This window comes from Luteolibacter pohnpeiensis (genome assembly GCF_016595435.1).
In the GTDB taxonomy this organism is placed as follows: domain Bacteria; phylum Verrucomicrobiota; class Verrucomicrobiia; order Verrucomicrobiales; family Akkermansiaceae; genus Luteolibacter; species Luteolibacter pohnpeiensis.
On the sequence record NZ_JAENIJ010000004.1, the window covers coordinates 57,672 to 173,014 of the forward strand.

At 53.9% G+C, this 115,343-nt stretch carries 94 protein-coding genes and 1 tRNA gene (2 of these 95 cut by a window edge); 55 read left to right on the plus strand and 40 right to left on the minus strand.

What is annotated here, in order from left to right:
* A protein-coding gene (zigA, locus tag JIN85_RS03505; protein WP_200267711.1) for a zinc metallochaperone GTPase ZigA crosses the window boundary here: on the plus strand, positions 1–129 show its 3' end. The gene continues 1,059 nt to the left of window position 1, outside the view; 129 of the gene's 1,188 nt are visible here — the last part of the coding sequence; its start codon lies off the left edge, out of view; it ends in the stop codon at positions 127–129.
* A 143-nt stretch (positions 130–272) separates the two neighbouring features.
* Here zigA and JIN85_RS03510 read toward each other — a convergent pair whose 3' ends face one another.
* Positions 273–1,355 (minus strand): hypothetical protein, encoded by a 1,083-nt coding sequence (locus JIN85_RS03510; RefSeq protein WP_200267713.1) that lies wholly within the window; start codon positions 1,353–1,355, stop codon positions 273–275.
* 194 nt (positions 1,356–1,549) lie between these two features.
* On the opposite strand from JIN85_RS03510, the gene JIN85_RS03515 reads away from it, so the two are divergent.
* The 3 genes from JIN85_RS03515 to JIN85_RS03525 all read left to right on the plus strand — a co-directional run bounded on the left by JIN85_RS03515 (position 1,550) and on the right by JIN85_RS03525 (position 3,077).
* Positions 1,550–1,996: a DUF805 domain-containing protein gene (locus tag JIN85_RS03515; protein WP_200267715.1), complete on the plus strand. Its 447-nt coding sequence runs from the start codon at positions 1,550–1,552 to the stop codon at positions 1,994–1,996.
* A gap of 34 nt (positions 1,997–2,030) precedes the next feature.
* Positions 2,031–2,198 (plus strand): hypothetical protein, encoded by a 168-nt coding sequence (locus JIN85_RS03520; RefSeq protein ID WP_200267717.1) that lies wholly within the window; start codon positions 2,031–2,033, stop codon positions 2,196–2,198.
* 189 nt (positions 2,199–2,387) lie between these two features.
* Complete coding sequence (locus JIN85_RS03525) at positions 2,388–3,077, plus strand: alpha/beta hydrolase-fold protein (protein WP_200267719.1); 690 nt, start codon at positions 2,388–2,390, stop codon at positions 3,075–3,077.
* A gap of 7 nt (positions 3,078–3,084) precedes the next feature.
* Here JIN85_RS03525 and JIN85_RS03530 read toward each other — a convergent pair whose 3' ends face one another.
* The 5 genes from JIN85_RS03530 to JIN85_RS03550 form a co-directional block, all read right to left on the minus strand.
* On the minus strand, positions 3,085–3,519 hold the full coding sequence (locus JIN85_RS03530) for a hypothetical protein (protein WP_200267722.1): 435 nt from the start codon (positions 3,517–3,519) through the stop codon (positions 3,085–3,087).
* A gap of 155 nt (positions 3,520–3,674) precedes the next feature.
* Positions 3,675–3,887, minus strand: a complete 213-nt coding sequence (locus JIN85_RS03535; RefSeq protein ID WP_200267724.1) for a hypothetical protein — start codon at positions 3,885–3,887, stop codon at positions 3,675–3,677.
* A gap of 53 nt (positions 3,888–3,940) precedes the next feature.
* Positions 3,941–6,322 (minus strand): phenylalanine--tRNA ligase subunit beta, encoded by a 2,382-nt coding sequence (gene pheT, locus JIN85_RS03540; protein WP_200267726.1) that lies wholly within the window; start codon positions 6,320–6,322, stop codon positions 3,941–3,943.
* A gap of 102 nt (positions 6,323–6,424) precedes the next feature.
* Positions 6,425–7,441: a phenylalanine--tRNA ligase subunit alpha gene (pheS, locus tag JIN85_RS03545; RefSeq protein WP_200267728.1), complete on the minus strand. Its 1,017-nt coding sequence runs from the start codon at positions 7,439–7,441 to the stop codon at positions 6,425–6,427.
* 73 nt (positions 7,442–7,514) lie between these two features.
* A complete protein-coding gene (locus JIN85_RS03550; RefSeq protein ID WP_200267730.1) occupies positions 7,515–8,336 on the minus strand; it encodes an NAD-dependent epimerase/dehydratase family protein in 822 nt (273 codons plus the stop codon).
* 149 nt (positions 8,337–8,485) lie between these two features.
* Here JIN85_RS03550 and JIN85_RS03555 point away from each other — a divergent pair, with 149 nt between their 5' ends.
* Positions 8,486–8,701, plus strand: a complete 216-nt coding sequence (locus JIN85_RS03555) for a hypothetical protein (protein ID WP_200267732.1) — start codon at positions 8,486–8,488, stop codon at positions 8,699–8,701.
* 51 nt (positions 8,702–8,752) lie between these two features.
* Positions 8,753–12,178 carry a PVC-type heme-binding CxxCH protein gene (locus JIN85_RS03560; protein WP_200267734.1) on the plus strand — a complete coding sequence of 1,142 codons (3,426 nt, stop codon included), beginning with the start codon at positions 8,753–8,755 and terminating at the stop codon, positions 12,176–12,178.
* A gap of 2 nt (positions 12,179–12,180) precedes the next feature.
* Here the strand turns inward: JIN85_RS03560 and JIN85_RS03565 are convergent, their stop codons facing one another.
* Positions 12,181–14,235 (minus strand): S46 family peptidase, encoded by a 2,055-nt coding sequence (locus JIN85_RS03565; RefSeq protein WP_200267736.1) that lies wholly within the window; start codon positions 14,233–14,235, stop codon positions 12,181–12,183.
* A 147-nt stretch (positions 14,236–14,382) separates the two neighbouring features.
* Here JIN85_RS03565 and JIN85_RS03570 point away from each other — a divergent pair, with 147 nt between their 5' ends.
* A complete protein-coding gene (locus JIN85_RS03570; protein ID WP_200267738.1) occupies positions 14,383–16,650 on the plus strand; it encodes a glycoside hydrolase family 95 protein in 2,268 nt (755 codons plus the stop codon).
* Here JIN85_RS03570 and JIN85_RS03575 read toward each other — a convergent pair.
* Positions 16,647–17,207: a hypothetical protein gene (locus tag JIN85_RS03575; RefSeq protein ID WP_200267740.1), complete on the minus strand. Its 561-nt coding sequence runs from the start codon at positions 17,205–17,207 to the stop codon at positions 16,647–16,649. The genes JIN85_RS03570 and JIN85_RS03575 overlap by 4 nt on opposite strands.
* Positions 17,208–17,507: 300 nt before the next feature.
* On the opposite strand from JIN85_RS03575, the gene JIN85_RS03580 reads away from it, so the two are divergent.
* From JIN85_RS03580 to JIN85_RS03625, 10 genes are all read left to right on the plus strand, one after another.
* Positions 17,508–18,098, plus strand: coding sequence for an RrF2 family transcriptional regulator (locus JIN85_RS03580; protein ID WP_200267742.1), 591 nt, complete (start codon positions 17,508–17,510; stop codon positions 18,096–18,098).
* On the plus strand, positions 18,079–18,282 hold the full coding sequence (locus JIN85_RS03585; protein WP_200267744.1) for a YezD family protein: 204 nt from the start codon (positions 18,079–18,081) through the stop codon (positions 18,280–18,282). Before JIN85_RS03580 ends, JIN85_RS03585 begins: the two co-directional genes overlap by 20 nt.
* 192 nt (positions 18,283–18,474) lie before the next feature.
* Positions 18,475–19,638: a porin gene (locus JIN85_RS03590; protein ID WP_200267746.1), complete on the plus strand. Its 1,164-nt coding sequence runs from the start codon at positions 18,475–18,477 to the stop codon at positions 19,636–19,638.
* A gap of 28 nt (positions 19,639–19,666) precedes the next feature.
* Positions 19,667–20,680 carry a sulfate ABC transporter substrate-binding protein gene (locus JIN85_RS03595; protein WP_200267748.1) on the plus strand — a complete coding sequence of 338 codons (1,014 nt, stop codon included), beginning with the start codon at positions 19,667–19,669 and terminating at the stop codon, positions 20,678–20,680.
* 15 nt (positions 20,681–20,695) lie between these two features.
* Entirely contained in the window at positions 20,696–21,460 is a 765-nt protein-coding gene (locus JIN85_RS03600) for a PTS sugar transporter subunit IIA (protein WP_200267750.1), read from the plus strand.
* Between the two features lie 5 nt (positions 21,461–21,465).
* Positions 21,466–22,284 (plus strand): sulfate ABC transporter permease subunit CysT, encoded by an 819-nt coding sequence (cysT, locus tag JIN85_RS03605; RefSeq protein WP_200267752.1) that lies wholly within the window; start codon positions 21,466–21,468, stop codon positions 22,282–22,284.
* 4 nt (positions 22,285–22,288) lie between these two features.
* On the plus strand, positions 22,289–23,137 hold the full coding sequence (cysW, locus tag JIN85_RS03610) for a sulfate ABC transporter permease subunit CysW (RefSeq protein WP_267906606.1): 849 nt from the start codon (positions 22,289–22,291) through the stop codon (positions 23,135–23,137).
* Between the two features lie 4 nt (positions 23,138–23,141).
* Positions 23,142–24,134 (plus strand): sulfate/molybdate ABC transporter ATP-binding protein, encoded by a 993-nt coding sequence (locus JIN85_RS03615; protein ID WP_200267755.1) that lies wholly within the window; start codon positions 23,142–23,144, stop codon positions 24,132–24,134.
* A gap of 558 nt (positions 24,135–24,692) precedes the next feature.
* Entirely contained in the window at positions 24,693–26,777 is a 2,085-nt protein-coding gene (locus tag JIN85_RS03620; RefSeq protein ID WP_200267757.1) for an autotransporter-associated beta strand repeat-containing protein, read from the plus strand.
* 27 nt (positions 26,778–26,804) lie between these two features.
* Complete coding sequence (locus JIN85_RS03625) at positions 26,805–27,944, plus strand: glycoside hydrolase family 43 protein (protein WP_200267759.1); 1,140 nt, start codon at positions 26,805–26,807, stop codon at positions 27,942–27,944.
* A 48-nt stretch (positions 27,945–27,992) separates the two neighbouring features.
* On the opposite strand, the gene JIN85_RS03630 is transcribed toward JIN85_RS03625, so the two are convergent.
* From JIN85_RS03630 to JIN85_RS03640, 3 genes are all read right to left on the minus strand, one after another.
* Positions 27,993–28,472, minus strand: coding sequence for a hypothetical protein (locus tag JIN85_RS03630; RefSeq protein ID WP_200267761.1), 480 nt, complete (start codon positions 28,470–28,472; stop codon positions 27,993–27,995).
* Between the two features lie 86 nt (positions 28,473–28,558).
* On the minus strand, positions 28,559–29,569 hold the full coding sequence (locus tag JIN85_RS03635; protein ID WP_200267763.1) for a hypothetical protein: 1,011 nt from the start codon (positions 29,567–29,569) through the stop codon (positions 28,559–28,561).
* A gap of 6 nt (positions 29,570–29,575) precedes the next feature.
* Positions 29,576–30,070 (minus strand): hypothetical protein, encoded by a 495-nt coding sequence (locus JIN85_RS03640; RefSeq protein ID WP_325108151.1) that lies wholly within the window; start codon positions 30,068–30,070, stop codon positions 29,576–29,578.
* Positions 30,071–30,171: 101 nt separating this feature from the next.
* Here JIN85_RS03640 and pdxA point away from each other — a divergent pair, with 101 nt between their 5' ends.
* Positions 30,172–31,026, plus strand: a complete 855-nt coding sequence (gene pdxA / locus JIN85_RS03645; RefSeq protein WP_200267764.1) for a 4-hydroxythreonine-4-phosphate dehydrogenase PdxA — start codon at positions 30,172–30,174, stop codon at positions 31,024–31,026.
* Between the two features lie 28 nt (positions 31,027–31,054).
* Here pdxA and JIN85_RS03650 read toward each other — a convergent pair whose 3' ends face one another.
* Both JIN85_RS03650 and cysE read right to left on the minus strand, forming a co-directional pair.
* The gene (locus tag JIN85_RS03650; protein WP_200267765.1) at positions 31,055–32,032 is read right to left on the minus strand and encodes a hypothetical protein; all 978 of its coding nucleotides are present in this window, start codon (positions 32,030–32,032) and stop codon (positions 31,055–31,057) included.
* Positions 32,033–32,056: 24 nt separating this feature from the next.
* Positions 32,057–32,926, minus strand: a complete 870-nt coding sequence (cysE, locus tag JIN85_RS03655) for a serine O-acetyltransferase (protein WP_200267766.1) — start codon at positions 32,924–32,926, stop codon at positions 32,057–32,059.
* Here cysE and JIN85_RS03660 point away from each other — a divergent pair.
* The 5 genes from JIN85_RS03660 (at position 32,925) to JIN85_RS03680 (ending at position 38,603) form a co-directional block, all read left to right on the plus strand.
* A complete protein-coding gene (locus JIN85_RS03660) occupies positions 32,925–33,338 on the plus strand; it encodes an RrF2 family transcriptional regulator (protein WP_200267767.1) in 414 nt (137 codons plus the stop codon). The two genes, cysE and JIN85_RS03660, sit on opposite strands and share 2 nt — an antisense overlap.
* Positions 33,339–33,396: 58 nt before the next feature.
* Positions 33,397–36,582 (plus strand): efflux RND transporter permease subunit, encoded by a 3,186-nt coding sequence (locus tag JIN85_RS03665; RefSeq protein ID WP_200267768.1) that lies wholly within the window; start codon positions 33,397–33,399, stop codon positions 36,580–36,582.
* A 78-nt stretch (positions 36,583–36,660) separates the two neighbouring features.
* Positions 36,661–37,293, plus strand: coding sequence for a hypothetical protein (locus JIN85_RS03670; RefSeq protein WP_200267770.1), 633 nt, complete (start codon positions 36,661–36,663; stop codon positions 37,291–37,293).
* A 13-nt stretch (positions 37,294–37,306) separates the two neighbouring features.
* Positions 37,307–37,627, plus strand: coding sequence for a hypothetical protein (locus JIN85_RS03675; RefSeq protein ID WP_200267772.1), 321 nt, complete (start codon positions 37,307–37,309; stop codon positions 37,625–37,627).
* Between the two features lie 85 nt (positions 37,628–37,712).
* The gene (locus JIN85_RS03680; RefSeq protein ID WP_200267774.1) at positions 37,713–38,603 is read left to right on the plus strand and encodes a DUF6268 family outer membrane beta-barrel protein; all 891 of its coding nucleotides are present in this window, start codon (positions 37,713–37,715) and stop codon (positions 38,601–38,603) included.
* Positions 38,604–38,631: 28 nt separating this feature from the next.
* Here the strand turns inward: JIN85_RS03680 and JIN85_RS03685 are convergent, their stop codons facing one another.
* Both JIN85_RS03685 and JIN85_RS03690 read right to left on the minus strand, forming a co-directional pair.
* Complete coding sequence (locus JIN85_RS03685; protein ID WP_200267782.1) at positions 38,632–39,195, minus strand: SET domain-containing protein; 564 nt, start codon at positions 39,193–39,195, stop codon at positions 38,632–38,634.
* Between the two features lie 12 nt (positions 39,196–39,207).
* The gene (locus JIN85_RS03690; protein WP_200267784.1) at positions 39,208–39,855 is read right to left on the minus strand and encodes a hypothetical protein; all 648 of its coding nucleotides are present in this window, start codon (positions 39,853–39,855) and stop codon (positions 39,208–39,210) included.
* 96 nt (positions 39,856–39,951) lie between these two features.
* Here JIN85_RS03690 and JIN85_RS03695 point away from each other — a divergent pair, with 96 nt between their 5' ends.
* Positions 39,952–40,851, plus strand: coding sequence for a ParB/RepB/Spo0J family partition protein (locus JIN85_RS03695; RefSeq protein ID WP_200267786.1), 900 nt, complete (start codon positions 39,952–39,954; stop codon positions 40,849–40,851).
* Positions 40,852–40,854: 3 nt separating this feature from the next.
* Here the strand turns inward: JIN85_RS03695 and JIN85_RS03700 are convergent, their stop codons facing one another.
* Positions 40,855–41,136, minus strand: coding sequence for a MerR family transcriptional regulator (locus JIN85_RS03700; RefSeq protein ID WP_200267788.1), 282 nt, complete (start codon positions 41,134–41,136; stop codon positions 40,855–40,857).
* A 5-nt stretch (positions 41,137–41,141) separates the two neighbouring features.
* Positions 41,142–42,113, minus strand: coding sequence for a DnaJ C-terminal domain-containing protein (locus JIN85_RS03705; RefSeq protein ID WP_200267790.1), 972 nt, complete (start codon positions 42,111–42,113; stop codon positions 41,142–41,144).
* A gap of 162 nt (positions 42,114–42,275) precedes the next feature.
* Here JIN85_RS03705 and JIN85_RS03710 point away from each other — a divergent pair, with 162 nt between their 5' ends.
* Complete coding sequence (locus tag JIN85_RS03710; protein ID WP_200267792.1) at positions 42,276–43,838, plus strand: ABC transporter permease; 1,563 nt, start codon at positions 42,276–42,278, stop codon at positions 43,836–43,838.
* A 2-nt stretch (positions 43,839–43,840) separates the two neighbouring features.
* Positions 43,841–44,680, plus strand: coding sequence for an RDD family protein (locus tag JIN85_RS03715; protein WP_200267793.1), 840 nt, complete (start codon positions 43,841–43,843; stop codon positions 44,678–44,680).
* Between the two features lie 98 nt (positions 44,681–44,778).
* Here JIN85_RS03715 and JIN85_RS03720 read toward each other — a convergent pair whose 3' ends face one another.
* The 3 genes from JIN85_RS03720 to JIN85_RS03730 form a co-directional block, all read right to left on the minus strand.
* Positions 44,779–45,234: an outer membrane lipoprotein gene (locus JIN85_RS03720; RefSeq protein ID WP_200267795.1), complete on the minus strand. Its 456-nt coding sequence runs from the start codon at positions 45,232–45,234 to the stop codon at positions 44,779–44,781.
* A gap of 96 nt (positions 45,235–45,330) precedes the next feature.
* A complete protein-coding gene (locus tag JIN85_RS03725) occupies positions 45,331–47,478 on the minus strand; it encodes a PQQ-dependent sugar dehydrogenase (protein WP_200267797.1) in 2,148 nt (715 codons plus the stop codon).
* Positions 47,479–47,519: 41 nt separating this feature from the next.
* Positions 47,520–49,766, minus strand: coding sequence for a hybrid sensor histidine kinase/response regulator (locus JIN85_RS03730; RefSeq protein WP_200267799.1), 2,247 nt, complete (start codon positions 49,764–49,766; stop codon positions 47,520–47,522).
* Positions 49,767–49,982: 216 nt separating this feature from the next.
* Here JIN85_RS03730 and JIN85_RS03735 point away from each other — a divergent pair, with 216 nt between their 5' ends.
* A complete protein-coding gene (locus tag JIN85_RS03735) occupies positions 49,983–50,627 on the plus strand; it encodes a class I SAM-dependent methyltransferase (RefSeq protein WP_200267800.1) in 645 nt (214 codons plus the stop codon).
* Between the two features lie 5 nt (positions 50,628–50,632).
* Here JIN85_RS03735 and JIN85_RS03740 read toward each other — a convergent pair whose 3' ends face one another.
* Genes JIN85_RS03740 through JIN85_RS03755 form a run of 4 tightly spaced genes read right to left on the minus strand, consistent with a single transcriptional unit; the run spans position 50,633 to position 55,070 of the window.
* On the minus strand, positions 50,633–51,355 hold the full coding sequence (locus JIN85_RS03740; protein ID WP_200267801.1) for an SDR family oxidoreductase: 723 nt from the start codon (positions 51,353–51,355) through the stop codon (positions 50,633–50,635).
* Positions 51,352–51,960, minus strand: coding sequence for an NUDIX domain-containing protein (locus JIN85_RS03745; protein WP_200267802.1), 609 nt, complete (start codon positions 51,958–51,960; stop codon positions 51,352–51,354). Before JIN85_RS03745 ends, JIN85_RS03740 begins: the two co-directional genes overlap by 4 nt.
* A 28-nt stretch (positions 51,961–51,988) precedes the next feature.
* Positions 51,989–53,680 (minus strand): glutamine--tRNA ligase/YqeY domain fusion protein, encoded by a 1,692-nt coding sequence (locus JIN85_RS03750; RefSeq protein ID WP_200267803.1) that lies wholly within the window; start codon positions 53,678–53,680, stop codon positions 51,989–51,991.
* Positions 53,681–53,723: 43 nt separating this feature from the next.
* Positions 53,724–55,070: a dipeptidase gene (locus JIN85_RS03755; protein ID WP_234047215.1), complete on the minus strand. Its 1,347-nt coding sequence runs from the start codon at positions 55,068–55,070 to the stop codon at positions 53,724–53,726.
* Between the two features lie 147 nt (positions 55,071–55,217).
* Here JIN85_RS03755 and serA point away from each other — a divergent pair, with 147 nt between their 5' ends.
* Together serA and JIN85_RS03765 are read left to right on the plus strand one after the other, a co-directional pair.
* The gene (gene serA / locus JIN85_RS03760) at positions 55,218–56,813 is read left to right on the plus strand and encodes a phosphoglycerate dehydrogenase (protein WP_200267804.1); all 1,596 of its coding nucleotides are present in this window, start codon (positions 55,218–55,220) and stop codon (positions 56,811–56,813) included.
* 71 nt (positions 56,814–56,884) lie between these two features.
* The gene (locus tag JIN85_RS03765; RefSeq protein ID WP_200267806.1) at positions 56,885–57,316 is read left to right on the plus strand and encodes an exosortase system-associated protein, TIGR04073 family; all 432 of its coding nucleotides are present in this window, start codon (positions 56,885–56,887) and stop codon (positions 57,314–57,316) included.
* Between the two features lie 139 nt (positions 57,317–57,455).
* On the opposite strand, the gene dnaG is transcribed toward JIN85_RS03765, so the two are convergent.
* Positions 57,456–59,357, minus strand: coding sequence for a DNA primase (gene dnaG, locus JIN85_RS03770; RefSeq protein WP_200267808.1), 1,902 nt, complete (start codon positions 59,355–59,357; stop codon positions 57,456–57,458).
* Positions 59,358–59,532: 175 nt separating this feature from the next.
* Between dnaG and JIN85_RS03775 the strand changes: the two genes are divergently transcribed.
* Positions 59,533–59,607: transfer RNA gene (locus tag JIN85_RS03775), tRNA-Val, on the plus strand.
* 48 nt (positions 59,608–59,655) lie between these two features.
* Here JIN85_RS03775 and JIN85_RS03780 read toward each other — a convergent pair.
* Genes JIN85_RS03780 through JIN85_RS03795 form a run of 4 tightly spaced genes read right to left on the minus strand, consistent with a single transcriptional unit; the run spans position 59,656 to position 64,974 of the window.
* Positions 59,656–60,921 carry an ABC transporter permease gene (locus tag JIN85_RS03780; RefSeq protein WP_200267810.1) on the minus strand — a complete coding sequence of 422 codons (1,266 nt, stop codon included), beginning with the start codon at positions 60,919–60,921 and terminating at the stop codon, positions 59,656–59,658.
* A gap of 9 nt (positions 60,922–60,930) precedes the next feature.
* Positions 60,931–61,623, minus strand: coding sequence for an ATP-binding cassette domain-containing protein (locus JIN85_RS03785; RefSeq protein WP_200267983.1), 693 nt, complete (start codon positions 61,621–61,623; stop codon positions 60,931–60,933).
* 19 nt (positions 61,624–61,642) lie between these two features.
* Positions 61,643–63,196 (minus strand): efflux RND transporter periplasmic adaptor subunit, encoded by a 1,554-nt coding sequence (locus JIN85_RS03790; RefSeq protein WP_200267811.1) that lies wholly within the window; start codon positions 63,194–63,196, stop codon positions 61,643–61,645.
* Positions 63,193–64,974, minus strand: coding sequence for a TolC family protein (locus tag JIN85_RS03795; protein WP_200267813.1), 1,782 nt, complete (start codon positions 64,972–64,974; stop codon positions 63,193–63,195). The genes JIN85_RS03790 and JIN85_RS03795 overlap by 4 nt, the downstream gene beginning before the upstream one ends.
* Positions 64,975–65,112: 138 nt before the next feature.
* Here JIN85_RS03795 and JIN85_RS03800 point away from each other — a divergent pair, with 138 nt between their 5' ends.
* Entirely contained in the window at positions 65,113–65,613 is a 501-nt protein-coding gene (locus tag JIN85_RS03800; RefSeq protein ID WP_200267815.1) for a hypothetical protein, read from the plus strand.
* 110 nt (positions 65,614–65,723) lie between these two features.
* Here the strand turns inward: JIN85_RS03800 and JIN85_RS03805 are convergent, their stop codons facing one another.
* The gene (locus JIN85_RS03805; protein WP_200267817.1) at positions 65,724–66,731 is read right to left on the minus strand and encodes a hypothetical protein; all 1,008 of its coding nucleotides are present in this window, start codon (positions 66,729–66,731) and stop codon (positions 65,724–65,726) included.
* 87 nt (positions 66,732–66,818) lie between these two features.
* Between JIN85_RS03805 and hisI the strand changes: the two genes are divergently transcribed.
* From hisI to JIN85_RS03825, 4 genes are all read left to right on the plus strand, one after another.
* On the plus strand, positions 66,819–67,277 hold the full coding sequence (gene hisI, locus JIN85_RS03810) for a phosphoribosyl-AMP cyclohydrolase (protein WP_200267819.1): 459 nt from the start codon (positions 66,819–66,821) through the stop codon (positions 67,275–67,277).
* A gap of 133 nt (positions 67,278–67,410) precedes the next feature.
* Complete coding sequence (gene rplS / locus JIN85_RS03815; RefSeq protein ID WP_200267821.1) at positions 67,411–67,758, plus strand: 50S ribosomal protein L19; 348 nt, start codon at positions 67,411–67,413, stop codon at positions 67,756–67,758.
* A gap of 251 nt (positions 67,759–68,009) precedes the next feature.
* Positions 68,010–68,165: a small basic protein gene (locus JIN85_RS03820; protein WP_200267823.1), complete on the plus strand. Its 156-nt coding sequence runs from the start codon at positions 68,010–68,012 to the stop codon at positions 68,163–68,165.
* A gap of 80 nt (positions 68,166–68,245) precedes the next feature.
* Positions 68,246–69,016 (plus strand): pseudouridine synthase, encoded by a 771-nt coding sequence (locus tag JIN85_RS03825; protein ID WP_200267825.1) that lies wholly within the window; start codon positions 68,246–68,248, stop codon positions 69,014–69,016.
* 36 nt (positions 69,017–69,052) lie between these two features.
* Here JIN85_RS03825 and JIN85_RS22275 read toward each other — a convergent pair whose 3' ends face one another.
* Both JIN85_RS22275 and JIN85_RS03835 read right to left on the minus strand, forming a co-directional pair.
* Positions 69,053–69,394: a DUF1328 domain-containing protein gene (locus JIN85_RS22275; RefSeq protein ID WP_325108178.1), complete on the minus strand. Its 342-nt coding sequence runs from the start codon at positions 69,392–69,394 to the stop codon at positions 69,053–69,055.
* Between the two features lie 22 nt (positions 69,395–69,416).
* Entirely contained in the window at positions 69,417–69,734 is a 318-nt protein-coding gene (locus JIN85_RS03835; RefSeq protein WP_200267827.1) for a hypothetical protein, read from the minus strand.
* A 98-nt stretch (positions 69,735–69,832) separates the two neighbouring features.
* On the opposite strand from JIN85_RS03835, the gene JIN85_RS03840 reads away from it, so the two are divergent.
* A complete protein-coding gene (locus JIN85_RS03840; RefSeq protein ID WP_234047217.1) occupies positions 69,833–71,116 on the plus strand; it encodes a hypothetical protein in 1,284 nt (427 codons plus the stop codon).
* Positions 71,117–71,202: 86 nt separating this feature from the next.
* On the opposite strand, the gene rpmB is transcribed toward JIN85_RS03840, so the two are convergent.
* Positions 71,203–71,466: a 50S ribosomal protein L28 gene (rpmB, locus tag JIN85_RS03845; protein WP_200267829.1), complete on the minus strand. Its 264-nt coding sequence runs from the start codon at positions 71,464–71,466 to the stop codon at positions 71,203–71,205.
* A 91-nt stretch (positions 71,467–71,557) separates the two neighbouring features.
* The gene (locus JIN85_RS03850; RefSeq protein WP_200267831.1) at positions 71,558–72,517 is read right to left on the minus strand and encodes an alpha/beta fold hydrolase; all 960 of its coding nucleotides are present in this window, start codon (positions 72,515–72,517) and stop codon (positions 71,558–71,560) included.
* Positions 72,518–72,685: 168 nt separating this feature from the next.
* Between JIN85_RS03850 and JIN85_RS03855 the strand changes: the two genes are divergently transcribed.
* The 12 genes from JIN85_RS03855 (at position 72,686) to JIN85_RS03910 (ending at position 96,156) form a co-directional block, all read left to right on the plus strand.
* Entirely contained in the window at positions 72,686–78,430 is a 5,745-nt protein-coding gene (locus tag JIN85_RS03855; protein WP_200267833.1) for an alpha-2-macroglobulin family protein, read from the plus strand.
* 243 nt (positions 78,431–78,673) lie between these two features.
* A complete protein-coding gene (locus JIN85_RS03860) occupies positions 78,674–81,253 on the plus strand; it encodes a GDSL-type esterase/lipase family protein (RefSeq protein WP_200267835.1) in 2,580 nt (859 codons plus the stop codon).
* Between the two features lie 115 nt (positions 81,254–81,368).
* Positions 81,369–84,626 (plus strand): DUF1553 domain-containing protein, encoded by a 3,258-nt coding sequence (locus JIN85_RS03865; RefSeq protein ID WP_200267837.1) that lies wholly within the window; start codon positions 81,369–81,371, stop codon positions 84,624–84,626.
* A 5-nt stretch (positions 84,627–84,631) separates the two neighbouring features.
* Positions 84,632–86,161 carry a DUF1501 domain-containing protein gene (locus JIN85_RS03870; protein ID WP_200267839.1) on the plus strand — a complete coding sequence of 510 codons (1,530 nt, stop codon included), beginning with the start codon at positions 84,632–84,634 and terminating at the stop codon, positions 86,159–86,161.
* A gap of 30 nt (positions 86,162–86,191) precedes the next feature.
* On the plus strand, positions 86,192–87,076 hold the full coding sequence (locus JIN85_RS03875) for an alpha/beta hydrolase (protein WP_200267841.1): 885 nt from the start codon (positions 86,192–86,194) through the stop codon (positions 87,074–87,076).
* Positions 87,077–87,223: 147 nt separating this feature from the next.
* A complete protein-coding gene (locus JIN85_RS03880) occupies positions 87,224–87,613 on the plus strand; it encodes a hypothetical protein (protein ID WP_200267843.1) in 390 nt (129 codons plus the stop codon).
* Between the two features lie 276 nt (positions 87,614–87,889).
* Complete coding sequence (locus tag JIN85_RS03885) at positions 87,890–89,089, plus strand: C25 family cysteine peptidase (RefSeq protein WP_200267845.1); 1,200 nt, start codon at positions 87,890–87,892, stop codon at positions 89,087–89,089.
* 86 nt (positions 89,090–89,175) lie between these two features.
* Positions 89,176–90,222 (plus strand): anthranilate phosphoribosyltransferase, encoded by a 1,047-nt coding sequence (trpD, locus tag JIN85_RS03890; RefSeq protein ID WP_200267847.1) that lies wholly within the window; start codon positions 89,176–89,178, stop codon positions 90,220–90,222.
* A gap of 16 nt (positions 90,223–90,238) precedes the next feature.
* Positions 90,239–92,896, plus strand: coding sequence for a 4-alpha-glucanotransferase (locus tag JIN85_RS03895; RefSeq protein ID WP_200267849.1), 2,658 nt, complete (start codon positions 90,239–90,241; stop codon positions 92,894–92,896).
* 92 nt (positions 92,897–92,988) lie between these two features.
* A complete protein-coding gene (gene sucC, locus JIN85_RS03900) occupies positions 92,989–94,170 on the plus strand; it encodes an ADP-forming succinate--CoA ligase subunit beta (protein ID WP_200267851.1) in 1,182 nt (393 codons plus the stop codon).
* Between the two features lie 36 nt (positions 94,171–94,206).
* The gene (gene sucD, locus JIN85_RS03905) at positions 94,207–95,103 is read left to right on the plus strand and encodes a succinate--CoA ligase subunit alpha (protein WP_200267853.1); all 897 of its coding nucleotides are present in this window, start codon (positions 94,207–94,209) and stop codon (positions 95,101–95,103) included.
* A 66-nt stretch (positions 95,104–95,169) separates the two neighbouring features.
* Entirely contained in the window at positions 95,170–96,156 is a 987-nt protein-coding gene (locus JIN85_RS03910; protein WP_200267855.1) for a type II secretion system F family protein, read from the plus strand.
* Here the strand turns inward: JIN85_RS03910 and JIN85_RS03915 are convergent, their stop codons facing one another.
* Positions 96,157–97,293 carry a glycoside hydrolase family 76 protein gene (locus tag JIN85_RS03915; RefSeq protein ID WP_200267857.1) on the minus strand — a complete coding sequence of 379 codons (1,137 nt, stop codon included), beginning with the start codon at positions 97,291–97,293 and terminating at the stop codon, positions 96,157–96,159.
* A gap of 153 nt (positions 97,294–97,446) precedes the next feature.
* Here JIN85_RS03915 and JIN85_RS03920 point away from each other — a divergent pair, with 153 nt between their 5' ends.
* The 7 genes from JIN85_RS03920 (at position 97,447) to JIN85_RS03950 (ending at position 105,972) form a co-directional block, all read left to right on the plus strand.
* A complete protein-coding gene (locus JIN85_RS03920; RefSeq protein ID WP_200267859.1) occupies positions 97,447–98,523 on the plus strand; it encodes an SAM-dependent methyltransferase in 1,077 nt (358 codons plus the stop codon).
* Between the two features lie 146 nt (positions 98,524–98,669).
* Positions 98,670–99,140: a hypothetical protein gene (locus JIN85_RS03925; protein WP_200267861.1), complete on the plus strand. Its 471-nt coding sequence runs from the start codon at positions 98,670–98,672 to the stop codon at positions 99,138–99,140.
* Positions 99,141–99,264: 124 nt separating this feature from the next.
* A complete protein-coding gene (locus JIN85_RS03930) occupies positions 99,265–99,504 on the plus strand; it encodes a hypothetical protein (protein ID WP_200267863.1) in 240 nt (79 codons plus the stop codon).
* Positions 99,505–99,618: 114 nt separating this feature from the next.
* Positions 99,619–100,614 (plus strand): glycoside hydrolase family 43 protein, encoded by a 996-nt coding sequence (locus tag JIN85_RS03935; RefSeq protein WP_234047218.1) that lies wholly within the window; start codon positions 99,619–99,621, stop codon positions 100,612–100,614.
* 130 nt (positions 100,615–100,744) lie between these two features.
* Positions 100,745–101,302, plus strand: coding sequence for a peptide deformylase (def, locus tag JIN85_RS03940; protein WP_200267865.1), 558 nt, complete (start codon positions 100,745–100,747; stop codon positions 101,300–101,302).
* Positions 101,303–101,403: 101 nt separating this feature from the next.
* Positions 101,404–102,288, plus strand: a complete 885-nt coding sequence (locus JIN85_RS03945) for a hypothetical protein (protein WP_200267867.1) — start codon at positions 101,404–101,406, stop codon at positions 102,286–102,288.
* 30 nt (positions 102,289–102,318) lie between these two features.
* The gene (locus JIN85_RS03950) at positions 102,319–105,972 is read left to right on the plus strand and encodes a hydantoinase B/oxoprolinase family protein (RefSeq protein ID WP_200267869.1); all 3,654 of its coding nucleotides are present in this window, start codon (positions 102,319–102,321) and stop codon (positions 105,970–105,972) included.
* Positions 105,973–106,055: 83 nt separating this feature from the next.
* Here JIN85_RS03950 and JIN85_RS03955 read toward each other — a convergent pair whose 3' ends face one another.
* From JIN85_RS03955 to rpoC, 5 genes are all read right to left on the minus strand, one after another.
* Positions 106,056–109,523: a discoidin domain-containing protein gene (locus JIN85_RS03955; protein ID WP_200267871.1), complete on the minus strand. Its 3,468-nt coding sequence runs from the start codon at positions 109,521–109,523 to the stop codon at positions 106,056–106,058.
* A gap of 443 nt (positions 109,524–109,966) precedes the next feature.
* Entirely contained in the window at positions 109,967–110,677 is a 711-nt protein-coding gene (locus tag JIN85_RS03960) for a hypothetical protein (RefSeq protein WP_200267873.1), read from the minus strand.
* The gene (locus JIN85_RS03965) at positions 110,674–114,258 is read right to left on the minus strand and encodes a hypothetical protein (RefSeq protein ID WP_200267875.1); all 3,585 of its coding nucleotides are present in this window, start codon (positions 114,256–114,258) and stop codon (positions 110,674–110,676) included. Before JIN85_RS03965 ends, JIN85_RS03960 begins: the two co-directional genes overlap by 4 nt.
* A 17-nt stretch (positions 114,259–114,275) precedes the next feature.
* A complete protein-coding gene (locus JIN85_RS03970) occupies positions 114,276–114,707 on the minus strand; it encodes a hypothetical protein (protein WP_200267877.1) in 432 nt (143 codons plus the stop codon).
* Between the two features lie 274 nt (positions 114,708–114,981).
* Positions 114,982–115,343 carry the final stretch of a DNA-directed RNA polymerase subunit beta' gene (gene rpoC, locus JIN85_RS03975; protein WP_200267879.1) on the minus strand. It continues 3,790 nt past the right edge of the window, so the window shows 362 of its 4,152 coding nt (coding positions 3,791–4,152); its start codon lies beyond the right edge, outside the window; it ends in the stop codon at positions 114,982–114,984.

A 115,343-nucleotide genomic window follows, 5' to 3' on the forward strand; every position in this document is an offset into this window, starting at 1 on the left:
AACCTCAATCGCGAAGCCCTAACGGCCATGCTGGATGAAGCGCTACTGACCGAAGAGGAATACGCGATTCCTGAGAAAAAATGGGCTAAAATTTTCAAAGACCCATTTCCCGAATGGAGAATGAACTAGAAGGTTGATATGAAAAACCACGTTTTCGATATCAACGTGGTGGTGTCGTCATCCCACTTGAATCGATGAATTCGGGTTGGACAAAAACAATGATCACGGATCCATCTGGCCGCGTCTTGTAAGAAACTGCTGTATGACCACTTTCAATATAACCGGAATTTTCCAACTCGAATGGTAGCGAATCCTTCTCCCTCACGGTCAATGTGGAGTCTGATACCGCCGAACCCAACCGCATCGGGTTGTAGATCCAACCAAAGCCCAGTTTGTGATCCATCCGGCTGTGAATTCGAAATCTCCACCGTGACCGGGTTGGCATTACGGGCGACCGCAGATGGAAGAGTCATCGCATCCACCCCCTTGGTATTCACTGCCTCGCGCATGAAGTCCTCAATCTCACCAGACGTCATTGAATCCGATAATGATGAGAGGAAATCGTCCGATACTCCCTCCGGCACGCCGATCACCTTGGTGGTATACTTGAATTTCTGTGGTCCAATCTCCAAAGCTTTCGCCAAACCTGAAAGCGTTCCGACATCCGCAGAGGTTCCATTTTCTAACAACAGAGTTCCTCCATACAGCTGGATTTTTACACCCGGACTTAAAACCACGCCCATGGACTTGAGTATTTCCAGCAAATCGTCACTGACTGTGCCTGTCATCTCCGCAAGCTGACTCTTCAAATCTGAAGGCACGGTTATCTTCGCATCCGCGACCTGCTCGTCGGAGAATCGAGTGAATTCAAACTCAAGATCCTTCCGCTTTACGCTCGTACCATAAAGGGCTGCCAGTGATTGGACCGTCGCAAGAAATCGATTCATGGGCAATTGCGCCGTGATGCGTTGATTCACCTCAGGCGGCACGGAAAAAGTGAATTTGAGGGGCACCTCACCGCTCACTTGGCAAGCGTCGCGATACGCATCCATCGCTTTGGCGAGTGCCTCGCGAAGTGTCACACCATCCAGCTCGATTCCAGAGATATAGAAATTCCTGAGCTGATCGGGAGTATGTGTGGCGGAGCGCTCCCCTTCCCGTTCTTTGACCTTCAGCTTGTAGGTGAGTTCCTTAGCGGGATTATCCACAGCAGCAGGATCGTAGGCGTAATTTGAGTTTCTCGCCTGATCAACCTGCAACCGGTCCGTAGATGAATCCCTAAAATACCAAAAGGCAGCAAGAACAATCAGAATCGCAATGAGACAAGTCAGAGTAGTCCTCCACCGGTTATTCATTCTGAATGAACTGTCCGTAAACTCCTTCCATGTCGAGCCGAAAGGCATCATCTTTCAGGCAAGATATGCGGCATTCCACTATTGCTTCTAAATCCAAGAATTAAATCAACTTACGCAATAAGACAGAGAAAACATTAAAGATCACCAGGCAATATCAGCTTCCCATTTAAGCCCATCGTCGATAGTCCACGTCCATGGAATTCCCCTCTCCTTACACGCCACCTTCCTCACTTGATGCCGATTCCCCTCTTTCCCCGAGCCGAATGACGGTTAAGCAGATTTTATTTTCATTCACAGGTCGAATACCCCGGAGAACTTTCTGGCTTTGGAAAATTGTCATCACCTTCGGAATGCTCATTTCAATTGGCCTATTATCGCCCCTATTCGAGCATGAAGGGATATTACAACTCGTCTCTGGCGCCTTAACTTGCATCTTACTTTTTATCGGAGTATGGAGTGGATTATCTATTTCGGTAAAACGTTGGCATGATCAAGACAAGTCAGGCTGGTGGGTGCTGATTAGCTTAATCCCCTATCTCGGCAGCTTGATCTCTCTCATCTTCCTCGGCTGCATCGCCGGAACACCGGGACCTAACAATTACGGCCAAAATCCTGATCAACTTCCCTTCATGCCAGAATAATGGCCATTCTACTTAAACTAAGACTTTGAACTCCGTGAAACGCCACTTTTTCCTCTTCACCATTTTACTCACGCTTGGAACTTCAGCCACTAGCAACGCCCGCTCTTGGACCAATGCCGAAGGTAAAGTCATTGAAGCTGATTATGTTTCTCACTCCGGTGACAAGGTTGTCCTCAAGATAAATGGTCGTGAAATCTCCTAAGATATCGCAAAACTTTCGAGCGAAGATCAGGAATACCTCAAGACACTGGACGCACCAACTCCTGCAGCAAAAATCGTCACCGGACTGAGTTCAAATAATCCCATTGATGTCCGGCTTTTTCCGGAGCTGAAAGATTACTATCGTGACCGCGATCGAAAATCTTTCCGCAAAGCAATCGAAGGTGGAGCTTTGGACGATGAAGAAATGTATCAACACGGCTCATTTGACGAATGGATCAAACGCGATCCAGCTCTTGATACTTACCAAGCCTACGTTCCGCCAAGCTATGATGGAAGTGAAGCATATGGTTTGGTTCTTTATGCCAACCCTGGCTTCCCGACGGATATTCCGAGTGATTGGCATTCGGTGTTAGATGCATTCAAGTTGATCGTCGTCGCTGCAGATAGCGTCAACAACGAGACCACCATGCCACGACGGGTTCAGGCGTCCATGGACACTTTGGCCACAGCGGAGAAAAAGTATAAAATCGATCCGACCCGACGGGTCGTCAGTGGTTTATCAGGTGGCGGACACATGGCCATGGTGATTGGAGCGCTCTATCCCGATTACTTCATAGGAGCCATCAGCCATGCCGCCCAAAGTTACTTGCCATCATCAGGTGGAACCCATGGCTACGGCCACTTCCCCGGGCTTGCTCTGGAAGATTTCTCTGCGTCCAAACGGAAGCACATGAAATGGATCGTGGTCTCTGGAGACAAGGACTACAACTATCAGGCGATTCTCGAGACGAGCAAAAGATGGGACGATAACAAATTGAACTATCGCTTTCTGGATATCCCCGGCATGGGCCATGAACCTGCAAAAGCCGCCCCATTCCAAGAAGCTCTCGAATGGGTTGGGCTTAAAGAGGCAAAATAAAGTCTACCTATGCCGGATAGATGCGGAGAAATCTCTCCAAATTCTCATCCGGTTCTCGCAAGATGACATCGAATGGCTGCAGGCCATAATCGGCCAAGTAGCAGTTTCTGGATACAGCATCGATCGCCATCACACCGAAGGCATAGTTAAAGAATACCGTGTGTCCAGAAGGGTCGTGCAAAAGTTGCCAACCTTCGTGGATGAAATATTGCTCAATATCCCGCAGATCAGCCGGAACTCCAGGATACCATGGCTGGGTAATCCCGATGGAAACTTGGCCATCACCCCATTCGATCACCGAGGCAAGTCGGACATCATCGCCGAAAAGATCATTCGACGCCATCCAGCGCGTGAAGTATTCCAAAGGCGTCGCCAATACAAACTCGATCGCTTCGCGGAAAGATTGCTGCTGCGGTTCACCCAGTTTTTCAATTTCCGGCAACCGAATCAATTCGGGAACCAACCCGAAACCTGGAGGTTTCGTAGTTTTACCAATTAGCTTGGGCTCATCACCAGCAGCCACCACATGCTCTGAACCGATCGAAAAATCCCCAGGAACTTGCTCTATGAACTCATTCCAACTGATTTGAGTTCGGTTCAGGATTCCAAATTCAGCAGCGAGAGCAACAGCTTGTTTGGCTTGAGCGCGGATCCGGTCGGCTCGGATTTTCCCATGGCAAGCGCTGTCGTGCGAGCAAAGGTCGCGTAGTCGGTCGACGAAGGTTTCAAGTAAATCCCCTTGTAGCCGATCTCGCCTTTGCGAGCTGGCTGCTGAGGGTTCTTGAGGTTCGACTTTTTTTTCGCGCTCACAACCCCCAATCTATAGACGATCGGAGCGCAAAATACAAGTCCGCGTTTCTGGTTCAGCGGAAACTGACACCGAGTCCCTTCGTCAAAGCGGCCAACATTTTTTGGTGGGCGGCATCGACTTCGTCTGACTTCAGGGTCCGTCCAGAGTCGCGATAGGTGAAGCGATAGGCGACGGACTTGCGGTCCGCAGCGAGTTTTTCGCCGCTTGGATCGGTGAACACATCGAAGCACTCGGCACTGATCAACAAAGGCTCTGCGTGTTTGGCGATCACCTTTTCAATCTCAGCATTGGCAGTTGTCGCGGCGAGCTCCATTGCGGCATCGCGGGTTGAAGCCGGGAACTGTGGAAGATCTTCGACGTGTTGCACCCCGCTGATCATTTTCCGCAATTTCGCCAAGTCCAACTCGGCCACGTGGGTTTCCGCCGGAAGGTCCAGCTCACGCGCACGGGTCGGAGCAATCCGACCGAAAACGCCGATATTCTGATCGCCCGCCTTGATGTCACAACTCAGGACAAAGCCGTCGCGATCGCGTGGGAAAAACTGGATCGCCTGATTCCGCAGCAGAGCGGAAATCAACCCTTTCAGATCATACAAATCGGCAGCTCGTTCTTTCTGCGACCAGGCTGCGGATTGCGCGTTTCCGGAAACAAGCAGCGCCAGGTTTTCGCTTTCTTGATCCTTTGCCTTGCCACCGCCCGCATTGCGGAAAACCCGGCCCATTTCGAAGAAACGCAGAGCCTTGGCCTGTTGGCGAACATTGCGCACCGCAGAGGCAACCAAGCCGGGAATGATGCTCGGGCGCATGACCACGTGGTCTTCGCTGAGTGGGAGTTTCACGCGGATGACATCGCCATCCTGCAGCGGGCGCAACGGCAGCGCGTCCTGCATTTGCGCATCCGAAATCAGCTTGATCGTCTGGCATTCGAAAACTCCCAACGCTGCGAGACGGCGGCGCAAAACCATGTCAGCATCGTAGGCTGCATCCACGGCACTCGCTGGAACAAACGCACCCGCAAATCGCGACGGCACGTTGTCCAGGCCGTGAACGCGGGCGATCTCCTCAACCAAATCGATATGGCGTTGCAGATCCGCACGGAACGAAGGAACCGACCACTGCCCGTCCGCCAGTTTGGTTAGACCCAGGCGGGTCAAAATTTCCTCAGCTTCGGCGAGGGCGATTGAGCCGCCCATCAATTGATCGAGCTTCTTCGCATCAAGCACAACCGGCTGTGTCAAAACCGGAATTTCGCCGACTGCGAGCACCGCCGCATCAGCTTCGCCGCCTGCGGTTTCCAAAATCAATTTCACGGCGAGGGCCGATGCTTTCAGCACACCTGCCGGATCGACGCCGCGTTCGAAGCGATACGAAGAATCCGACATCAGCGCGGTCTTGCGCGAAGTGCGGCGAATGCCTTGTGGCGTGAAGTACGCCGCTTCCAGTAGAATCTCGGTGGTCGATGCGGAAACTCCACTTTCCAATCCACCCATGACACCGCCCAACGCGAGGGCTGCACCCGATTCGTCGGAAATCAGCAGATCCTCACCGCTCAATTCGTATTTCTCATCGTCCAGCGCGTGGAAGATTTCCCCGTCTTTTGCCGGACGGACCACGATCGCGCCGCTGACCTTCGCCGCATCGAATGCATGCAAAGGCTGACCGAGCTCGTGCAGGACGAAATTGGTGACGTCGACGATGTTATTGATCGGCTTCAGGCCGATTGATTCCAGCCGCTGCTTGAGCCAGGCCGGACTGTCTTTGACTTCAACACCGCGAATGCGAATGGCGGAATAAAACGGGCAGGTATCGGTCGCTTCGACGCGGATTTTTCCTTCTGCGGACGCCAGTTTTTCCTCGGGAGTTTCGAGTGGAATCAGCGGCGTCTTGAGCAACGCAGCCAATTCACGGGCCATGCCGCGATGGCTCAGCAAATCCGGGCGGTTCGGCGTAACTTCGAGCTCCAACAGCACATCGGAATCGAACATTTCCTTCACCGGGCGACCAATTACCGCGTCTTCGGGAAGAATCAGCAGCCCATCTTCACCTTCCGGCAAACCAATTTCCGAAGCGGCGCAGAGCATCCCCTTCGATTCGACACCACGCATCTTTGCCTCACCTATCGTGAAACCACCGGGCAAAGCAGCACCGGGAAGCGCGCATGGAACTTTGTCTCCGACCTTGTAGTTTTTCGCCCCGCAAACGATCTGGCGCAGCGAACCTTCGCCCGCATCGACCTGGGTGACCTTCAGCTTGTCCGCATTCGGATGCTGGACCGCTTCCATGATTTGGGCGACCACGATCTTTTCGGATGCGATCCCTTTGGTCTCGATCCCTTCGACCTCGACCCCTGCAAAGGTCAGCAAGTCATCAATTTCTTTGATCGATTTTCCGGCGACATCCAGGTGCGTGCCGAGCCAATTGAGAGAGACGTTCATACTTTAAAGAATGGAAATGATTTAACCGCCGATGAACACAGATAAACGTTAACAAAGAATCTCATCTGCGTTCTTTCACGTTCATCTGCGGTTGATTGAATCTTAAGCGAATTGTTTGAGGAAACGCACATCGTTCTCGATGAGCAACCGGATGTCCTTGATGCCCCAGCGAATCATCGCGAGGCGGTCCAGGCCCATGCCGAAGGCGAAGCCAGTGACTTTGTCCGGATTGAACGCGTCGTCCTTTCGGCCTTTGTTGATCGAATCAAAAACCGCCGGATCGACCATGCCGCAACCGGCAACCTCGATCCAGCGCGGTGCCTGGCCCTTGACCTGCAATTTCACATCGATCTCGAAACTCGGCTCGGTGAACGGGAAAAAGTGGGGCCGGAAGCGGACTTCGGTGCTGGTGCCGAAAAGCTCGCGCAGGAAATATTCCAAAGTCCCCTTCAAGTCCGGCAAGGAAACATCCTCGGCGACATAGAGACCTTCCAATTGGTTGAAAACCGAAAGGTGGGTCGCATCGATCTCATCGCGCCGATACGCCGAGCCAGGGGCAATGATGCGAACTGGCGGGGTGGCCGATTCCATGGTCCGGATTTGGACGCTGGAGGTGTGGGTTCGCAGCAATTTTCCGGAATCAAAGTAGAAAGTGTCCTTTTCATTGCGGGCCGGGTGATCCGCCGGGGTGTTCAGCGCGTCAAAGCAGTGAAACTCGTCTTCGATCTCCGGTCCATCCGCCAAGGCAAAGCCCATTCGGCGCAAAATCCGGATCGCCTCATCGCGAATTTGCGTCAGCGGATGCAACGCCCCCGTCAGGATCGGACGACCCGGCAATGTCGGATCGATCCCAGCCAAGGCAGCACGGTCGGCGATTTCACGCAGCGCAAGTTGCTTGCTTTCAAGTGCAGCGGTGATCTCCGTGCGGGCGGCGTTCAGCAGCTGACCGACTGCAGCCTTTTCTTCTTTCGGCACGTCTTTAATACCGGCGGCGGCCAGGGTCAGGCTACCTTTTTTGCCGAGAACGGCCACGCGTGCGTCTTCGAGCATGCGCTCGTCTTCGGCGGCTGAAATCCGCGCAAGTGCTTCAGTCTGGATGGCTGCGATTTGCTCCTTCATGGGTTCCGAGATGGGAAAGGCAGCGGAAATAGCCCGGAAATCCGAATGCGTCAAAGCCAAGCTGTCCCCATCCTCACTTCAATGTCGGTTCGATCGAGCGCACCGCGTCGAAAAATGAGGGAAATCGCGGTTCCCAGCCGGATTCCCGGAGTTTTTCGTTCGAGACCTGCTTGTGCGTCCAGCCGCGTTTGCGATTCAAGTCGCGCGGCCCCGTCGGCGGAACCGGCCGAATGAAAAGTTCGCTCAACTTTTCATAGCATTCGCGTTGGGAAATCGGGGTGGAATCGCTGACGTTGAAAACCCCAAACCGTGGCTGCGGGACCGCCAAATGCAGGATGGCGCGTGCGGCGTCGTCGCGGTGAATCTGATTTAGAAACCGTCGACCATCCTCTTCGATCACCGCTTCGCCACTGAGAAATTTTTTCAGAATCACACTCCGCTCCGGCCCGTAAATCCCGGCCAGACGGGCGACGATCCCGCCCGATTCCAGCACCAGCGACTCCGCCTGAAGTAGCAGCTCGCCCGTTTCCCGGCTCGGTTCGGTCTCGCTTTCCTCGGTCACGATCGATCCGTCGGTCTGTGCGTAAACCGATGAACTGGAGGTGAACAACAACGGCACCTCGGAAAAAACCTCGGTCAAAAGGCGGCATCCATCGACATAAACACGTCGATACGCCTCCGCCCCGCCCCGGCCTGAAGCGGCGCAGTGGACGATGAAATCGGGCATCGCATTTTCATCTTTCAGCGCCTCGACTTGCTTTCGGTCACTCACGTCGCAGGCGATCGAGCCATCCCCGCCGGAGAGCGAGACCGCGTCGACTTCCCAGCCGCTGTCGCGAAACTCGCGCGCGACGGCCTGTCCGAGATACCCATTTCCGATCAGAAGCAATTTCATGAACCAAGAGGGATTGAGAGCTGTAACATGCGGCCTTGGTAAGCGCGATCCAGCCTTTATTCAACAGGATCATGCGATCGTCGGCACCTTTCACCGTTCCAAAATAAGCTCTGGGAAGCGGGAATAAGCCGATTATGCTGCCTAGAATCATGTTCAATTTCAGCACGCCAAATATCATTGCGGGGATCCTGTTCGGCATCATTGGATTCGTGGCATTTTCCTACGGCAAAAAAATGGAACTATGGAAACCCATGTCCATTGGATTGGCATTGATGGGATACTCGTGGTTAGTGCCGAACATTTGGGCAAACTGGATCGTCGGCATCCTGCTCTGCGTGCTTTTGTGGTTTCATCACGGTGAATAATTCCCCTGAAAGCCTGGCACGTTTCGGCGGGTAATCTGAGGTGCCTCCGCCATGAAAAGCCCGATTTTGAAATTTCTGCCCATCTCGCTTTGGTCGATTCCATTCGCCGCCCTCACTGCTGAAACTCTGAAGCCCCCGGTCATCGGCGCTCAGAAAGATGGTCTGGCACCTGCAGAGGCAGCTGCGAATTTCACCACCTACGAGGGTTTCAAAATCGTCCAATCCGCTGCTGAGCCGGATGTTCGCCAGCCAGTGGCGATGACTTTGGATGAACGCGGCCGTGTCTGGATAGCCGAGGCTTATGAATACCCGAAACGAGCCAACGGGGATGTCGGTAAAGATCGCATTCTGATTTTCGAAGACACCGATGGTGACGGTGTTTTTGATGACCGAAAAGTTTTCGCCGAAGGACTCAATCTCGTGTCCGGCCTGGCGGTCGGTTTTGGCGGAGTGTGGGTCGGCGCCGCACCTTATCTACTCTATTTACCGGATTCCAATCACGATGATAAAGCGGATGGCAAACCCGAGGTCGTTCTGGATGGATTCGGCCTGCAGGACACTCATGAAACGCTGAATTCATTCATCTGGGGGCCGGACGGCTGGCTCTACGGTTGCCATGGGGTGTTCACTCACTCGAAAGTCGGCAAACCTGGGACGCCTGACAGTGAACGCATCCCCATCAACGCCGGCGTTTGGCGATTCCACCCCATCAGCAAAAAATTCGAAATTTTCGCCCAAGGCACCTCCAACCCCTGGGGACTCGATTTCAATGATCACGGCCAGGCATTTGTCACCGCATGCGTCATCCCGCACCTCTATCACATCATTCAGGGTGGGAGATATCAGCGGCAGGCTGGACAGCATTTTGATCCACATACCTATGATGATATCAAAACCTGTGCAGACCACCTCCACTATCGCGGTGATATTTGGGCAAATTCCCGCGACGGTTCATCATCCGATCTAGGTGGCGGACATGCCCATTGTGGACTCTCCATTTATCTGGGAGACAATTTCCCGGATCAGTTTCGCGACAAACTTTTGTTCAACAATCTACACGGCCACCGCGTCAACCAAGACGCTGCAGTCCCAAGCGGTTCCGGCTTCATCGGCAAGCACCAGCCTGATTTCCTCTTTTCCAACGATGCACAGCACATGGGAATCACGCTGCATTATGGCCCGGACGGCGGCCTTTTCTTAACGGATTGGTATGATAGTCAGATATGTCATAATGTTGACGTCGAAATATGGAATCGAACCAACGGACGAATTTATAAAATCACCTACGGAAATCCAAAATCCGTCTCAGTAAATCTCCAGCAAGCGCCCGATCTCGAACTGGTCGCGAACCAGCTGCAAAAAAATGATTGGTATGTTAGAGAGTCACGCCGATTGCTGCAGGAACGAGCAGCCGCGGGAGCTTTGGACTTTGATCAAGTTGTTCCAGCTCTTCAGCAAATTCTAAAAAACAACCCGGATGACACACGAAGATTGCGTGCATTATGGGCCCTGCATGTGATCGGAAAATTGGATCAAGAGCAGCTGCTCAAGGCATCCGAAGACCCAAGCGAATATGTTAGAGCCTGGAGCATACAACTTTCTAACGAATCCCAGCCGCCTGGGAAACGCATGCTTGAGCGCTGGCAAGTCCTGGCAAAGGAGGATCCATCGCCAGTGGTCCGGCTTTATCTTGCATCCGCTTTGCAGCGCATCCCGCTTGAGCAACGATGGGAACTGGCTGCCGCATTGAACGCTCACCCGGAGGACGCCGATGACCACAATCTTCCCTTGATGAATTGGTATGGCGTCAGTGATTTAGCCGAGCTTGATCCGGATTGCGCGCTTTCTCTTGCCCTAAACAGCTCCATTCCCACTGTCCGTCAATTGATGGTCCGGCGGCTTTGCGAATCCGCGGAAGGGCGAAACTTGGTCATCTCAAAGACGACCGCCGACCATGCCTCTGACATCCTAACCGGTGCGGCCATGGCACTATCGAAACAGCGAAATCTGGATATGCCAGATGGCTGGCAACAAGCGGCAGGTATTTTCCAAAATCTAACAACTCCTGCCAATCAGAGGGATTTCGAAATGTTAGCAACCATCTTCGGAGATCAGCGCATGTCGGGGAAATTCAGATCAACCTTGGCAGACAAATCTGCACCAGCTGCCGATCGCAAGGCTGCACTCCAAAACCTGCGCCGCATGAACGACACCAATCTCACTGAGATATTGCTCCGCGCTGCAGAAATTTCAGATGATCCATTACGAGGTGAGTGGATCCAAGCTCTCGCTTTAAGTAAAGATGAGCGGATTCCCGCATTTCTCATCGATTTGCTCCCAAAGCTCAACAGCCATGACAAAGCCGCCGCCGTTCAAACCCTCGCTTCGACAGAAACCGGGGCCGTTCTGCTGGCGAAAGGGCTGAGTCAATCAACCATCAAACGCGGCGAAATCAGTGCCTTTGCAGCGCGGCAAATGCGCAGTTATGACAATTCTTCGATCACCGCTGCGATCGAAAAATACTGGGGGGTGATCGCAGACCAAGACGATGCGAGCAAAGCCGAAGAAATCAAGAAACTGGCGACTCAACTCAGCCCTGATTTCCTGGCGACCGCCGATGTCCGGAAAGGTCGCCAACTCTTCCAGGCAACCTGTTTCGCCTGCCACCAGTTATTTGGCGAAGGCATGAAAATCGGACCGGATCTCACCGGTTCCAACCGAGCTGATACCAACTACCTGTTAGAAAATATCGTCGCACCAAGCTCGCTGGTGGGGGTGGATTACCAACTTCACACCATCCGCAAAACCGATGGCAGCGTGATCGCCGGCATGTTACGCGAACAATCCGATTCCAGTCTTGTTCTTGCCGTGATCGGCGGAAATGAGATCACCATTCCCATGGATGAAATTGCCGACCATCAGATTTCATCCACTTCCATGATGCCGGAGGGATTACTCGCAAATTTGAGCACGGAAGAAGCGCGAGATCTCATCGGATATCTCCAAAGTCCCCAGCAAGTACCACTTCCAGTTCCCGGAGAAATCATCATCGGGGATCAGGATTTGAAAGTGGCGGAACTAAATCGCGGCGTCATCCAGCAGCAATCCATGGCAACATTCAAAGCCGATCAATGGTCAGGTGGCACCCAGCTTTGGTGGCAACAGGGACAACCCGGCGACCGGGCTATTTTGCGATTCCCTTGTGAAAAGCCGGGAAATTACGAAGTATTCGCCGTTCTAACAGAAGCACGGGACTACGCCAAAATCCGTATTTCCCTCAATGGCGAACCCGGCATTGACTCCTTTGACGGCTTCCACCAACCGGAAGTCATTACCAGCGGAGAAATCTCCCTAGGCACCCACGAAATCAAGGCAGACGGCAATGAACTGGTTCTAAAAATCATCGGAGCCAACCCACAGGCAGTCCCCGCCTACATGGCTGGGATTGACCACCTAAGGTTGGCTCCTGTGCATTGAGCCTATTTCAAAATCTCATCCAGCACGCGCTTTGCGTGATAGATCTTCTCCAGCGACTCCACGATACTTGCCGGGTGAACACAAACCGTGCGTCCCCGCTCTTCCGTATACGCAAAGTCAGATACCAATCCGTGTGAATTCGAATCAAATACCAGACCGATTAATTCTGCTTTTTCATTTACAACCGGACTGCCTGAATTTCCACCAGTGATGTCGTTGGTGGTGACGTAGTCGACTGGAGTTTCCGGATTCAGTTGCGCCATGCTCGCCGACCATTTCGGTGAAAAATCAAATGGTGCTACGCCACCCTGATTGACACTCCGGGCTGACATTCCGCTGAATGTGGTTTCGTATGGAATGGCTACGCCATCCTCTGTATAGCCTTTGGCGACACCGAACGACAGGCGCAGCGAAAAAGTAGCATCCGGGTAATTGCTATCGCCTTCGATGGCGAATCGAGCCTCGGCAATTTCCTGGTGAGCTTCTGCCGTTGCCTCGGAAAACTCTTCCGCCTTGGCCCGTAATTCACGCCCCTCCGGGTCCACAAGGCGGGCAAGTTCGATCATCGGATCATTCGATGCATCGACCGCATTCTTGCCACCTTGGTAAAGCGCACGCCGTACTTCCACATCATCCATCTGCGTTTGGCTTACCAATTCCGCTGCACGCTCTTGGGGCGACTTCCCAGCGAGTATTTTTACCACGATGGGATCGGTTGCTCCAAGCTTGTCGCACAAAACCATCAGAGCATCCGCCATGCGAACCGTCTCCAAGTTTTTATAAAATGGACGATCCGATAGTAATCCGAGCTCTAACGAAACACGGCTGGCATCCTGATATTCACCCAATCTCTCACCATCGGGTTTTTCAGACTCATCAGCCACGCGCAACAACGTTTTTGCCATACCATATAGGCCAGTTCCGAAACCGCCTTCCAGCATTTGAATGCGAGGTGACAGCGCTTCCTCACCCGCAGTGGCTTTGGCAATTTGGTCGAATGCGGCATCAGCTTTTGCCCATTGATCATCGGCTTTCAATTGCTTGCGGAACGCATCTTCAGATGCCTGTTTTCTTTGCATGAAAGCTGGATCTAACAGACCGTTCAATCTTGCCATATACGCTTTGCGACCATTTTGAGTCCCAACAATCGAACCTTTCGCCCGACGGGCATTTTCCAAATCACGATCTGCCCAAGCGCGTAGAATCGCCTCGCTCCGCAACATCAGTGCCAATCGATCAGGCATGGATCGATCACGCATATCCTCCAATTCAGCCAGGGTGACCGAGCGGTTAGTACTCCCCGGATGGCCCGCCACAAAAGTCAGTTCACCCTCTTTCGGACCGTTCGAATTCCACTTCAAGAAATCCGGCGTCTTTGCGGGTTTGCCATTTTCATAAGCACGAAAAAAACTATAATCGAGGCAATAGCGCGGGAATTCGAAGTTGTCCGGATCTCCACCAAACGCACCTGCTTGGGCATCGGGAGCCATCACCAATCGGACATCCGTATAGCTCTTGTAGAGATAAAGTTGATAAGAACCTCCACGATAAAGTGTCACCACATCGCCTTTTTCATCAGGTTGATCGGTAGCATTCTTTTCAATTTCTGCGATCACCGCACGACGCGCTGCGACAGCTTTTTCACCGCTAAGGCCCTTCACGGCAGCGTCCACTTGTTGGGTCACATCGCGGATGCCTTGCAAGACATACAATTCCAATCCCGGGCACGGCAACTCAGCCTCCAGACTGTCGGCATAAAATCCATCTTTCAACAAATCGCGCTCCGCGGTGCTTAATTTTTCCAAGAAGCCTGAACCGACGTGGTGGTTTGTTAGAATCAATCCTTCGTCAGAAACAAACGATCCCGAGCCACCATTGTTGAATCGGACCGCAGCGTGCTGCAAATGACTCAACCATTCGGGTGTCATTTCAAATCCATACTTTTCTTTCACCTGACGAACAGGGGGCTTGTTGAAAAGCCACATCCCCTCATCGGCTTTCGCAGTGAGGATAGAAACGAACAATAGGCTGGTCAGCCGAATCGATTGGGCGGTCATCGCTGCGCAGAATAAGGAGCAATTCCAACCGGGCAACCTTTGCTTCGATGAAATCAGAAATTTCCGCGACTTAGACGATCGAGATCAATTCGTTGAAACGAAGTACCACTCTCGAACCGTAAAGTCCTCAAATCGCATATTCTCAACATGCCGCTTCGACTCTTTTTAACAGCCCTCCTTCTCCCAGTTGCCTGCGCCCAGGCTCGACAACCACTCGAAATTCGCTTCGACACGCCTCCAACTGGAGATGATTCATCAGTGGCAGACTTTTTCAGCGATGCTGAAAAATCCGTCTCATCAAAATGGGAATCCCAGGCACAGCCCGTCGGCAATGGCAGGATCGGAGCGATGATTTTTGGCTTACCCTGGAGCGAGTGCATTCAGTTCAATGATGCCAGCCTATGGACAGGAGACAAGAATCCATCGGGCGACAATGACCGGAATGGCGGCTTCGGGGCCTATCAAAATTTCGGCGAACTCTTCATCCGGCTGGATCGCCCGGAAAAAGCAGAAACCACCAACTACTCACGCACGCTAAACCTCCGCACCGGCATCCACACCACGTCCTGGACGTGTGATGGCATCACTTACCAGCGCGAGGTTTTCGCGAGTCACCCTGACCAGATCATCGCCATCAAAATCAGTGCGACAGGAGACCGGGAAATTTCCGGCGCCGTATCGATCAAGGATGCCCACGACCAACTTCCAACTGCCACGGGAAACACCGTATCATTCAGTGGGGAGCTCACCAATCACCTTCGTTATTCCGCCTCCGCAAGGGTTCTATCAGATACCGACAAGCCGAGCGCAGAAGGAAATGAAGTTCACTTCAAAGGACACGAAATCCTTATCCTGCTTGGAGCAGCAACCGATTACGCGCTTGATCCGGCAAAGGAATTTCGTAGCGGTATCGACCCAACTCAGACGGTCGAGCAACAGTTGACTGCAGCCGAAGGCAAACAGTTAGAATTGCGACAAAGACATTTGGACGATTTCACTCCGTATATGGACAGGACCGATCTTGATGTTGGACCAGCTCCTGACAAATCGATTGCGGAGCGATTGGCAGATTACCAAAAAGGCGGCGATGATCCGAATCTTGAGGCTCTGATGTTTCACTATGGCAGGTATCTCCTCGCTTCATGCTCGCGCGATTTCCTCCCAGCCAACCTGCAAGGCCTTTGGAACAATAGTAATAATCCTGCCTGGGGCAGTGATTATCATACCAATATCAACATTGAGATGAATTACTGGCTGGCGGAGCCTGCAAATCTATCAGATTGCGCCATGCCATTGTTCAATTGGACCGAGGCGATGGAACCCGAAACCCGAGCTGCATTTGTGAAAGCGTTTGGTGAGGAAACCCCTGGCTGGACCATGCGCACCTCTGTCAACATTTTCGGCGGCAACGGCTGGGAGTGGAATATGCCGTCATCCGCATGGTTGGCTCAGGCGTATTGGGACCACTATGCATTTACCGGTGATCAAGAGTTTTTGGGGAAACGTGCATGGCCACTCTTCGCCGATGTCTCCGCACTTTGGCTAAGCCATTTGATCGAGAAAGACGGCAAACTGCTCGCGCCAAACGGTTGGTCCCCCGAGCACGGCCCGCGGGAGGATGGTGTTGCTCACGATCAGCAAATGATCTGGGACTTATTTGATAATACTTTGGCCGCAGCAAAGATACTCGGAAAAAATGATGAGTTCGTCGCGAAGATTGCGTCCGCCAAGGACAAGCTTCTCGGTCCACAAATCGGCTCCTGGGGCCAACTGATGGAATGGACGACGGAACGCCCGGAGCTCGAAAAATCCGGCCACCGCCACACCTCCCATCTGTTCGCCGTTTACCCAGGACATCAGATTTCACAAACCATGACGCCTGATTTTGCAAAGGCTGCGGCCATATCTCTGGAAGCACGCGGAACCTCGGGTGATTCCCGTAGATCATGGACCTGGCCATGGCGACTCGCCCTTTGGGCTCGGCTCCATCAGCCACAAAAGTCTGCGGAAATGATGCGCGGCCTTTTGACCTACAATACCATGCCAAACCTTTTCACCACCCACCCTCCTTTCCAAATTGATGGCAATCTCGGTATCACCGCTGGCATCTGTGAAACCTTAGTTCAGTCCCAGGCTGGTGAAATTTCGATCCTGCCATCTCTTCTTCCCGAATGGAAAACTGGCAGCTTCAAAGGCCTGAAAGCACGCGGAGGATTCGAAGTAGGAGCCGCGTGGGAGAACGGAATACTCACCTCGGCCACGATGACTTCCTTACTCGGAAAACCTGCGAAGCTGCGGATTCATGGCGATCCAAAATCCATCACCGTAAACGGAGAACAAACCCTCCCAGCGGATCAAGACGGCACCTTCCTACTACCAACGGAAAAAGGCAAAAGCTACCATCTCACCTTCTAACAAACCGGAGTTCCAAGTGCTGCATGGGATTTGAAAATGCCCGCAATGAATCGGGCAACCGCCTGTGCAGCACCCGCATCGAAATCACACTCCGGCAGATGCAATTGCAGTGACCAACGATGGCCCGCTGCCACACGCCTGAGATACACATGCGACGGCGCACCACTCACACCGCCAGTTTGGTCGATTCGATATTTCGAACGAAGCTCGGTAATTGCACGCAATAAACGCGGCGTCGCTTCGCCTTCGATCCAGATTTTCGAACCGGGCGAGCTATGAATTTCTAACAATCCATCACAGGCGAGACCGGAAAAGCCGTTAACCACATGTCGGGAAGCTGCCGTATCGAGCTCTTCAGAATCTTCGACTTCATGCTCGAAGGCTACAGGGTCCCCGACCGGTAGTATTTTCACCATCGCACCGCCAACCAAAGCGGGATCCTCATCCAGCAGTCCAAGGAGCTGGATGGCAACTTCACTTGGCCCTGGGATGCCCACTCGATTCAATCCGATAATACCGAAGGTCTTTCCCGCATCAGGTGATGCCAGACCCGACATATGAGAAAAAATCGGGCAGCCAAATTTTCGTCCCAGATGGTAAACGGGAAAATCGATTCTAGCCGTCAGACGATCTGTGGACAAAGCACAGCGCTGCAAGGGAGCACGCAAGAAGTCGCTCAAGCGGCAATAATCCTCAGAATCCAATCGTTTCGGCATCATTTTAATTCCTACTTCCATGTAGGAATATTCGACACACGCGCTCACCGCAAGCAATAACCTCCATCATCTACGATTCTTGCCGGAAAATAATTCTTGTATTCGGCGCTCTTTCTCCTACTTCTTTGTCTAGTTTTACGAATGAACCTTTCAAAGAAATCCGAATACGCCTTACGAGCTACGATCAATCTTGGCATCGCAGCCGAGGTTGGGCGTGGCACTGTTTCAGGCGCGGAATTGGCGGAGGCGAACCGTCTTCCCTTAAAATTCGTGGAACGCATTCTCCAGGAGCTGCGTGACGCGGGCATCGTTGAAACCATGCGCGGCAAGTTCGGCGGCTACGCTTTGGCAAAGCCCGCCGATCAAATCGGCGTCGGGGAATTGGTCCGATTGATGGACGGTCGACTTGCCCCACTTTGTTGTGCGAGTGAGAACGCCTATCAGCCATGCACTTGCCCGGATGAAGATCACTGTGGGCTACGCATGGTCATGATCGATGTGCGCAATGCGATCGCCAACATTCTGGATCGGTATTCGATTGCTCAAGTCGTCGAGGTGACGCTGAGAAAAATGCGTCGCGATGGCATTGTTCCACCTTTTGCTCCAGCCAATAATTCCAGTGAGAAACCCGATTCTCCAAAACGTCGGGCCGATCCCGCTGACGGCTTTTTGGCGGGCCTCTCGCAATTAGCAACTTCAAATCCGAACCAAGATGACATCGACAAACTCTGATACTCCCCGCCCGGATCGCATCCAGGCGGAATGGTTAGAGGTAGTTTGCACCAAGGTTGCGAATCTACGCTTTGGCTCTGTTCAAATCACGGTCCACGATGGACGAGTGACTCAAATCGAAAGCATCGAAAAAACCCGCTTTGTGGCAGATCGCGAAGAAGCCCCATCAAAACCGCGTTCCTAACAATCTCATTTAACAACATCACATAGGCTAGGTCCTACCTGCGCCGCCCTGACTGTTAGCAAGACCGACCGGACAACCGGAGGAAATCAACAGGAGATGTAGAGACACGCCACGTGACTCTAACAGCTCTTCGATTTTCCCCGCTGTCTGGTCGGTCTTTTTTTGCCCCCGAATCTAATTCTATCAGAAATCATGACATCCATTTCTCCTACCAAAGCAACACCTCATCTTGCTCTCGCCTTGGGAGCCATTCTACTGACGCCGGATCTGACACTGGCGGATGAATCTTCTTTTGACGACTTATGGAAACTCGCAACTCTCTATCAGAATCCCAATAACCCGTATCTGGAACAATTCAAGTTACGTGGCCGCTACCAGGGGCAATACACGCACGTAGACTCGGACCGGGGTGAGTCATCAGACTGGGAAGACAGACGTTCCAGATTTGGCTTCGACGCCTTGATGTTGGAGCGAAAAATCGAATTACGTTTGGACTTCCAAAGCAATGACGGCTTCCAGGATTTCTACGATGGTTTGGTAGACGCCTATATCCGCTACAAGCCAAATGGATCGACTGCAATCACCCTTGGAAAAACCAAACCACTCATCGGTCAATATGACTGGCTTGAGTCGACTAACACGCAGCCAACCTTTGAGCGTTCTCAAATTTTCAACCAGCTCAACATCAATCGAGCCACAGCTTTTACGATCGAAGGCTCGGCTCAACCATTCACATGGCGTTCAGGAATCTATTCAAACTCAACCCCGGCTACCACGGGTGGCACAGGTTCATGGGGAGACGGGGAATTCGGCAACCTCGATGGAGGGTATTCTTACTCATTCGGGATCGGATACGATTTCAAGGAACAACTCGGAACCGAAAAAGCCGATGCTCGCTTGGATTGGCTACACAGCGAACGCAGAGAAGGTGATCGGGTACTTGGAAGATATGATGATATTATCGCGTCAACCTTCTGGATTAAACAGGGATCCGTAGCGGTCGTATTTGAAGACTATTACGCCACAGGCGGGAATGATGAAGACAGTGACGTTTTTGGATTTTTCATCCAAACCATGTATGATTTTGTTCCTGACAAATTTCAGCTTGTAGGTCGCTATTCGTTTTCAGCGAGCCGTGGTCCGAACGGAATTCGTCCTCAAGGCAGATATGAAAGCACGGCTGAAGCCATGCGCGGCGATACCTATCAGTCGGTTTACCTGGGCGGCCAGTATTTCATCCACGGCGATAAGTTAAAACTCCTTATCGGTGCCGAATATGCAGCTCTCGGCCAAAATAGCCACTCCGATCGCTACAACGGATTCGATCTCCTTGGCGGTCTTCGCTTTTCATTTTAAATCCATCAAAATCCATATTCATGCAATTATGAAACCACATCAAATCATCATTACGCTCCTATCACTTTCCATACTCATCACGTCTTGCGGAAAAAGCAAACAGAGTGGTAAAACCATCAAAATCCTGAATGTTTCCTACGATCCAACCCGTGAATTTTATGTAGAGATTAACGCCGCATTCCAGAAAAAGTGGGATGCCGAACATGGGAAACATCTCGAAATCGAGCAATCTCATGGAGGCTCAGGGAAGCAGTCACGATCGGTGATTGATGGATTGGAAGCAGACGTGGTCACCCTGGCGCTTGCTGGAGATATTGACGCAATTCACCAGCAAACCAACCGTTTACCGGAAAACTGGCAGACAAGACTGCCTTACAACAGTTCCCCCTATACCTCGACTATCGTTTTCGTGGTTCGGAAAGGTAATCCAAAGGCGATCAAGGACTGGAGTGATCTAACAACAAAGGGACTTCAGGTAATCACCCCCAACCCAAAAACATCTGGAGGCGCTCGCTGGAACTATCTCGCGGCGTGGACATGGGCGGCAAGAAATTATGCCGGTGATCAAACTCGAATACTCGATTACATGAACCGATTGTTCAAAAATGTTCCTGTTCTGGATACTGGCGCAAGAGGTTCGACTACGACATTCGCACAACGCGGCATTGGTGATGTCTTACTCTCCTGGGAGAACGAAGCATATTTGATTGAGAAAGAATTCCCCGGGCAAACACAAATCGTTTACCCGTCCATCAGCATCCTTGCGGAACCCCCTGTGGCGCTCGTTGATAAAAACGCAGAGAAACATGGAACACGCGAAGTTGCAGAAGCTTATTTGAAATTTCTCTACACCGACGAAGCCCAAGATCTCGCAGGAAAGCATTTCTACCGCCCTCGCAACGAAGAAATCGGCAAACGTTATCTCACGACATTACCTAGTATTCCGCTCGTAACAATCGACGAAGAATTTGGCGGATGGAAGAAAGCACAGAAAATTCATTTCGACGACGGCGGCACTTTCGATCGCATCTATCAACCTTAATGCATCTCCATCATCATGAAACTCGATAGTATCCCAGAATTCTTAAAATCCGAATATTTAACCATTGGCCTACTCGCGGCAAACTTAGGCTGGTCCGTACGGTTCATTGAAGGACTGGTTCGTGGAGAGCGTTTACCCGGGCTCGAAATCAACGGCGCATGGCACTTCAGACGTGACGACGTCATCGATTGGTTGGAGCAGAAAATTCAGACACTCGATGCAAATCGCGTCATCCAATTGGAACGGAGAATCGAATCCTCTCTGGCTTCCGAAGGAATATATCAAAGTCCGCTAACCCTTGACCGGATCGCGTCAAGGCTCCCTGATGAAGGCATTGAACTGGATGCACCGATCCATACCAAAAATGAAGTTATCCATGCATTGACAGGACTGGCAGAGAGAACTGGATTGTTGTTTGATCGCGACTATCTACTAGCCGCACTTCTGGATCGTGAAAGTCTATGCTCTACCGCGATGCCTGGTGGAGTCGCCCTTTGCCATCCGAGACGTCCCATCCCCACCGCCATCAGCACCCAGTTCATGTGTTTCTTACGAACGGCAAACCCTGTTCCGTTCGGTTCTGATGATGAGCTTACTGATGGCACAACCATCTTCTTTTTACTCTGCGCACCAGATGATCGCTCGCATCTTTATGGACTGGCGAGAATCGCCCGCATGCTCCATCACGGTATCCTCAGTGATCTGCGATCCGCAAAGAACAAGGAAGAACTGAAAGCAGTGATCGCCCAAACAGAGAATGAAATTCATATCTCACCTTGATTGATATGCCAAAACGACGAGTCATACCCGGATTTGGTCTCACATTGGGATTCACGATCAGCTATTTAAGTCTCATCATCCTGATACCTCTTGCAGCGTTGTTCATCAAGGCAGCGGGGCTCAGCTGGTCCGAATGGATAGAGATTCTGGGCTCTCGAAGAGTCATTGCAGCGGCGGAACTCACGTTTGGCGCGAGTTTCGCTGCTGCAATCATCAGCACCTTGTTCGGGCTGCTGGTCACCTGGGTTCTGGTTCGCTACCGATTCCCTGGCCGAAGGCTGTTAGATGCAATGGTCGACCTACCTTTTGCGCTACCAACCGCAGTGGCCGGCATCACTCTAACAACCATCTATGCGCCGAACGGCTGGATCGGCGAGTTCCTCGGCCACTGGGGAATCCGATCTTCTTATTCTCCGCTGGGTGTAGTCATCGCGCTAACCTTTATCGGTTTCCCTTTCGTTGTGCGTACGTTGCAGCCCGTGATGGATGAGCTCGGCAAAGAAATTGAAGAAGCCGCCGCTACATTAGGCGCGAATCGATGGATCATTTTCTACCGTGTCATCTTGCCACTGCTACTGCCTGCTCTCACCACCGGGTTCACATTGGCCTTTGCGCGTGCGATTGGAGAATATGGATCCGTTATTTTCATCTCCGGAAATCTTCCGATGAAAACCGAGATCCTTCCGCTCTTGATCGTATCTCAACTTGAGCAGCTTAAATACTCTGCGGCTGCGGTGATCGCCAGCAGCATGCTCATCATCTCCTTCCTCCTTCTTTTTCTCATCAACCTACTTCAACACCAACTCAATTGGCAAAAGCATTAGCTTCATGAAGGGAAATTCAGTCACAAGTGAAAGTCACGCTGTTAGATTTATCCTAATCACGTGCACGATGTGCTTTCTCGCACTGTTTCTTTTTCTTCCGCTGGCCGCAGTATTTGCTGAGGCGTTACGGAAAGGATGGGAACTCTTTTTCGCGTCACTGCACGAGGAAGTGGCGTTGTCTGCGATCAAACTGACGCTGATCACAGCTGCGATATCAGTCATTGCAAATACCATTTTCGGAGTTTCCGCATCCTGGTTGATCACCAAATTCAGCTTTCGTGGGCGCTCGCTTCTGCTGACACTGATTGATCTCCCATTTGCCGTTTCGCCGATCATTGCGGGTCTGGTATGGATCTTCTTGTTTGGTTCCAAAGGTTGGTTCGGCCCATGGCTCACGGAACACCAGATTCAAATCATCTTCGCGCTGCCTGGCATCATCATCGCCACACTTTTTGTCACCTTTCCTTTTGTGGCGAGGGAATTGATCCCTCTGATGGAATCTCAAAGCAATGATCAAGAAGAAGCAGCGATCACATTAGGAGCTAGCGGGTGGCAGGTTTTCTTACGGGTGACACTCCCTAACATCAAATGGGGCCTACTCTATGGAATCCTGCTCTGCAACGCTCGCGCGATGGGCGAATTCGGTGCTGTGTCGGTGGTTTCCGGTCACATTCGCGGTAAGACCAATACGCTGCCACTTCACATTGAGGTGCTCTATAACGAATATCAATTTAGCGCCGCGTTCGCATGCGCGACCCTTCTGGCTCTTTTGGCACTGGTCACACTGGGACTTAAATCACTCGTCGAAGGTATTCAAAAATCCGAAACCAAAGATCGGAATCCATTACATTAACCTCATGTCCATTTCCATACATTCCATCCATAAGCACTTCGGCAGCTACTCAGCTCTTGAAGACATCTCCTTGGAGATACCTAATGGATCTCTAACCGCTCTACTCGGACCTTCAGGATCTGGCAAAACCACTCTGCTACGCATCGTAGCGGGCCTGGAATTTCCTGATGAAGGAGCCGGGATCATTCGATTTCATGGCCAGAATGTAAGCAATATCCCTGTGGTAAAGCGGGGTGTTGGATTCGTATTCCAACATTATGCCCTATTCCGTCACATGACTGTGGCGCAAAATATTGCATTCGGCCTAACCGTTTTACCCAAAAAACACCGACCATCGCGTGGAGAAATTAGAAGCCGCGTCAACGAACTGTTAGATTTAGTCAAACTCGAAGGACTCGCGAAACGTCGCCCGGACCAATTATCAGGCGGACAACGCCAGAGGGTCGCACTGGCACGTGCACTTGCCATTCGCCCGAAAGTGCTTTTGTTGGACGAACCTTTCGGAGCTTTGGATGCTCAAGTCAGAAAGGAACTGCGTCGCTGGCTTCGGCAGTTTCATGATGAGATCGGCCTCACCACACTTTTCGTAACGCATGACCAGGAGGAAGCTCTTGAGTTAGCGGATCAAGTCGTCGTCATGCGAAACGCTAGAATCGAGCAAGTTGGAAAACCTCAAGACGTCTACGACCATCCTCGTAGCCCGTTTGTTTATGAATTTCTGGGCAACGTAAACAAAGTCCAGAGGCATGGAAGCGAGCCGCAATACGTTCGCCCCCATGAAATCGAAGTCCTGTTTGCTGCGGAGTATGAGCCAGCAACCGATCAATTAGCTCGAGTCACCCATCTATTCTCCGCTGGCCCAGTAGCCTCATTGACCGTGCGACTGCCGGACGGTTATTTTCTGGATGTTCAACTTTCCAGAAAGCAGCTGGATGAACTGGCTCTAGGAATTGGCGATGAGGTCGCAGTTAGGATGAGGATACATGGAGCGGCGTGAATGTGCGATGAATCATGGAAGTATTTCCGATTGCCATGTGGACGTTGGCGTCGGCCTGACTTACTGTTTATTCGAACTTTATTTAAACTGAACTAATATTCGTGTATCAGGCGGCTCACTAACTATCAAGAGTCACACTATTCCATGGAGAGGAAACCGGACTTTGGATTGCAGTGAGATCTCGCAATTCTATAACACCGAAAAACTGCTCAGAAATTCTCACACCCGGGGTTCAGCTCAATTTGAGGAGCGCTCAGCAAGCTTTATATCTCGAAAATTGTTTGATGGAACTTTTGAACTTATAAGTTCTCCCGTCGCGGAAGCATACGTCGGGTGATGTGAATTCATTTTCGCGGGAATCCACATTTTATTTTACTGAGGACAAGCTGATATCCAGTGCGTTAGTGAAGACTCGTTCTACACCAGGCCATCATTACCCGATAAGTCGGGAACACCGGCTAAGGTCTGCGAAACTTAGGGATGTGCGCACCTCCTCAGGATGACATTTCATTCTGGGAAGTCAGGCTCACATCGCAACAGCGTATCCCGACTCGCTTCATGAAATCACGCCTGGTCTTCGTCATCTCCGCATCCATTCTAACTTGTAATGCTGCGAATCACTACTGGAACACTGGAGAGGAAAGTTACGCTGATGCAAGTCGTTGGGATGGTGACGGCACCATCCCTGGTACCGGGGACCATGCATTCGTCAACAACGCCGGAAATGTTTTAATCAAATCCAGCGATCCACTCTGGACTCTCAATGATCTAAGAGCTGGTGAGACTGCCAACTCGTCCGGCTCCTTCACTCTCGACGGTGGAGAAATTCATGCCAATGGATGGATACGACTTGGCTTCGGAGCAAACGCCACCGGTACCCTTATAGTCAGTGACGGACTTCTACTGATTCCTAACAAGATTTATATCGGCGGAAAAGACCAGAGCCAAGCTAGTGGTGGCGCAGGTGTTTTAGAGATTCGTGGCGGAACACTCAGAAGCAACGACTCTAGCAAGGTCATCACCATCGGCCCCCGTGACACATCCGATTACGGCTATTCGAACACTAGCGGAAAACTCATTCAAACTGGCGGATCCATCGAAACCACCGCCCAGGTCTTTGTAGGAAATGGTGCAGCCGGTTCAGGCACCTTGGCAGCCACCTATCAAATGGATGGTGGGAATCTATCCATCACGAACAACTGGTTCGTCATCGGACGACAAGGCGCTTACGGCGAGTTGTTGATGAGTGGTGGCTCAATTTCCAAAACCGGCGTGGACACCAATCTCAATCTAGGTGTGGGAGCTACCGGTAAAGGTATCATTCAACAGAGTGGAGGAACCATCACCAACACCGAAGGCTCAACATGGTTCGGCAAGGATGGAGCATTTGGTAGCTGGACTATATCTGGATCAGCAGAGGCATATCTCGGGCGTGTCTTCCTCACCCAAGTCGATATCGCCACCGGTGAACTCCACCTCGATGGCGGAAAATTCCATGCTCTTAGAATTGATCCAGCCATCTCAGATCCTAACGGCACAAGCTATTCGGCCATCCACTTCAATGGAGGCCTGCTGTTGCCAACGGCAGATGATCCAAACTTCATATCTGCCGCATTGACCCACGGAATCGTCGAGACCGGAGGTGCAAGAATCGACACCCTTGATCATGCCATTGTTTTTGACGCCGATCTGACGGGAAGTACCGGCGATGGAGGTTTCATCAAAACCGGCACTGGCTCCTTAGTTCTAACAGGGCAATACAACTACACCGGCACCACAGAAGTATCCTCCGGTCAATTGGTTTTGGATGGCAACATCCAATCCAATGCCGAACCTGATTACACGAATTCCACGATCGGCACCTTTACTTGCGGCGCACTCGACATGGAAAGCACTGCAACTTTCACCGTAGAAATCGATAGTGATCATCTCGCTTGTGATCTGGTCAAAGTCGGAGGCGATGTAAATTTAAACTCCTGCACCTTGGTGATATCCGATCTGGGATCATCCAAACTCACCACAGGATCCTCATTTCAACTCATCACTTCCGAAGGCGAAATTCACGGCCAATTTTCAGATCTTGCTGAAGGTGCTTCAATCGCAGTGGGCGAAAATACATTTTCCATCCATTACGGGAACCTCAATACAGTCACATTAACGGTTGAAGGGGATCAGGGAACTTCAACAATCGACGAATGGCTTGAAGAAAAAATACCCGATGAAAATAGCCGTGGCTTGGATGCGGATCCCGATCACGATGGCTTGAATAATCTGATGGAGTTCGCACTCGGTTGCAATCCAACGGAAGCTGACTCCCCACATCAAGCGAGACAATTGATCAAAGCAGACACTGGGAGCGAAAACAGTCGATTCCAAGCAACCTTTCCTGTCAGGCAAGGTGCTACTTTCTCCAGCGACCAAGAGTCGGTTACCGCAGTCATCGACGGCATCCGCTACACCGTCGAAGCCAGCCGGGACTTAACAGACTACCATTCACTGAACGTTGTGGAAATTCCCAATGTTGCTACCGATGAACTACCGGACCTGCCAGATGGCTGGGAATACCACACCTTTCAGTTAGAAACTGATAGCATTCCTTCCGACAAGGGATTCATACGCCTTCACATCCAAGAATCAAACTAAAGTCATTTCCATTTTCCATCACATTAGATGAGATCTTCCATCTTCACAGCCGCACTTCTTAGCCTTAGTTGCCATCATTCATATGCTCAATTTGGTGGTGACATCCAGGTCGCAAATGGCGCATCACTTGCAGGCATCGGCGCCACGAGTGGCACGGTCACGATTTCCGGAAACTTCTCCCCCGGCCCGACCGAAGCATCTCTTCTCTCCGGCAATCCAATCTTGCCGGGCTGGGCAGCTGATCCAGAGGCCATCATTTACGGTGACACATACTGGATATACCCGACCTATTGCGGAGTTCCGGGAACGCAGACTTATTATGACGGCTTTTCCTCCAAGGATTTGGTCCATTGGAAAATTCATCCACGCGTGCTTTCATCTCAACAGATTCCCTGGATCAAAAAAGCCTTATGGGCACCGGGAGCTGTTGAGAAAGATGGAAAGTATTATCTCTTTTTTTGCGCCAATGATATTCAGAGCAACTCTGAGTCTGGTGGTATCGGAGTTGGAGTCGCAGATCAACCCGAAGGCCCTTACCAAGATCTAATCGGCGCGCCACTGATCGGTGCATTTCAAAATGGTGCCCAGCCTATTGACCCATCCGTGTTCAAAGATGATGATGGAAGCTATTACCTGGTTTATGGCGGTTGGGGTCACTGCAATATCACCAAACTGAAGGATGACTTCACGGGATTGGAAACCATGAGTGGTGCCCGCACGCTGTATTACGAGATCACCCCCACCACCGAATATGTCGAGGGACCCATCATCTTCAAGCGGAACGGCACCTATTACTTAATGTGGTCGGAAGGATACTATGGAGGAGACAGTTATCGCGTTGCGTATGGGATGTCAGACTCCCTGTTAGGCCCGTGGACCAAGGAAGCGGTCATTCTGGAAACCGATCCGCAAATAGGCACCGGTCCCGGCCACCATTCCGTAATCCACAATCCGAGCTCTGGGAAATACTACATGGCCTATCACCGTCACTACCCAGGTGAGACCACCGGTCGTCTCCGCGTTACCTGCATTGACGAAATGAACTTTGGCGAAGATGGGAAAATCCTACCAGTGACCCTGACCAATACCGGCGTCAAAGCTGATCTTCTCCCTACAGAATCAAATACCTTAGCCAATCCTGACACCACTTCAAACGACAAGAAGTGATGTATTGATACTAACAAGTTAGGGTCCCCCAACCATCGAAGTTAACACTTATACCAAGGACAAGCCAGTCATAGCTTTTAATAATCTAACCAAGCCTTGCGAAGCCTCTTCCTGGTCGCCGCGGTAATCCACCCCTCCGTCGCCCAAGAGTGCTCCGAGCATTCCGTGATCCACACTCCCCTCACCCACGATACGAACTAAGGTGACTTGCTCTTGCGTTTCGCGAAGGATCAGGGAAATCGTGAACCACTCAATCGTATCCAAGCTACCGAACAACTCGGAGTCCGTGTTTATTCCAGTATCAGCATAAGAATAATCAAGACGTTCCACTTCCTCGAAGAGGATGACTCGGGTTAATTTCCCTTTCTTCCGAAACGTGAACTCGCGTGCCACCGGATCGACAACGATCGAAGTACGAAGAAACCCGAGTGTGAATCTCTGCAGATATAAATTGCTCTCGATCAGCAATCTTCCATCGATCAATGAGGTCCTAGGCTTCAGAGCCAGTATCCCAAGGGTTCTAACCATGCCTTTAAAGCGCTTTGAGGTTCAGAACGAAACAAGCACAGGTAACGAAGTCCTCGCGGAATTCAATCCTGTGCTGATTCATCCCATCACTTGTCCTCGAAAGCAGTATCATCCTTCACCCAGTCCTCGGCCAATACGTGCTTGATCTCGAACTGCCGGGTCCCTCCGCCCTCGACCTTTCCTAATTCCAAAGTCGCGCGTGCGAGCTTTTGCTGATTTTGTAGAATCTTCCACATCGCGATGTCCTGCGCGGATTTGCGTTTGCAATAGCCGAACATGAGCCTCTCGACATCAGGTGAAGCAATCCCATAGCAGCGCCATTCTGCTTCATCTGAGAACGGGCCGTTATAATAAGTATCCAAGGCAATATAGACTCTGCACACGGTTTCCTTAGCCGAGCCTTCCAAGAAAGAATTCCAATCTGGATCTGCGCGGCGTTGGAAAGCTGGAAAGTCGATTTTCCAATCCCCGCTCTTGCTTGGGGTGAAATAAGCGAGGCGATTTCGCACTTCGCCATCCTTATCAAAGGTCACCAGAAAGCCTTCAAGTGGCATGCGATTGGCATCCATCACTCCGAGCAAGTCGAAGCGTTTCACCTCACCGTCTGTTTCCTTCATCTTCGACAAAAAGGTGACCACTTCGTCAGGAGTAGCACTACCGAGGCGGAAATACTTTTCCACCTGAGACGAATCACGGACCTGTAAAGCCTCCGTCACTGATTGACGAAGTTGATCTTCACTGGGTGCGGTCAATTCCGGCATCTCCGGGAGTGCGGCTGGCATATACGGACTCTTGGTATCCTCGACCATGTCGCCTCGACGATCCATAATCGGTTTGATCCACATGACCAAAGCTCCTCCAATCAAGAGCAAGGCCATCGCCATCAAAGCAGCCATGACGCTCAACGGCATGGTTTTGCGCTTTTTGCCCATTTCATCCTCCGGGTTCAGCGCACGGCGCCGACGCTTGCGACGGCGAGTTCCCCCGCTCTCACCGGCACCGGGCATGCGGGCAACACGACTCAAGTCCGGCGCATCGCCGATTTCGCGTTCCCGTCGTGAGGAGCCGACTCCCCGTTGGATGTTGTTAGACTTCATCAAGACTTAGCGATGGGGATAAACCGTGATCCGATAAGGATTGTAGGTATCGTCAGGACGGAACAGCCAGCCAGGGTCCTTGCTGACCAATTGATAATCCGTCAGCATGAATGTTTTCAAAAACTGATTGCTGTTTGGATCGTAAGTTTTCTTGTCGGTGTAGTAACCGTAGAGGCGGTATTCGTAGTTGTTATCGTAGCCGTAGCGATGACCCGGCGGGCCATCTTCCGACAAACGGTCCGGCACGTGTTTTTTACTCTCATCCATCATGACGAGATCTGCGTTTTGCCAGGAATCACGGGGCTTTTTCAAATATCCCCAAAAGCGTGTCTTCTCGATGTAATACCGGCGGCCATAGTAGAAATTCCCGGTCGGCTCACTCGCGATCGCAGCTTTTCGTTCCTCCATGGTCGGTCCACCCATGTTGCCTTTGCCCATGGGGGACGTCGCGCATTGGGTGAGCATCGTCACCCCCACTGCTACCAAACAAAATCGGTTCACCAGCCTCAACATGCGGCGACCCTAAGCGCTGACACCCACAACCCGCAAGCCCGGAGAAACGATCTCTTGGCAGAGCCACTTCCAGGTCCGACAATCCGGCCATGCCACGCATTGCCATCACGCTCGGAGATCCTGCGGGGATCGGCCCGGAAGTCATCGATAAAGCCCTCCATTCCGGAATGCTGCCGGCTGGTTTCGATTTCCAAATCCTCGGCGATGCCTCAGCTGGAAAGCCCGGAAAGCCGGATCAAGAATCCGCCGCGGCGGCGCTGGATGCACTGATGGAATCCACCCGGATGCTGCTTTCCGACGAAGCCGACGCCGTGGTCACCGGACCGGTTTCCAAGGAAAACCTGCAATCGATTGGCTTCCAGTTTCCCGGTCAGACCGAATTTTACGCCGCGGCGTTCGGTGTCGATGATTTCGGCATGCTATTGACCGGCACCACTCTCACTGTGGGCCTTGCGACGATTCATGAACCACTGGCAGATGTTCCACGTTTGCTGGATCAGGAAAAAATCATACGCATCGGTAAGCTAACCGCTGAGTTTTTGAAAAAACGCGGCCGGAGTTTTCCAAAAATCGCGGTCGCAGGGCTCAACCCGCATGCTGGCGAACATGGCACCTTTGGCAATGAGGAACAATCGATCATCCGTCCGGCGATCGATTGGTTGAACGAAGCCTACCCCGCCTGCTTTTCGGGACCGGCTGTGCCCGACGCGATTTTCCGTGACGCCGCGCTGGGCAATTACGATGCAGTCATCGCCATGTATCACGATCAGGGGCTGATTCCCTTGAAGTTGCTGGATTTTGACACGGCGGTGAATGTTACCCTGGGATTGCCGAAACCGCGCACCAGTCCCGATCACGGAACAGCTTGGTCGATTGCAGGGAAAGGCGTGGCAAATCCATCATCCATGCTCGCGGCCATCCAACTGGCATGTGAATTGGCCTGATCCCGGCTTACGTCACCACAAGCACGGCTCAGTCGTCAGACTTGAGCCATTTGCGAACGATCGTGGTATTGAAAGCCCCTTGGCTGCGCGAGGTCGTGCCGCCAGTGGTTTCCCGGATGCGGGTCTCGATGGTTTGCATTTCTTCACGCATCACCACCGGATAAAGCAGTGACAGCCAGACCTTGCCGCCTTCGATCACCACGTCCTGATCGAACGTTTCACCATCCGGTCGCACGTAGCCACGGCGCTTGTAATCGCCATGGATGCTGAACATTCCGCAAGGATGACCTTCGGTGGATTCAAAAGCCTCCAGCTTCAAAGTCACCGAGCCGGAGCATTTATCGCCAAATAGGATCGCCATCGATTCCCCGGACAACGGCACCACATCGCCAACCTTGAAGCGTCTGCTGCCAAACCAATAACCGCGGGGCTTGGCACCGTTATCCTTCAGCATCGCATCCAAATCCGGCAAAAGCCCCTCTGCCCACTCTTTGGCGATGACGCTTTTCGACGCCGCCACCACCCATTTATCCCCATCACGCCGGAGATCCACCGATCGCCCGGCCAGCGGGTTGGTGGTGATCTTGGTCACCGTGCCTTCATCGTCAGGGTCTACGTTTTCCTCAAATTGCGCGGTTTCCAGGGAAAGTCTGACGAATTCACCGGAAATTCGGAAGCGATCGACAAGCGTCTCCGTGCCAGATCGCACACTGCTTTGCGGGCCCAATTCGTTTCGAACCAAGACGCGGGAACCTTCCGAACTGCTGGAAGTTGTCACCTGCACCGTGAGATCGTGTGGAAACGGCAAATCCTTTCGGAACAAGGTACCGCTGGAATTCTGATCGACCAGTTTCTGCAGGTCTGGATCAGGCGTATCCGTAAGCTTACGCGACTCAGCAGCAGTGAGTTCCGCAAGCGATTTCACCTTTGTCGCCAAGTCCTTGGCACGATCGCACGAAGCCGCACTAAGCAGCATCCAGGCTAAAATCGAGATACGGCGGGTCATGGGGTTTCTAGGGGGACCAGCCGATTAAATCCCACAACCGCCTCTACAATCAAGCTTTTGATTCATCTCGATTGCAGGATTGTCCTCGCGAGCTTGTCCAACGACGACGGCGGGCACTCCTGCGACGGTGTGGTGAGGCGCGACATCGGCCAAAACCACACTCCCGGCACCCACTTTCGCGCCGGTCCCAATTTCGACCCGACCCAGGATTTTCGCCCCCGCTCCGATCAGCACGCCGGAGCGGACGATCGGGTGGCGGTCTCCAGTCACTTTCCCGGTTCCGCCTAAAGTCACTTCGTGCAAAATCGAGACATCGTTTTCGATAATCGCCGTTTCTCCGACCACGAATGAAGTCGCGTGGTCCAGCAGCAATCCGCAGCCAATCCGCGCGGCCGGGTGGATATCCACCGCGAAAACCTCGCTGCTGAGGCTTTGCAAATAAAGCGCCAGCCAGCGGCGTCCATCCAACCACAGTTGGTGAGAAATCCGATAGGTTGTGATCGCCAGGAAACCTTTGAAAAATAACAGCGGCTCGAGCGGTGAGTCGCAGGCAGGATCTCGATCGAACATCGCCTGGAGATCTCGCGCCGCACTTTGAACCATTTCCGGATGCTTGAGGAAAATATCCGTAAACAACGGTTCCATGATGTCGCGGGGCATATCCTCACGGGCCAAGCGGCGTGAAAGTCGTGTCCCCAAGGCTGCGGCGAGACTGTCTCGAGACAGGATCACATCGTGGACCAGCTGCGACAGCGCCGGTTCATCGGCGACCAATTGACGTGCCTCAGCGTAAAGATTTTGCCAGATTTCCGGCACGTCGGCGCTGCAACCGGCAAGCGGCTGGGTGATGTTAGTGCTAGCAGGTTGATCGGTGCTGTGCTGGAGTTCTTTCATGAAGATTTCGCAAAAATTGGAATACGCGTGCCGGGCTCTCGCCCAACTCGCGAAACACCATGACGGGCGAACCATTACACGGCTTGAGGATCTTGCACAACGCGAAGACATCTCCGCCAACTTTCTCGTCCAAATTCTCAACGATCTACGACGCGGCGGCTTGATTGAAAGCCGACGCGGAAAAAGCGGTGGATACCTGCTTCTCCATCAACCGGACTCCATCACCCTTCGCCAGATTGTCGAATCCGTCGATCCATCGCTGCTCCAATGTTCCGTGGCTCCGGTCGGGGAAAGCGGTGATTTTGTGCGCAGAGCCTGGCTCCATGTGTCCGAAGAACTGATTTCCACGCTGGACAAGATCACGCTGGAAAGCATGTGTCGCGGCAAGGAAGAAGCGATGTTCTACATCTAATGCTTCCTTGTGAAATTCGACGCTAGTTCCCTTCGCCTCCTGACGTAATACCCCGACCATGATCCGCTGGTTCGCCAAAAACGACATCGCAGCTAACTTCCTTCTCTTCGGCATTCTCATCTGGGGTATCTATTCAGCGGTCGAAGAAGTGCCGCTTGAAGTCCAGCCCGCGGTTGTTTTCAAACAGGTCAATGTGGAAGTCCCCTATCGCGGCGGCAGCCCGGAGGATGTGGAAAAATCGGTTCTGATCCCAATCGAGCGCTCGCTCGAAGGACTCAAGGGCGTCGAGGAAATGGACTCCCGTGCGACCAGCGGGAACGGCCGCGTCACCGTACGCGTCGAGGATGGGACGGATCCCGAGGATCTACTCGAAGAGATCAAAACCCGCGTTTCTCGAATCAACACCTTCCCCAACGAAACCGAGCCGGTCCGGGTTGAAATTCCGGACAGCACCAGCTGGTTTGACGTGATCAAGATCGCCGTCGCCGGTGACATGGACGAAGCGGACCTGCTTCAGGCCGCCCGCCGAGTCCGCGATGATTTGGTGGAAATGCGGGGTATTTCCCAGGCCACCGTGCTCGGTGCCAGCCCGCTGGAAATTTCGATCGAGGCGGATCCACAACGCTTGCGCGACTACGGTCTGACCTTGAATGACCTGACCGATGCGATCCAGCGTTCTTCGATCGACCTGCCCGCAGGAAGCATCCAGACCGAGGAAGGCAATTTGCTCATCCGTTCCAAAGGCCAAGCCTACAATCGGGATGACTTTGCCAACATCGTGATCACCAACACCAATGGCTCAGAAGTTCATCTGGGCCAAGTGGCTAAAGTTACCGATGGATTCGAGGAAGATCGCAAAATCGTTCGCTTCAACGGCAAACGCTGCCTTCTGATCGAAGCGCTGCGCCTGAACGACGAAAACGCGCTCGATATCGCTGATAAGGTAAAACACTACGCGGCGACCGCCTCGCAGCGCTTTCCCGAAGGGATCACCCTGCACATCTGGGATGATTCATCCGTAGAACTGCGCGGCCGCCTCGGCACACTGCTTGGCAGTTTGATGCAGGGCGGCATTCTGGTGCTGCTTGCCCTCGGCCTTTTCCTGCGCCCCTCGATCGCCTTCTGGGTCGTGCTCGGCATTCCCGTCTCCTTCGCCGGCGGGCTGATCATGATGCCGTATTTCGGAATGACGGCCAACGTGATGAGCATCTTTGGCTTCATCATCGTCCTCGGCATCGTCGTCGACGACGGAATCGTGACCGCCGAGAACATCTACACCAAACTGAAAGATGGTGTGGAGCCGATGAAGGCTGTGACCGAAGGTGCCCAGGAAGTCGCTGTGCCGGTCACCTTCGGCGCGCTGACGACCATCATCGCCTTCGTCCCGCTGATGTTTTTCGAGGGCTTCTACGGCTCCTTCACGCGCCAGATCCCGCCGATCGTGACAGCGGTTCTGGTGTTTTCCCTGATCGAATCCAAATTCGCTCTTCCGTGCCACCTCAAGCACGTCAAAGTTCATCGCCAGCACTTCAACTTCTTTGAGCGATTCCAGAAAACCATCGCAGACGGTCTGGAGAAATTCGTCGAAAAAGTTTACGACCCCACGTTGCGGATCGCCACCCGCCATCGCTACATCACGCTTTCGCTCTTCCTTGCGCTGGGCATGGCATCCATCGGCATTTTCACCAGCGGCAAGCTGGGATTTGTCAACATGCCGTCGATCGATCAAAACCGGATCAATGCCCGGATCCGGATGCCTCACGACACTCCCATCAGCGTGACCGATGATCGGGTCAACCTGGTGGCCTCGAAGGTAGAGGAATTACGCAAAGAGTTTGTCGACCCCGGCACCGGGAAATCCCTTATCCAGGACATGGTCACCTCCAGCGGCGGTTGGGCTGCGGATTCGCGGGTCGACCAACGCACCGGCTTCGTCACCATCAACGTCATGGATCCGGGTGACCGTTCCACTCCCGGACCAAGAAACAGCGAAATCGCAGCGCGTTGGCTGGAACTCGTCGGCGATTTGCCGGATGTGGAAAACCTCCGGATTTCCGGCGAGCGCGGCGGCGGTGGCGGTGATGACGAGCTGGAAACCCTGCGGGTGGAAATCCGCGGTAAAGCCTCGGAAGACAAGGACGAATGCATGCGCCAAGCGGAATCTCTGCTGGAATCCTACCCTGGCATCGCCAGCGCCTGGAACGATGCAGGTGGCAGCCGCGATGAACTTCTCATCAGCATTCGCCCGGAAGGAGAAGCGCTCGGCCTGACCCAGCGCGATCTCGCCCGCCAGGTCCGCTCCGCGTTTTTCGGAGAAGAAGCCCAACGCGTCCAACGCGACCGAGACGACATTCGGGTGATGGTCCGGCTGCCGCTGCAACAACGGCAATCCCTTCACACGCTGGAGCAACTCAGAATTCGCACTCCCGCCGGCGGCGAAGCGCCATTCCGCAGCGTGGCAACCGCCACATTCTCCCGCAGCCCGTCCGACATCAACCGCATCGATGGCGCACAGGTCGTGACCGTCGCCGCGCAACCTGAAGACGAAACCGTCGACATCGTCGCCATTTCCCGAAATCTGGCTCCGAAGCTCGATGAGATTTTCAATCGCCATCCCGGGCTGTCCTGGCGCTACACCGGATACATCGCCGAACACGAGGAAACCAAAAAACGCTCCATCTACGGCGGCGTGGCGCTTTTCCTGGCGATGTATGCGCTGCTCGCGGTGCCGTTCCGCTCGCTGTATCAGCCGTTTTTCGTGATGCTGGCGATCCCGTTCGGAGCCATCGGCGCCTTGTTCGGGCACATGTTGATGGACATCACTCCATCCTACCTGTCGGTGTTTGGCATTCTCGCCCTCGCAGGGGTGGCCATCAATGACTCGTTGGTGATGGTCGATTTCATCAACCAGAAACTCCGCAATGGCGAGGATCTGTTCGAATCGGTCATCCAGTCGGGAACCCGTCGCTTCCGGCCAATTTTCCTGACCTCGCTCACCACCTTCGTTGGATTGGTGCCGTTGCTGTTCGATCCGTCATTGCAGGCCCAGTTCCTGATTCCAATGGCCACCTCCCTGGCGTTCGGCATTCTCTTCTCAACCGCGATCACCCTTTACCTCATCCCCTCCGCCTACGTGGCAGCTGAGGATTTGATGGGCCACCTGCGCCGCGCATGGATCTGGTATCGCTACCCGAGTGGCCTTCCAAAAGAGCCTGAAATGGAAGGAGAAACGGCCCATAGTTAAGCAATGTGGATAATTTCTCTAGCCGAATCATTTGCAATTGTGTAAAGCCATGGTCCGTTCACCCGCCTCCCACTTGCCATGGCCACGCCTGCCGAACACACGCACCACATCCGCCTTCGATCCACCCAAATGGAAATGCCTGCCAACGGCGGGTCCCAGAATCAGGATGATTATGACCACAAACTGAAAGCGGCGCAGATCGAGCTCGACCGCATTCAGCAAGAGCGTGAAGAACTGGAGCGCAAGAAGCAGGAACTCGAAGAGCTGACCGGCCGCAAGCGCGACTTCATTTCGCAGCAGGTGGAGCTGAGTGAAAAACTTTCCAATTCCCTGACACTGATCGATCGGGAAATTTTTGAAATCCGCCAGGAATGTGACGATCTGGAGCAATGCCGGATTTGCTTCGCGGCGCACTTGGAGAAAATCCAGAAGATCAATCCCGAGAACTGGACCCGCGATAACCTCCACGACAAATTGGAGCGTGCCACCATGGTGGTGGACATCGCGACCGATGAATACGACCAAGCTGCAGCCCACTTCCAAAAAGGCCGCAGTGGTGCCATTTTCGGCGCGCCTTCCAAGCGCTCCCGGCAAGCTGCGAAAACCAGCGGCGACAGCGACTTTGCCATGCATTTCCGCAATGGACTGGCCTTCAACCTGCCCATCATCATTCTGGGAGGCATCGCTTTGCTTGCGTATTTGACGAAGTAGACGATCTCTGATCATGCCCAAACCCCGCCTCCAACAGGACGAACTGGAACTGCAGGAAATCCGCGAGCTGGAGCAGCAATTGCTCAAGCGCCAGAAAGAGGCGGCGGATCTCCCAAAACGGTTGGAGCGGGAGAAAAACGAGCGGGATCGCACCATGCCGCCGCTGGATGGCCTGGACGACCGAATCCGGGCGAAGCGCCATGAAGACGCCGTAACCCGCGGCGAATTCCGCAACATGCAGAAAGCTCAAAACCGCAGCTTGCTGTTACTTTTCGCTCTGATTTGCGCGACCATTGCGATGATCGCCTGGGGATTGCGACTGATGGAGGGCTGAGCGAATCACCGATTTATGCAGGTATCATTTGCTGTGGATTGGGAAATCGATTGGCATCCGCTGACTTTCCCTTAGAAAAAGTCCCATGAAAATCCAACGTCTCTCCCTTGCCATTGCCTTGGCTTGGTCCGCTGCGGCCGCAACTGCATCCGCACAATTTACCATCCCCGGCCTGGATGCGTTGCGAATCTCGTCTTCCTACACTGGCGATCGGGATTTGAAGAAAGATGATGGAGATCTGGACCTTTTCCAAATCGGCGTCTCCGCCCAGCTCACCAAGGAACCGATCAAGCCGATTGAGAATTTTTCGATGATTCCGGTGATGTCTTATCGTTACACCTCCATGAATTTCAGCGGGGATCACAGCTTCCCGATGGAGGATGAAGATCTGCACAGCATCTCCGCGAGCAGCTTTTATATTTATTCCTGCCCCGGCTCCCGCTGGATCTTCGGCGGTTACACCGGCGTGGAATTATCATCTGATTTCCAATCCATCGATGCCGACGATTTCACCGGAACTCTAGCCGGAGGAGCCGCTTACCAATACAATGAGCACTTCCTCTTCGGATTCGGCGCAATCGTGGCCAACATCAATGCCGACGTCACCGCATTCCCGGTGGTTGGCTTCGATTGGAAAGTCAATGAGCGGATGCGGGTAGGTCTCTACGGCCCATTGCTCACCACCAGCTACGCCATCAATGAAAGCTGGATCCTCAGTTTGCGTGGAACTTACCAAAACGAGCAATGGAACATCGATGATGCGACCGGGCGCTCCCGTAACATCGGTGTGAGTGGCTTCAAAGTCGGCCTGCAATCCGATCACAAACTGGCCGATAACTACTGGCTCACGCTTGGTGCGGGGTATGCCTTTTCCAATAAAATCGAACTCACCTCATCCAGCGGCTCCCAGATTTCAAAGCGCGACCTCGAAGGCGGGCTCTACGGTCAAATCATGCTCAGCATGAAAACCTGGTAAACCACGGCGCTGCCGCAAAAATCACGGGTCAATCTTCGCCCTTCAACTTCGCAGCCAGATCAGGCCACTGGCTGCGACTTACGATGTATCCGACGCAATTCGCTGAGCCACAACGGCAGGGATGATCTTCGTAACATTCGACATCAAAGCCGTAATCGAACGATAACTCCTCTCCAGGTTCGATATCGCGCAGCGAGTAAATGAAGATTTTCCGCCCGACGATCCATGCTTCGCAGTTTGGATCGCACGAGTGATTGATCAGCCGCGCAGTGTTCCATGGCACGTTGCCATCGATGTCGAATCGCTTGGAAAGGGTGAAGATGTAAACTGCCGCATCGCCGGTTTTCAGCGATTTCTTGTGCTGATTGACCGCCCGTTTTTCGCTGACCTCCTTGTCGATCAACTCGCCGAGGTATTCGATAATCCGGGTTTCTTTCGGGATGAAGGTCTTCGCATAAACCCCCTGCCCGTGAATTTCGGATCCCCGGACTTCACAATACTCGCTCTGCCCGCGATTCCAAAGTTCCAATAATTTGCGGTGCAGCTCGTTGGCACTCTGCTGCGATGGGGAGAATTTGGATTTAGCAGGCATGGTTGGAATGGATCAGCGGACTTCTTTTTTCTCGAGCTTCGGCAGTTGAATATCCATCGGCAGATTGATAAACATCGATCTCAAGTCACTGATACTCAATCCGGAACCATCAATAAACGTCCATTCGGACTTATCCTTGTCAGTGATGGCGACCTGAAAGCCATTGCTTTGGATTTCCAGCGGTCTCTCATTCTCACGAACGATGCGGAAGCGGGTCTCAGTCGGCACGAAAACCAACCACTTGGTGTAAACCAGCGTCTCAACCTGTTGACCATTCACCGTTTCGACCTTCTTGCCTGGCCAAACTTCGAAGGATGTCGGCTGCCCGACCGGTTTGAAGGAAAGCATCGAAATCCCCTGAGCGACCATCTGCAGTGGCACCTCATTGAGTTTTTCTTTGAGTTTTTCCATGCCACCGACACGCGCTGCCATCCGGTCTTTCCAGATCGGGTTCATTTGATCCACCGCCACCTGAAAGTGCCCTTGAACGACTTCCACACCCAGTTTCGATACGGCCGCGACTGCAGAATTCATCACTCCAGCTGGAGCCGACTGCTGGCCCTGCGCGAATCCGCAGGAAACGAGGGCAGCAGCAACGATCATTTTCAATGGCAACGCTTTCACGACTCCATGGATGCCGCCCGCCTGAGCTCCCGTCAAGCTCGCCGGAAATCTCGCCCTGTTTCCCCGCGGAAATCGCATAGGCAGTGAATCCGCTTGGAATTCCCGGCTGCATCTGTTAACCATTCCCCTCCCATGGCGAAACAGGCACTCGGAAAAGGACTCGGAGCCCTCATTAAAAAACAAGCTGGCGCAGTGCCTCACGATTCAGCGGAAGCCTCGGACGATTTACAGCGCGTCCGTGAGGCCCCGATCGATCAGGTCGTGCCGAGTCCGTTGCAGCCTCGTCATCAGTTTGTTGAAGCTCCGCTCGACGATCTGGTCGAGTCGATCCGCCAACACGGCATCATCCAGCCGCTGATTGTTCGCTCGGTCGATGGCAAGCTGGAGCTCATCGCGGGTGAACGCCGCTGGCGCGCTTCCAAAAAACTGGGGCTCACCACCGTCCCGGTCATCGTCCGTGAAGCCTCCGATCGCGATGTGCTGGAGATGGCACTCATCGAGAACCTCCAACGTGAGGACCTGAACCCGATGGAAGAAGCCGCTGGTTATGTGAGACTTGCCAAGGAATTCTCGCTCAAGCAGGAAGAAATCGCCGGCCGGGTCGGCAAATCCCGGGCCAGCGTTGCCAACGCCATGCGTTTGCTGGATCTCCATCAGGACGTGCAGTCCCTGGTCGCCCAAGCCCTGCTTTCCGTCGGTCATGCCAAGGCGATTCTCTCGATCAAAAATCACGATTCCCAGTTGCTGGCAGCAGATCAAATTCTCCGCCGCAAGCTGACCGTGCGGGCAGCCGAGAAATTGGCACAGACTTTCCAGTCCGAAGGTTCACCTGTCGCCTCCGAGGCCAAAAAGCCAACCGCTACCCGGGAAGAGGACGCCCAACTGCGCTCCGTCACCAACCGGCTGCGCGAGGCCTTCGCGACTCATGTTTCGATCCAGCACACGCCGAAAAAGGGCAAAATCGAGATCGAATACTACGGCAACGACGATTTGCAGCGGATTCTGGACCTGCTCGGCCTGCCTGAAGAATGAAGCTCAGCGCCTTGCGCGCATGACCGAGCGCAGCTGATCCAGTTCCGACATCAGATTCAGGATCATCTTCAGCCCGGACAGGTTCACCTCGTAGGCCCGCTGCAGATGCTCGATTTGTCGGAGCGTGTGCAGTGCTTCGTCATCATAAACGCCATGGTCGGAACGCACCAGTCCCTGCTCTTGGTAGGACAGGATCGTTTCCGAAGACAACCCGGTCGCTTGGACGACGAACTCAATCGAATACTCGGAATGCGGCGGAGGATCGTGAATGGGTTGGTTGCTCATGGGTTTTAGCGACGTGGGTTAAAATTCGAAGCGTCGCGGAGTTTCTCCCAGAGAGCTTTTTCCTCCGACGACGGATTCTTTGGCAACTGGACATGGAGCACCGCATAGAAATCACCGCGGCCACCTGATTTTCCCTGTGGAAAACCACGGCCACGCACTCGCAAGTGATCACCCGAATCAGATCCTGCTGGGATCCGCATCTTCACGCTACCATCAAGGGTTGGCACCGAAATTTCCGCACCGAGCACCGCCTCCCACGGGGCCAATTCCAGATCATGATACACATCCGCACCTTCGGTGTGGAAATCCGGATGGGCTGCATGACGCACCCGCAGGTAAAGGTCGCCGGCTGGCGCACCACCATGCCCGGGCTCCCCTTCACCGGGAACCCGAATCCGTTTTCCGTCCGTCACTCCGGCTGGAATGCGCACCTGGAAAGTTTGAGTCGATGCCTTGCCGGTCCGGGGATCGGTGGTTTGCAGCGAAATCGAACGCACGGAGCCGTGCATGGCTTCGTCCAGAGTCACCAGAATATCGCCCTCAATGTCCCCGCCCCGGCGGCTGCCGCCACCGCCTCCACCACGAGGCATGCCACCCCCGCCCTGCGGGAATCCATACCGGCTCGCACCGCTGAAGTATTGCTCGAAGAAATCACTGAAGCCTGTCCCACCGAAGTTGAACTCGGTCTCATACCCTCCCATACCGCCTGCGGCCTGCTGCCAGCCACCGCGTGGTGGTGGCGGGCCTTGTTGCCAATTTGCGCCGAGTTGATCGTATTTTTTGCGCTTTTCCGGATCACCGAGCACCTCGTAAGCCTCGTTGATTTCCTTGAACTTCTGCTCGGCGGTCGCTTTGTCATCCGCCACATCCGGGTGAAATTTCCGCGCCAGTTTGCGGAAAGCCTTTTTGATTTCGGATGCGTCGGCATCCCGCTTCACCCCCAGCGTTTCGTAGTAATCCTTGAATTCGACCGACATAATGGCGGCTTCATGAAACAACCGGATGCCTCACTTTCAAGCGAAACTACATCGAAACTCATCGCACTTGCCCCGCCCGCTCCCAGCGACTAACTAGTGACCATCAAACGCCGCTCATTCAGCCTCCTCCTAGCACGCCGCTACCTCAACCCACGGCGCTCCATGCTTTCGTCATTCACCCTGATCTCACTGATCGGCGTGATGCTGGGCGTTCTGGTACTGGTCGTGGTGATGGCCGTTTACGCAGGTCTGGAGCGCGATGTGAAAGCCCGTCTGCTCGGGTTTTCCCCGCACATTCTCATTCGCCATCAGCCGATGAGCTATGAGGAGAAGGATCCGATGCTCGACTGGCCGAACATCGCCGACCGCGCGATGAAAATCCCATCGGTTGTCGCCGCCACTCCTTATGTCACGGATAACGTGATCCTGGATTTCCTCTCGATGCAGCGTCCGGTGCAATTTCACGGCATCGATACATCGGATTCGGTCCAGGTCGACGGCATCACCAAGATGCTCGATCTGGAGCACCATCCCGGCTCCTCCGCAGACATGGGCATCGACGACCGGGTGGTCATTTCCTCGAATGTTGCAGATCAATTCGGCCTTGGAGTCGGCGATACCATCCGGCTCTATTCGACGCGGAATTTCGACGAGGTGCTGAAGGCCTACAAATCGACGGAAAATCCTCCTGTTCGTGAGCATTTTGCCGAGCAATGGCAAGGCATCACCACCGATTTGGCCGCAGGCTGGAAAACCCTGAATGGCAAAGCCGCCATCCTGATCAGCACGCTGGAGCCGATTTATTCGACGCTGGACGCCATTTCAAAATCCTCGATCCGAACCCCGGAGAAAGAGCTCTTGGACGACATCCTGCTGGCCATGAACGATCGCGAACGCGATTCGACCAATCAGTATTTCCTGTTCGATCCCGACGACAAGGCTTCCATCGATGAAGGCATCGACGCGCTTGGCAAAACCAATGCCGAAGACATGGACAATGAGGTGTTGAAAAACCTGAAAACCATCGTCTTGCCGAAAGAGGCTGAAGTGATCGGAGTCTATAAAGCCTCACAAATGGCCGTGACGCCGGACCTTTTCGTGCCATTGCCGCTCGCCCAGGATTTGGCGGGCATTGGTAATTCGGTGCAAGGCGTCGCCCTGCGACTGGAAAACGCCGACCAAGCGGAATCGATCCGCGCGACGGTCCAAAACGCATTTGGTCCTGGCTGGGTCATCAACACCTGGGGCGATCAATACCGGACCTTTTTCCAGCTGATCAATCAGCAGCGGCAAATGATGTATTTCGCCCTTTCCTTCATTGTTCTCATCTCCGCCTTCTCGATGATGGCCGTGATGTTCACGGTAACGATCCAGAAGCGCCGCGAAATCGGTGTGATGAAAGCGCTGGGTGCGGCACCTGGCCAAATCGTCCGGGTATTCCTCTATCAAGGGATGATTCTCGGAGTCGTTGGCTCGGTCTTGGGCGTTTTCCTCGGCCGGGTGGTCATTCACTTCCGTGGCAGTTTACAGGCCATGTTCCGGACAATGGGCTTTGATCCGTTTTCTTCATCCTTCACCGGTTTCGGAGTCCTCCCCGCCCACAACAATCCTTGGGAACAAGCGATGTTTGCTCTGATGGGCTTCATTCTTTGCTCGGTCGCCGCCTTGGTGCCCGCATTTTTCGCCGCCCGCAGTGACGCGGCTAAATCTCTGCGCAATCTGTAATCATGGAAGTCTGGCTTATCAGGGATGGCGAAAAAATCGGCCCATTTCACGACTACGAAATCCGCCGCATGATCGATGTCGGCGAGCTGACCGCCGATTCGCCTGCCTGGCATGAAGGACAGCCCGCGTGGCTCAAAATCTCTGAGATCGAAATTTTCAAAAAGGAATTCGAGCCGAAACCCGTCAGGCCCGAGCCAACTGAGACCAGCTTTCCCGGTGCGCGCAGAACGCCTCCGCCGATTCCCGAAAGTCCCAAAATCATTCGCCGATTCTGGGCCCGCTGGCTCGATCTAAAACTATACGATGCCGCCCTATGGCTGCTGCTCTGGGCAGCTGGCTGCGACCTCGGCAATATCTATAACAATCTCTGGTATCTCATTCCCTGGTATGCGCCGTGGTTTGTGCTCGAAACCTTTTTGATCCAAAAATTCGGCACCACACCCGGCAAAGCCCTGCTTGGATTACGCGTCGAGGACATCAATGGCAGCAAACTTTCCCTACCCAATTCCCTGAACCGCGCGATGCGGGTTTACGTCGTTGGCATCGGGTTTGGTTATAGCGTGCTGATGGTGCTGTGCCAGGTCCTCAGCCTGTTCACCATCCAGCGGCTCGGGAGTCCGATCTGGGACTTTCTGGGTGGCCACCGGATCAAATCGAAAAGTGTCGGCCCGTTACGAATCGCAGTGGTAGTCCTGCTCTTCATCGTCGCCAGCCAGATCCAATTCGCAGTCTATTTCCCTGCGATCAAAGATGACCTGATCAAAACGTTCCCGTTTTTAGAGAACGAAATCCGCACCAATCCCCCATGGCATCTACCGCCACGGAATTCAGGGGATCATTAATAACGAGACTATCTGCGGACTTATACAATTGGCATTCATCGCATTCCGGATCTTCAAAAACCGGAATGCGTGAGGAAGTTGCGATCGCGAAGTTCGGATCAATGGGTCACGCGAGTGCGGCCACCATTGGAGAGAACGCGGACGCGATCGCCGATGCTGAATTGCTCGCCTGAGATTTCCTGCACCACGGAAAGGCTACTTTTGTCGTCAAGACGAACGGTGATTTCGATGCCGTTGCGGGATCCCATCGCTTGTTCAGCGTGCGAACCAAGTGCGCCACCCACCAATGCACCACCGACTGCACCTGCCGTATTGGAAGCACGGCCGCTGCCGATGTTGCTGCCAAGAAGTCCGCCAGCCAATCCGCCGACAAGAGTGCCGGCATTGTTGCCGCCTTCAATCTTCACATCGCGAATCGAGGTGATGCGACCGGTTTGCACCGATTGGGCGACTCCGGCTTCGCCGCGGGAGTAGGTATTACCCGTGAGCGAGTCCATGGCGCAGGACGAAAACAAAAGTGCGGATGCACATCCGAGAAGTGGAATAAATTTCATGGCGCCCAAGAATTCATTCGGCATCCCAAAAAATCAAGTGAGATGAATCTGCCAATCCGCTGCGAGTCTGGGCCTTGCGCCCCATTGACAGCAACTTCACGGCTTTTGACTGGGTGGTAATTTTTTCTTCAGTCCGGCATCGAGGTAACTGTTCCCGTCATCGCGTTGTCCTTCGATGGCGATGATGTTTTTTCCTTCGCGAAGGTGAACTGACTCTGGCAGCAGGATTTCCTCATTGCCATGCCATCCCCCGGCGGAACGATGGATTTCCTGACCGTTGAGATAAACCACCATTTCGCCAAGAGCGCGCAAGTCCATCGCAAGCCGACCATTTGCGGCAGCCATTTCCGAGGACACTTGAAATTCCCGCCGCAGCCAGATCCTTGGAGAGTCCCACGGAGTTTTCACATTCCGCCGTCCTTGAGATGTCGTGCCAAAGGGCGACGGCCCCAGATTCCAGCCTGCATCATCAAAGCCGATATCCGCCCAGTCCTCCGATGGTGCGTCGGAGCTGTATTTCCAAACGGCAGCGGATCGTTCACCAAGGTCAGCCAACACCTGCACTTGCAACGGACGGGGATCGGCAGACGACATATCTAACTGATAGATGATTCCATCATCAAACCCGATGACTTGAATCTCGCCATCAGGATCTTCGACAAACGCGGTGATTCGCGACGGCGCGCGCCCCAAGGTGACGACCTGGGTTAGCTTCCGGTCATGCTGAATCAAAGCCCAGATACCTCGGCGTTCAAAGTCACCAAAAAGATACCACCCATCCATCTGTGGCGCTTGCTTGCCGCGATACACATAGCCTCCGGTGACCGACGCTCCCAACCGATGGGTATAACTCATGACCGGCTCCACATACGATTCTTGATTCCGGCGATACGTTTCAGAATACGGATGGTGCCCCTCGTAGACATTCCATCCGAGATTCTCACCCACGCGCACGATTGAGACTTCCTCAATCTGATCCTGACCAACATCACCGACCCAGAGGTCGCCTGTTTCACGATCCCAGCTGAAACGATATGGCTCGCGAAATCCATACGCCCAAATCTCAGGTAATGCTCCGGCTTTTCCGACGAAGGGATTATCCGCAGGGATGCCATAGTTTTTCCCCTCGGCAGGATGATCGACATCGATGCGCAGGATTTTCCCATACATGACTCCAAGATCCTGGCCGTGACCTTGGGGATCGCGCTGCGGTCCGCTATCGCCAAGACCGATGTAAAGATATCCATTCGGCCCGAAACGAATCGTGCCGCCATTGTGATCCTGGGTCACCGTTTTGCTTCGAAAGATTTCCTTTCCATCACCTTGATCCGGCACCCCTTCATGGAATTCACGTTCTTCGACGATGGTGAAAATTTCACCGTTTTCCTGAGTGTGATATTTGATAAAATAACGGTGGTTGGTCAAAAAATCGGGATGGAAATCCAGTCCCAGTAAACCGGTCGCGCCGCCGGGCCGGACCTTTTGCCGCATGTCGAACACCACTTGCTGCTGGAAATTCTCACTGGTCCCGATTCGTTGAATTTCTAACAAGCGTCCTTCATATTCCAACACCAAAGCCGCATCCTTGGCACGGCCTGGCAACCAAGCGAGCAAGCTCGGCTTGTGAAATTTCAAACCGAACAATGGAGTTAAGTTCGCTTTAGCCGTGGCATCGGCAATGACCGAATAGCTACCATCGGCATCGATATCGTTGCCAGCATCCTCCCGTCGACTTTCCAGAAAAGCGATGAGATCGGCGAATGGCTCCAAGCCGCCTACCGCATGTTGCAAACCGGCTGGCATCAATGAAACGGTTAGTGGCTGTTCCGACTGGATTTCGCTGCGTTGGATTTTTTTCGATACTCCATCGATCCCCATGAGCTTGATCTCGTCCGATGTCGCAGATTTCAGCACACCGGTGAACTGGTCTCCATCGCGAGCCCTGATCGAGGTCGAGCCATAGCCAACGGCGATGTCTGCGGATGGTTCGATCACCGCGCGGATTAAATCTTTGCGGTCGAATTTATTGCCAATGCGACTCAAGTCCGGACCTGCTTTGGAGCTACTGCCATCGACGGAATGACAACTCGAACAGAGGGACGAGGTAGCCGCAAAAACTTTTGAACCGCGAACGGGATCACCCGGATGCTGCATCGCATAGGCGGCGAAATCCGCATCTTGTGCGACAGCGGTCAGAGGAATAGCAATCGATGCGATTGCCCATTTCAATGCGGTTCGATGCATCCACATATCCCCTATCAAGCACATCGGAGGATTTCTGGCAATCACGTCCGTGGCTCGCCTGGTTTGCCGTAGAGCATGAGGTAAGCGAGCTTGAGCGCGTTTGCTAGATCCGGAATGCGGAATGGTTTCGCCAAATAATCATTCATTCCTGCGGCGAGTGCTTTATCCTGATCTTCGCGCATTGCCGCAGCTGTTAGGGCGATGATCCAAAGCGGTGCGTCCGGGGATCGGCGGCGCAATTCACGCGTCGCGCCAAGCCCATCCATCTCCGGCATTTGCATGTCCATCAGAATGACATCGTAGGAAATCAATTCGGTTGCCGACAGAACCTCGACACCATTGGCGGCGAGATCGGCCCGATAGCCAAGGCTCTTGAGAACTGAAAGAGCCACTTTTTGGTTCACCGCATTGTCCTCCGCCAGCAGGATGCGCAACGGGCAAACCTGGCCGAGTTTTTCATCAAAGCCAGACTCCGCTACTGAGGAGTTTCCGCCCGCAGCGTTTCCGCCAACCAGAGCAACCATGATGTTGTGCAACGCGAGCGCTTTGACCGGCTTGAGCAGGCGCGCATCGAACAGGTTCGCGATTTCGGCGAAGGATGGCGAAGTGCTGCTGAGCAAAACCAGCTTCATCGGTGAGTCAGGATAACGTTTGCGAACTTCACGGGCGAAATCCCCACCGCTTTTAAATGGCATGTTCCAATCCACCAAGGCGATCTCGAACGATCCGTTTTCCATCGCGGCCAGGGCTTCATCCGCCGATGAGGCAACCGTCACTTCAACACCCCACGCCTGGGCAAGACCGGATAGAATTTCCCGGTTTACCGAGTTGTCATCGATCACCAACAACCGATGCCCCATCAGGCAAGGCTCCGGATCCAGAGATACCCGTGGCCGGACTCCCTGCATGGCCGGTGCGATGACGCTGAAGATGAATTCCGAGCCTTCGCCTACTTTGCTTTTCACCGCAATCTCGCCGCCCATCAGCTCGACCAAGCGGCGACAAATCACCAGCCCCAGTCCGGTGCCACCATAAAGCCGGGTGGTCGAGGAATCGACTTGTGAAAAGGATTGGAACAAGCGTTCCCGGCGATCTTCAGGAATCCCGATCCCGGTATCGCGAACGCTGAACATCAGTCGATCTTTCGAATCTGCTGGATCACAGGTCACGGAAACGACGACTTCGCCTTTCTCCGTGAATTTCACTGCGTTCCCAATGAGATTAACCAGCACCTGCCGGATCCGCGTTACATCCCCCGAAACACACGCAGGCACATCGGAAGCAATGGAGCAAACCAACTCGATATTTCTCGCCGCTGCGTGGCTGACGAATAAATCCAGCGCTTCTTCCACGCAGGACCGGACATCCACCTGGGTGAGTTCCAACTCGATTTTACCGGCTTCAATCTTCGAGTAGTCGAGAATGTCGTTGATCAAAGTCAGCAGTGCATCGCCGCTGTTTTCGATCGTTTGCAGATAGTCTAACTGCTGAGGATTCAGGTTGGTTTCCCGAAGCAAGGCGGACATGCCGATCACGCCATTCATCGGCGTCCGGATTTCATGGCTCATCACCGCCAAAAAGGTGCTCTTGGCACGATTCGCTTCCTCCGCCTCTTTCGCGGCTTTTTCCGCCCGCTCCTTCGCTTCCTGAATTTCGATCCGCGCCAAATGATCATTTTTCGCGGCAACCGCCGCACGCCGCCGATGCTTGAATACGACGGCTCCGCCAAAAATCGACAGCAGGGAAACCGCCGCCAACGCCCCCAAAGCCGCGCGCCGAATGATGGCCAGGCGTTGCTGAAATCGCACCAGCCGCATGTCCACTCCCACCACACCCTTGAAATTTCCAGCGCTATCCCAGATTGGCGCAAAGCCACTCATCAGATACGTGTCCCCCTCCGGCGATGGTGATTGATTGATCACCACCCGGTGTTCCTGCAGCGCTTTCAAAAAATCCGGGTCCTCATTTTCGTAAATTCCACCCAACTCATCAGGTGGCTCATCATCACCCGGGACTTTATACAAATAGCTCGTATCCAGAATAATGCGAATATCATCATGATCCAGAACCGCTGTGTAGACGTAGAATAAATCCTTGGTCGCCCGATGAAATTTCACCAACGGTTGGAGGGTCTGCAGGTGCAATGGGCTTCCCATTTGATCCGCAGAGTGCAATTGTCCGTGGGCATCGCCATCGATCTGAGTCGCAGCAACCCGCGCCAACTGATCCAATTCCTCACGAACGGCATCAATTTGAGCGATTCTAGCAAACCAGTACGTAATCCCCAAACCACTGCAGGCTACAATCCAGATCAGCAGTCCGACCAAAAAGCCATCCCTTCCTGGACGAATACGACGTCTGGTTGGTAGGTGATTGACGGAATGCAGCATACGAAGTCCACTTAGTCTAACGCTCAACCATGTGGAACTGTCAACTTACGTGAACAAGGAGTGTCCGATTCCGTTCAAATCTGCTCTCAACCCCGTTTTTTACCCTCTCTGGACATGAATTTTGATCGGATCGCCCCATTTTACCGCATCATGGAGTCGGTAACTGCGGGTGGCAAACTGCAGGAATGCCGGCTTTCGTTCCTGCAAGAACTTCCTACCCCGCATAAGGTGTTGATACTCGGAGATGGCAACGGCCGCTGTCTGGCAGAGCTGGTTCGCCGGTTTCCAAACGCGGATTTCACCTCCGTGGACTCCAGCCAAAAAATGCTCAAGCTTTCCCAGAAGCGGCTCTGGAAGTTGTTTGGCGATGCGCCACAGATCCAATTTCTGCATGCCGATGCACGGGAAGTTCAGCTCCCGGAACGGACCTTTGACCTCATCGTCACCCATTTCTTTCTGGACTGCTTCAAGGCGGATGAGCTTGAGGCATTGATCCCTAAAATTGCGGATGCGGCTGCGCCCAATGCCAATTGGTTGCTGGCGGACTTCCGGGTTGCCGCGAAAGGCACTGCCAAAGTTCGTTCGCAGATCATTCTGAAAATGCTCTACGGATTCTTCCGAACGGTGACCAATCTATCAGCTGATCGCCTGACTCCTCCGGATGGAATTTTGCGGCGGGCGGGATACTCGATCAAAGAACGCCGTATCTTCGAAGCCGGATTGCTCCACAGTGATTGGTGGACCGCCACCCATCAATGACTACGTCAATCCTCGTAGATCATCTTTCGGGTCATGCCTCCATCGATCACAAACTCCGCGCCGGTGACGAATCCGGATTGATCGGAGATCAGAAAGGCAACCATCGCCGCCACATCATCCGGCACGCCGATCCGCCCGGCAGGATGCTGCAAGTGTGCGCTCTGCGGATGCGTTTCTCCTTTCACATCGATCCATCCTGGAGAAATGCAATTCACCCGGACATCCGGCCCAAGACTGATCGCCAGAGAATGAGTCAATGCGACCAGGCCGCCTTTACTTGCAGCGTAGGCATGCGTGTCCGGCTCTGACATCTGGGCACGGGTGGAAGCGACCAACACCATGGAACCCTTGGATTTTCGCAACAAGGGCTCGGCATGTTTGGCGAGCAGAAAGGCAGCTGTTAGATTGATCGACAAGACGCGATTCCAATCATTCAAGGAGCTTTCAGCGAGCGATTTGAATTCGCTCACTCCAGCATTCGACACAATCGCATCAAGCTGCTCACAACCCGCCAATGCCTGGACGATATCCTGTTCCTTCGAAACATCCGCCTCAATCGTTGCAATGCCCGGGACGCGCTGCAACTCACCCAATCCCGCCCGATCGATATCCACCGCCTTGACTCTCCATCCCTGCCGCGCCAGCAACATCGCCGTTGCTTTGCCGATGCCGTTTGCCGCGCCCGTCACCAATACACAGCGTGATTTCCCATCGATTTCCGAATTCATGAATCACCCATCGGCCCGGAGTCGTGAATTTTCAAATGTTGCAGCAAGATCACCGTTTTGCCGTCGATGATGCGACCATCGTCTACCATCGCCCATGCCTCTTCGAATCCGAGTTCCAGAGTTTCGATGTCTTCCCCTTCGTGCTCCAGCCCTCCACCGCGTTCGGCTTTTTGCGATGAGTCATAATCGGCGATGAAAAAGGTAACTTTCTCAGTGACCGATCCAGGACTCATGAAAAGCTCGAACAACTTGCGCGGGGCTTCGACCCGATACCCGGTCTCTTCCGACACTTCCTGTCGTATCGCCTCGACCGGATCCACCTGTTCAAGGACGCCTGCACAGGATTCTATCAACATCCCATCTGGCACGCCGTTGACATAGGCCGGAAAGCGGAACTGCCGCGTCAGCAGCACCGTTCGGGCGCTACGATTCACCAGCAAAATGGTGACACCGTTTCCGCGATCGTAGGTTTCGCGACTCACCGTCTGCCAGCGACCATCCGCTCGTTGATGATCGAAAGTCGTTTTCTTCAACACCGCCCAATCGTTCGCGAGAACCTTTACCTCGCGGATTCGAATGGGTGGGGCATCGACAGGCAAATCCATGAAACCCAGGAAATCGGATGAGACGATTTCAACGGCCGCCTTTTTTCGACCAGGAGTCCTTCAGCGCGACGGTCCGGTTGAAAACCGCCGTTGCGCCGGGTTTGTGATCCGCGCTGTCCGCGACGAAATACCCGACCCGCTCGAACTGGCAACGGAAACCCGCGCCGACTTCCGCCAATGATGATTCGACTTTGGCCGTGACGACTTCCAGGGAATCCGGGTTGAGAACGGTCAAGAATCCGCCCTCGGCATCGTCTGGATCTTCCACGCTGAAGAGGCGATCATACAACCGCACTTCCGCGTCCGCACCCGTTGCGACATCGACCCAATGAATCGCGGCACGGCACTGGACGCCTTCCGGTGCATCCGCGCCGGTCGTTCCCGGTAGATACTCGGCTTTGATCAAAGTCACCTTTCCATCCGCATCCTTCTCAAATCCGGTGCACTTGATGATCGGGCCGCCGCGCAGGCGCACATAGCGATCCGGGCCAAGGCGGTAAAATTTCTTCGGAGGATCTTCCATGAAGTCTTCGCGCTCGATCCAGACGTCACCGGTCAGGCTCACCTCGCGCACGCCCATTTCAGGATCCTGCGGATGATTGGAAACTTCTAACAACTCCTGCTCACCGGCTGGCCAGTTTTCGATCGCCACCTTCACCGGGTCCAGCACGGCCATGCGCCGTGGGGCCGAGGTGTTGAGGAAATCGCGAACATCGAACTCCAGCAATGCGACATCCGTCGTGCCATTGAACTTCGTGATGCCGACGCGTTTGCAGAAATGGCGCACCGCTTCCGCTGGATAACCGCGTCGACGGATACCGGAAATCGTCGGTAGTCGAGGATCGTTCCAGCCGCTCACGTGCTTCTCCTGCACCAGTTGCAGCAGCTTGCGCTTGCTCATCACGGTGTAGGTCAAATTGAGCCGTGCAAATTCAATCTGCCGCGGCTTCGACGGCACCGGGCAATGATCGATCACCCAGTCATAGAGCGGGCGATGGTTTTCAAACTCCAGGGTGCAAAGCGAATGCGTGATATGCTCCAGCGCATCTTCCAACGGATGGGCATAATCATACATCGGATAGATATGCCAATCCGATCCGGTGTTATGATGAGCGGCATGCAAAATCCGATACAACACCGGATCGCGCAGGTTCATGTTCGAAGATGACATATCAATCTTCGCCCTCAGAACGCATTCGCCTTCTTTGAACTCACCGGCTTTCATTTTCTCGAACAAGTCGAGATTCTCCTCCACCGAGCGATCCCGGTAAGGCGATGGGGTTCCGGGCACATTCACGTTGCCACGGCTTTGCTTCATTTCCTCAAGCGACTGCTGATCCACGTAGGCCAGGCCCTCCTTGATCAGATGCACCGCCGAGTCATAGAAAAACTGGAAATAATTACTGGCGTAATACAGATCATCCCCCCAATCGAATCCCAGCCATTTCACATCCGCCTTGATGCTTTCGACATACTCCGTTTCTTCCTTCTCAGGATTGGTATCATCGAAGCGAAGATGACATTTGGCACCAGTCGCCGCATTTTCACCCGCGATGCCGAAGTTCAGGCAAATCGACTTAGCGTGACCAATGTGCAAGTAGCCATTCGGTTCCGGCGGAAAGCGGGTGATGGTGGTGGCGTGCTTCCCCGTCGCCAGATCGTTCGCGATGATTTCGCGAATGAAGTCGAGCTTGGCGGCTTTCGGTTCGGTGTCGGACATGGTGTGAAATGAAATGGGATCGTTGGGAAAAATCAGGCCTGCATCAGCAGGCGGCGAGCTCTTTGAGCAGCGCTTGGTTGAGACGGATCCCCGCCTCGAAATTTTCGACCGGGAAGTTCTCGTTCGGCGCGTGGATCTGCGCGTCGGCGAGCGCGAGACCGAGCAGCAAGGTATCGACGCCCAGCACATCGCGGAACGTTTGCACGATCGGGATGCTGCCGCCTTCGCGGATCAAAACCGGGTCGGCGTTGAACGCCTTTTTCAACGCAGTCTGCGCCGCGAGACCGAATTTTGAATGCGGATCGGTCGCGTAAGGTTGTGCATCGTGGCCGATCTTCACTTCGATCTCCACGCCTGGAGGGCATTTCGCTTCGAGGTGACGCTTCACTTTCTGGATGATATCGACCGGGTCCTGATCCGGAACGATGCGGAAGGTCAGCTTCGCGAAAGCCTCAGCCGGCAGAACCGTTTTCGAGCCTTCACCTTGATAGCCGCCACCGATGCCGTTCACTTCCGCAGTCGGGCGTGCCCATGTGCGCTCTGCAGAAGAATAACCTTCCTCACCGAACAAGCTCGGCGAACCGGTCACGTCCAGGAAATCCTGCTCGGAAACGCCGGGCACTTTTGCCCACATTTCGCGCTCCCAGTCTTCCAGCGGGCGGACATCGTCATAAAATCCTTCGACTTGAATGCGGCCGTTATCGTCGTGCAAACTCGCGACCAATCGCGCAACCGCCGTGGCCGGGTTGGCAACCGCGCCACCGAAAAGACCCGAGTGAAGGTCGCCTTTCGGACCGCGGACGATGACTTCGCAGGCGGAAATCCCGCGCAGGCCGTAACCCAGAGTCGGCACGCCCGGAGCCACCATGCCGGTGTCGGAGATCGCGATCACATCGCATTTCAGCTCATCCTTGTGAGCTTCCAGGAATGGCTTGAGGTTGGCGCTACCGATTTCTTCTTCGCCTTCGAACAGGAAAATCAGGTTCACCGGCAGCTCGCCTTCCTCGCGCAGGGTTTTTTCAACACCGAGCAAATGAGCCAGCATCTGGCCTTTGTTATCGGTCGCACCCCGCGCCCAGATCCGGCCATCGCGGATTTCCGGCTCGAACGGGCCGGTTTTCCAAAGCGAAAGTGGATCGACCGGTTGCACATCGTAGTGGCCATAGATCAGGACGGTTTTGCGACCTTCCACGTGCTCGTTTTTCGCCAGCACGATCGGATGCCGCGGTGTTTCATGGAGTTCGGCGGTCAGGCCCATGCCCTGCAATTTTTGAATCAACCACTCGCCGCACGCACGCACATCGGCTGCATATTTCGAATCAGTGGAAACACTCGCAAATCGGAGGAACGAAAACAGATCTTTCAGCTCATTGGTCACGGGCAAAAGCATGTCTGCCAGTGAAATCCCCGCAAGACGAAATCGATCCGCAAATGGACTCCCGAGCGGCGTTGCAACGTATCCGCCGTCCACCTCCGATGCGTTTCAATCCGCTAACCCTTGCCAAACGACTGGAAATCAGGTTATGGCCCTCCTCCTATGGCCACCTATCGAGTGCTTGTTTCTGACCCCATTTCGGAAAAAGGCGTGGATGCCCTTCGCTCCGCCCCCGATATCTCCGTGGATGTAAAGACCGGGCTCAGCCCCGAAGAATTACTCACGATCATTGGAGAATATCACGGACTTGTGGTGCGATCTCAAACCAAAGTCACCCCTGAGGTGTTCGCCGCAGCCACCCAGCTGAAGGCGATCGGCCGCGCCGGCGTCGGCGTGGACAACATCGATCGTGATGCCGCCACCGACCACGGCGTCGTCGTCATGAACACCCCAAGCGGAAATACGATTTCCACCGCCGAGCACGCCTTCACCCTGATGGCCTCGCTCGCCCGCAACATCCCGCAGGCCCACGCGTCCGTGATCGCCGGAAAATGGGAGCGCAAGGCATTTCAAGGCGTCGAGCTGTTTGGCAAGCGCCTCGCCATCCTCGGCATGGGCCGCATCGGCACGGAATTCGCCAAGCGCGCCCAGGCTTTCGGCATTCATGTCGTCGCCTACGATCCTTTCCTCACCGCAGCCCGTGCCCAGGCCCTCAAAGTCGAACTCGCGGAAACCCCAGACATCGCCCTGACTGGCGCGGATCTGGTAACTCTCCACGTTCCTCTCACACCGGAAACCAAGCACATCATCAACGCCAAACGGCTCGCCCTGCTGAACCCGGGCGCGTTGGTCGTCAACTGCGCCCGCGGTGGACTGGTCGATGAAGCCGCTGCGAAAGAATCGCTCGATGCCGGCCACCTCGGCGGCATCGCGCTCGATGTTTACGAAACCGAGCCACCGGCTGCCGACTTCCCGCTTTTCTCGGCGAAAAAGACGGCCTTCACCCCGCACCTCGGGGCCTCGACTGCCGAAGCGCAGGAAAATGTCGGCATCGAAGTTGCCCACCAATTGCGCGATTTCTTCGTCACAGGCGAAATCCGCAACGCGGTCAACATGCCGAATCTCGACAGCCGCACCCTGCAAAGCGCCGGTCCTTACCTCGATCTCGCCCGCTCGCTCGGCAAGCTGCTTTCCAAAATCGGCCCGGAGCAGTCCGACAAAATCCGCGTTTCCTATATCGGCCCGGTTTCCGAAATCGACACCGAATTGGTCACCCGCTCGGTGCTCGCCGGTTACTTGTCCGCCGCTTACCACGAGGCGCAGGTCAATCTGGTCAACGCTCCGGCGATCGCCAAAGCCCACGGCATCCAGATCAGCGAAACCTCGTCGTCGCTCGCGACCACCTTCACCGATCTGATCGAGGTCTCGGTCGTCAAAGGCGGTGAAACTTCCACCGTCGCGGGCACGATCATCGGCAAATCCAGCCGGATTGTTCACATCGCCGGCCACTACGTCGAAACCAACCCGACCGGGCATTTCCTGTTTGTTGAAAACGACGACCGCCCCGGCATCGTTGGTGTCATCGGCAGCGCGCTTGGCAGCGCCCAGGTCAACATTGCCAATATGTCATTGAGTCGCAATGCAGAACGCAAAACCGCCGTCACCGTAATCGAAGTCGATGAGCAACCGCCCGCCTCATTGCTGGAGCTGCTCCGAACCACCCCAGGCATTCTGCGCGTCCTCAGCTTTGAATTGTGAGCCATAATTTTTCTCCAACTCCGAGAAATCCATTGCCAACCCCCATCTTCAGTTCCTACCATTCTCCCAGCATGAAAAAACTCCTCGTCATTGCCTCCACCATGGTCGCCCTCTGCGGCCTTGCTGCAGCGGATATCCAAGCGCCTCCAGGATCTCAATACACCGCTACCCGCAAATTGGGCCGGGCTGTCAGCAACATCCTTTACGGTTTCATGGAAATCCCTGAGCAAATGGTCCGCAAAACCGACGACTACGGCCGCAAAGCTGGCTGGTCCTACGGTGTCGTGGACGGCACCAGCCGCGGACTTCGCCGCCTTGGCTACGGCTTCTACGAGCTCGTAACCTTCACTTGCCCAACCTACCGCGGCACTTTCCGCCCTCCTTACGAAAAGTGCGGCTTGGATAACCGGATCGAAATGAACGTGAAAGACGGTCTTTCCGAATTCCCACCAGAACTCGGACCTGAGACTTACTACACGCACACCCGCTCCCAAGGCTACTAATCAACTGATTTAGAAAGTTTTTCAGGAATCCCGGCAACGCTCGTCGTTTGCCGGGATTTTTTTGCGCTCAAAGCTCGTCCCGAATTTCAAGAGTCCAACTAGACGACCCACTTCGCGCATCCAGTAAACTCGAAAGTCGCTAGGCTTTTTTGCCATTCCACTTTTTCCACGGCGGAGTCTTCGGCTTCCAGGTCGATGCGGGCAATTCGTCATCGAATTCCGATCTCTGGCCGATTCCGCGCATCAACGAGCTGATTTCCTTTGCTTCTTCAAGCAACTCCATCATCCGCTCCGCCTTCAATCCTGGCTCCCTCAGCGCCGCTTTTACCGCAGCATCCCGCTTGTGCAACACTGTCGCCGATAACAAGGCAAGCGCATGCTCCGCCGCCTGCATGCCATCGTCCGGCGCGCCTTCGAGACCAATCGGATCTTTCAACAAGGCCAAACGATCCTTTTCCGGCAGCCCGCCGATAAAGGCATTCACCGCCGCGCTGGATCGTGGATCCGGTGCCACCGCGAGAATTTTCTCCAACAACGGCACCCCTTCCAACCAGCGGCTGGCCTCATGCAAGGTCTCGAATTGCTCCGCCAGGAAATGCTGTGCGGGGCCGGAAGACAGCGCCAGGTGAGAAATCCACGAAACGATCCGATGCATTGGCGTCGGTTCCGCCTGCTGTTGCGAATCCGGAACATCCGGCGACTCAGCTGGCGCACGGCGATCCGCCTGTTTTTTCGCTTGGGCAATCGCCTGCCTCAAGGCCGAGGAAGACAATTGAAGATGGGAAGCAACCACATTGATCTGATGATCCCGCGCCACCGGATCGCTCATTGCGGCCAACAAATTCGCACAGTCATTCACCACGACAGCGCGCTCGGCCGCCGAATCCAAATCGCCGTTTTTCCGCGCACGCTTTAGCTTTGCTTCAAAGAAATCGTCAGCATTTTCCAGCAAGCGACGAAATGCCTCAACCCCATGCGCGCGCAGAAATGAATCTGGATCATCCCCGCTCGGCAGTTGCACCATTTTCACCGAAAGCCCTTCGGCCACCAATTCACCAAAAGCCCGCTGGGATGCGGCAATCCCCGCCCCATCGCCATCGAAGCACAGCAGCACTGCCTTCGTATAGCGCTTCAACAACCTTGCGTGCTGCTGAGTGCATGCGGTGCCACTGGTTGCGATTGCCTGCTCGACCCCAGCTTCGTGGCAGCAAATGGCGTCCAATTGCCCTTCGCAAAGCAAGGCCGACTTTTCCTTCAAGATCGCCTTTCTCGCCCGATCCAACCCAAATAGGATGTTCGATTTTCGGAAAATCGCGGTCTCGATCGAGTTGATGTATTTTCCACCCGGCTGGGCCTCGTTCAGCTTCCGCGCCGTGAACGCCACCACGTCGCCGATCTCGTTCGAAATCGGAAACATCAGCCGATCCCGGAACCGCACATAAACTCCCGCGCGAGGATTTCCTTCCGCCTTGAGACCAACCAGCCCGCCTTCCAACAACTCGCGGCCGGTGTATTTCTGCTCCCTCGCCCAATCTAAAAATACTTTCGGATTTTCCGGCATCCATCCCACCTGCCAGCGCTTCGCCATTTCCGGACCAAATTCACGCGATTTCATGTAGGCCCGGGCATGAGCGGCCGCCGGATCCTTCATCAGCAAGCGGTGGAAAAACGCCGCCGACTCGCGGTGCAGATCCAGCAATCGCCCACGCGCCCGACGCGCCCTCTCTTCCTGCGGGTTCGATTCCGTCTCAACGACCGTAATTCCCGCCCGCTGTGCCAATCGCTGCACCGCATCTGTGAACGGTAAATTTTCGTATTCACGAATGAACGCAATCGCGTCCCCCCCCTTTCCACAACCGAAGCAATGGAAAGTCTGGCGGTGCGGATTGATCGTAAAAGACGGCGTCTTTTCGTTGTGAAACGGACACAGCGCCTTGAACTGCGAACCCTGCCTCTTAACCGGAATGTATGACCCGATGAGCTCGGCGATATCCGTCGCGAGCAACACCTGTTCAACCGTATCCTTGGGAATTTGAGCCATCCGAATGCGCCGTGCGCCAACCTAAGCCGAAGCCCCGGTGGGATGAAGTCGAAATCGAAATCAGGTCACGATTTATAAATCCGACCTGATCGCATCGATTTGCTTGCAAACCCGACCTCCTCCCCGTAATTCTCCCGCCCGGTCGACTTCGGAATTCCCAAAGTCCTGCCAACAAGCGCGCTTAGCTCAGTGGTAGAGCACATCCTTCACACGGATGGGGTCGCAGGTTCAATCCCTGCAGCGCGCACCATTTTTGATTTCCGAAAACTTTATGGAAATCGGTTTTTCCTTTTTCGAATCACATCCGAAGGGCATCGATTGGATCGAGTGAGGCGGCGCGGCGGGCTGGGTAAATTCCGAATACGACGCCGATGAGGACGGAAACAATCACGGAAAATAGGACCGAACTGGCGGTGACGACCGTGGGAAGATTGGTCAGGGAGGTGATGATGCCCGGGATTCCCAAGCCAACCAAAACTCCTGTCAGGCCACCGACCAGTGAAATCACCACGGTCTCGACTAAAAACTGGGAGACGATGTCGACACGTCGCGCCCCGAGGGCCCGTCTCACGCCGATCTCGCGGGTGCGCTCGGTCACGGTGGCAAGCATGATGTTCATGATGCCGATCCCTCCGACCAGCAAACTGATCGCGGCAATGGAGCCGATGATGACGTTGAACAAGCGCTGGGTTTTCCTCGCCTGCGCCAACAGTTCCAGCGGCACGACGATGCGAAAATCATGATCCGCGTGGGTGTGATCCATCAATGATTCGATCGACTCGCCGATCGCGGAGACGTGCTGCGTGCCGGTGGTTTGGACTACGAGTGTGTCATATTGCGTCCTGCCATAGATGAAGCTGGTGACTCGCGCGCGGGCGGTGTTGATTGGCAAGTAAAGGATATCGTCGCGCGCGACCGTTTCTGCCCCCTCTTTGCCTTCATCTTCAACTTCGCTGGCACCGGGACTATACTCGCCAACAATCGTGTAATAATCGCCTTCGATTCTAACAAACTCACCAACCGCACTGCCAAAGGGGAAAAGCTTGCGGCGCAGCGATGGCGAAATCACGCAGACCGGCATCGCCCGCTCCAATTCCAGTTGTGTGAAAAAGCGGCCCTCGATGCGTTGAATGTTCCGAATCTCCGGGCATTCCGGCCAAGTGGCGTGGAGGATGGCTCGCTGTCTGGAGGAAGCGCTCATCACTTCATCAGTCCGCTCAGTTTCCGGATGCACACGAATGACGTTAGGAATCGTATTGGTGATGCGCGCGCGATCCGCCTCGGTGAGTCCGTATTTTTGCGTCCAGAGCGGAGGTTTGGAGCCGGTCTGGAGCGGATTGTCCGGTTCGCGTGGAGGCTCGACGCTTTCCAAAATGATGTTGGAACTGCCGAGACTTGCGATCGATCGACTCGCCTCCTGCGAAGCACCCTCGCCCACCGCCAGCATGGCAATCACCGAGCCGACGCCGAAAACGATGCCGAGCATCGTGAGGCAGGAGCGCACTTTGTGCAGTAGGAGGTTCTTCACTCCGAGCGAAAGAGTGCGATGGAAACGCAGGATCACGGTGATGGATTAGACCGGAGTTTTATAAGTGGTGCGCTGGATTTGGCCGTCTTTCATGTGGATGACCCGATCCGCCCTCGCGGCCACGTGCTCATCGTGGGTCACCATGACAATGGCGCGGCCTTCGGCATGAAGATTGTCCATCATCGCAAGTACGTCTTCTTCCGTAGCAGAGTCGAGATTGCCCGTCGGTTCGTCGGCGAGAATGGTTAGCGGTTCATTGACCAATGCTCTGGCGATGGCGACGCGTTGTTGCTGGCCACCGGAAAGCTGCTTCGGGCGATGATCAAATCGACCACTCAATCCCACCATCGCGGCAAGCTCCTTGCAGCGTTGCAATGTTTCCGGCGTTTCGTTGCCTTGATAATAAAGTGGGACGGCAATGTTCTCCAGCACCGTCAGCTGCGGAATGAGATTGTAGGATTGAAAAATAAAGCCCAGGCGCTTTCCGCGGACTCGCGATAGCGTGTCGTCATCCAGTTTCGACACATCATCACCACCGAGGTGGTAACTGCCACGTGTCGGCCGATCCAGGCAGCCGAGGAGATTGAGCAAGGTGGACTTTCCTGAACCGGATGAGCCCATGATCGCGAGATACTCACCCGGTGCGACATCGAGATCGATCCCAGCCAAGGCAGCCACCGTTTCGCCGCCGAGGGTGTAAATTTTTTCCAACCCCCGGATACGGATGACGGGATCCATGGCAACGCCGTCTGTTAGATCAAGCATCTGGCAGAGCGGCGGCGACGATATCCTGGCCATGACTTGCGTTGTCAGCCGGGGACGCACGCACCAGAAGATCGTCAGGGATACTGGTCACGGAAGGTGGCGCAAGCACCACTTGATCGCCTTTTTCCACACCGCTGAGAATCTCAACAAAGTCGCTGTCGAACAACCCAAGTTGCACTTCAACGGGCACATCCTTGCCGTGGTTGTGAATGAAGCAGAACTGGCGATCCTCAATGCCAACCACACTTTGCAGTGGCACCTTGATCACGTTTTGCAACTCCGCGACCAGAACCTCGACGCGTGCGGTAACTCCGGGTTTGATATCGGGGATTGAGTCATTGAGTACGACTTCCGCTTTATAAACCCGATTGCTTGGATTGCTGTCCTGGGAAGGCTCAGGCATGGTCGCTACGGATTGAACCTCACCTTCGAAACGTTGTCCTGGCAATGCATCGATGTGAACATATGCCTTCATGCCCGGCTTGATGAGGCTGATTTGATTTTCGTAAATATTGACCGGCACCTGCATCTTCGAGACATCCGGCAATGAAATCAAAGTCTGGCGCTCGCGCACATTGCTTCCCTCTTCGATCGGCTCCTGGCGCCAGTTTTGCGCCTTTTCGTAAACCACGAGTCCTGATTGCGGAGCGTAAATTTTGGTGTGTTTCCGCGCTTCTTTGAGATCCGCCAGATTGGACTCACGCAGCTCTTGGGTTTCGCGAATCGATGTGAGTTGCATCTTCGCTTTTTCCAAGGAGGTCTCGTTCTGACGGCGAGTGCGCTCCAGACGGATTTTGGCATTTTCCTCGTTCGCCTCTAACTGGCGAAGCTTTTGTGGATAATCAAATTTGGTAAGCAGCCGCAGATCTTCGCGCGCGGATTGGAGCTCGATATCCCGGCGCTGCACGACCAGCTGATCGGCGATCAACTCCGCGGAAGTGGCATATCCTTTTTCTTCCAACTTGCGCGTGCCGTCGAGGCGATCCTGCGCACGCCGCAGTTCTTCCGTAGCGAGGGTGATGGTGGATTCAGCCTTTTTGCGAAGCTGTGGCCATTCACCTTCGCGATATTTCAAGAGATTCTGTTTTGCGAATTCCAAGGCAAGCTCGGTATCATTCAAGCGAATGATATTTTCACTTTCGATGGTGCCGACACGCTCCTCGGATTCAGCAACCTGCGTCACGCTCTGTTGATAAGAAATCTCCGCTTGATTCAGGCGATTCTCAATATCTTCAGAATCCAGCTCGATCAGCAAATCCCCCTTTTTTACAAATGAACCTTCCTTGATCAGCGAGATGATTCTCGTCTGACCTGGCACTTCGTTGCGGACAGTGACTTCGTTCACTGCCTCAAGCGAACCGCCGGTAGGGAGGGCGATGGTAAAATCACCGGGCTCGGCTTCGACGTAAGCACCGCCAGTGCGAGATTTCGCATGGGTCGGATCACCGGCAGTACCAAGCCAGATGCTGGCGGCCACCACCGTAACTCCAACCGGGACGAGAATCCGAGGTCGGAACAGTTTTTTGAGTGAGTCACGTTTCATCATGATGCCTCTTTTGGGGACGTTTCCTGGAACAACTCGTCAGGTGTAACGAGCTCCTGTTGGGTGTCGTCTACGGGGGGAGTCGGAGAAATATTTCGGGAATCCGTACCTTTTGGATTTTGCGTCCAGAAATCCGAATCATTCGGATCAAAAACTCCGAGGTTATGGAGAAAATTGAGCCGTGTCAGATGGTAATCGATCAGTGCGGATGTCAGTGCATTTCGTGCGGTCAGCTGATCATTCCGCGCCTCCAAGAGATCGCGGGTTTCGGCACGATCCGCTTCTAACAAAAGATTCGTTGCCTCCACGCGCTGGTTCGCGAGTTGCAGGGCGTTTTTCTGAATTTCAAAACTCTGACGTGCCAATTCCAAGCCACGCAATCCTTCCCGCAAGTTCGAATTCATCTGATCCAGCGCGAGTGAGAGCTGACGCAGCTGGCGATCGAAATTGATCTCGGCACGCCGGAACGAGTTCCGCGCATCCATGTTATCCAATGGCAAATCGAGATCGATGCCGATCCGGGTGCGATAAATATCCGGATTGAAATTCGAATAGGAGGTTCTGCCGTTACTACCGCGACTGCTGAGATTCGCGCTGGCGAAAAGATTGAGTCCGGGTTTGAAAGCATCTGCCGCGACTTCGATGCGACGCTTTGCATCTTCGAATCGATCAATCTCATTCAAGAAATCTAGTCGATCATCCACGGCCAAATCCAAGGCTTGCTGCGGACTCAATGAAACTGCCGGTAGGCCTGCTTTTTCCAAAGTGCGCAGCACATTGTCATCAATCGTGATCTCATCCCCGATCGGAATGCCAAGGGTCAGCTTGAAATCGTCGATCCGATTTCGATAGGAATTCACGGCGACGATATAGCGGTTCCGTGCCCGAAGCTCGTCCTGGCGTGCTTGATCAACCTGGAATCGAGGCAACCGGTCCTTTGCCAATTCGGTCGCCCGTTCGGTGAAAGCGATGATATTGCGATAGTTCGAATATTCATTTCGAACTCGATCCTTCTCCTGCAAGATCCGGCAATAATCGGTGATGATACTGAGTGCCGTCGCTTTTTGATATCTCGTGAATGATCGGATGGCATAACTCACATCGCGTTCACTTTGGGTGAGATTTTCTGTGGCGACTTTGCCTCTACCTCTCAGTAAAGGTTGGGTCAGTGTTGCTGAGAAAAATCCGGTAGTCGGCGCATCGCCGCCACCTAGATAAAAGCGGAAAATATCCTGCGCGACATCGACCGCCAGAGTGCCTCCGGTTTTGAATAGCTGATCAAATCCCGCACGGCTTCGGATGCTCCCCTGCTGGGATTCATCACGCGCCACTCCATCCCCCGCGCGTTGCGTCACCGTATCGAGTGCAGCCTCAGAGCTGGCACCAAATTGCGGCGTAAAATTGTAGCGCGCACGGGTGAGCGCGAGCCCCGTGAGATAAAGATTTTCCTTTTCGGTCTGATACTCACGGCGGTGCAGCACAAACAGATTCAGTGCATCATCCAGATCAATGTGACGGGCCGCAGTATCCTTGCGCGAGTTGATGATCGAAATCGCCTCAATCTCTTTCGGATCTTTCGCCGAATGCGGCGTGTTGATATCAAACTCGACCTTCTTACCAAAGAGCATGAGTTCCTTCTTCTCCAAAATTCCATAGACATCATCATCCGCTTTCTTCGACCAATATGAGGTTCGACAAGCCGGCAGCGACGCACCAATCACCACCCCTGAGACGAGTAACGGTCTGAAGGCGGAGAATGAGAATCTTGAGAGAATCGGCATGAAGCACAGGAGGGAAATCCCCCATCCTACGCCCGCCAAAGCCGCTGTTTATCACAAGCGATCGAATTGACACGATATCACACTTTTGACAACATGCCATCGCTTCCCATGAAGCCATGTTTGCAGCCACGATTCACGATGAACCAAATAGCCAAAGATTCGACTCATCCTACCAGGCCATTCGCTCTATATCTACTGATAGGCTGCATTTTCTGCATCAGCCCACTCTTCTGGTTTTGGTTTAGGGCAGCTTATGAACTGATCGAGAATATGCCGTACACCTTTAAGCTGGGCAGCTATATCATCGAGTTTACCCTGAGCTTTCGCTATCCCTTCCTGATCACCTGCATCGTCACCTCTATCTTACTGATCATGTCGCGAAATTTCGGACGCTACTTGGCTTCATTCATCGCGGTGTGGCTCATAGGCCTGTCAGTGATTGGAATAGGCATGTATTGCTCAGACAATTTCAAGACAGCGGCGCCTCTGGCTCCACCGATTCATGAGCTTTCCTTATTCGCCTTTTTAACCATTCCTGCCGTCATAATCATCCTCTTGGTGTTTCATCGCTCGGTATGCGACTACTTCGATCAAGTCTTGGAAGGACAGAATGATCAAAATCCGACAAGCAAACGGTAACGTCAGCTCTCGGATCGCCGCAGATGGCGGCTCCAAAATTGAAAGCATCTCCGGGGCCTCACTTCGCGAGGTGCGCTATCGAAAAATACTACATCCCCCGTAGTGACGCTTCAGCCGAACGCTTTCAGGAAGCCGACTTCGATGGCGAGCGGCTCAAATGCATTCGTCTCCAGCGTGCGGCGCAAGGCATCCAGCGCTTCCATCCGCTGCAGCAGCTTCGTCTCGTTCTCCGCTTCCGCGATCGGTGCGAGAACGCTTGCGGAATCCGGGAAATCGAGCCCGCCAGACTTCACCTTCAACCGCATCAAATCGGCCATCCAGGCGGTCAGCACGTCGAACAAGCGAGTCCGCGAGTCGAGGTATTCCACTTCCGCAGCGGCTTTGTGAAAGGCTTCCCGCTCTTTCAACCAAGCTCCATCAGTCGCATCGCGATAAGCCGCAGTCTCCTCCTTCTCCGCTGCCTTTGCGGTGGCATCCGCTTCCTGACGGCACTGGGCGAGGAATTCAGAAAAGACCCCTTTTAAATGCAACGCGGCGATTGGAGTTCCAAATCCTTTTACGGCGGCGCGGTTCAGCGCGTTGACCAAATCTTCCCCTCCGTCAGCCAACAATGCCCGGCCGCCAAGTAGCGGCAATCTCACGCAACGGGAAACGATGGTCGTGAGGAGTCGCTGCGGATTGGCCGTCAGCAAGAGCAAGAGGGTGTTACGCGGCGGTTCTTCCAGCGTTTTGAGAAACGCATTCGCCGCCTGATCATTCATCCGGTCCGCATCGACAATGACACCGACTTTGAATGCCCCACCCGGCGCGGCCAGATGCAGCGTGTGTTCCAGATTCCGGATTTCATCCACACCGACCCTTCTCGACTTCATGCGCGGCCGGATCACCCGGACCCAACCACTTTCCAGATCATCCAGTGGTGGCACTTCCACCGCGACCGGGTCACCAAATAAATCCGCCCCTGCATCCTTCGCTCCATTCACATGCTGGATCAGGCGTGCTGCCAACTCCTCCTTGCCACTCCCCGGCGCACCGCTGATCAAAAATGCGTGCGCCAGCCTGCCGCGCTCGTGCGCAGCACAAATCATCTCAAATGCCCGGTCCGACGTGTATGCCATCTCCCCGCCATCCTTTCCAGACAGGCCCACTCGCGCAACCCGGAATGTTCGCTGGACACAAGCTCGTCCCGCTTCCAACGTCCAGCCATGAGCACCACCCAACTCTTCGCCGAGCGTGGCGATAAAGCGCAAATCGAAGAAGGCGCGGCATTTGCCCCGAAATTCGACGCCGACGGCCTGATCCCGGCCATGGCGATGGACGCGACCACCAAAGAGCCACTCATGCTCGCCTATATGAATGAAGAATCCCTGCGCCGGACTCTCGAGCTGGGCGAAGCGGTTTACTGGTCACGTTCCCGCAAGGAATACTGGCACAAAGGCGCAACCTCCGGCCACGTGCAAAAAATCGTCGAAATCCGCACGGATTGCGATCAAGACGCACTGGTTCTCTACGTCGAACAAGTCGGCGCGGGTGCCTGCCACACCGGCCGCGGCTCCTGTTTTTACCGCAGTGTCGACGCTTCCGATCTCGCCAGCGGTGCCAAATTGACCTTCAATAGCAAGGACCGCGCCTTCGATCCCGAATCCGTTTACGGCAAACATTGAGAAAAAAGGTCGCATCTGGAGTAATTTCGCGGTTGCAATTATAAAGTTCATCCGCTAGCTCTCCCGCCCCGCACGACTCGGCACGATGCCCGTGTGGACCACCGCATCTAATTTTCGTCAGAAAGAGGACCCCATGAGCACCATCATCCAAAAGATCGAACAAGAGCAGTTGAAGAAAGACGTCACGCCTTTCAATGTCGGCGACACCGTCAAGGTTCACTGCCGCGTGGTTGAAGGTGGCAAAGAGCGTATCCAGCTCTTCACAGGCCTCGTCATCGCCAAGTCTGGCACCAGCGTGAACGCAGCTTTCACCGTTCGTAAGATCTCCTACGGCGAAGGTGTTGAGCGGGTTTTCCCAGTTCACAGCCCACGGATCGCTAAAATCGAAGTCGCAACCAAAGGCAAAGTCCGCCGCGCCAAGTTGCACTACCTCCGCAGCCGTGTTGGCAAGCGCGCCCTCATGGTCAAGAGCGCCGACTAATCCGGTCCTCGGAACCATCTTTCAACAAGCGCTCCTCCGTCACCGGTGGGGCGTTTTTTGTTTGGTAGATTCCGAGAACACCATGCCCTCAAACCCGTCGGCATGATTTTGATGACACGAAATAGCCGGAACTTCACGGATTCACGCCTGCCAGGCAAAGAAATCTGGTGAAATCACACTTTTGCATTGCCAGTAAGGTGAGCCGCTCATAAGTTCCGCGCCCCCCGCGAATTTTAACCGTCTAGCAGCAGATGTCCAAGCACAACAGCCTTAAAGCAAGCGCCACCGTTGGCGGAAAACGCTCCGTCCTCAAGCGCTTCGAGCGCGTCAAACTCCTCAAGGAGCGTGGCGAATGGAAATCCGGCCGTTCTCCAATTGGTCTTCCAAAGACCAAGCACGAGGGCTGATTTTTCCGAATTGCGAATTTCATTGATGCGCGGAATCCAGCCGGGTTCCGCGCCTTTTTGCTTTCCATGTTCATCCTGTCATGAGCGCCAACCACGAAGAGGGAACACGCCTCAATAAATACCTGGCGCTTTGCGGCGTTGGCTCCCGGCGCGCCTGCGATGAACTCATTCAAAGTGGACGCATCGAGGTTAATGGGAAGATCTGCCTGAACATGGGCACCCGGATCACCCCGAATGATTACGTCCGCTTCGATGGCAAGCGGGTCACCCCCAAGGAAATCTCCATCGTCGCATTCCACAAACCCCGTGGATTTGTTTGCACCAAGGAAGATGAACTGGGTCGCGAAACCATTTACGATCTACTGCCGGTTGCTTTGCACAACCTTCACCACGTCGGCCGGCTCGACCGGGACTCGGAGGGTTTGCTGATCCTCACCAACGATGGCGATCTCTCACAGCAACTGATGCACCCGTCCAAGTCCGTCGAGAAGGAATACCTGGTCACTGCAAACCAGGCTTTCGAAAACGCTCACTTGGACCAGTTTTTGGCCGGTATTTTCACCGAAGGCGGAAAACTGAAAGCAAAAGCCATTGAGCGACTGTCCCCGCGGCGCATTAAAGTGATTCTCGATCACGGCGCGAAACGCCAGATTCGGGTGATGTTTGAGGCGTTGGGCTATCAAGTGACCAAGCTTCTCCGTGTAAGAATTGGCTCGCTATGGTTAGGCGATTTGGAAGCCGCTCAATATGCGGTACTCAATCCGAAAGAAGTGAGCCTGCTGATGAAAAATCCCAGCAACGAGAAATCCAAAGGCCACACGGAGCCTAAAGACAAACGGCGCGGCCGCTAAGGCCACGCCGATCTTCGATTTTTCATTTTTTCTGGTTCAGTGAGTCTTATCGGTAAGGACTCGACTTAGGGCGGATATCACCACGAGTGCGAGGAAGATGTAGAATAGCGCCTTGGCTACTAAAGCCGCTGCAGCTCCCACCCCAGCGGTGAAGCCCAACAATCCGGCTATCAGCGCCAAAACCAGAAATGTAATTGTCCATTGCAGCATAGAATTCCTTTGGTTATTCCATGAGAGATGGCGCAGATGCTTGGCCAGATTCAGCAATTTCGGGTAATTCACTTTTGATAAATAACTTACATCAAATGCGATTATTCCATGAATGACCGAAAAAGTTGCGATAAGTCGAATTACCCCTCTAAAAAGTGCAATTCGCACGACAACGAGTCCACCTGCAGATTTAGGAAAGACCGAAGGTAACAGCCACGAACGCAACCAGAACCAATACGGCAAGCAGCCACCAATACCATTTCAAGCCACCCTGGGCTTGCTTCCCCCGACCGAATTCACGCTGAACGAAATCTTCGTAGTCGAATTCCTGAGTTTCCCCTAGCCCGTCCATGCTGGGGTCTTGCTCCCAGGAACGGCGCGCTTTTTCACGGCGCTTCGAGCAACCGGGGCAAGGAGTGCCAACTTGCGCCTCAGATCCGCAAGTCGGGCAAATATAACTCATTACCTCAGCCATCGATTCTTCACCCATAGCAGTGAGACGGGTCAACTCCGATGAAAATTCGTCAAAATTAACAAATTCGCCGATTTTTTGTTCTCCAATTCCCCCTTGGCAATTGCACAGACCGCATCGAATCTAGCGGCGCGATGGGAATGACTTTAGCCGCACTGCGGAATCAACTACCTGAAGGAGGTCTTTTTGGCGGCGGCGCATGGCGCTGGTCCCCTGAGCCGTTGAAGCTCACCAAGGCCGAGGTCAGGCAAATGACATCTCTTGGGCATCCACTCTCCAAATTCCAACAAGCGAGTGATGCGCTCTACCGACGCAGCGCTGCAGGCAAGCTCGACCACTGGCTGGCAGAACTTCTCGATGAGGGAAAATCCGACTGGCTGGCGCGGTTGCAGAAAGAACCTGGTCTTGCAGATCAATTCCCACGGGTGATCCGGCCTGATTTGATTCTGACAGATACAGGATTCTCCATGACGGAGCTGGACAGCGTACCTGGCGGGATTGGTGTGACCGCCTGGCTCTCTCAGGTCTATTCCGATGCCGGCTTCGAGGTTCTCGGAGGTTCAAATGGGATGGTGGATGGATTTCGATCACTTTTCCCCGAGGGAGCCACGGTGTTGATTTCCGATGAAGCAGGCGATTATCGCCCTGAAATGGAGTGGATGGTGCGCCAACTTGGAGAAAACTGGAAAACCGCCTCCGCTGAAGAACACGTTCCCTCCGCCGGAGAAAACATTTACCGGTTCTTTGAGTTGTTCGACTGGGAAGCGGTGTCTCATGCCCGCCGCATGGGTGAAATGTCCGCCGCTGGTGAGCTTAACATCACCTCCCCGTTCAAGCCGCATCTGGAAGACAAACTGTGGCTCGCCTTGCTATGGTCTCCCGCGTTGAAAAAAATCTGGGAACAAACCCTGCGCGGCAATCATCTACGGAGGCTGCGGGAAATTGTTCCATTCGGATGGGTGCTGGATCCTACCCCCCTGCCACCTCATGCGGCACTTCCGCGACTCAACGCACATGGCTGGGATGAAGTCGCTGCCTTCAGCCAAAAAGAACGCCAACTGGTTTTGAAAATCAGCGGATTCCACGAAACCGCATGGGGTTCTCGCGGGGTTTATATTGGCCACGACATGCCGTCCGCCGAGTGGTCGGAGCGTCTTACACACGCCCTGGAGCAATCGAGCGAGCAACCTTGGATTTTGCAGGAATTCCGCGAAGGCAGAAGAATCGAGCATCCGGTATTCCGCGAAGATGGCAGTGTGGAGATAATGCAAGCCCGCGCGCGATTGTGCCCATACTTCTTCACGGATCAGAGCGGAAACACCTCATTTGCAGGCTGCCTGGCAACCCTGGTGCCAGCAGATAAAAAGAAAATCCACGGCATGACCGACGGAGTGCTGGTGCCATGCATGGTGGAGTGAGCCTCGCCCGAACGGGCTTTGCTCGCTTGATAAAAAAAGCCCGGTATTGCTACCGGGCTCCATAAAATCAATCTCGCCGAGACGAATTAGACCAATCCAGCTTTCTTCAAGGTCACGAAAGCACCGTTCTTGTTGACGGTCTTCAGTGCGCGTGCGCTGAGCTTAACGCGGACGAAACGGCTGAGTTCTGGAATCCAGATGCGCTTGGTCTGAAGGTTTGGGGAAACCGTGCGCTTCACGACTTTGGTGACGTGGCGACCGATACCGCCTTTTTTCTTGGCCAAACCAGAACGGTGGATCTTACCGCCAGAGCGGACGCGGGTTCCTCGGATGCTGCAAATACGGGCCATAGTAAAAAGAAAGGTTCGTGGTTGGGGGCGCGAAGAATGCCCATGGAACGCGGCGCGTCAAGACGAAACCCGTCCAAACCGTGCAGATTTTTTAAAATTGATCATTCCGCACCTTGGTAAGCCATTTTTCGACATCGCGGAATATGCGATCCTTTTCCTGATCATACATCAGGAGATGGTAGGCTTTCGGGTAGTTGTGATAGGTGACTTTCTCCGGCACGTGGGCAATGAAGCCACGCATATCGGAATCGGTATTGAAAAAATCCTGACCGCCGTGGAGCACAAGCAGCGGAATGTCGATTTTTTCCGCGCAGTCGTTCATGGTATCGATGTTACGGGCGAGCGCGTTCAGCAATCGCAAGGTGTATTCATCGATGTAGTAGGAATTGGTCAGCGACTGCTCCTCGTGGGTGGAAGTCTGGGTCATTTGCACGTCCTTGCCACCGGTCAGGGTTTCCAGGGAAATCCGTGCGGAAGGAACCGTGGCTGCAGCCATGCGGAGTAGCGCGGGTTGCCAGGCCGGAATTCCGTCCTTAAAACGGACTACCGGGGAAGAGAGCACGATCGCATCGCATGGCGGATCATTGCTAGGAGCCTCACTGAGCGCGTGGGCAGCAATCAAACTGCCCATGCTTTCACCGAACCACACGATTTTTGCCCTGGGATGCTGTTTCCGGACCAGCCGGGTGAACGTCTGAAGGTCATTGTACCACTCCTCTGGATCACCGATGTCGCCACGGCGCTCCTTGATCGGATCATTTCCCTGGCCGCGAACCTCATAGGCGTAAAGAGCGGTTTTCGGCTGATTTTTCAGCAAGTGGAGCCCGAGATTTTCATAATCGATCGATGCACCGCAAAATCCGTGAATCCCGATCATCACGATGTCCGGCTCAACCGATGATGAAACCCAATGGCGGTAACCGAACGTTTCGCCAGCAGCGCGCGCCCTTGGATTGTTCACCAAGGTATAGCTTGGCGCACATCCAGATATCAAAACGCCAGCAAATCCCAAGATCGCAAGGCCGTAGCGGAATGACTTAGGGGGTCTCACTTGGTCAAAAAATGGCATGTCAGTCATCAAACGGCAATCCTTGAGCGAATTTTTTAGAGAATTGGCTTTCGGCTCTTAAAAACGACGAAAACTCAATCACTCACGAAATAATTTTGAATTTAATGCCAGTAGGCCACGTATTAAAATGACGTTTTCCCTCTCGTTGCCATGAAATCATTTTTTCACCTGTTGGCTGCTGGGTTGTTTTTTCAGGCGGTAGCCTCCGCCGAACCCAGATTGGTCGTTTCCACCCCATCAATCGCTCCAGAAAGTCAAATCGACATCGTCCTCGACAAGCCCTTTGTCGAGACTGCCGAAATTGGCAAAACCGTCGATAACCACCTAATCGAGATTGAGCCGCCTATCCCCGGCAAGATTACATGGACCGCTCAAAACATCGCGCGGCTGGTTCCTGAAATCCCTCCAACCATCGGCACCAGCTTCAAGTTCTCTCTCGCACCGGATCAAGTGTATCTGGATGGCACTGAGGTTCCCACCGCCACGTTTGCCACCGCGAATAGCGAAGCATTCCGGATCTCCATCGCCACGCAACCCAATCGCTGGTCCCATGACTACTCCCGTTCTAATTCCCAATGGCTGGTCGTTTTCAATGATGACGTCGATCCCGCAAAGCTGGGTTCCTACATCACCTTTTCGTCGAAATCCGGGGATCAAGTCGCCGCTGAAATCAGCCGCCCGACACTCGGTCAACTTGGCTATCGCGCAAACTACTATCGGAGCTGGTCCTCCCGCTTTCCGGGTGATCCACCAGCCTCTAAGCCTGAGGACCCGGTTCCATTTGCCATCTTCGCAACGCCTGCCTTTCCGCTTCCTGTTGGGGAGGATTGGAAACTTTCGATCCTGAAAGGTCTTCCCAATTCGAATCATAACGCCCGGCTTGACGAGAACTCGGAGTATCAAATCGGCACCATTGAGCCATTCAAAATCTCCTCCCTCAATGCGGTGGCAAATCCAGATGAAGATCGATACCTGGAAATCCAGCTCAATTACAAACCCGCCTCCCCACTTCCGGCTGATTTCCTTACCCGCAACATCACCATCAAACCACGCCCACAAAATCTCTCCGCAGAGATCAAGGGCGAAAGCATACTCCTCCACGGCGACTTTTCGAATCGGCACGATTGGACCCTGAAAGTGCATGGCAGGCTCTCATCAGAACACGGATATTTGCTGAGCAACTCGGTCACGAACGATCTGAAATTCAAGGTGATCCAGCCCCAGCTGGTCCTTCCAAGCACCAATCAGGCCCAACTGGCCAACGGAAATCGCCAATACCCCATGCTCACCGTCAACCTCTCCCAGTTGCACGTCCGGCTCAAGCAGCTGGCCCCGAATGAACTGGTTCGCGCCTATCAAGGCTATCGCCACTACACCGGAGAAGGTCCAAACAACGAATCCAGCAGCCAAACCTCGTCCCTCCCCTACTCCCTGATCACGGGCAAGACGATTCTCGATGAGAGTTTTGAGCTCGGTACCAAGATCGACAGTTCCAAAACCGTCACGCTGGACTGGAATGACCTGCTGCCCGAGGGAACCAAAACCACCGCATTTTTTCTGGATGTCACCGGCACCCCGCACGATGGCCTGCACATCGATCACAAGCGAAATTCGCAAGCGATTATTCAACTAACCGACATCGGCCTGGCCTGGAAATTCAACGACCGCGAAGCTTTCATTTTCGCATTCTCCTGCTCGACAGGACAACCCTTGGAAGGAGTCTCGATCGACCTTTTTGGCGAGGATTCCAACTCTCTGGTTTCGAAAAAAACCAACCATGACGGGCTTGTGATGCTGCCGCGCCCTCCAGAAGCACAAAACCTGAGAGCGCGGCTTGGGGATGACACCTATATCACCGCCTTTGACACCAGCCTGTCCACCGTCGGGCTTTGGCATTTCCCCGTTCGCTACAGTTGGAACAAGCCTCTGGACAAAGCCCGGAGGGCCTTTCTTTTCACCGATCGCTCCCTTTATCGCCCGGGCGAAATGGTCCACCTCAAAGGCATCGTTCGCATCCAACAAGGCAACGAGATCCAGCCCATCCCAGAAAGCAATGCACGGGTGGTCATCCTCGACCCCAGCGAAAAGGAAATTTATTCCTCACCGGTTCACTTCTCCGAGCACGGCTCGTTTGATCTGAACTATCAGTTGCCTCCTTCCCAAACCGGCGATCACGCCATCCGCCTTGAGTTCCCGGACGATTTGCAGCTGGCTGAAGATAGCGACAACTGGTCGGAAAAATACTCGATCCGGAATAACGCGAGCTTTTATCTGCCACTCCGGGTCGAAGAATTCCGCCGCAATGCATTTGAGATCGAGCAAACCCTGCCCGATACGGTACCCGGCGCCACCCGACTATCGGCCGACATTTCAGCCCGCTATTACCAAGGGCAGCCCGTGGCCGCAGGAAGTGTCAATTACTTCACCCGCATCACTTCGATAAATCCTTATCCGGAGCGATTCAGTGATTTCCTCTTCGGCAATCACCGGGAAGTTGATTGGCAATATTGGTATCATTATTTCGGCTACCGCTGGGGTGATGGAAATGGTTCCCGCCAAACCATGCAGCACGAAGGCGAAACAACATTGACGCCCGAGGGAACTACCACGGTTGCCGTAGATCTACCGGAATCCGACTTTCCAACTGCTCGTGAAGTCACCCTGTCCACGGAAGTCACCGATGCGAACCACCAGACATTGCGCTCAACCGCAACGACCACCGTTCATCCGGCATCCATCTACGTCGGGATTTCTCGTTTGGACCGGCTCGTCCGCACCGGGGACAAAGTTGAATTGAAAATCGTCGCCACCGATACTTCAGGAGAACCCTACCCCGATCCGGTTCGGGTAACCGCCACGCTTTCACGCAAGGTCAACAAGTCGGTGAAAATGCAAAATCAGGACGGTGAGACCGTGACCCGAAACGATGTGACTGAGCCCAGCATTTCCATCACAAATCTAACCATTACTCCGAAGCAGTCAGCCCATGGCGGTCAATCTTTCATCTTCACCCCGGAGGAAAACGGCGAACACTACCTCACCATTCGCGGCACCGATCCTCAAGGCCACGATTTTGCGACCGTCACATCATTCACGGTTTACGGCTCGGACGAATACCCATGGCTCTACGAAGACGGCATGCGAATCAAACTCGTCTCCGAAAAGAAATCCTACAAGCCGGGCGACACCGCACGCATTCTGGTTCTGTCACCGATTGAGGGAACGGCATTGGTCACCGTTGAACGCGAAAAAGTCCTGCGTTCCTTCCTGGTTCCGCTGAAAGCAGAGAAGCCGGTGATCGAAATCCCCATTACCGAAAATGATGCGCCGAACGCTTACGTCTCGGTCCTCATCGTCAAAGGAGCCGCAGAGTCAGCACGCGCGATCAAGGAGCCTCAACTCCGTCTCGGCTACTGCGAACTCACCGTTGAAAGCGATCGTGATCGCGTCCAGCTATCACTCGATGCCAAAGACCCATCAGCCCTCACCGCAGCTTCTCCGAAATCTTTCCGCCCCGGTGATTCAGTGAGCATCGTTGGAACCGCAACCTTGGCTGATGGAAGCCCAGCCAGTGATGCTGAAGTAACCCTCTACGCCGAGGACGAAGGAACGTTGGCAGTGATGGGCTACGAAACGCCTGCGCCACATGCCTTTTTCTACAATCCACGCCTGCTCAACGTTCAAGCTGGGACATCGTTCGAATCCTTTATCAGCGAAGATGTCGAAAACACCGGCTTTTTCAATAAAGGGTTCTTCGTCGGCGGCGGCGGCGACCTGGGTGCGCTCAACGATCTGTATCGCAAAAATTTCAACCCGTGCGCGACCTGGATTGCTTCGCTCAAAACCGACGCCTCCGGAAAATTCACCCACACCTTCCGTGCCCCGGACACACTCACCCGCTATCGGGTGATCGCAGTCGCGAGCCAAGGCGCCACCAAGTTCGGCCACGCGGAATCATCCATTCTGATCAACAAACCCTTGATGCTGGAGCCCAAGGCCCCGCGATTCGCCAATCAATCCGACACCTTCAATCCACAGGTTTTGGTGCAAAACTCAACGGATTATTCCGGCACATGGGAAGTGACGCTGACTAGCTCATCCGATGCAGGGTCACCCACCTGCCGTTTGCTCGGGCCTTCCACTCAAACGATCTCCTTGCAGCCGAAATCTTCCGGCACACTGGTCTTCCCTCTCATCGCTGATTCTACGGGCAATGCCGTACTTTCATGGAAAGCAACTCCAGTATCGCTGGCAGACCGCGAATTGACTCCAGCGTTGAACCATTCACTCTCGGATGCCGTCCAAGCTCGATTCCCGGTTTATTACCCGATGCCATTACTCCGGCAATCCGAGTTTGTGAAACTCGATACCGCAGGCACAGACAACCTCTTGAAGCATCTGGATGCCGACCTCCTCACCGGTGATGGCTCGATCGAATTGGAATTTTCACAAACGCCACTCCTCGGGGCAGCCGGCTCGATCGACTATCTGTTCAGCTATCCACATGGCTGCGTCGAGCAAACGACCTCCTCGTTGATGCCATGGTTCGCTCTGGAATCGCTGCAGCAAATCATTCCGGCATTCACGAAGATCACTGCAGAGAAAAAGGCCAAGGCGATCCAAGCCGGTGTCGATCGGCTGTTGAGCATGCAACTCCCTGATGGATCATTCAGCTACTGGCCGGGCGGAACCGAGGCCGCCGATTGGGCGACTTCCTATGCAGGCCTGGGCTTGATTCTCGCGCGCAATCAAGGAGCCGATGTTCCCGAATCGGCGATCAATTCCCTCACAACGAATCTGATCAGCAATCTGCGCGGAATTTCTGACATCAAATCCGCCTATCAACTGGAGTGCCAGGCACGGGCCCTATGGGTTCTCGCGCTTGCAGGAAAGCCACAACCCGCCTACCAAAGCATCATGATCGATCGCATGGCCGATCTGAATTCCAGCGCCAGATGTCTATTGGCCTTGGCGATGTTCCACTCGACCAAGGATTCATCCGCTGCGATTTCGGTGCTGACTTCATCCGTTCCGTTCAAAAACAAAGACGACAACTGGATGCGTTGGCACGGTGACCAGGCTCTGAAGCTGCTGGCCTGGAGCACCATCTCACCGGAAGACCCACAGGTGATGGATCTTTTTGACCGACTCTTGAATGACCGGGATGCCTACGGCAACTGGCGTACGACATGGCTCAACGGTTGGTCACTTTTGGCCATTTCCCAATTTGCAAATTCGGAGAAGCAGTCAAGCAACCAGATGACCATTGATCTGGAAACCCCAGCCGGACATCAATCCATCAACCTGCCTCCGGCGAGCACGACTCAAGCAATAACGGTGCCGATCACCCGTGATTTGAAATTGAACCTGACTCATCAGGATCGCCTCTACGCACGGATCAAGTTGGAGGCAAAACCAGAAATTGCGCCCATTCAACCCGTCTCTAACAATGGGATGTCGATCGATAGGACATACGAAAAAATCCACGCGGACGGGACCTCTGAATTTCTCAGCGAACCGCAAGTCGGCGATTTGATCCGGGTCACACTGAAGCTCACCTTGCCTCAGGATGACACGCGTTATTTGGTAGTCGAAGATCCGCTCCCTGCGACTTTTGAAATCATCAATAGCGACTTCAGTTCGCAAAGTGCGACGCAAGGCGGACGCACCAGTGAAAGTGACTGGAAAATCAGCCACAGCGAACTGCGTGACGACCGCGCGGATTTCTACCTCAACCGCATGTGGAACCGAGGAACCTACACCATCACCTATCTCGCGCGCTGCACGATGGCGGGGAAAGCTACCGCGCCACCAGCCAAAGTCGAAACCATGTATGACCCGGATAACTACGCGCTCTCTCAATCCAGAGTATTCCAGTCTGATATTCAGGACTGAAATTCGTCGTGTCTGAGCTCATGTTCATGTATCCCTATTCTAACTCTTTGTATACAATTTGGGATTGACCTCTGACGGGATTTTCGACCTATTCGAATTAAACCCAAGCTTCCACCACGACCGCAACCCAGGGCGTGGATGAAGTGCCATCTCGCTCGGAATTCCCCGATCGCTGCCACATCGGCATCTTTTCGTGGATCCGGGCGAGCTATGCTTTTTTCAAATCCCTCAAAAACCGATCGCATGAGTTATCCCGTCAGCAAAACCGTCGTCGGAGCCGCACTTGGCTTCGCCAGCTACGTCAGCATTTTCCCCTCCGCATTGGCGGAAGAAACCAGCCAAACCGTCACCGTCATTGGTTCGTCCGTTGCAGCGGGTGTTGGCTCGGATCCGACTTCGCTCGGATGGGCCTATCGGTTGGAATCACTCTTGGAAAACAACGCGCCTGTCGCGCCCGATTCCGAAGTGACCTGGAAAGTGGAAAACGTCGCGGTGTCGGGAGATACCACATCTCTCGTACTAAACCGATTTCAGAATGATGTCGTCGTTTCCCATCCAGACACCAACATCCTCGTAATTGGTCTTTCCATGGCGAACCAAGGCTTAGTCAACGCCAGCAGCCCTCAAGCCATTTTCGACAGCTTTGAAAGCGGCATGACCCAGATCGTGAATCTTTGTCGTGAACAAGGATACCAGCCCGTCATCAGTCTTTGCTATCCGCACAATGACTATGATGCCACCGAGTATGGCTTCATCAAAAAGATGAACCTGCTGCTCAACACCTGGGACGTGCCTTGCAACAACTTCCTGGGAGCGATTGACGATGGAAATGGTCATTGGGCTCCTGGCTATTTTTATAACGAAGGCCACCCCAACGCTGCCGGCCATGGCGAAATGTATTACACCATTGTGCCGACCTTGTTCGACGCCATCGCAGCGGGAAAAACCACCACACCGGCTTGGAAAGGAACCACCGGCTTTCTCCGCTTGCTGCGCGATGAAGCGGAAGACGCCCCGCTTCAATACACTCCGGCGCAGCCGATCCATTCCTTCAATCTCGATTTCCGAGTCCGCACGACTGATACCGGGACCGTTGCCTCTGTTGGCACCCTCACGAATCGGGCCACACTGGAAATTCGCGATAGCGCCCTGGTTTACATCGGCCCCGCCGGCACCGAAACCAGCTTCGATGTCGATGCCAATGATGGCGTCTGGCATGAAATCGCCCTTTCTCACCGCAATGCCACCAACCAGACGCTGGTTTACTTCGATGGAGTCTTGAAAGGAACCATCAGCGAGCAATACACCCCGGATCGATTCGTGATCGGCGGACCTGATCTTGACGGTCGCGCACAGGCACCTGCCCAGGCCGACTATCAGGACGTGGCGATTTACCGGGCCGCATGGACCGAGGATGAAGCCATGGCGCAAACCAAAGGCGCGTTCCAACAAGCCAGCTTGGAAATTTGCTCACCGCTTGCCGACACCAGCCCCACCCAATCGGAAGATCTTGAAAACCGTGCTCAAAGCTTTTCCGAGCTGATCCTGGAAAGTTCTGCCGCCTCATCCATGACCGCAGCCACCACACCGACCAACCTGATGGTTCAGTCGTTTTCCAGCACCACCGCGAGTCTGTCCTGGTCGAACAACAATGGTGATGGCGATTTCGTGATCGAGCGCCGCGCTAGCGACAGCACTGACCCATGGTCAGTCGTAGGAACAAGCCCTGTCGGCACACCCGCATTTGAGGACAGTGGCCTCACCGCTGCCATCAGCTATGATTACCGGGTTTCTCAGAAACAGGGAGAGCTTCAGAGCGATTACAGCGAGGTGGCAACCATCACGCCATCCGGCCAAAGCGCCCGCAGCTATGCCGACTGGATCAGTGATTATTATCAAAAAAGCACCGAAACCTACTTGATCGATTTCAACACCAACGCCAATCCAAACTATGACGGCGTGATTTGGAATACGATCAACAGCATGTCGAGCACGGCTCCCTATCTTCTAACAGATACGAACAACAGCAGCTCTGCAGGTGCGACATTCACCCTGAATGATGGATTTGACCAATTTCGGTCCGACAACGGTTCGCCCCTCACCGGCTACGCAGCGGATGCACAGATGACTCAATTCGCACTTCGTGACAATCCTCCGCTCACCGCCTTGATGACATTCTCCGGCTTGGATCCCGAGGCGACCTACGACTTCACTTTCCTCGCCCGCCGAGGCAGCCTCGTCGCAGGCTATGACTACAGCGGCACCTACACCTTCACCGGCAGCGGAGCCGCAACGGTAGTGACCGTCTACGGAGCATCCAACACCGAGCTCACCAATGTCCCGGGCATCATGCCGGATTCAAGTGGCAACATCACCTTGGGAATCACCCCTGGCCCCGGAACCGGCAACGATTTCCCGGTTATCAATTTCATCCAGATGACCAAGGCATCCGATGATGCAGCATATCTGGCAGAAATTGATCCTGAGGCCGACCCGGATGGCGACGGCATCAGCAACCTCGAAGAATACGCACGTCAGCTCGACCCGACCACCAAGCAGTCCGCAAACTTCCAGCTCCAAGCCTTCAGCCGCGACGCCAGCGCCCCGAATGTCGAATTAAAGGTCCGCAAAGATCGTCGTGCACCTGACGCCGTTTACTATGTGGAAAAGGCAAACGATCTTGTGAACTGGGAAGAAGATACCAGCGCGGTAGAGTCGACTCTGGATCCATCTGGAAACTTGGAAACCGCGGTTTTCACCAGCACCTCGGCTGAGGAAAAAATGTTTTTCCGTGTCGGACTTCGGCTCGCGACTTCCGACTGATTCCCATGGCAAGCCAGAGATTCAATTCGCTCGTTTTCTGCGCATGAAAAACTAATTATTCACGAATCTCGCATCTTTGGAAAGATTTCCCCTTTTTTGGGAGTTTCTTGTTTTAATGATGCAGACCAAGTGGACCATTTCGACCGTTTTGGCAGCCGCCGGAATTATGTTTCTGGTCGGCTGCGGAAAAACCGAAAAGACGGCGAAAGCGGCAGCTGCCGAAAAAACGACGGCTTCAGCTCCTGTATCGTTCAACGCCGATATCCAGCCCATTCTCTCGGAATACTGCTATCATTGCCACGGTCCGGACAGTGGCTCCCGCGAACCAAAGGACGAGCCGCTTCGTCTGGATCAGCCGGAAATGGTTTTCGCTGTCCGCAAAAACGGCAAACCCGTCATTGTCAAAGGCGACCCGGCTTCCTCTCTGTTCATGCACCGCATTCAAGCAGACAAAGCGTCTGATTTGATGCCGCCGCCCGATTTGCACAAGCCGCTGCCGCCGGAAAAAATCGCCTTGCTCGAACAGTGGATTTCCGAGGGCGCGGTGTTCGAGAAGCACTGGGCATTCATCCCACCCGTCCGCCCCAAAACTCCGGAGAACCAAGAGGCGTCTTGGGAAAAAAATCCGATCGATGCCTTTGTTCTGCATCGCCTCCAGCAACACCATCTCACTCCCGCACCGAAGGAAGATCCCCGCACCCTGATCCGGCGTGCTTCACTCGATCTCACTGGCCTGCTGCCTGATCCTGCCGATGTGGAAGCGTTCGCGAAAAACCCTACAGACGAGGCTTACCAAGCCTATCTCGACCGACTTTTCGCCAGTCCCACTTATGCGGAGAACCGCGCTCGATATTGGCTAGACTACGCACGTTATTCCGACACCCACGGCCTGCATTTCGACAACTATCGCTCGATCTGGCCTTACCGCGATTATGTCATCCGCTCATTCGCGGCGAACAAGCCATTTGACCAATTTGTAAAAGAACAGCTCGCCGGTGATCTACTCCCGGATTCCACGGCCGACAGCCTGATTGCCACCGGTTACATCCGAAGCAATGTCAGCACCAACGAAGGCGGCACGATTCCGGAAGAAATCCACGTCAACAATACCCGCGATCGCACCGAAGCCTTTGGCGCAACCTTCCTCGGTCTAACCGTTGGCTGCGCGGCCTGCCACGATCACAAATTTGATCCGACCTCACAAAAGGATTTCTATTCGCTGGGGGCCTTTTTCAACAACACGGCAGAGAAGTCTTGGGATAATAACGTTTCTGACCCTGCACCGGTATTGCGCCTGCCGAATGGCGAAAATCAAGCCGCCTTTGATGCAGCCGTCGCACGCCGATCCGCGGCCGTGCATGAATACGAGGAACGCCGTAGTGATGCCATGAAACGCTTCGACGAATGGCTTGCTGCGGGAAATAAACCAAAAGCCGTTTCCACCGATGCTCTGGACGTCAACCTGCTGTTCAATGAAGGAGCCGGGGACAAGGTCACCAACTACGCGCCCGAGGCGAAAACTCCGGCTTACGCTGCAATCACCAATCCGCTGGTTTGGGGTGAATCACTCTGGTTCTGGCCGTCGATGCGGATGGATATCAACACGCAGATCCCGATGCCTGACCAAGGCGACTTCGAGGCGGATCAGCCTTTCTCCGTGTCCATGTGGGTGAGAACCCGGCTCAAACCCGGCAACATTTCCTCCGGCAACGGCGCGTTGATTGCCAAGATGGGCAACGCTTCTGAAAACTACCAAGGCTGGGACGTCGGCATCAGTGGGGACAAACTGGAATTCCAAATCGTGCACCAGTGGCCAGACAGCGCCATTCACGTGGACACTCCGGGCATCCCACGCGGTGAATGGATCCATCTCGCCGTTTCTTACGATGGTTCCCGTAGTGCCTCCGGCTTGAAAATCTATGTCAATGGCAAGCCTGCGCCGACTTCAGTCCTGCATGATACCCTCAAGCCGGAGGATTCGATCCGCAACAATTTCCCTCTGGAGCTCGGTCGACGCCATGATTCCGATCTGCTGCGTGAAAACAGCTATCAGGATGTGCGCATTTACCATCGCGAACTGACTCCGGAAGAGTTCGCGCGACTGCCGTTTGAAGATCCCGCCGCACGCTTGTTAGAAAAGTCTCCCGATCCTGAAAAATGGACGCCTGCAGAGAAATTTCTCGGCCTTAACGAATTCTTCCTTGGCTCAGTCGACCAGGATGCATCGAAGCTCCGCCAGGACATCCAAGCCGCAGAACAGGAAATGGCAGATCTTGCAAAAGATGGTCCAGCCACTCTGATCGCGAAAGAGCGCCCCGGCCCTGCGCACGCCTGGGTTTTGGACCGCGGCGTTTACACGGCGCGAAAAGCATTGGTCATTCCGGCCACACCGAAATTCCTGCCACCGCCGCCACACGCATCGAATCCAAGCCGCCTCGACCTGGCGAACTGGCTTCTAACAGACGAAAATCCCCTCTTTGCCAGAGTCACCGTCAACCGCATGTGGGCCGAACTGTTCGGCACCGGTTTGGTGGAAACGACCGATGACTTCGGCATCATGGGAGCCAGACCAAGTCACCCGGAATTACTGGATTGGCTGGCCGTGGAATTCCGTGAGTCGGGCTGGGATGTCAATCACATGTATCGGCTGCTGTTAACCTCCGCCACCTACCAGCAAAGCAACCGGATCACGCCGGAAAAACTCGAAGCGGATCCATCGGATCGTTTGCTTTCACGCGGGCCACGTTTCCGGATGGACGCGGAAGTTTTGCGGGACACCGCTCTGCAAGCCTCCGGCCTGCTGGTTGAAAAAGTCGGCGGACCTTCGGTGAAGCCCTATCAACCGGAGGGAATCTGGGAAGCGGTCTCGATGCCGGAATCCGACACCCTGCACTACAAACAGGATTCCGGAGAAGCTCTCTACCGTCGGTCGATGTACACATTCTGGAAGCGTTTCGCCCCGCCACCTTCTATGGAAACATTCGATGCTCCGGCACGCGAAGTGGTCTGCACCCGGCGAGCACGGACCAACACGCCGCTGCAAGCGCTGGTCACGATGAACGATCCACAATTTGTCGAGGCCGCACGAAAACTCGCGGAGCGCGTGATTCATCAAGCATCCTCAACGGATGAGCGCCTGGATTTCCTTTCCGAAATTCTCCTCTCGCGCGCTCTCGACGATGGCGAGAAATCGACTCTAACCAAAAGCCTCACGGCTTTCTCCGGCCACTTCCGGGAAAACCCCGACGATGCCAAAGAGCTTCTAACCACTGGTGAAGCTCCAAGCGACACCACTCTCGACCCCACTGAAGTCGCGACCTGGACGATGGTCGCCAACCAGTTCTTCAATTTCGACGAAACCCTCAACAAGTAATTCTCATGGACCCACGCAACCTCGATCTCTGCTCCGACCACTGCGGCGAAGGACCATCGATTCTCGATCTCCCGATTCCTAGCGAGCTGAAACAAGAGTGGTGGAATCTGGCCACCCGTCGGCAATTTCTCAGTCGCGCCGGAAAATCACTCGCCTGGGCCGGACTCTCGGCGATTGCGGGTAGATCCGGGTTTTCAGGACTGGCGCAGGCTGCTCAAGAAGGCTTCGTTCCGCATTTCGCGCCGAAGGCAAAACGCGCCATCTATCTGTTCATGGCTGGTGCTCCCTCACAATTGGAAACCTGGGATTACAAGCCTGACTTGGTAAAACGATTCAATGAAGACCTTCCGGAGTCCGTGCGCGGCGGCCAGCTGCTCACGGGCATGACCGCATCGCAATCTCGCTTCCCGGTTGCTCCTTCGGTTTTCAATTTCAACCAGTATGGCCATGCCGGGCATTGGGTAAGCGACCTGCTCCCTCATACCGCCAAGGTTGCCGATGAATTCGCCGTGATCCGGTCAATGCACACAGATGCGATCAATCATGAGCCTGCGATTCTTTTGGCAAATTCCGGAAACATGGTCGCAGGCAAACCCTCGATCGGCTCCTGGGTTTCGTATGGCCTCGGGTCGATGAACGAGGACCTGCCGACCTTCGTCGTGCTGACGTCGAAGCTCCCCATTTACAAAAACATCCAGGCGCTTTCCTCACGATTGTGGTCATCCGGCTTCCTCTCCCCGGAACATGCGGGGGTTGCGTTGCGCTCCGGCGGAGATCCGGTCATTCACCTTTCCAATCCAAAAGGAGTTTCGAGAAAGCTACGTCGCGAAATGATCGATGGCGTTTCTGAAATGAATCGCAAGCTACATGAGAAAATTGGCGATCCGGAAACCAACGCCCGCATCGCCCAATATGAAATGGCTTTCCGCATGCAGGCTTCAGTGCCGGAATTGACCGATCTATCAGGTGAGCCGGAATCGATTTGGGAGATGTATGGACCCAAGGCCAAAGAGCCGGGAACCTACGCTTACAACTGCCTGATGGCCCGCCGCATGGCAGAGCGCGGAGTGAGGTTTACGCAGATTTTCCATCGCGGCTGGGATACTCACACCGATCTGCCAAACAGCATGAAAGTTCTTTGCGAAGACATCGACCGTCCAACTGCGGCGTTGATCGCGGACCTGAAGCAGCGCGGTTTGTTAGAAGACACGCTGGTCGTTTGGGGCGGCGAATTTGGCCGGACGGTCTATTCCCAAGGCGGACTGAGTGCGGACAACTATGGCCGCGATCACCACCCACGTTGCTTCTCCATGTGGATGGCTGGCGGCGGCGTCAAACCGGGCATGACCTATGGCGAAACGGACGATTTCTCCTACAACATCACCCGTGACCCGATGCACATCCGCGATCTGAATGCCACCATTCTTCATTTGCTTGGAATGAATCATGAGAAGCTCACCTTCAAATTCCAAGGGCTTGATCAAAAGCTGACCGGCACGCAACCGGCTCGGGTGATAAAAGAACTACTTGCCTAGTAGATCTAACAAAAAAGCATCTGTTACCCAATGAAAGCTCTGCTGTTATTCGCCCTGTTTCCTCTGGCCCTGGTCGCTCAGGAGTCCGCTCCGAAGCTGACTTTACCCGAAATGCCGGAGCCAAAACTGGGCGCGGACTCGATGCCACAGGATGGCGTGCCAAAAGGAACGGTGAGTGAACACGTCTGGAAAGACTCGAAGATCTTTCCCGGCACGATCCGGAGCTACTACATCTATCAGCCAGCGCAATACGATCCGCAACAACCTACCGCCGTCATGGTATTTCAGGATGGCCACGCGTATGTGAATCCAAATGGCGACTTCCGGGTTCCCACCGTTTTCGACAATCTTATTCAAAAAGGTGACATTCCGCCAATCATCGGGATTTTCATCAACCCCGGAATTGTGGCGGAGGAACTGCCAAAAGAACCCTGGAAAGCAAAAAACCGGAGTGTTGAATATGACACACTTTCTGATGCCTACGCCCGATTTTTGTTAGAAGAAATCCTGCCGGAAGTCGGCAAGACCTACAACCTCACCAACGATCCCGACCAGCGTGCGATCTGTGGGATGAGTTCCGGCGGCATTTGCGCCTGGACCGTCGCTTGGGAACGACCTGATGCGTTCCACAAAGTCGTTTCACAAATCGGATCGTTCACCAATATTCGTGGCGGCGATGTTTACCCCGGCTTGATCCGTAAAACACCGATGAAGCCGATTCGCGGATTCTTCCAGGACGGCATCAACGATCTCGACAACGCCCACGGCTCCTGGCCGCTCGGCAACCTGCAAATGCAGGCGGCCCTCAAATTTGCAGGTTACGATTTCAAATACGTCTGGGGCCACGGCAGTCACAGCGGCAAGCATGGCGGCGCGATTTTCCCGGACACCCTGCGCTGGCTCTGGCGCAAATAGGCCGCACCAGTCGTGCATTTTTTACATCAGACCGCGCAATTTGCCGGTGTGGTGGTAGCTGAGCGCTGACAAATCCCCGGAAAATCAAGGATTCATGAGTTGGCCCTCAAAGTGCAATGGGTGCGAGATCGAAAAAGATCCGAACCCATGAAGCCGAACTTACTCATCGTCCAACCACACTCCGTCGAAGCAGATTCCATCATTGAGCAAATCTCCGAGATCCTGAGCAAGACCCACTACGTCTATCTGCTCCGACCACTCAACGAGTTTCGCGATGACTCGCCAGCCGGTGTTCGTTTTTTGAGATATGCGAGTGAGCGGCTTCCTGGGTTCGGCCATGTCGAAAATGTCGTGGTCATCAACGATGCCGAAGTCGCGATGACGGCGAAGCAGCAATATCCACTGGCACAGCACACCCTTTGGAATCCTGAAACCGACAACGGTTTCCCACCAGCCCTCATCCCCTATCTTTCAGACACCATCGTTCAGGGACACTTCGGTGAAGAGGCCGAGGAAACACTCGCCCGTGCGATCTAGGCCTCATCAAGCGGGATGTTTATCTGACCGAATTTCCAGAGGCTCACAAGGAACGTGCCCGAACGGGATTTGCGCCAGATAACCATAATGAAACTCAGGCAGATTTCCCTTACACGGCAGTTTCACTCTGACCGTCACTTGCGCACCAAGGCTTTCTTGGGCGCGATCTTCATCGACGATTCCCCGGGCACATGAATGGAATGAAACGTTGAAATCCATCTAACAGGCGATTCGCAGATTGTGGATGCATGGAGATTTCGCTAAGCCATGGCTTCCATGGCAATCATTCGACTTCTCGTCTTTTTCATTGTTTTTGCCAGTGCGCTGGTTTCGTGCGGGCCACAGACTTTGCCATTGGAATATCCGGGATCTTGGCAGGAAGCTGATCTGGCGAAGCAACCACGCTGGGTAATCGCCTACCCAGCATCTTTCCGATCGGCAGTGAAACCGTTGCGCGAAACTCGCGCCCGACTGGGATATGAAGTGATCGACTTGCTCGATCCAAAACCGTCGGAAATTTCCGAGACGGTGGAAAAGTTGAAGTTAGGAAGCAGGAAAAAGGATTGCCTGCTCATCATCGGGACTCAGGACCAAATCCCATCTCCAGAAGGCGTTCACGGACGCATGCAAGGCTTGCCTGCCGACAGCCGCTATGGCTTGGCCGAAACCGGAATCACCCCACTTTTTGCAGTTGGAAGACTTCCCGCTGAAAATCCCACAGAAGCAAGCGAGATGGTGGCTAAAATCCTGGCGTTCGAAAAATCCACCTCCACGCGGCCACAAACAGGGCTTCTGCTGGTGGGAAATCCCGTCGGGAAACGGAATTTCGTCGCCGATCGCTTCATCACCTCACTCTCCAAAAGACTCATGAATCGGGCCGGGCATTCCTGGAAATTCCATGGAGCGGCGGATGTCGGCGGTCATCCGCTGGAGGTGCCCGAAGCAGATTTTTCGCGTCAGTTCCATGAAGAACTGACTCGTGACTACACGATCGGCACCTACTTCGGCCATTCGAATGACTGGGTGTTTGCCGCCTCCGGCAGCCATCTGACATTTCCCTCAAACGATTGGCAGTCGATTCAGAAATCCGGTAACAAAGGGCTGTTTCTGAGTTGCGGCTGCTTTTCTTTGCAACACAACGGTGCTGGCGGCTATCAGGCATTGCGATCTCCCGGCGGCCCTGTCGCTTACATCGGCGCAAGCGGCGAAAGTTACTCAGCCATTGGCTACCTGGCCGCTCAGGGACTGATGAGTTCCATGAGCAGTAACCCGCCGGAAACCGTGGGCGAATGGTGGCTGGAAATTCAGAAATCGATTGCCGCCCGCCCGCTAAACCCGATCATCTTTTTTGCTTTTGATCGCGTGGATGGCTCGGCGAAAAGTTTATTTTCCCACGGCATTCCACTGAAAGATCAACGTCTCGAACACCTTGAGATGTGGATGCTCCTGGGAGACCCCGCGACCCGGCTGTTCTGATGCATGCGGATAAGGGATTCGAATCAAAGCGTTCAGGGCAATTTCTAAGCTGGCCGGAAGGCCGGCCCGTGCTACGATTCCTGGAGATGGACGCATTGATTCAGCATTTGAGGAATGGAGAGCAGCTCGCGCCGCGCGAGGTGGAAGTGGCGGCGGGATTGTTGCTGGACCCAGCCGTGGCGGACACGAAGAAGGCCGAATTGTTAGAAGCCTTGTCGAAAAAGGGCGAGTCGCCCTTGGAGATCGCCGGATTCGTCGAAGCGTTTCTTGAACACGCTGTGGATCCGGGCATTTCATCGCTCGATTTGGACGGACCGACCTTGGATGTTTGTGGCACAGGCGGTGATAAACTGAATCTTTTCAACGTCTCGACGACCTCGATGTTTATTTGCGCCGCAGCAGGTGCCACCGTCGTGAAACACGGAAATCGCGGGATCACCTCGCGCAGCGGTGGCGCGGACGTGCTGGAATCGCTAGGCATCCGGATCGATTTGCCGCCCGATCAATTCCGCCGTTGCATTGAGAAAGCCGGGATCGGCTTCTTGTTCGCGCAGCATTATCATCCAGCATTCAAAGCGGTGATCGGCGTGCGAAAATCACTCGCAAAACGGGGCGTGCGGACCATTTTCAATATCATTGGCCCGTTGATGAATCCGGCACGACCGCAGTGCCAACTGATCGGCGTTTACACCCGCGAACTGTGCCCCGCTTTTGCTGAAATCCTGCAACGGCTTGGTCGCGACAGCGCTTGGGTCGTCCACGGAACCACTGGCGATGGCCGTTCGGTCGATGAAGTCAGTTTGATGGGATCAACCCGGATTTGCAAAGCCGGCTCGTATCAGGACATGGAGGATGAAGAAGTGCGGCCGCGCGACTTCGGCATGCACCATGCGGAGGTCGAGGAGCTGCAAGGCGGCGAAGCTGAAATCAACGCCGGAATCCTGGAATCGATTCTCGCAGGCCGCGAAACCGGGCCGAAACGTGACATGGTTCTGCTCAACTCCGGGGCGGGGCTCGCTTGCGCCGGACTGGCTGATAACATCGGCGATGGAATTGAAATTTCCCGCGAGATGATTTCCAGCGGAGCGGCTTTGGAAAAACTGCGCCTGCTGCAAAAAGCCGCACCGCTCTAACCAACAGGACGCCCCCATGAAAGTCATCTTCCGGCTGAATTACCGCACGAGCCCGGGGCAAAGTCTCTGGCTCAGACTCACGGCATTCACCGGAACCGAGAGCTCGGTTCATTTCCTGCCGTTGCAATGGCTCAACGAGGAGCAATGGCAGGTCCACATCGATACGGAAGCCGAGGTGGAATGCATAGAGTATTTCTACGAACTTCACCATGACGACAGTGGGCTTCAACTCGAAGAATGGGGCGGCCCCCGGTCGTTTCGCATTCGCGATCAACGCAACCATTTGGCGGTTCTGTTAGACACCTGGTGCTCTCCTGGCACAGTTGACTACGCTCTCGATACCAGAGCCTTTGCTTCAGCCCATCCATTTTCTGAAGCACCGAAACTCGCTGCGGGAAATCACCTTTTCCAACTTCGCATGAGTGGGGTGCCGGCCGATCACGTGCCATGCCTGCTCGGCAGCGCGGCTGAGATTGGCACCTGGAATACGGCCAAACCCCGACTGCTAACCCAAACTGCGGAGAACACCTGGAGCGTCGCGGTTGAAATCGGGATGCTCGACCGAATCGAATACAAATACGGGCTTTACGACCGGACCCGCAAGCAGCTGTTAGAATTCGAACAGGGGGAAAACCGGGTGATCGAGGGTTACCGATTCCGCCCGGAGCAACAGACGCGAATTGGCGACGAAGTTTACCGCCGCCACCCGAATGCGCTGCCTCGGCACGCGGGTGTCGCCATCCCGGTATTTTCGCTACGCAGCGCGGAAAGCCTGGGCGTTGGTGAGTTTGCCGATCTCAACCCCTTGGCGGATTGGGCAAAGCTAACGGGCCTGAAACTGATTCAGATCTTGCCGATCAATGACACGACTTCTTCCCACAGCTGGACGGATTCGTATCCCTATTCGGCGATCAGCGTTTTCGCATTGCACCCGATCTATCTACGAGTCGATGCACTTGGCTTCGAGGTTCCCTCAGATCTAACCGATCGCAAAATCAAACTGAATGCGCTGCCCGTAGTCGACTACGAGGCCGTGATGGAAACCAAGACCCGGATCACCCGGGAAATCTATGCCAAGCACCGCGAGCAAATTCTAACAAGTGAGCCGCTGAAGGCATTCGTCGCGGAAAACCGTGACTGGCTCCATCCTTACGCCGTGTTCTGCATGAAGCGGGACCAGTATGGCACTGCGGACTTTTCCCAGTGGGATGACTGGGCGGAGTTTTCCTGGGAACGGGCCGACGCTTTTGTCGATGAGAACGCAGCTGAGATCGGTTGGCATTTCTGGATTCAATTCGAGCTCGCGCAGCAACTGACCGATGCCGTGGATTACCTGCATCAGCTGGGAATCGTGCTCAAAGGCGACCTACCAATCGGGATCGATCGGGAATCCGCCGATGCCTGGTCCGCGCCACATTTGTTCAAAATGGACGCGCAAGCCGGTGCGCCGCCGGATGCGTTTGCCGCCCGAGGGCAAAACTGGGGATTTCCAACCTATGATTGGGAGGTGATGCAAGCCGACGATTTCGCCTGGTGGCGCAAACGCTTCGCTCAGTTGAGCCGGTATTTCGATGCCTACCGGATTGATCACATCCTCGGATTTTTCCGGATTTGGCAAGTGCCGCAGGATCAGGTCGAAGGCATCATGGGCTGGTTTGATCCGGCGATCCCGATCCACTTGGATGAATTTCGCGATCTCGGCATCGAGTTCGACCACCAGCGGTTTTGCGAACCCTGGCTGACCGACCAGGGCTTAGCTGATCGCTTCGGCGAGGAAGTCGCGCACATCGAAGAAGAATTTTTCGACAAACAGGAGGACGGTCTCTGGAAGTTAAAGGAGCCGTTTACCAACCAACGGAAAATCCAGACCTATTTCAGCGCACTTCCCGCAACGCACTCGAATCGTTGGCTCTGCGAGCGGTTGATGGATTGCGTGAGCGAAGTGCTGTTCTTTGAGGCCGATGGTTCCGAGGGGAAACTGTTCCATCCACGCTGCCTGATGCAGTCCACACGCTCTTACCAGCGACTGGACGATTCAACGCGGGAAAAAGTCGAAGCACTTTACGCCGATTACTTTTTCCGCAGGCAGGAGAAATTCTGGGAAACCAAAGGTTACGAGAAGCTTCCCGCCATGCGCGAAGCCAGCCGCATGCTGCTTTGCGGGGAAGATCTGGGGATGGTGCCGGGCTGCGTGCCCGGTGTTTTACAAAACCTCGGAATTCTCACCCTGGAGATCCAACGAATGCCAAAGCGCTGGGGCGAATCGTTTTCCAATCCGGCCCATGCACCGTATCTCAGCGTTGTCAGCCCTTCGACCCACGACATGCCGAGCCTTCGTGGTTGGTGGCTGGAGAACGTCGAGGTCAGGGCAGATTTCGCCTGGCACATGCTCGGCATCGGCTCGCCGCCGCGTGAGCTTTCCGGCGAGATCGCCGCGCGAATCATTGATCAGCACCTGCACTCGCCAGCCATGTGGAGCATATTTCCACTGCAGGACCTGCTGGCGCTCGACGAAACACTGCCAAGGCAAAAGCCCGAAGACGAACGGATCAACAATCCCGCCATCAATCCGTTTTACTGGCGCTACCGCATGCCGCTCAGCATCGGCGAGCTGCAAAACGCGACCGATTTCAATTTGAAACTCGGAGAATTGGTTTCCTCCGCGGGTCGATAAAAACGTTCGTTGCAGAAATCTGCGAAGCACGCCTTGACCGGGCGTGGTAGCGAGCACTAAGGTCCGCGCGTTTCCGGATTCACGCCGCCACCATGAACATTCACGAATACCAGGCAAAAGAGCTATTTGATCGTTTCCAAGTCCCCAGTCCTCGCGGAGCCGTCGCGAGCACCCCGGAAGAAGCCGCGGCAGCTGCCAAGGAATTCGCCGGAGCCAAGCTGGTCATCAAAGCCCAGGTCCACGCAGGTGGCCGCGGCAAAGGTCACTTCAAAAACGGCTTCCAAGGTGGCGTTCACCTCATCGAATCCCCTGAGCAAGCGGCAGAATTCGCCAGCAAGATGCTCAACGAGACACTCGTCACCGTGCAAACCGGTGAAGCTGGCCGCCTGGTCCGCAAAGTGATGGTCGCTGAAGCAGTCGACATCACCCACGAGTATTACCTCGCCATTCTCATGGATCGCGCGACTTCCCGCCCGGTCATCGTTGCTTCCACCGAAGGCGGCATGAGCATTGAGGACGTTGCTCACAACACTCCGGAAAAAATCATCCGCCAGTTCGTTCACCCGTTGCTCGGTCTGCAACGCTACGAAATCGGCAAGCTGGCCGCCGCGCTCGGACTTTCCGGCGACCTCGGCAAGCAATTTGGCAAGCTTCTCGCCAATCTCTACAAGCTCTTCATCGCCAGCGACTGCTCGATGGTGGAGATTAACCCGCTCGTCACCACCCCAGATGGCCGCGTGCTCGCGCTCGACGCCAAATTCGGCTTCGACGACAACGCGCTTTACCGCCACCCGGACATCGTCGCCTACCGCGACAAGGACGAGGAAGACCCTCGTGAAGTCGCTGCTTCCGAGTATGATCTGAACTACATCGGTCTCGATGGAAACATCGCCTGTTTGGTAAACGGTGCCGGACTCGCCATGGCGACCATGGACATCATCAAGCACTACGGTGGTGAACCTGCCAACTTCCTCGACGTCGGTGGCGGCGCTTCGAAAGAGCAAGTCACCGCAGCCTTCAAGATCATCCTGGCTGACCCGAACGTGAAGGGCATCTTCATCAACATCTTCGGCGGCATCATGGATTGCAACGTGATCGCTGAAGGCGTGATCGCTGCCGCCAAGGAAACCGGCCTGCCAATTCCGCTGGTGGTTCGCCTTGAAGGCAACAACGTTGAGATGGGCAAAGCAACTTTGGATGCGTCCGGACTCGACATCACCTCCGCCAGCACGATGGCCGATGGTGCTGAAAAAATCGTCGCCGCTGTTTCCTGAACCCCTTGAACTACTGAACTCCAGCAAACTTTTCCCATGGCCATTCTCATTGACGAAAACACCAAGGTCCTGGTTCAGGGCATCACCGGCAGCTTCGGCGCACGTCACGCCTCGCTTTCCCTCGCCTACGGCACCAAGCTTGTCGCCGGCGTAACTCCGGGTAAAGGCGGTCAGAAATTTGAAGACGTGGTGCCGATTTTCGACACCGTGTCCCAAGCCGTCAACGAAACCGGAGCTACCGCATCCGCCATCTTCGTTCCACCTCCATTCGCTGCTGACGCGATCCTCGAAGCCGCTGACGCTGGCGTGGATCTCATCGTCTGTATCACCGAAGGCATCCCTGTCATGGACATGATGCGCGTGAAAGAAGCTCTGCGCAGCTCGAAGTCCCGCCTCATCGGGCCAAACTGCCCGGGCCTCGTCACTCCAGGTTACGGTGAAAAATCCCACGGCGGCTGCCGCATCGGCATCACCCCAAGCCAGATCTGCAAGCGCGGCAACGTCGGTGTGGTTTCCCGTTCCGGCACCCTCACTTACGAAGCCGTGTTCCAGCTCACCCAGCTCGGCTACGGACAAAGCACGCTCGTCGGCATCGGCGGTGACCCGATCAACGGCACCTCCCACCTCGACGTGCTGGAAATGTTCAACAACGACCCCGAAACCGAAGCCATCATCATGATCGGTGAAATCGGCGGAACCGCCGAGGTCGAAGCCGCACGTTGGGCCAAGGAAAATTGCAAGAAGCCAATCGCCGGATTCATCGCAGGTGCCACCGCACCTCCGGGACGCCGCATGGGCCACGCAGGCGCCATCGTCGGTGGTGAAGAAGACACCGCCCAAGCGAAAAAGCGCATTCTTGCCGAGTGCGGCATCGCAGTTGCTGAAACCCCGAGCGACATGGCCAAGACCTTGCTCGAAGCCTGGGGCAAGTAATTCACACGTTTCTGAAAAGCGGCGTCGCCAAGTGCGGCGCCGCTGTTTAGTGTACCGATCAAACCCATGTTCGATCCGGCCACTAACCGACATTTCTTTTACACCGAGCTCGCCAAGCTCATCGGAGCCGGGTTCGGCATTCGCGAAGCGGCCGATCTCCTGCTCGATTCCAAACTTCCAGCCAAACAGGCGGCGCTTTTGCAACGGCTAAAAGCCGGATTGGCCTCGGGTCAGTCAATCGCCCAATCCTTTGCCGCCGATCCAAACGTTACGGATCTGGAAAAGAGCATCATCGACGCTGGAGAGCGCGGTGGCCGATTGGCCCCGGCATTTGACCATTTGGCGGACTATTTTGGCATGGTCTCAGCGGCTCGACGCCAGTTGATCAAAGGCTCCATCTATCCGTTGGTGCTACTGCACATTGGAGTGATTTTCGGCATCGTCCCGACCGCCCTGATAAACGGCCAAAGCTTTGCTTCGACCATCCCGCAAATTTTGCTCAATCTCGCCATCCTTTACGCGGTGGCGTTCGGACTATTTCTGGCAATTCGCTGGATCATGAAACGGGCGACGGACCATGCCGCGTTCGATTCCGCGCTGAATCGAATTCCGTTCATCGGCAAAGCCCGGCGCAACATGGCACTGGCACGCTTTGCCAAAGTTTACCATATCTGCCTGCTGGCCGGACTTTCCATCAAAGAAACGGTTCACACCTCAATCGCTGCCGCCCATTCAGGCACCTTGAGCCGCGATGGAAAGGCTTTGGAAAAGCAAGCCGGAGACGGCGGGCCGATCGGTCCTGTTTTTGTCATCAGCAAAGGGTTTCCGAAAGCATTCTCCAGTTCTTATCTCACTGCCGAGGAGGCCGGAACCTTGGATAAAGACCTGGAGCGATGGGTTGCCTATTTCAGCAATGAGGCAGCGGACTCGGTCAAAAACCTGTCCGCTGTCCTGCCGAAGCTTTTCTACTTTTTAATCGTCCTGTTCGTCGGCTGGAAGATCGTGAATTTTTATTTCAACTACTTCCAGGTTCTCGACTCGATCGGGAATTGATCAGCTTGGCTTGTCGGCCTCGCGCCAGAATTGCTCGCCGATTTCACTCCCTGCATCCGCCATCAGCCAAAGTTCGCGTGCCAGTGAAGCATTCGTGATCAGATCCTCGGGTTTCTTTTCGGTCCAGGATTCGTAATTTTGATCCACGTTCGTCTTGGCTCGTTTCAGCAAATAATTGCGTTTGGTCCAGCGGTAGAGTTCCAAATCCGCTTCTACCATCAGATGTGACCATTTCCACGGATCACGGTAGATGCCATCACCATTGGCCAGACTTTCAGCGGCTTCTCCGATCTTCCGGGCGTCCTTCAAATAGTCGCGGTTTTTGGTCTGCGAGTAGAGTCCGAGCTTGGCGCGCAGCATCAACGCCGAGTTGTAGGTGAGCTGCGCGTCATTGATTTTTTTGGTCTCCACCACAATGGAGTCCTTATAAAGTCCATTCGATGCGCGGAGGGTTTTGTCGGTCCATTCGACGATTTTCGCCGCTTCTTCGACCAGCACGCCCTTGTCGTCCGCCTGGCTGAATTTTGCCAAACGCAGGCAGCCCACTGCAGCCGGAGCATTCACACAGGTGTTCTTTCCACCGCCCTTGTGAGCGACGTGCCACCAGATTCCGCCGCCCAATTCCTCGTCCCAACCGCTGATCACGAACTTCAGGGTTTCCGCAGCCTTCTTGATGTAGCGGGAATCCTTGGTCAACTCGTAGGCTTCCAGATAGGTGATCACCATCCAGGCGTTATCGTCGTAGTATTTGTCGTTTCCACCGCTGGTTTTAACCGGCTCGTAACCTGGCACCTTCGCGTTTCCATCCCAGTAGCCTTCCAAGCCTTCGAAATATTTCCGCATGATCGAGCTAAAGCGCTTGTCGTAGCGGCAGGCACCCACCAGCGCGGAAAACATCACGCCAGCAGGCCACAAAAAGGCCAAGCCATCCTCGGTGGATTTCTCTTTGTAAAGATCCTGCTTGGAATCCCAGAAATGCTTCTGGATGTATTCCATCACTTCAAAAGCGCGCTTTTGGTATTCTTCGGCTTTCGTTTTTTGCGCGAACGCGGTTCCGCCGGAGAAATTGAGCAACACGAAGCCGGTGCCCAGGGTTTTGAGAGCCCTTCTGCGGCTGATATCTGAATTGGGGATCATGAAAACGGTGTGTTCGGGAGTTTGGAAAAAAGTCCAGGCTAGGTCCTGAACCGCAATGATGGTGATCTTTTTCGACGTCGATCACGGTTCAATCTAGACTTCCCGCCCCCTCCCGGTCCACAGCAATGACGCCTCCAGGCAGCAAAAATCCTCATGAATCAAGAAACTCCCGCCAACTCCGCGTCGCAGAAATGGATCGTTCGGATTCCTGAAGTTTTTTCTGCCTCCACTCAGGAAATCCTATCCGGCCTGGATGCCAGCTCCGCGACGGCATTGGGAACTGAGTATCAATTGATCACCATTCCGGGCCCGGAGCAGTTGGCGGATTCGCCCTCGTCACGTTTCATCCGCTGGAAAATGCCAGTGGATCACTCGTGGCCATGTTGTCCGCAAAAAATGGAAGGATTCATCGAAAAAGCCGCCCAGGCGCTGGCTCGAAAATTTTCCTCCCTGCCCCTGCAATCGATCCTTGTGGGCCAGCTCGATTCCGCCGTGACGAATCGATATTACAAAACGCTGGCATCCAATCTTCGCGGCAGAACTTTGCAGCTTTTTCCAACACTTCCGGCTTCTGATTCGGTCGAGAAACAAGCACCGGACAAACTCACGCTGTTCTGCCTGTTAGGCAAAGAAGGTCTGTTTTGCGGCGTCACCACTCCCCGGAAAGCCAACGGATTCTATGCCGGTGGCACGCGCTACATCAGCCATTCATCCGGCTCGAGCATCAGCCGCGCAGGCGCGAAAATCGCCGAGGCTCTGCATTACCTCGGGCTTCACGCACCGGCTCCTGCGGAAAATTCCCATTGGCTGGAACTGGGGGCAAGCCCCGGCGGAATAACCTCGGAATTGCTCAATCGGGGCTACCGTGTCACCGCGATCGACCGTGCAGCGCTCGATCCACGGCTTTCGCAGGCCGCCAATTTGGATTTCCATCAAATCGACGTCGCGACCTACGCTCCTGCTCCCGGCGTGTCCTTCAATGCCATTCTATCCGACATGAATGGCAGTGCGATGGAATCGATGAAGCAAGTGCTACGACTCTCGCAGTATCTCAAAAAATCCGGCCTGATTATTTTCACGCTGAAAACCTCCGGCACGGAAGATTTTCAGAGCATGAACCAGCTGTGCGATCGGGTTGAACAGCTGGCAGCAGAAGCAGGGTTTCCACGATTGGCGAGGACTCACCTGACCTACAATCGCCAGGAATTCACCCTATTTTTCCGCAAGTAAGAGCCAACTTACCGCGCTTCGAATCCCCGAATCATGAGTGGTTCCGAGCGAAATTTGAATTCGGAATTTATTCCCGAAAACTTGGGAAAACTCCGTTTTTTTTGAACAACTTTCCTTTTGGCCGGGTCTTATATTGTTAGACCTTCATGAAGCCATTCATCCCAAAGTATCCGGACGGAGACATTTCCACTCGATATTGGATCGAGTCCGGAAAGAATTTGCGGATTGAGGAATACCATGGCCCGATCGCCCTGAGCGATTGGCGGACAATGACTTCCGCCATCACATCAGATCCTGCATTTTCTCCGGATCACCACGGATTGATGGACTTCACTCGGGCAAGTCTGCAAATGAGCACCAACGACGTCATCCGGATGGGACTGCTCATGAGGCGGCAAGATTATCTCAGTAATGGATGGCAACTTTTTGTGGTCAACAGCTCAGCCGACTTCGGCAATATCCGGATGTTGAGCCGGTGGGCGAGAAATGAGAATCGGCTGAAGATTTTCAACCGCCGATGCGACGCGGATGCATGGTTTCATCGCAATGGATCTTCCTACCCATTTTGTGTTCAAGCTTCGCCGGCATCCTTTGGAGCGAAGCGGATATCGGCATAAGATTTCGCCTAGTCGCGGAGTCGCATTTCAAATGCGTGAGCGCCGAATGATCAAAAAAATCAAAGCGAGGTGAATATTTCGTGCGATAGTGGGCTCTAAGGAAGTGAATCAACTGATCATTGTTATGAAAACAAAACTTCTCAATTTGACCGCCGTGCTTCTGATCAGCGTCGGTGCCGTTTCCTGCATGACTACCTACGATCCTAGTGGTCGTCCGGTGCAAAGTGTCGATCCCGGCTTGGCCGTCGCAGGTGTGGCAGCTGCCGGATTGCTCGGTTATGCATTGGCGGATGGTAATGACCATCACAGCCATCATACCAACAATTACTACCGTGGCCCGGGTCCAGGTCACCATCATTATTAATCCAGCTTTTTTCGTTCTTGAGGGCGCGACTGCATACAAGTCGCGCTCTTTTTGTATTCAGAGAAAATCTTACCGAGCTTGCGGACATCTGATCGCTTGCCTATGCTTTCCGAGATGAAGCATCCTGCCCGAACACTCACTCTTGCTCTCACACTTGCGTCCATGGCCTGTGCCTTTACACCCGCATCCAGTTCCGCCGCTGAAACATCTGGAAACCCCATCGTAAAAGGTTGGTACGCAGATCCTGAAGGGATCGTGTTCGGCAAACAATATTGGGTCTACCCGACTTACTCTGCCCCATACGGTGAGCAGGTTTACTTCGATGCATTTTCCTCCACCGATCTGGTTAAATGGAAAAAACATTCCAAAGTGCTGGAGCTGGATCGCATCGACTGGGCAAATCGGGCACTCTGGGCACCGAGCGTGATCGAGAAAGATGGCAAGTATTACATCTTCTTCAGCGCAAACGATATCCAGAACGACAATCAAGTGGGTGGCATCGGCGTCGCTGTGGCCAACAAGCCACAAGGCCCATTCAAAGATTACCTCGGCAAACCTTTGGTTGGGAAATTCTATCACGGTGCACAGCCGATTGATGCCTACGTTTTCCACGATGATGACGACAGCTACTACCTGATTTACGGCGGCTGGGGTCATTGCAACATCGCGAAGCTGAACGATAAGTTCGATGGATTCATTCCATTCGAAAACGGCGAAACCTTCCGTTCGATCACTCCCGAAGGCTATGTCGAAGGTCCATTCATGTTCCGCCGCGGAGGAAAATATTACTTCATGTGGTCCGAGGGAGGTTGGACTGGACCTGACTACCGCGTTGCCTACGCCATGTCCGATAGCATCAACGGTCCGTTCAAGCGGATTGATACCGTGCTGAAACAAGACCCTGCGATCGCCACGGGTGCCGGGCACCACTCGGTCATTCACAACAAGGAAAGTGACAGCTGGTATATCGTTTACCACCGTCGCCCGCTTGGTGAAACCGACGGTAATCACCGCGTCACCTGCATCGACAAAATGGAGTTCGATGAAGATGGCAAAATCAAACCCGTCAAACTCACCAACGAGGGTGTTGCCGCAGATCCTCTGAAATAATCCTCATCCAGCTCTACATCAGCTAATTCGGCTGAATCCCTAAACGGCGCTTCATGGAACGTGGAGCGCCGTTTTCTTCATCAGGCCGGGTTTGACCTGATGCCACCGCGTCGTTTAAGATCAGTCGCTCATGATTCGCAAAATCGTCCAATACGGCCACCCCATCCTCCGTCAACGTTGCCAGCCAGTCACCGAAATCAACGATGAGTTGATCGAACTGGTCAATGACATGCTCGAAACGATGGTGCACGCCAACGGTGTTGGACTCGCAGCACCTCAGATCGGGGAAGATCTCCGTTTGGCGGTGATTGATGTTTCCCACGATCCGGAATGCATTTCCTATTTACGGATCAACGGTAAAGAAACCGCCCTTGAAGACGCCATGCCGCTCGTCTTCATCAATCCTGAATTGGAACTCGGTCAGGACAAGGAATTCGGCATGGAAGGCTGCCTCAGCATCCAAGGAATCCGCGCAGAAGTGCGGCGTCCCGAGGAAGTGAAAGCCACACTTCCCCAGCTGGATGGCACGACTCTCGTGGTCGAAACCGATGGATTACTGGCACGTGCTCTCCAGCATGAAATCGATCACCTCAACGGCGTGTTGTTTGTCGATCGGCTCCCAGCAGCCGCAAAAGTCTCGATGAAAAACCGGCTGAAGAAGCTCCTCGCCAATCAGGATCCCGCTTGACCATCGGGCACTCCAGGTCAACCCCCGTGATAATATAGTTTTTAAATTCGGAAATTGAGGCATATTACTCGTCCGGATAACCCGCGCACCACCAAACCGATATGAGCACTTCCAGAGGCATTTTCGACAATCTTTCCAGTAACCCTCCGTCAGAAAGCCCGTTTGCTGTGGTGAATGATTCGAAGGAGCAGACTGAAACTCCTGCGGTGGCCAGCCCGTTCGCAGCCGTATCCCGGCCAGACTCACCATTTGCAGCTATGGGTGACTCAAGCCAACCCCGCTCACCAGGAACGGAAAAAGCTCAGAAATTGCCAGAGCGCCGCAAACCCGAATCACCTTTCCAACTTGCGGATGCCTCGGAAGGTTTTGGTTTCGAAGCGCCAAGCCCTGCGCCTTCACCATTCGAACCAGCTCCGAGCCCGGTATCCTCTCCTTTTTCGCCTGCGCCAGCCCCGGATTTCTCAAGCCGCCCTGCTATTTCCTCGCCATTCGCGGCAGCGACTCAGCCCGTGAAACCGGAAGCACCGGTCGCTCCCACCTGGCCAACCGCCAATCCAAGCCCGGTTTCAGCATTCCAATCTCCCGCTCCTCAAGCTGTTCCGGTGAGCAGCCCGAAGCCGGAAACGCCCTCCTTCGCTCAAGAAAGCGATTCGACCTCAATCCGCCAACTCGAACTTCGTGCCATTTTCGGAGTCGATCGCGAAATGAGCTCTGAAGAAATTCTGCAACGTTCGCGTTCTCTCCCTGGGATTCGCCACATTTCCCGGGTTTCTCAAGATGACATGGCCGCGGTCGACTCGATCAAAAAAATGATCGCCAATCTCGGCTTCGGCGGTGGCGGCATCAAACTCTACGCGGGTTCGGTGCCGATCGAATTCATTCGCGAAAACGGAGTGATGCTCGCCGTTCAAACCGATGGCGGATTCGCTCCCGGCATTCGCGAGACGCTCATGATCGTCGCCCGGGAATTAGGCCGTTCCGCTTGATCCTGCTGGTGATCGGGGCATGCTCTGAGCGTGTCCCCATTTTGGAAAGTACGAGTCGATACCGGAGGAACCTTCACTGACGCCTGGGCGCTAACGCCTACTGGCGAAGAACGGCGCTGCAAGGTGCTTTCGGACGGTTCGTTGGTCGTCAAAGTCCAACACCGAACTGAGGACCATTGGCTCGATCTCGGTCGCGAGCTATCTTTCTCCGATCATACCCTGGTCGGCTTTGATGCAGGAGTCGCCGGAAAAGTCATCGCCGCCCGCGAGCGGGGGCGTTGGATCAAGACTGCCGAAAATATCGAAGCGGATCGTTTAACGCTGCGGAGCGGAGAAGAAGCGCCAGTCCTGGTGGCTCGAATTTTGACAGGAACTCCCTTGGCGGAAAAGCTGCCAGAAATGGATTTCAGGGTTGCGACGACACGTGGCACCAATGCCCTGTTAGAGCGGAAAGGAGCGCCAACGGTCTTGTTCGTGACGCGAGGATTTGCCGATTTACCTTGGATTCGCGATCAAAGGCGCGACCTGTTATTTTCATTGGCTCAACCTGCTGCTGAGGCCATTTGTGAGGGCGTGGTGCCGGTGAAAGGCCGCCTGGATGCAACGGGGCAAGTCGTCGAGCATCCCGACGAACATGAGGTTAAAGCCGCAGCGAGAGAATGGCTTGCCAAAGGGGTGAAGGTTGCCGCCGTCGCCATTTTGCATTCCTGGCGAAATCCCGCACTTGAGGAAACCCTTGCCGGGTGGATTCGCAGTGAAGGATTCGAGCAGGTGACCACCTCCTCTTCAGTCGCGCCTGTGATCCGCTTTTTGCCAAGGATGGAAACCGCGCTCGCAGATGCATGGCTTTCACCAGTGATGAAACACTTCACGGGTCAGGTCTCCAAGGCCATGACACGGGGTGAGCCACTGATGATGACAAGCGCTGGAGGGCTGGTTCCAGCATCGCGCTACAAGCCCAAGGACTCACTCGTTTCAGGACCGGCAGGAGGATTTGTAGGAGCTGCTGCGATCGCCAACGCCGCAGGATTCCCGAAAGTCCTGACCTTCGACATGGGCGGCACCAGCACCGATGTGGCGAGAATCGATGGCGCCTTTGAATACCGCTACGAACAACAGATCGGCCCCGCCCGTGTCTTGGCACCGACCTTGAAAATCGAGACCGTAGCCGCAGGTGGAGGATCCATTTGCCAATGGAAACTCGGGCGGCTTGAGGTTGGGCCTGAAAGCGCGGGATCTGATCCCGGCCCCGCATGTTACGGCCGCGGCGGCCCACTCACAGTCACGGATGTCAATTTGCTGCTTGGATTGATGAAGCCGGAAGGAGCAGGAATTCCATTGGACCTGGAGCCGGCAGAAGCAGAACTCCAAAAGCTCATTCTCGCGATGCAAGCAGATGGGGTTACCCCACCATCCGAGCGCGAACTGTTGATCGGACTTCGCAGCATCGCTGTGGAGAAGATGGCGAACGCGATACGAGGAGTATCGTACTCGGAAGGCCACGATCCTCGGGATTTCGTCTTGTTCGCGTTTGGTGGGGCAGGTCCCCAGCATGCATGTGCAGTCGCCGAAAATTTAGGGATGAGCCGTGTATTGGTTCCGGGTGATGCAGGACTGCTGAGCGCATGGGGCCTGGATCGCGCCAAGCGCCAGGAGCAAGCGACCCAGCAAATTCTTTTACCACTGGGCCAAACCTCTACCGCATCGATCTGGAAAGAATTAGCCTCCAACGCACTGGAACCACTCCAACCAATCGATCGCACATCGGTTGGTTTCCGCTACCTGGCGGAATTGCGCCTGTTAGGCCAAGATACCTCGATCGAAGTGGAGGCCGATTTGTTCGATGAGGATGCGGCTTCATTGGAAATGAAATTTCGCCAGGCTTACTCGAAGCTTTACGGCTATGACGCCCCCTCATCGCGAGCCATCGAATGCGCCGCCCTCCGTGTGATCGCAGAAGAGATCTCCCGTGAATTTGCCGGTGAATCCTTTGGCGAAATCGAAATCCGAGGGCCGCTTACGCTTCAGGACCGGTTTAGCACCTGCATTCTCCCCGATGGATGGGGTCTTCGAAAAGGAAACGGCGGAACGCTTTTGTTAGAGAAAGAAAGTTCCTCTCAGGAGCAAACCCGAGTCGGTATGGATTCCGAAATCCAAGCCGCGTTGTTCCGCAGTCGATTTGAAGGATTAGCCACGGACATGGGGGCGATTCTTCGCAGGACGGCGCTTTCACCTAACGTTAAGGAACGGCTGGACTATTCATGCGCGCTGCTTGATTCCAAAGGCCGACTGCTGGTTAACGCGCCTCATGTCCCTGTCCATCTTGGAGCATTGGGTGTGTGCGTGCGAGAAGTGGCTTCTCAAATCGAATTCCATCCAGGCGATGTTGTCGTGACCAATCATCCGGCAGCGGGCGGCTCTCACTTACCCGATGTCACGGTGATCGCGGCGGCATTCGATCCACAAGGAAACCGGATCGGTTATGTAGCGAACCGAGCTCATCATGCAGAAATCGGAGGAATGGCTCCAGGGTCAATGCCTGCCAACGCCCGAAATCTCGCCGAAGAAGGCGTGGTCATCTCCCCCATCAAGTGGCTGAAGAATGGCGTAATGGATTCCAAATTACTCGAAGATTTGCTGCGCCAGAGCCCCTACCCTTCGCGTCGGCCAGAAGAAAATTTGGCAGATCTTGAGGCCCAGGCAGCAGCGGTTTCGCATGGTGTGAGGGTTCTGCAAAGTTTGGCCGAGCAACATGGTGGCGCGGTCATTCAGAAGGAAATGAGCGGCATTCTCGATCGTTCCGCAGCACTCATGCAATCCCTGTTGAAGCGGCACGAGGGACTGGAGATTTCGCGTCAGGAAGAGCTAGATGACGGCTGGCCAATCAGGGTGAGCATCACGGTTCAACAAGCGAAGATGACGGTGGACTTTTCCGGTTCCGGTGAACAGCACCCTGCCAATTTGAACGCGACTCCGGCGATCGTCCGCAGCGTATTACTTTATGTTCTGCGACTTTGGTTAGATGAGGACATCCCACTGAATGAAGGACTGTTAGATTCGGTTAATCTTATCATTCCTCAGGGCTTTCTGAATCCATCATTCCCACCCGATCCGAAAGAATGCCCGGCCGTTGTAGGTGGCAATATCGAAACCAGCCAGAGGCTCACCGATTTACTGCTGGCGGCGCTCGACCTCTGTGCTCACGGGCAGGGCACCATGAATAATTTTTTGTTCGGAAATGACAGCTTTGGTTACTACGAAACCATCGCCGGTGGTTCAGGAGCCGGACCAAACTTCGCAGGGCAGAGCGGTCGCCACTGCCACATGACGAACACGGCTATCACCGATGCCGAGATTTTGGAGCATCGGTTTCCCGTCCGCCTGCACCGATTTGAATTCAGGCCGAATTCCGGTGGCGATGGAGAATTTACGGGAGGCAACGGGCTCATTCGCGAAGTGGAATTTCTGCAGCCTGTCACCGTTTCAATGCTCACCCAGAGAAGGTCCACCAGCCCACAAGGCATGCATGGCGGAGAAAATGGAGCCTCGGGCAGCCAAGTCCGTATCACCTTAGATGGCACCGCAGAAGTTCTTCCTGGCTCCATCACCTACCAAGCCGCCGAGGGAGAACGGATCATCCTATCCACACCAGGCGGCGGGGGCTGGAACGCTCACCATTCCTAATTTGATGGCTCGAATCGCAGCAAAAAGCCGCCACCGGAAATCCGGTGGCGGCTTGAATAACGTTTCTTAATCGGGCGATTCCCTTAGAGCGTCGCAGTGAGGCGAGCGAAGAGTTTGCCGCCATCTGCGAGGGATGCTGGCAAGGTGACAGTCACCTTATCAACCCCGGAGGCGAAGCCATTGGTTTCAACCGTGACCGTTGCCGAATCCGCAGCGGTCCACTCACCAGTGAGGCTCGTGCTGTATTCAACGCCTGGGTTCACGTAGGTCGAATCGGAATTGCGACGGAAGATGAACACCAAATTACCTTCGGTATCAACCGTGCTGGTTGGCGCATCTGCGAGGCTTGCCGATGTTGGATCCGAGGCGAGAACGAACTCAAGCAAGTTGCTAAAGCCATCGTTGTCCGGGTCTGCATCGGTAGCGGCATCGTCTCCAGTGAGTCCGCTGTTCGCGATGAAGGTATCATATGCAGTCGGTTGTGGCTCGGAACCATCATAAGTGATGGTGATTTCCTTCGCCTCATCGTCATACGAAAGCGCGTATCCGGAGGTCACCGAGGCAAACTCACCAGTGCGAGTGCCGGTGTATTTCGCAATCACGTAGGTCGCTCCTGCAGTGAAACCACCGCCGGTTGGAATGACCGAAAGAGTTGCACCTGTGACATCAAGATCGCCGTTTACGATCAGCAAGTCAGCTCCTGTCTCAAGGCCCAAACCAGCTTCTGGTTGGCCTGTTCCATTCACTTCCCACTTGTATGTGCCGGTGAGGACCGTTGAACCCACGCTCAGAGCACCATAAGGAAGCCCGTAAGATGGATCACCAGGTGCAACACTACCGTCGATTTCAACAGTGCCAGCAACATAACCCGTTCCACCGAGAGTGCCGCCACTTTCGACGAGCACTGGTGAATCGCCAGTGCCACTGCCTTCGAGGTTAGCAACAGTGAGCAAGCCTCCGCGAATCACAGTTCCTTGAGCCAAGTCGAACGCCTTTGCAGTAACATTCGTTTGGTCAAAATTCGCATCATTGGTTGGGTTATCGATGGATTGAACGTAAGTCGTGGTCTTGCCTTGATAGCTATTTGGATAGAGGAACAACATTTCTCCGTCGCCCTCCTTGATGATTCCATAGGCTCCAGCAACCAATGCGTCGACCTCAAGATCATAACCAACCGGGCCATCTGCCACGTCGAAAACCGCATGTTGACGGTTCACCACGTAAAGACCGGTGATCTTTGAGGTAACATCAGAAGCTTCCGTCGAAATCACTGTCCGAGTCGCATCGGTGCCATCAGCAGCAGTTCCATCCGCACGAGAGGTTTCGGTTTGCCCAGTGAGAACCAGGTTCGCACCTCTCAGCACGACACGGCCTTGAGCGACACCTTCATCATTCGTAACGGTTCCAACCGGAAAGTACTGAATCGCAGAGGTCACTTCAATCGTGCCACCGTCTTCTGCACGGAGCTGACCAATCGTTGGAACATATTCGATGTAGTCACCACCGAATCCGCTGTAGGCAGATGCTCTCAACACACCCGATCCACGTGCAGTGGCAAAGAAACGGGTGTTGAAGACCGTCTGGTTAAACATATCGGTCGAGAAGTCCAACACACCATCTTCAACGACGATTTCATGGGAATCAGCTCCTGAAGTGGTGGAGCCGCCGTAACCACTCAATTTCATCAGACCAGGACCCGTTTTGGTAAACGTTCCATCCAGAATCAATTTGCCATAATGGTAGAACGAAACATCCGTTGGGACGTCTACAGTTGCATCTGTCAAAGACAACACCCGGTTGGTAGCAACAGTCGATTGAATCTCAAGTGTCGTGCCAGCGCCCATATAAAGTGTTCCCGGAGAGAGAGGGTCACCAAAGGCCAAGCCGGAATTCACTGAGAGAGTGCCTGCGTTCACTTGTACCGAACCACTGAGGTAGTTGTCGGAATCAAGGGAAAGTATGCCACTTCCATTCTTCACAAGATTGGCAGAACCATACAGTCCCGAACCTTGGAGTGAGTAATCCTTAGAGCTGTTGTTGAAAATGATTTCACCAGGAGCAACAGATGCATCTACATTAATTGCGGTTGCCTCAGACGTATCATCGAACAACACAGTCGCCCCATCGGTGTAAGCGACGTCAAATGTATCCCAAGGTGCCGTCTCACCCGTGCCTTCCCAAACGATTGGGGTGGAAGTGGATGCAGTTGGATCCGGGAACTTGATTTTACCAGTCGCGGTATTCCGGGCTTCTGGGGTAGGATAGACGAATCCGCCGCTACCTACATAGTCGAGCACTGTCCAGGTCGTACCATCATTGCTGATTTCCATTTGCCATTGGACGGGATCGCGAGCGATTGCATCGTTGGCAGTCACGAATTGATAACTATCGAATGTTTGGGAAGATCCCAGATTGAACACCAGTCCACCTTTATTGAAATCGAGCCACTTGGTGCTATAATCACCATCAATAACATTCGCCACGCCTTCAGCTGCAGGAGTATTACCATTTGGGTTGGTTACCGAAGTAACGGGAACCAAGGTATCTCCATTGTAGAATTCAAACTCAGAAAGCTGAATGGAATTCGGCGTACCGCGGAATGCTAGTGGGGTAAAGCGCACATATTGGCAGGTGACAGAACTTCCATCGACAACACGATAGCTGAAGTCCTGGTATACGGTCCCATTAGCATTACTGGCTACGATCGTATAGGTTCCCGAAGGATCGATTGACGTGAGATCAATGTAACCATAGGTGGTGGTTTGTGTTCCGGAAGTCGTAGTCTGACTCAATGAGGTCAAATCGATATTGCCCGGCATAAGGGTGATCGATGTTGGAGCCCCTCCTGTCGAAGTGTCTCCAAGAATTCCCCATCCAAGTGACGATGTATCACCCGCAGCTACAATGGCTGGATCTGGGTAGCAATCGAAATAGTCGAAAGTCAATCCGGAAGAAGAAGGGATATCAAATCCTCCTTGGTAAGCAAAATACGAATCACGACTAACCGGAGCAACGTCTGTGCGAGTGTCAATCACAGTATAATTCACACCATCACTACTTCCTTCAAGCGTCCAGGAACGGGGATGGCGATACATGTAATCATTCGCCGAGGCAAAATCATAAGAACTGATCGTGACAGGCGCTTCAAAGGCAAACACCAATGGGGTGTAGGCAGTTGGCGTATCCTCAGGAGCACCTCCGCTATACCATTTCGTGGTCAGCAAACCATCAACCAAGTTCATTGGTCCTTCTGCATCATCCTCAACAGGATCGACACCTTGTTCAGTAACTGTGACTGGAACCGCATCACCAGATGTTAGATTTCCGTTTAAGTTCAAACGGACGCCATGATTGTAGAATGCGATTTCTGAGAGCTGTTGCTCATAGTTACCATCTCCACCGTTCGCAGCGGTTGTGGTGAATCGGTAGTATTGATACGTTACTTCTGAAAGTGCTTGAGCAGAAGCAGTGAAGCATACCGTCGTGGTAATGACCGCAGCGATTGCGCTAATAGCGCGAAATCTGCCGTTGAGTTTTAATTTCGGTTTCATAGTCGATGTTTGAGATTCAGCCCGGAAACTCGGAACCGCCATGATTGCCATAAGCGTTGCATATGGGCGCACCAAGGCAGCCCGGAATTCCCGGACACAAGCAATGATGCCCATCAATAGCAGCCAATATGCCACATCCCAAGTGGAGAAATGAACAATTCCTCAATTTAGAGTAATTTATCGGCCTAAAATTCAGGCGAAATCGAAGAATCATGCCAAATGCAACACACCATTATTCAATTAGTAATAATTGAAACGCAAGGTCAATTATATCTTGAACTTGATTGATCCTCTACGACTCGCAAGCAATCGTGAATCCATCCATGTATATCATTTGTTTTAAATTCAATAACCCTAAAGTTTGAAATTGTTATAACAGTACAAAAAAGGAGCGAGGCCAATCCCCCGCTCCTCTTAGAATTTAGTAATTTAAAGCTGATTGCTCAGTTAGCGTTACTTTCTTTATCACTATTGAGCGATTGCTGCATCTCGAAATCGACTCGAGACTCAGGAACAATCTTGATTGCCAGAGGTCCAAGACGTGGATCCGTGCCTGGCGCGATGATCACAAGATTTCTGATATCAGGATCAGGTGTCCAAACTGAGGTAAATAAGGGATCTTTCGGTCTTGCTGGACCAACAAACGCAATTGGGGTCGGCGTGGTTCCTCCCGGCGCAAAATCTTCTGATCCGCGCGGTTTCAATACTTTTCGGTCTTTCCCGAAAGCACAGCCCAATTGGCCTTTGGTCATGTTCAGCATCCGGAATGAGCCAAATTTGAACCCGTCCGAGCTATCCTCGAATGGAATACCCGTGATGCCCGAAGGCTCGTTAGGATTCGGCAACAACAAGATTAACGGTTCTTTGACATTTGGAAGTATCGGAATTCGAAGAACCACAGGCTTTCCTTCAGCATCTTTACGATCCGCAGCTTGAAGATAGACGATATGATCATCGCCAACAGCAACCCGATAAGGCGCTGTTTTTCGAGTCTGATTGAGACCTTCGATTTTTTTACCTTCTTCACCAGAAAGGACCTTCAAATCACGGCCGGAGATGTTGCCATCCCATGCCAGAAATCGGACAGGAAGTGCCATTGCAGGAAGGATGGTCACCCACAAAACAATAGCGTATTTGAGAAAAACAGTCTTCATGAGTTTTCTTTAGCAATTTGGTTATCTAATTCTTCATTCATTATCTCACGGAATGATACCACTTCAAACTTACGACCGAATGTCTGGTTCACCTCATTCACATTCTCAGGAGATTCCCAAACTGGATCAGATTGATCAACCCAATCCGGAACGCGTTGCACAGTCGCTTCGCACCATGAACGGGCCAGCACCTTGCCGTATTTGTCCTTCGCTTCACCGTAGGCACGAATCGTAAACGTATCAGATCGAACCGACATGATCGGTCCCAAGCTGTTTAGAAGGTCAGCTTGAGTAAGCCAGCCAGGAAGTCCGACGCCAGTGTCTGCTTCAGGAATGTTGGAGCGTTCTGGGTATCCAAGTGGATCGAACGAAGAAACTGATGACTGTTTATTGAGTCCTGAGTTATCAATTGCCGCTTGGAGTGCGCCTTTTTGTCCAAGATCCCCACTAACAAGACGGCGGTTTACAAACTCTCCAAGGGACAGGAAAGGGCCACGCTTGCGGACTTCATCCACGATTTCACTAGCCAAGGATTTGATATCGCTGTCGCTAAGCTCGCGGTATCCTGTCCAGAGATCGTCAGCTTCCCCCATTGGGTTTCTGAATCTTGGCATTGGAGTCGAGCCATTGAACGATTTTGACGAGGTGCTGTTGTTTTCAATATCTTCAACGTTCAGACTACTGTCACGCAAACTCGCAAGAACTGCTTCCCAGGCGGCGACATTGGTGGAATTCACGTTGAAGGAACCATCAACCAAAATATGCGAACTTGCATAACGGCAACCTTCCGGTGAAGTCAGCTGATCGATAATTTCCTCATCGGTGAGGCCACCGCGATATAAGATATGACGTGGGTTGCGCAGTGGATTCTTCACTGGATCTTCAAGCCAATCTGAAACAATCGAGTCTATGCCCTTGACGGTTTGAGACTGCTCATCATCCCAAACATCAGGCGAACCCTTCCTTGAGCTGAATGAGAGCTCGGGAGCAATGGAGGAGAAGTAATAATCATCCCAAAGCGCGGCGTTCATCAGATATGGGATATCATACAGACTCAATCCGGTTGGATAGATCTGCTGGGCATCCGGAGACGAAGTTTTCTTCAGCAACTTCGAGACACTACCGATCGGAATGAATGGAGATGCCCAAGAGTTTCCGACCTGATAGGATGTGATGAATGATGAATCCGAAAAGTCAGCATTTTGGAACTGAGCTATCGAAAGCATCGGTTCTTCGGGAATCTCGAAGAAAGCCAAACGCTCCCTACCACCACCTGAAGAGTTATTTAGACCGTAAAAGGAGAGGCGGCCGTTGGTAGTCGTTTGCAAAACATCGCCAGCAATTGTCCGGGTTGAGGCAATTGAGGAATCGTAATGCGAATTCGGCAATGTCTGCGCACCCGAAATCATGGTATTGGTATACCGCTGTCTCGGATTAACGGTGTAAACAATATCAGAAGGCGATTGGTCTCCTGAATTGGCCGCTGTGCGGTGGAAGGTTTCGATCACACTCACGATCTGCGGGGTTCCTGAAATCAAATCCGCTCCACTCACGACGGAAGAATAAACGTTCTCATCGGTACGGGTTCCTTTGTAAATTTGAACCTCTTCAATTGGCGGGATATTCAAGGCAACCGTTTGACCTGGTTCAAACGAGTTCACATCCGGATTCTTGATTCGGTATGCACCTTCCAAGGTTTGGAAGTAGAAGTAGGAGCCACGGTTGAAATAGGTCCGGAAGGAAATGGTATCCGTTGCCGCAGATATCGTTGGCGGAGACGCAGTGCCGTTACCGGTAAGTTTGGTCAAATCAACCCCGATACCGCCTTGAACCTTTAACTCCGCAGCGGAGTTAACAGGCTTTAGGAACACAGAACGATTGCGATCGACTTTATTCAGCGCAACGTTGCCTGGGTCTGGAAGCGTAACAATCTCACTACTTGCAGGAACAAAGACACGCACTTCACCCGGACCAAAGTGGATCGGATCACTGACATCACCATTATCATTTCCGGTTGATGTCATTTTGCACAAATAGTAAGGCTCTGCCATACGACCGTGACCCGAGTTCACCCAACCCACTCCCATACCACGTCCCATCGATCTTGAGATGTAATCCAAGCCAGCGGTTGATACGGTACCACCTTTATTGAGGGTGCAGGTAAATTGGAATGGTTCGTCCATCCAAGGATAGGCAACGAAGCCTTCGGACTCGATGGCAACGTTGTAAGGGTTCCAGAGAGTGATCACCGGGGTGAAGACCAACTTGATGGGGCGGCCACGACGAAGGTCACCGTCTCCGAGCGTGAAGGAAACGTACAGCAAGATCCGGTCCAGAATTGGGTTAATCGCGGTCTCTGAACCTCTAGGCGAATCGATAACGGTGTAATTCGGATTGGTTTGCTCCCGCGTGAAAACGGTAGGAGTTCCATCAGATTTATACATGTGGTGCGGAATCCGATAGAAGGAACGCAGGGCATTGAATGTCGGTGCAGCACCCGCATCGAGATTGTAGGTTCGGATAACCGGATTGTAATTCACCACGAACTGGACAGAACCAGTCCCCACTCCCGTGAACAACGGTGTTTCCGTGGTACTGTTGCTGCTGCCACCACCGAGGGCAAATGGGTTGGTTACATTATTCCAGCTGGTTTTCTCAAAGTCACTGTCACTCATTTCAAAGCCGAGTGACATGTCAGTTTTAAGCCCGCCATTCGTCACACTCGATAGCACTCCGAGTGAGGTCGTGGTGTGCTCTCTAGCGAGACGCGCCGCACTTTTGCGATCGAGACCGTATTCAGGATCCAAAGCAGCTTGCTGGACCGTCAAAACTTTTGCAGCCCGGGTGTCCCAGCCACTATCAGGATTTTGTGCAATGTCTGAAAGACCAACGTTGGGTCGAGTTGGAGCCACAACAGCATCGTTTTCAACCACCCGCTCTTCATCGGTTCCGATTGCAATTGATGCTTTCGTAGCGGCCTGACTGACTGCCCATGCGTAACTGCCTTTCGGTTTGCCTTCAGGATCGGTCAACGGAACTTTCTCCGCCATGGTGCTGAATCCATCCAGATCTTCCGAGAATAGCTCAATACCATCTCCTACAACCGCACTTTTGGCATACTCTTCCTTTTCGGTATCAGACATCTTCTCCGACGAGACGAGCCACTTCTTGAAGCCGCTGCTTTTCTCCTGATCATAGGAAGGGCCTGAGGCTTGAGTGTCATCCAAAACATCCGGGCGCCCAGGAGAACTCCATACACCTACCAAATTCGGACGGCCGACACCATCGCCGAGAATGGAGGCATCAGCGGTGATTCTGCGGTCATCTCCCAGTTGGGTTTGCAGCTCGTTAATGGCCATGGCAAGAGCCAATCTTGCGTTTGCACTTGCGATTTGTTGTGCATCATTGTTTTGAGTCGTCTTGAGACCAATCGCGCCCAGCGACATCAAGCCGAGGCCGAGAACAAGCAGCAACACCATCATCAGCATGACTGCGATCAGCGCAAAGCCATTCATGCGCCGGGCTATGCGGCGGCGACGCTTCCTCGCTTTGGTTGGAGTGAAATGAATTGGATTTTTCATAATTGGTTCGTGCTCGATCAAACGAACATCAGGGCTGGGGTTTCAGTAAAAGTGGACTCATCTGCTACGTTGAGCAAGGAGTCACCGGGCTTGGATCGGAAATTGTCTAAAAAATCACCAGAAAGAGCTATGCCGATTGGCTCTTCCGTGATGTGGCCTGTGTTGAAATGGTGGTTCAGAGCGGGAAAAAATCTGTTGCTCTGCTCCACTTGGCAAGGCTGAAGCTGGCAGAATCCTGGAGCAGCCACAAAAAGCGTTCTCTTGGAGTGAGATCTAGAGAATGGCCCATTGCACAAAAAATGCTTTGGCTTGAGGGATTGAGTTTTATTTCTCCTAGCTTCCGCCATTTCTGGAACTTTACGCAAACCCAGCAAAGGAAGTGCCCGAGCTTGAACCAAGCTCGAATCAATCCTGCGACCGGACTCGCAAATGACGAAAGGATCACTCATGAAGTAACATGAAACGGCGATATTTGTGGATAACGAAAATCCATCTCAGTAGATTCCGCACCCGCTTTTCACTTCACATGGTAAATACATTGTGTGCTCTGTCCAGCATATTCTTCAATTCGCTCGGTGAACTCCAGCCCACAGCGCAAATCATTCCATTGCCTGAGAAAAACCAACTTTGAGGGCTATTTCATCTTGTAGAAATAGGCTTTGATACGAAAACACCCCGCCCCACCGGACTTGGTGAGACGGGGTGTTAGAGTGATGGTCAGGATTATGCGGAAGCAATTCCTTCCTCGTCCTCAACCGATTCGACCTCTTGGACGATCGGCTCTGGCTCCTCGACGGTGAATTCGAACTCTGACTCGCGATGGCAGTCGAAGCCGGTTCCAGCCGGGATGAGGTGACCCATGATGACGTTTTCCTTGAAGCCAGTGAGGTAGTCGACTTTGCCCAAGGTCGCAGCTTCCGTGAGGACACGGGTGGTGTCTTGGAAGGAAGCGGCCGAGATGAACGAGTCCGTCTCAAGCGACGCCTTGGTGATACCAAGCAGAACTGGCTCGCCTTCAGCAGGTTTACCACCGGATGCAAGGATCTCAGCGTTCACCCGCTTGAAGGTCGTGCGATCAACTTGAT

What these genes read in the sequence shown, in the direction of transcription:
- JIN85_RS03510 (WP_200267713.1), bottom strand. Translation starts at nt 1,355, where the DNA reads ATGAATAACCGGTGGAGGACTACTCTGACTTGTCTCATTGCGATTCTG.
- JIN85_RS03515 (WP_200267715.1), top strand. Translation starts at nt 1,550, where the DNA reads ATGGAATTCCCCTCTCCTTACACGCCACCTTCCTCACTTGATGCCGAT.
- pheT (WP_200267726.1), bottom strand. Translation starts at nt 6,322, where the DNA reads ATGAACGTCTCTCTCAATTGGCTCGGCACGCACCTGGATGTCGCCGGA.
- pheS (WP_200267728.1), bottom strand. Translation starts at nt 7,441, where the DNA reads ATGAAGGAGCAAATCGCAGCCATCCAGACTGAAGCACTTGCGCGGATT.
- JIN85_RS03550 (WP_200267730.1), bottom strand. Translation starts at nt 8,336, where the DNA reads ATGAAATTGCTTCTGATCGGAAATGGGTATCTCGGACAGGCCGTCGCG.
- JIN85_RS03555 (WP_200267732.1), top strand. Translation starts at nt 8,486, where the DNA reads ATGTTCAATTTCAGCACGCCAAATATCATTGCGGGGATCCTGTTCGGC.
- JIN85_RS03560 (WP_200267734.1), top strand. Translation starts at nt 8,753, where the DNA reads ATGAAAAGCCCGATTTTGAAATTTCTGCCCATCTCGCTTTGGTCGATT.
- JIN85_RS03565 (WP_200267736.1), bottom strand. Translation starts at nt 14,235, where the DNA reads ATGACCGCCCAATCGATTCGGCTGACCAGCCTATTGTTCGTTTCTATC.
- JIN85_RS03570 (WP_200267738.1), top strand. Translation starts at nt 14,383, where the DNA reads ATGCCGCTTCGACTCTTTTTAACAGCCCTCCTTCTCCCAGTTGCCTGC.
- JIN85_RS03575 (WP_200267740.1), bottom strand. Translation starts at nt 17,207, where the DNA reads ATGTCGGGTCTGGCATCACCTGATGCGGGAAAGACCTTCGGTATTATC.
- JIN85_RS03580 (WP_200267742.1), top strand. Translation starts at nt 17,508, where the DNA reads ATGAACCTTTCAAAGAAATCCGAATACGCCTTACGAGCTACGATCAAT.
- JIN85_RS03585 (WP_200267744.1), top strand. Translation starts at nt 18,079, where the DNA reads ATGACATCGACAAACTCTGATACTCCCCGCCCGGATCGCATCCAGGCG.
- JIN85_RS03590 (WP_200267746.1), top strand. Translation starts at nt 18,475, where the DNA reads ATGACATCCATTTCTCCTACCAAAGCAACACCTCATCTTGCTCTCGCC.
- JIN85_RS03595 (WP_200267748.1), top strand. Translation starts at nt 19,667, where the DNA reads ATGAAACCACATCAAATCATCATTACGCTCCTATCACTTTCCATACTC.
- JIN85_RS03600 (WP_200267750.1), top strand. Translation starts at nt 20,696, where the DNA reads ATGAAACTCGATAGTATCCCAGAATTCTTAAAATCCGAATATTTAACC.
- cysT (WP_200267752.1), top strand. Translation starts at nt 21,466, where the DNA reads ATGCCAAAACGACGAGTCATACCCGGATTTGGTCTCACATTGGGATTC.
- cysW (WP_267906606.1), top strand. Translation starts at nt 22,289, where the DNA reads ATGAAGGGAAATTCAGTCACAAGTGAAAGTCACGCTGTTAGATTTATC.
- JIN85_RS03615 (WP_200267755.1), top strand. Translation starts at nt 23,142, where the DNA reads ATGTCCATTTCCATACATTCCATCCATAAGCACTTCGGCAGCTACTCA.
- JIN85_RS03620 (WP_200267757.1), top strand. Translation starts at nt 24,693, where the DNA reads ATGAAATCACGCCTGGTCTTCGTCATCTCCGCATCCATTCTAACTTGT.
- JIN85_RS03625 (WP_200267759.1), top strand. Translation starts at nt 26,805, where the DNA reads ATGAGATCTTCCATCTTCACAGCCGCACTTCTTAGCCTTAGTTGCCAT.
- JIN85_RS03630 (WP_200267761.1), bottom strand. Translation starts at nt 28,472, where the DNA reads ATGGTTAGAACCCTTGGGATACTGGCTCTGAAGCCTAGGACCTCATTG.
- JIN85_RS03635 (WP_200267763.1), bottom strand. Translation starts at nt 29,569, where the DNA reads ATGAAGTCTAACAACATCCAACGGGGAGTCGGCTCCTCACGACGGGAA.
- pdxA (WP_200267764.1), top strand. Translation starts at nt 30,172, where the DNA reads ATGCCACGCATTGCCATCACGCTCGGAGATCCTGCGGGGATCGGCCCG.
- JIN85_RS03650 (WP_200267765.1), bottom strand. Translation starts at nt 32,032, where the DNA reads ATGACCCGCCGTATCTCGATTTTAGCCTGGATGCTGCTTAGTGCGGCT.
- JIN85_RS03660 (WP_200267767.1), top strand. Translation starts at nt 32,925, where the DNA reads ATGAAGATTTCGCAAAAATTGGAATACGCGTGCCGGGCTCTCGCCCAA.
- cysE (WP_200267766.1), bottom strand. Translation starts at nt 32,926, where the DNA reads ATGAAAGAACTCCAGCACAGCACCGATCAACCTGCTAGCACTAACATC.
- JIN85_RS03665 (WP_200267768.1), top strand. Translation starts at nt 33,397, where the DNA reads ATGATCCGCTGGTTCGCCAAAAACGACATCGCAGCTAACTTCCTTCTC.
- JIN85_RS03670 (WP_200267770.1), top strand. Translation starts at nt 36,661, where the DNA reads ATGGCCACGCCTGCCGAACACACGCACCACATCCGCCTTCGATCCACC.
- JIN85_RS03675 (WP_200267772.1), top strand. Translation starts at nt 37,307, where the DNA reads ATGCCCAAACCCCGCCTCCAACAGGACGAACTGGAACTGCAGGAAATC.
- JIN85_RS03680 (WP_200267774.1), top strand. Translation starts at nt 37,713, where the DNA reads ATGAAAATCCAACGTCTCTCCCTTGCCATTGCCTTGGCTTGGTCCGCT.
- JIN85_RS03685 (WP_200267782.1), bottom strand. Translation starts at nt 39,195, where the DNA reads ATGCCTGCTAAATCCAAATTCTCCCCATCGCAGCAGAGTGCCAACGAG.
- JIN85_RS03695 (WP_200267786.1), top strand. Translation starts at nt 39,952, where the DNA reads ATGGCGAAACAGGCACTCGGAAAAGGACTCGGAGCCCTCATTAAAAAA.
- JIN85_RS03700 (WP_200267788.1), bottom strand. Translation starts at nt 41,136, where the DNA reads ATGAGCAACCAACCCATTCACGATCCTCCGCCGCATTCCGAGTATTCG.
- JIN85_RS03705 (WP_200267790.1), bottom strand. Translation starts at nt 42,113, where the DNA reads ATGTCGGTCGAATTCAAGGATTACTACGAAACGCTGGGGGTGAAGCGG.
- JIN85_RS03710 (WP_200267792.1), top strand. Translation starts at nt 42,276, where the DNA reads ATGCTTTCGTCATTCACCCTGATCTCACTGATCGGCGTGATGCTGGGC.
- JIN85_RS03715 (WP_200267793.1), top strand. Translation starts at nt 43,841, where the DNA reads ATGGAAGTCTGGCTTATCAGGGATGGCGAAAAAATCGGCCCATTTCAC.
- JIN85_RS03720 (WP_200267795.1), bottom strand. Translation starts at nt 45,234, where the DNA reads ATGAAATTTATTCCACTTCTCGGATGTGCATCCGCACTTTTGTTTTCG.
- JIN85_RS03725 (WP_200267797.1), bottom strand. Translation starts at nt 47,478, where the DNA reads ATGCATCGAACCGCATTGAAATGGGCAATCGCATCGATTGCTATTCCT.
- JIN85_RS03735 (WP_200267800.1), top strand. Translation starts at nt 49,983, where the DNA reads ATGAATTTTGATCGGATCGCCCCATTTTACCGCATCATGGAGTCGGTA.
- JIN85_RS03740 (WP_200267801.1), bottom strand. Translation starts at nt 51,355, where the DNA reads ATGAATTCGGAAATCGATGGGAAATCACGCTGTGTATTGGTGACGGGC.
- JIN85_RS03745 (WP_200267802.1), bottom strand. Translation starts at nt 51,960, where the DNA reads ATGGATTTGCCTGTCGATGCCCCACCCATTCGAATCCGCGAGGTAAAG.
- JIN85_RS03750 (WP_200267803.1), bottom strand. Translation starts at nt 53,680, where the DNA reads ATGTCCGACACCGAACCGAAAGCCGCCAAGCTCGACTTCATTCGCGAA.
- JIN85_RS03755 (WP_234047215.1), bottom strand. Translation starts at nt 55,070, where the DNA reads ATGCTTTTGCCCGTGACCAATGAGCTGAAAGATCTGTTTTCGTTCCTC.
- serA (WP_200267804.1), top strand. Translation starts at nt 55,218, where the DNA reads ATGGCCACCTATCGAGTGCTTGTTTCTGACCCCATTTCGGAAAAAGGC.
- JIN85_RS03765 (WP_200267806.1), top strand. Translation starts at nt 56,885, where the DNA reads ATGAAAAAACTCCTCGTCATTGCCTCCACCATGGTCGCCCTCTGCGGC.
- dnaG (WP_200267808.1), bottom strand. Translation starts at nt 59,357, where the DNA reads ATGGCTCAAATTCCCAAGGATACGGTTGAACAGGTGTTGCTCGCGACG.
- JIN85_RS03785 (WP_200267983.1), bottom strand. Translation starts at nt 61,623, where the DNA reads ATGGATCCCGTCATCCGTATCCGGGGGTTGGAAAAAATTTACACCCTC.
- JIN85_RS03790 (WP_200267811.1), bottom strand. Translation starts at nt 63,196, where the DNA reads ATGATGAAACGTGACTCACTCAAAAAACTGTTCCGACCTCGGATTCTC.
- JIN85_RS03795 (WP_200267813.1), bottom strand. Translation starts at nt 64,974, where the DNA reads ATGCCGATTCTCTCAAGATTCTCATTCTCCGCCTTCAGACCGTTACTC.
- JIN85_RS03800 (WP_200267815.1), top strand. Translation starts at nt 65,113, where the DNA reads ATGAACCAAATAGCCAAAGATTCGACTCATCCTACCAGGCCATTCGCT.
- JIN85_RS03805 (WP_200267817.1), bottom strand. Translation starts at nt 66,731, where the DNA reads ATGGCATACACGTCGGACCGGGCATTTGAGATGATTTGTGCTGCGCAC.
- hisI (WP_200267819.1), top strand. Translation starts at nt 66,819, where the DNA reads ATGAGCACCACCCAACTCTTCGCCGAGCGTGGCGATAAAGCGCAAATC.
- rplS (WP_200267821.1), top strand. Translation starts at nt 67,411, where the DNA reads ATGAGCACCATCATCCAAAAGATCGAACAAGAGCAGTTGAAGAAAGAC.
- JIN85_RS03820 (WP_200267823.1), top strand. Translation starts at nt 68,010, where the DNA reads ATGTCCAAGCACAACAGCCTTAAAGCAAGCGCCACCGTTGGCGGAAAA.
- JIN85_RS03825 (WP_200267825.1), top strand. Translation starts at nt 68,246, where the DNA reads ATGAGCGCCAACCACGAAGAGGGAACACGCCTCAATAAATACCTGGCG.
- JIN85_RS03840 (WP_234047217.1), top strand. Translation starts at nt 69,833, where the DNA reads ATGGGAATGACTTTAGCCGCACTGCGGAATCAACTACCTGAAGGAGGT.
- rpmB (WP_200267829.1), bottom strand. Translation starts at nt 71,466, where the DNA reads ATGGCCCGTATTTGCAGCATCCGAGGAACCCGCGTCCGCTCTGGCGGT.
- JIN85_RS03855 (WP_200267833.1), top strand. Translation starts at nt 72,686, where the DNA reads ATGAAATCATTTTTTCACCTGTTGGCTGCTGGGTTGTTTTTTCAGGCG.
- JIN85_RS03860 (WP_200267835.1), top strand. Translation starts at nt 78,674, where the DNA reads ATGAGTTATCCCGTCAGCAAAACCGTCGTCGGAGCCGCACTTGGCTTC.
- JIN85_RS03865 (WP_200267837.1), top strand. Translation starts at nt 81,369, where the DNA reads ATGATGCAGACCAAGTGGACCATTTCGACCGTTTTGGCAGCCGCCGGA.
- JIN85_RS03870 (WP_200267839.1), top strand. Translation starts at nt 84,632, where the DNA reads ATGGACCCACGCAACCTCGATCTCTGCTCCGACCACTGCGGCGAAGGA.
- JIN85_RS03875 (WP_200267841.1), top strand. Translation starts at nt 86,192, where the DNA reads ATGAAAGCTCTGCTGTTATTCGCCCTGTTTCCTCTGGCCCTGGTCGCT.
- JIN85_RS03880 (WP_200267843.1), top strand. Translation starts at nt 87,224, where the DNA reads ATGAAGCCGAACTTACTCATCGTCCAACCACACTCCGTCGAAGCAGAT.
- JIN85_RS03885 (WP_200267845.1), top strand. Translation starts at nt 87,890, where the DNA reads ATGGCAATCATTCGACTTCTCGTCTTTTTCATTGTTTTTGCCAGTGCG.
- trpD (WP_200267847.1), top strand. Translation starts at nt 89,176, where the DNA reads ATGGACGCATTGATTCAGCATTTGAGGAATGGAGAGCAGCTCGCGCCG.
- JIN85_RS03895 (WP_200267849.1), top strand. Translation starts at nt 90,239, where the DNA reads ATGAAAGTCATCTTCCGGCTGAATTACCGCACGAGCCCGGGGCAAAGT.
- sucC (WP_200267851.1), top strand. Translation starts at nt 92,989, where the DNA reads ATGAACATTCACGAATACCAGGCAAAAGAGCTATTTGATCGTTTCCAA.
- sucD (WP_200267853.1), top strand. Translation starts at nt 94,207, where the DNA reads ATGGCCATTCTCATTGACGAAAACACCAAGGTCCTGGTTCAGGGCATC.
- JIN85_RS03910 (WP_200267855.1), top strand. Translation starts at nt 95,170, where the DNA reads ATGTTCGATCCGGCCACTAACCGACATTTCTTTTACACCGAGCTCGCC.
- JIN85_RS03915 (WP_200267857.1), bottom strand. Translation starts at nt 97,293, where the DNA reads ATGATCCCCAATTCAGATATCAGCCGCAGAAGGGCTCTCAAAACCCTG.
- JIN85_RS03920 (WP_200267859.1), top strand. Translation starts at nt 97,447, where the DNA reads ATGAATCAAGAAACTCCCGCCAACTCCGCGTCGCAGAAATGGATCGTT.
- JIN85_RS03925 (WP_200267861.1), top strand. Translation starts at nt 98,670, where the DNA reads ATGAAGCCATTCATCCCAAAGTATCCGGACGGAGACATTTCCACTCGA.
- JIN85_RS03930 (WP_200267863.1), top strand. Translation starts at nt 99,265, where the DNA reads ATGAAAACAAAACTTCTCAATTTGACCGCCGTGCTTCTGATCAGCGTC.
- JIN85_RS03935 (WP_234047218.1), top strand. Translation starts at nt 99,619, where the DNA reads ATGAAGCATCCTGCCCGAACACTCACTCTTGCTCTCACACTTGCGTCC.
- def (WP_200267865.1), top strand. Translation starts at nt 100,745, where the DNA reads ATGATTCGCAAAATCGTCCAATACGGCCACCCCATCCTCCGTCAACGT.
- JIN85_RS03945 (WP_200267867.1), top strand. Translation starts at nt 101,404, where the DNA reads ATGAGCACTTCCAGAGGCATTTTCGACAATCTTTCCAGTAACCCTCCG.
- JIN85_RS03955 (WP_200267871.1), bottom strand. Translation starts at nt 109,523, where the DNA reads ATGAAACCGAAATTAAAACTCAACGGCAGATTTCGCGCTATTAGCGCA.
- JIN85_RS03960 (WP_200267873.1), bottom strand. Translation starts at nt 110,677, where the DNA reads ATGAAGACTGTTTTTCTCAAATACGCTATTGTTTTGTGGGTGACCATC.
- JIN85_RS03965 (WP_200267875.1), bottom strand. Translation starts at nt 114,258, where the DNA reads ATGAAAAATCCAATTCATTTCACTCCAACCAAAGCGAGGAAGCGTCGC.
- JIN85_RS03970 (WP_200267877.1), bottom strand. Translation starts at nt 114,707, where the DNA reads ATGAGTGATCCTTTCGTCATTTGCGAGTCCGGTCGCAGGATTGATTCG.